Source organism: Lachnoclostridium phytofermentans (assembly GCF_000733755.1).
GTDB classification, from domain to species: domain Bacteria; phylum Bacillota; class Clostridia; order Lachnospirales; family Lachnospiraceae; genus Lachnoclostridium; species Lachnoclostridium phytofermentans_A.
This window is the reverse complement of record NZ_JPOF01000001.1, coordinates 1-115343: the sequence shown is the minus strand read 5'-3', so window position 1 is coordinate 115343 and position 115343 is coordinate 1. Positions and strand designations below refer to the sequence as shown.

Sequence of the window (115343 nt, the reverse complement as noted above, 5' to 3'; positions counted from 1 at the left end):
TATAGGATTTCCTTAACCGCAACATACCACATAATAAAATTGCAAAGAATTGTTGTTAAAGAAGTGGCAATCAAATACAGCATCGTTCGCCTACAAGCAATAAAAATGTTAGTTTTACTCTTTTGCTTCTTTACATACACCCAGAATCTTAGTAGTACTGGTAATCCAATTAAGAATAAAAGTCCTGGAATAAACAAAAGTAATACAGTATAATCAAATGCCTTCTCTCCTGTGTATTCTACTACCTCCCCAATATAGCTTCCCAGATTGAAAAGAAAGAAAAACCCCGACTTTCCTTCCTTACCGGATACCGATACCCATGGTAAAAACATAAGTATAACTGAAAGAATGGAACAAATAACACTGCCGCGCAGATAAAACTTTTCCTTTGAAGCAGGTAGTACGATAGCATTCGTAGCTTTCATATAGAACCTCCTTACTATTATTCTTTCCTTAATTTTACCATAATATGTAAATACTTTCAATTACAATCTGTAGAAACCCTACTGGCTTTGCCTTGATTTTGGTAAGGACATTTCATAAGAGTTCATGGCATAGTTTTGGGATGAACTAATCAATCTTTACCGTCTGACTCATCCGAATATCTCTGGAAGAACTACCAACCTCAATAATAAACTCTCCTGCCTCCAATACAAACTTCTTACTCTTAGTACAGTAATAAGTAAACGCAGATGGCTTTAACTCCATCATTAGCTCTTTTTCCTCTCCCGGTTGTAAAAATACTTTTGTAAATCCTTTTAATTCATGTATAGGACGCTTAACACTGCAAACTGGATCAGAAACATAAACCTGAATTATCTCAGCCCCTGCTACATTCCCCGTATTCCTAATACTAAAACTAAGGAATACACCTTTTTCTTTATTTACTCTTGCTTCTAAATCATGATAGGAGAAACTTGTATAAGAAAGTCCATGTCCAAAGCAAAATTCTGGGGTGATATCCTCAGTATCATAATAACGATATCCAACCATAATACCTTCGTTATAATAAACGCTTCCTTCTCTACCAAATTCCCCGTATTTATGAGCAGGACAATCATTTAGTTCCTTTGGCATTGACTCAGGTAACTTTCCCGATGGATTGACCATACCAAACAATACTTCAGCCAATGCTTTGCCACCTTGCATACCATTATAATAGCTCCAAACAATTGCCTTTGCTTTGCCAGAGAATTTCTGCATAGAAACTGGAGATCCTGCATAGACAACCAGGATTGTATTTGGATTCACTTTCAGTACTTCTTCGATTAATTTTTCTTGTGCATATGGTAACTCATAACTTACGCGATCATTACCTTCTACATCGTGATGATGATCCAAACCTACGATAAGAATAACCTCCTCGGTCTCTTTTGCAAGTAGAACAGCTTCTTCTCGTAAACGTTTCTCTTCTGCTTCTCTTTTATCTTGACTTTCTTGCTCTAATACATGCCAGATTTCTTCTCGCTTTGCTCTCTCAGCCTTTACATCAGTACTAGTTTCCTGCCATCCAATCACGTCAAAAACTTTTTGAAATGGTACATAATAACCAGGATGATATGTCACCTCGGTATTGCCGCCAAGTTCCATACGAATTCCTAGTAATGGTGAGATTTCATAGAGTGCCTTGATTTCTGCGCTACCACCGCCAGCAGCATGTAAGGTGTCTGCATTTCGTCCAATTACAGCTAATTTTGTAATCTCTTTCTTTAAAGGTAATCTATCTTCTTCATTTTTTAACAAAATAATAGATTCCCTTGCAACCTTAAGAAGTTCTTGTTGGTGTGAAATTGTATTATAAGTGCCTGATTTTCTTTGCTTTGACTCTTCTCCGATCATTTTAAGACGAAGCATGAGGCGCAAAATATTTCTTACTTTTTTATCAACCTGATCTTCTGAGATTTCTCCCTTATGTACGGCTTCTAGTAGCGGTTTTGCCATGTAATAATTATCAAAATTCGTCTTTACATCCATCTCAATATCAAGTGGTGAATTAGCTGCAGCCTTGGTGTCATGGACACCACCCCAATCAGATATAATAGCTCCATCATATCCCCATTCTTCTCTTAAGATAGTTCCGAGAAGTTCTGAATTTTCACAACACTGTTCCCCTCGGAATTTATTATATGCTCCCATAATGGAATAGCTGCCGCCATTTTTTACCGCCGCCTTAAACCCAGGTAGATAAATTTCATAGAGAGCTCTGTCCTCTAAATCGGTATCAACTGCTAAGCGGTCTGTTTCTTGATTATTAACAGCGAAATGTTTTACGCAGGCTGCGACATCATTATCTTGAATTCCTTTTATCATAGAGCTAGCTAACTCTTCGATTAGTTTTGGATCCTCGCTCATGTATTCAAAATTTCTACCGCAGAGAGGACTTCGCTTAATATTAATTCCAGGTGCCAAAATAATATCTTTCCCTCTACCTCTCGCTTCGCTGCCAAGAACCTGCCCCGAAGTATAGGCAAGGTCTTTATTCCATGTTGCAGCGATTGCACTGTTACTTGGAAGATAAGATACGTAATCGTCCGTATTGCAGGCAAGAAACCATCTTTGGTCTTTAATCTCTCTACGAACGCCCATAGGGCCATCCGACATCTTTAACGAAGGAATACCAAGACGTTCTACTCCACCACTACGAAAGATGCCATTACCATGAATTAACCCTATCTTCTCTTCCAAGGTCATCTGACTTAATAAATTTTCGATTATCGTTTCATTTACCTTCTTCAAAACATCACAATCCTTTTCTATTTTATTTGTTGTTTCATTGTATCTTCTTAATTGTACTCATCTGTATTGTTCTTTTCTGAAAATTTATTTCTTCTACTGAATAACCTTACATTCCCATAACTACACGAACTCCCTTGCATTACTCACTTATGTAATGCAAGGGTTCAATTTTAATAAAATATTTTATATTATAACAGTAGCTACCATAGATTCTTGTGCCAGAATAACTGTATCATTTTCATTTAAGTTAAATTTAGCACCCTCTACACCTTTGGCAACATAATTCTTTAAAATAATACTTACTGGAGCTTTTGATGATAGGTTTATCGTTATCTTACCACTATTTAATAATGCGCTTATTACGACAACCTTTTCTCCATCTTCTCGATAAACAGTAGTAGTAGTTTCTGCCCCTTCTTGTAACTCGTATACTTTTAACTCAAGATTCTTCGTATAATCATAAACTGCTCCTTGATCTTTCAGACCAGATGCAATGATGCTTCCTTGCTTTACATAGAGCGGTATGCTAAGGTAACTGTGCTTTTCTTCATACCACTTTCCACCTTCTCTTACTTCTCCAGTTAGATAATTCGTCCATCTACCAGCTGGAAGATAGTAATGAGCCATACTTTCCTCATTAAAAATTGGAGCTACTAATAAACTATCTCCTAGAAAATACTGCTTATCAAGGTAGGAGCAATTAGGATCCTTGGTATATTCCATTACCATACTTCTCATCATTGGAATACCCGATGTTGAGGTTTCCACTGCATTGCGATAGAGATATGGCATAAGAGATGCCTTTAACTCTGTAAAGAAACGAACGACATCGACTGCCTCTTCATCATATACCCAAGGCACACGGTACGAGGTACTTCCGTGAAGTCTCGAGTGAGTGGATAATAACCCAAATGCTGCCCAGCGTTTGTATACATCTGGAGTTGAAGTGCTCTCAAATCCGCCGATATCATGGCTCCAATAACCAAAACCAGACATCGTTAGTGATAATCCTCCACGAAGACTTTCTTCCATGGATTCATAATCAGACCAACAGTCACCACCCCAATGAACTGGGAATTTTTGACCACCGACAGTAGCCGATCTAGCAAATAAAATTGCTTCCTCTTTACCTTTACAGCTTACTAAAACATCATAAACTGTTTTATTGTATAGATAAGTATAAAAATTATGCATTTTCATTGGATCAGAACCATCGTAGTAAACAACATCCGTAGGAATTCTCTCACCGAAATCTGTTTTAAAGCAATCTACTCCCATATCAAGTAACGCTTTTAGTTTCTCACCAAACCACTTACATGCCTCCGGATTAGTAAAGTCGACAATTGCCATACCAGGCTGCCACATATCCCATTGCCATACATCCCCGTTCTTTCTCTTAAGGAAATAGCCTCCCTTTACACCTTCTTCGAATAAGATAGATTCTTGACCAATATAGCTATTAATCCAAACGCAAATCTTTAATCCCTTTGCCTTTAGTCTCGCTAACATATTCTTAGGGTCTGGAAATACTCTGCTATCCCAGGTAAAATCAGACCAGCAAAAATCCTTCATCCAAAAACAGTCAAAATGAAAAACTCCCAAGTGAATTCCACGCTCTAACATGCCATCTACAAAACTATTTACTGTTTCTTCGTCATAGTTTGTTGTAAAAGAAGTCGATAGCCAAAGACCAAAGGTCCATGGTGCTGGAAGCCCTGGTTTTCCAGTTAAATCAGTATAACGAGCTAATACCTGCTTCATATCTGGTCCATTGATAATAAAGTAATCGAGACATTCCCCAGGAACAGAAAAACCTACTTTTGCTACCATCTCAGAGCCGATTTCAAAAGAAACTTTCTCTGGATGATTTACAAATATGCCATACCCTTTGTTTGTTATGTAAAATGGAATATTTTTATAAGATTGTTCGGTTGAAGTACCGCCATCTTCGTTCCAGATATCTAGTGACTGACCATTTTTTACAAATGGTGTAAATCTCTCTCCAAGACCATATACGAGTTCACCTACAGAAAGCGTTAACTGCTCTCTCATGTAAGTATCCTCTTCTCCACCATCATCGTAGGCAATTCCTTTCCAGTCAGTTTTCATATAACTAAGATCACGCCAACCGCTGGAGGTCAGTTTCTCATTTCCTCGATAATAGGTAAACGCAGCATTTGATTTTTGTACTTCTAGCCGAAGACTTCCACTCTTAATGATTAAAGTATCTTCTGTGTCCTCACACTCTAAGGAACAGGCTCCTGATAAGTCTAATTCAAATTCGGGACTCTTCTGTTTTAATCCCATATAATGATGGGTCTTAACACGTAAAACCTCAGGTGCTGGTGCTGTGATAAATATCGTAAGATTTATACCACCTAAGGTATCACCACGATGTTTGATTTGGTGTGTTGTTGTAAGGATTCGAACCTCATTTCCTTTGATTTGATAATCATAAACTTGCGCTGGGGAAAAGCACTCTGTACCCCTCTTTTGTAGCCAACATCCATTACTAAACTTCATAACATCCTCCATTCTGCCGCCATCTGCGTTTTGGTGCCAGTACAAATTTGTCATGTGATTAATTCCGATCTGTGTGTTCTAGCACACGACAACTATTTCCTAATTGAATTCACTTATCTCTTCGCTATTACTTCTCTTTCTTCACTTCTCTTCACTTCTCTTTCCTTCCTTTTCTTCCGTCTTATGAAATATCTTTAGTATGTATGCACAGGAGATATAAACAATCGCTCCTGGCCCTAACAATAAAAATAAAAAGATGGTAGTAGTATTCCATAAGCCTATTGCTAATACTGCTGCCATCATAACTAATATAATGACAGTTCGAAAAATATAACGTAACGAAAGTAAAAACGAATTTCGGATCATACGAAAGATTGTGTTTTGGTACCTAGCAGTTAATGCAAATGCATATAAAAAACTAAAGATATAAATCACTGTTCCAATCATAGTGCAAACAATCATTCCAACAGGACGTTCGGTTGCAATACGAAAGCAATAATTGTAATTAACCCATAGTATATACCCAAAAAATAAGCACAAAATCCCAAGGATGGTTCCTTGCCAAAAATTCTCTCGAAAAGCCTTAAAAAACATCTTACTTATGTATTCTTCTTCATTTACCACGAGCTTTAGCCCTACATAATAAGCTGCTGTTGTTGATGCTCCTATTGTAACAATAGGCAGGCTACATAACAGCCATAACAAACTCAGTACTAATATGTCCGTTATCTTCATCATAAATCGATATATTGGACTATTGATACTAAAAAAACTCATTGTTTCACCTCCGTTACAAGTATTATACCATAGGGTTTACAGGATAAAAATAAGGCATCCTTTCTTCCTCGATGTATTATATTATAATTCTGTTTTGATATCACTAGCTCCCATCACTTGCATTCACTTCTTCTTTTTATCTTTGTGTATAAAAAGGGTGTCGCCCTATTCCATGCGACACCCCAAAATACTCCCTAATCGCTATTAGTTACCCCAGAAAGATACCTGATCTTGAATGATCGTAGTTAACATCTCTTCTGCTTCTACTCTACCTGCCTTGTCTAAGTCAGCCATGAACTTCTCCCATGTAGCATCAAACTGATCTGGTGCACAGATGATTGCTTTAATCATGGATGGCCAAGCAATATCATTTAATGCTGTTTCAAAGTCATTAAATTCCGCTGGTTTTACTTGTGCCCAAACTGCAGCATATGGAGGAATATCAAATTCCTCTGGCTGAGGGAAGATATCTATTAACATCTCTTTATTCCATGCAGCTAAAGCTTTCTTTTCTTCTTCATGATAGTTTGAAATTATAAAGCTCTTACTATTTGTTGTATAGGTACTTCCAGTTGAATCTTCCGCACCATTACCATAGCATGGGAATGGATAGTTATGGAATCCAACACCACTAGTCTCTTTGTAATTGATGTCGTTCGTTGACTTATCGATTTCTTCCTGTGTTCTATAACGCTGACCATTTTCATCGATAAAGTAGTTTACATCTTTAATACCCCAGTTTAAAAGAACCTGAGCTTCATCACTACAAATCCAATTAAGGAACTTAATTGCTCTTACTGGATCTTCACAAGCTGTTGTGATTGCAACACCCCAACCTACAGAAAGACCTTGGTTCATTAAAGTGGAACACTTAATATCGGAACTCATTGTCACAGGAAGTCCTGCATAGGTTCTATTATATTTACCGTCTGACTTAAGAACTTTTTCGCCATCTGCATAGTCCCAATTCGCATCAAGGATACCAAGAACACGACCGGATGCAATCTTAGCAATATAGTCATCATGAGTCTGAGTTGCAAAATCCTTATCAAGAATTCCCTCATTATACATTCTATTTAACCACTGGAAGTATTCCTTTTGTCCAGGAGCGGCATGCTTATAATATGCTTGGTAGTTGTTTTTATCATCGATGATCCACTGACCATTATCTGGAGAACCATTTGCAATGAAACCTGCTGGATTTGCAAGAGTAATAAACCAGTGCCAATCAGCGCAAGAAATACTTAAACCAATGGTATCCAGTCCATCAATCTGTGGATTTTCTTTTATGTAGTTTTTAATCATCTCTTCATACTCAGCTAAAGTATAAGGAATCTTGTAATTATTAGCTTCAAGTACAGCCCACTGTAACTGTGCGGTACCAGAGGTTGTGAAGGCAGTATCACCAACACCATTGCTGCAAAGCATATAAATTGACTGGTCGTCCTTACTGTTTTTTAAACGGTTGTAGTTATCACCATATAGCTTCTTAATGTTTGGACCATATTCGTCAATCAGTGGAGCCATATCAATTAATGCACCTGCATCAATTAAAGCATCTCCGTCACCCTTTGCAAAGATCATATCCGGATAATCTTCCGAAGCAATCATAAGAGCGACTCTTTGATCATCTCCAGCAACCGGATAATCTGTCTTTAAAGTTACTCCTGTTGCCTCTGTTATGGCCTGTGCAACTGGATCAGTCCAAGGATCTTCCTGACCATCTGCATTGTAGAAGGTAAAGGTAATCGGGTCTAATTTCTCTTCTGGAACTTCGGTTGGATCTGCGGATGCGCCCTCTGTTGCTGTTGGTGCGGTTGTTGGTGTTGTATTGCTATTTGCTGGATTGTTGTTCTTCTTACCACATCCTGATGCAGCTGCAACCACCATCGTTAATGATAACAAAATTGCCAATACTTTTTTGTTTTTCATAATGTATCCCCCTTTTATGAATTATTTTTACAACCACTCGATTACCTACCCTTTGGTATAGTAATGGGGTGTTGTATTTATTTAACCATTCCTCCCTATTGATTTGGAATGGATTAAATCAATCTTTTACTGCTCCGAGCGTCATTCCACCAACAAAATATTTCTGTAAGAATGGATAAACAATAACAATAGGGAGCGTAGCCACAATTGTAATCGCCATACGGATTGCTTGCGGTGTGATAGAGCTTGCTAATACCTCTACATTCTGTCCATGAGTATTTCCAGGATCGATTCCTGTCTTATTTACAATCTCATACATCATATACTGCAATGTCTTTAGATTTGGTGCATATAGATAAGTATCCATAAATCCATTCCACTGACCAACCGCTAGGAAAAGTGCGACCGTCGCTAGAACAGGTTTACAAAGCGGAACAATGATTCGATACCATATCTTAAAATCAGATGCACCATCAATTTTAGCAGATTCTTGCAATGCTTCTGGTAATCCATCGATAAAGGAACGGATTAAGATCACATTGTATACCCAGATAACTCCAGGAATTATATACACTAAAAAGTTATTCCTAAGTCCCAAGGTTCTTGTAATTAACAAATACTCCGGTACCAATCCACCACTAACATACATCGTAATAACAAACATCGCTGTAAAAATTTTACGAAAATAGAAATCTCTACGGCTTAGTGTATACGCAAGCATCGCGGTACAGATTACTCCTGAAATCGTACCAACTAATGTTCTAGCAATTGACATCATTAACGGCGGAAACAGGTTTTTCTCTGTAAATAAATACTCATAGTTCGCTAACGTAAATACTCGTGGTATTAACATATTCGAACCTCTTAAGGTATCCGTAGCATCGTTAAATGAGATCGCAAGTACATTAATAAATGGATACAGTGTTATAAATATTACGACTACAAAAAATAATATTAAAAAGTAATCAAATGGTGTCTTGCGGTTTATGTAACTAATTTTATGTTTTTTTCTCTTCATCATCATCCCTCCTTATATCAGTTTGCTGTCACTAATGCGGCCAGCAACCTTATTCGCTACAAGAAGTAGGATAACACTTATCGCAGACTGGAACACACCAATCGCAGTACCTAATCCATAATTTTGAGATCCAATTCCTTTTGTATATGCATACCAAGTGAGAACCTCTGCATAGTCTTTTACGATACCATTACCAAGTAACATCTGGCGTTCCATTCCAACTCCTAGAACACCGCCAATACTCATAATCAACAATACAATAACAGTTGGTCTTATGCCTGGTAAGGTGATATGCCACATTCTACGAAATCTTCCTGCTCCATCCACCTTAGCAGCCTCATAAAGTCCCTGATCAATTCCGGTCATTGCAGAAAGATAAATGATAGCATCCCATCCACACTCTTTCCATACATTGATCACACTAACGATAACCCAGAATGCCGATGTATTGGAAGTCATAAAATGAACTTCTTTTATTCCTAAGCTCCCAAGAAAATCATTAATTACACCAGAATCCCCCAGAAACATCTTTGCAATACTAGCTATGATAACCCAGGAAACAAAGTGTGGTAAATAAGAAATTGTCTGTGTTAATTTTTTAAATCTAACGTTTCTAACTTCATTTAATAATAGGGCAAATGTAATAGCGGAAAAGAATCCAAGCACCAACCCAATCAAACTAGTTCCAATGGTATTTTTTAATACCTGTAGAAATCTTGGGTCCGCAAATAATTTTTTAAAATGATCTAAGAATACCCAATCTCTCTCCCATACTGACAGCGCAAACGATTTAGGTCTAACTTCTTGAAAAGCCATCGTCCATCCCCACAGTGGGATAAACTTAAATATAATAAGCCAAATCACAAATGGTATTGACATGGCTAGTAAATACCGTTGCTTTATCAGTAACTTTAAGGTTAGTTTCTGCTTCTGCTTTTTCGTCTTTGGTTTCTTCTTTCCGTCCATGAACTAATCCCCCTTCGTTATCATGACTTTATTATACTAAGGAAACTTTAGATTAAATACCCATAATTTTTTGTTAAAAACACCTTAAAATTTATATATTATCTCTAGTTTTTCATATAAAAAACAAAAAAAGCTATGAATTATGCTATAAGAAATCGTTTTCATGAATGTATAATATCTCATTGATTACTATTCTTATTAAATTCATAGCTTAATAATCTGACAATACTCTTTAAGCAACCCTACCCCTCTTCATTCCTTGGTTTTTTCTTTTGGAATTCCTTAGGACTTAGCCCAACATGTTTTTTAAACTTGTTATAGAAGTAATCGATGTTGCTAAATCCTACTTTTTCTGATACCTGATATACCTTTAAATCCTGCTCCATTAATAACCTTTTTGCATTTTCTATCCGAATAGAATCTAATATGTTGTTAAACCCTTCTCCCATCTCCTTCTTAAACAATTTACCAAGATAAGCACTATTATAGTTAAAGGTTTTCGCAATATTTTCGAGTTTTAAATCCTTATCAAAGTTCTTCTCCATGTAAGCATAAACACGCTTTGCTATATTATCTGAGGTAGACCCACCCACTATTTCGCTCATGGTCTTACAAAATGCTATCGCTTCATGAATCAGACTATCGATGCTATTACAATTCTTTATCTGCTCTCTCAGTTGATTTAAACTCGGGAATTCAGATTTTTTTTGATCATACTTTGCTAGAAGTCTACTATGTAGTAAAATCAAATTATGCGCTACTAAAAGTTTGATATCCGATTCTTTTAGCAAACTAATTCTTGCGTACTGCTGCAATTCATACATGGTATGCTCAATTCCTTCTTCATCCCCAATATCAACGTAGTTACCAAGTTGCTCAAGGATTCGATCTACTGTAATTTGTCCCACACTCTCAGGCATATCAATTGTAATAACACGCTGGTTGCTATATAAAAACCGATGTTCCCAAAAAAATCTAGCACTTTCATAAGAAAATTGAATATCCTGCCACTGTTTTACTGTATGCCCTAGGAAAACAAAAGGAATCTCCATATGTTTTGCTTCCATTCGTTCAATATTAAGTTCCAATTGTTTCGCTGCTTCTAAAAATGTGTATTCCTTACAAAGTAATACCACATTCTCATCCATCCATATTCGGTCTATCTGATTCATATCTCTGGTTAACGCATTGATACATTCCTCACTAGGAGCAGGCATATTCTCTGCATTTTTCATCGATATTACAGCACAGCAAAAGCAATGGTATTTAAACTCTAAACTATACAGTTTCATATCCTTTTTCAGTTCTTCAGAACCGTTATTTGGTAGCAGGATTCTTCGAATCACATCTTGCCTTGCTATTAATTCACTTTTTGTAAAATAGTCTTCACGGTTTTTCTTGGCCTCAAGTTCTCCAAGAACCTCTTCTACATTGGTCATTAATTCTTCTTCATCAATCGGTTTTAATAAGTATGCTCTTACTCCTAGAGAAACTGCCTGTTTTGCAAACTCAAAATCAGAATATCCAGTAAGGATAATAAACTTTCCTTCAAACCCCTGCTTTCTTGCTTCTTGTATTAGTTCTATTCCACTCATACCAGGCATCTTAACATCAACAAGGACTAAATCAGGTAAAAACTCCATTACCTTGTTTAATCCGTCCTTCCCGTCAATCCCCTCAGCACATACTTCGAACTGATAATCTTCCCACGGAATTAAATCCTTTATTCCAGATCGTACAATTGGTTCATCATCGATAATCATTAGTTGGTACATAATATGTATTACCTCCTTATGTCTCTTGGCAATTCAATGATTACAGTCGTTCCTTCCATCCATTTACTTTGAATTATCAAACCATACTCTTCTCCATATAATAGTTTGATCCGCTGATTTACATTGCTTAATCCGATATGAGTTTTATCGAGTTTCTCAAAATTATTAAGTCCTTGCATTACCTCTTCTAACTTCTCGGGCTCTATACCGACACCATCATCGATCACATAAATTCTGCATCGATCCGTTTTTTCTACGATAATACGAAGTAATCCATTCCCATCTTTCATCTCTAACCCATGTACAAATGCATTTTCAACAATCGGTTGAATAATTAATGGCATAATTTTCTCATCAGAAATATCATAACATAATTCTATCTGATAATGAATGCGTTCACCAAAACGATAACTTTGAATCTTTAAATAATATTCTACCAATTCAAGTTCGGAACGAAATGTAACAAGATGATCCCTAACTTGAATATTTCTTCGCATGATTTTTGCTAACATCTTTACTAACTCTTCAATTTCGTACTGCCCAGTTGTCCTTGCCTTCATACGGATTGTTTCTAGAGTGTTATAAAGAAAGTGTGGATTTATCTGACTAGCAAGCATCTTAAACTCCACATCTTTTTGTCTGGAATTTAATTGTTCCTTTTGCACCTGCTCCTCAATAATTTTCCCCATCAAGCTATTGATACTATCAATCATAATATTTAAATCATCATAAAGCTCACTGATTTCATCATGTCCGCCTATCTTTTTTGCAATATCAAAATTCCCCTTAGCTGCTCTATGCATCTGATCTTTAAAACAATTGATTTTTCTGCTAAACGCTTGGGAGTATAGGCTTATTAACATCAGAGATAGAATAAAACTACATATCATCAATATCGTACTGCTTCTGCTTCGTTCATTCGCATTCATTAAAATATCATCATAAGGAAGTACGCTAACCATTTTAAACATCGAAACTGATTCTGGTGCTTGAAGTAAGATTACGGTCATAAAACACTTTTTCCCTTGATACATAATGTTCTTTGAGCCAGTTTGATTCGTATTTACTATCTCTTTGCGTAGAGAAGAATAGTCAAAATCATCTCCCCCATTACTATGTATCAACTCTCCCTCATCTAAAATCAGCATCGTTAACGTACCTCGATCCGTAATTTGCAACTGAGACCGTTTATTTTGCATATAAATTGAAAGAACACCAACTTCCTTCCCCTGCTTGGTTCTTAGCAAACGAGAAAGCTTTAGATTACTCTTTTGATTCAGTACACCAACTTCCTGTGACCATGTTACTCTACCATTTTCTTTAATTACTTTTTGATACCAGGGTTCGCTGCGTATTATTTCATCTGCAACTATAAACACTGAAGTATTGGAAAGAGTATCATTATTTATGTACATACTAAACTTCCATATTTCCTGATAATAATACTGTAGATACTCAAAAAATGTCGTATAGTTTTTATAAGCATCCACAATATCCGTATAACTTTTGAACCTGGTAAACGCAATATTTTCTAACTCTTCGTCAAAATAGAATCGTTTGGACACATCCGTTAGAACTCGCATATTATCTTTTAAACCATTTGCAATTAAATGAAGTTCAGAAAGCTCTGCCTCCTTGGACTGCTCTATTAAAAGCATTCTTGTTCCTGAATTTAAATATAGCGTAATACAAAAGAATGGAATAATGCAGCCAATGAAATAAACTAAAAATAATTTCTCTCGTAACTTAATATGTAAAAGTTTCTGCCAAAAGATTTTGATTCTTTTCATCGATGCCCCCAAGTATCCTAATAGAAATCACAATTGGTATATGAACTTACAGAAAGAAAACTAGAACTTCTAAAAAATTACTACGAATGAATGAGAATTATTAACAATCACAATCTAATTTCATAGTATCATTAATCTAGAAGTTCTACAAGTAAGAATCTTTATTCTTCCAAACACCCTAATGAGTTCCAGTAACTGTGATAATATAACTTATGAGATATAGCGTAGCTATATCTCATAAAAGGTGCGCTTTTTGCACCGTAAATCGATTATCAGAGCATGCTTTTAGCTGTGATAATATAAATTCTATCTCTAATCATAGGGAATTTAACCTTCTTATGATGTATCTTGATAGTGTCTATGGATACCGGATTATGAAGTGTAGCTGTTTGTTGATTTTTCTTAGGGATGAGAGGCTCTACTTGTTGGTATACTGTATTATCTTCCTGTAATTCAACATGATTCCCCCAACTATCCTTGACGCAGTAAGTGTATCGATCCGCCTTAATGCAACAGATACGGTCAGTTAATGAGCAAATTCTCGCCTTGGTTAATTCCCCGTCATTCCACTCCATATCAACTGTAAATCCACCTCTTGCTCTCATTCCAGTGATTTTTCCACTCTTCCAACCACTAGGAAGAGCAGGAAGAAACTCTAATTCCTCATAATAGCTTTGCAACAGCATCTCTAAAATCGCAGCGGTTCCACCAAAATTACCATCAATTTGAAATATCTTTGGTGGATGTAAGTCAAGTAAACTGTCAGTAGCAAAGTCACCAATCAATGCCCTTAAATGTTCAAATGCCAAATCACCTTCGTGAAATCTTGCATAAAGACAAGCAGTCCAAGCACGACTCCAGCCTGTATAGGCTCCACCTGCTGCCAAACGAAGTTCCAAAGAAGTTCTGGCAGCCTGATAAAGTTCAGGTGTTCGTTCCTCATTTATTTGTTCTCCCGGATATACCGCAAATAAATGAGATACATGACGATGGTTTGGTTCCGCTTCTTCAAATTCCTTATTCCATTCTAACAACTGCCCTTTACTACCTATCTGTAGTTTTGGTAAATGCAAAAGAATCTCTTCCCAATGTTTGATACGGTGTAAATCCGTACGGAGCAATTTTGCAGCTTTTATGGTATGTGATAATAAGTCAATAATTAACTCAATATCTACCGTAGAAGAAACACAAATGGTTACCGGATAATCACCGCCACCAGCAAAACGATTCTCTGGTGACTGTGAAGGCATCACCTGATAGATTCCCAACTCATCTTTTACCAAAAAATCCTCGTAGAAGGTTGCAACTTCTCTCATGAAGGGATATGCTCTCTCCTCTAGAAACTCCAAATCTTGTCCATACTCATAGTGCCACCATAGATGCCCGGCAAGCCATGCGCTCACACCAACCCATACAGACCAGCCATAGGTTTCTGGAGTAGCAAGTCCCCAATTGTCCGAAGATAACGGAAGCCAGATTCCATTGCAGCCAAATAATTTTTTTGCGGCATCTCTCCCATGCGGAATCATCTTTTCTAAATAAGCAAATAACGCTTCTGTATATTCTTCTAGATGACCACTTTCTGCAGGCCAGTAATTCATCTGTAAATTCACGTCATTATGATAATCACAGTCCCATGCAGGCGATAGTTCATCGCACCATTTTCCTTGTAAATTGGCAGGGAGCTCACCGTTCGAAGAGGAAGCACACAACAAATAACGTCCATAATTAAAATACAGTATTGGAAGCGTTACATCGTCTCCTCCTTTTCGATATGCACAGATTCTCTCATCCGTCGGGGCTTCCGGTTCTTCTTCGTTGATATGGAAATGTAATCTTCCATAATGCTCTTCATGTTCTACTATGTTCTCTTTATATAATCTTGCCCATGGCTTAATCGGAATGGTAAATTTTCTACATTCCTCAAGAGGTGCTTCTCCTTTGGCATCCGTACCAATATTAAGGAAAATTAATATTTCCCTCGCATCCTTAACCCTCAAACAATTATTAGGTAATTGCTCGATAAACCCACCTTTTAGTTTAAAGTCCGCTTTTACGCAAAATTTCATTCCTTCCTTAAATTCGCCATGCATAACAATTGTTGCATTTCCAAAATCATAGGAAATCTTACATCGTTCGTCGGCCTCTCTTTGTAGCCAAAAGTCGCCGCTTATTAACTCTTCTCTGGCATATACTCTAACCACGATACAGTCATGGATTAAGTCTCCTATCATCGTTCTAGTGATATATCGATTATCAGAGGTATCGTAACTCACCTTAACTCTTGCTTTCTCAAGGTTTAATTCTCTCTTATAGTTTAGTACTTCCCCCTGGTCAAGGCTAAAGCAAAGCTCACCCGCAGGTTGGTAAGGATCCTCTCTCGTTGGTCTCCCGCTGATACCCCCATTACCTCCCCAGGCTTCATTTGCTAATATGGTAGCTTCTTCGTATTTTTCTTTGCGTAATAATTCTCTCACCTCAGAAAGATAATGGGATCGATCTTCATTTTTTCTGTTACGGTTCATTCCTAAACATAACCACTCATGGTTTAAGACGATTCTTTCCTGTGTAATACCACCAAGTACCATCCCAGCAAGCCTACCAGTACCTATGGGAAGTCCATTTTTAAATTCTAGTGCAGGTTTTGTATACCACAATTTATGATTCAAAGATTTAACCTCCAACCTTCCTATTAAGTCAATCCCATTATACGAAAAGATCGAACACAAAAAAACCCATGAAAATCATCCGTGAAACCCTACATAATTAGATATTGTTGGATAAGAATCTATGGGGATATTCGTATGGAAATACAGATATAAAAAATCCCTAATAAACTATGAGTATGAGGTCATAAGTTTACTAGGGACTATTAATATAAGCGAATCTGCTTCGTTTTATTTTGCATATAGACTATCTAATATTGCGGTTGGATTAGACAAGATATCGCCGCCTGTCATTCCTATTAATACAGATAAAAATACTACAAGTATGAGAGCAACAATCAGTGTAGCACGCGCCCAGTTTTTCTTAGTCGGAGGCACTGATTTACTGAATGACCAAAAGAATAGCAATGCTAAGAAGGCATAAGGCCCTATCAGAGGAACAAATCCTAACAGCATTACTGCAAGCCAGTTTCCAACTGACATTGGCTTTTCATTCGCTGCTACATTACTTTGACAATAAGTAGGATTACTATTATTGGAATAGCCACCCATCGCTTGCCCATTCATAGAATTGCTACCATAGGAACTTTGTCCATGTTCAGATTGCCAAGAGCCATTCTGTGCAATACTCTCCTGACCTAAACTTGGTTGTCCTATACCACCTTGTCCATTAGAAATTGTATCTGATAATCGTTCACTCTCTGGCACACGATTATCCATTCCTGGACGAAAAGATGCACCACAATACTCACAGAAATTTGCCTCTTCATTTTGTACCGTTCTTCCACATATTTTACAAATCATAATAAACCTACCTTTATTAATTACTAGCACTTTGATCTTCTCGATCTCATTGCCAAATCCTCTAGTTTTTCTATTGAAAGAAAGCGATATCCTTTCAATCCAGAAAGGATATCCCAAAGACTTCCCAAATTTACCCTATGCGAATATACCCATATCTTGCATATCTAAAAAGGATAAGAAGTAAAAGTACTTCTTATCCTTTTCATTGTTCCTATTTTGCTAGAAGTCTTTTCCTGTATCATAACACCTTTTTTAAAAAAGATAAATAAACTTCTACTGAATTTTTATTAAATATTTTTTTATTTTAAAGATTATGCAATAGTGATAATCTTTCTTGGACACTTTTCTGCACACTTACCACAGTGTGTACACTTAGAATAATCAATGTGAGCAAGATTATTACTTACAGTTACTGCACCGCTTTCACATACCTTCACACACATCATACAACCAATACATCCAACGCTACAGGAAGCATTAACATCCTTACCCTTATCATTGGAGTTACATTGTACCTTACAAGTAGAACTTACTGGTACGAACTCAATTAGGTTATTTGGACACTCGGAAATACATTTTCCACATGCAACACATTTTTCTTTATCTACTACTGCAATACCATTCACAACATGGATTGCATCAAAAGCGCAGGCACGTACACAGCTGCCGTACCCCATACAACCATAACTACAAGTCTTCTCACCATTTCCAGGAATCAATGCAAGTTTCTTACAATCTGCTATTCCAGTATAGTGATACTTCACATTGGTTTTATCACAGGTACCATTACATTTTACAAATGCTACGTTACGTTCGCTAACAGTTGCCTCTTTTCCCATTACCTCACCAATTTTTGCGTGAATTTCAGCGCTTGCAACAGGACATCCACTTACTGGTGCCTCACCGGCAGCAATCGCTTTTGCTAACCCATCACACCCTGGGTAGCCACAGCCACCACAGTTGTTGCCAGGTAGTAAATCTCTAACCATTATTTCTCGTTCGTCTACTTCAACCTCAAATGCCTTGGCTGCTATTCCAAGAAGAATACCAATGATTAAACCCACTCCACCAACAATAGCTGCTGCTGTAATAAGCCCTTGCACATTAATAGCAAGTACACTAGTATTAGATAAGAGGTTAGATAATGCTAAATTCGTCATGCTCTTTTCCCCCTATCCTATAACAATCCTGCAAATCCCATAAAGGCAATGGACATCAATCCTGCTGTAATCAACACAATTGGAGAACCTTGAAAGGATTTTGTGATGTTGTTATTCTCTATACGTTCTCTGACACCTGCCATAATAACAATCGCAATTAAGAAACCAACCGCGGTACCAACACCATAAACAACACTAGTTACAAAACCATTTCCCTTTTGAACGTTATCGATAGCAACACCGAGAACCGCACAGTTTGTAGTGATTAATGGAAGGTATACACCAAGCGCATTGTATAAACCTGGTGAGAACTTCTTTAAGAACATTTCAATTAACTGAACTAACGCTGCAATTAAAATAATAAATACAATTGTATTCATATACTTTAAATCAAGTGGAACCAAAACCAAATCATAAATAACACTACATAGTGCAGAAGCTACGGTAATAACGAAGATAACGGCTCCTCCCATACCTGCTGCTGTACTAATTTTTTTAGAAACGCCGAGAAACGGACATAAGCCAAGGAAACGACTTAAAACTACGTTATTCACGAGCGCTGCTGCAATAAGCACTAGTAATAATTCTTTCATCTAAATCTCTCCTCCTATTCCTTCTCTGTCTGATTCGCTGCTTCTTTTGCCTGAGTTTCCTTCTTTGCAGCAAGCGCTTTTTCAGCTGCTGCTTTTTTTGCTGCTGCTTCTTTCTTCGCAGTTTCTTCCTTTACGGACTCAAGTAACTCATGATTGCTATGGCATGCACTACCGCTACAACTGCTACAGTTACCACCGCATGCAAGTTTTTCTGCTTGTGGCGTGTTTGTTGCGGATTTTAACTTTAACTTATTTTGAAGTGCTGTCAACATCGAAAGTACAAAGAATGCACCTGGTGCTAATACGAAGATAGAGAATGGCTCATAACTATCAGGCATGACAGAGAAGCCAAACGCAGTTCCTGCACCAAGTAACTCACGGAAAAGACCAATTAAGGTTAATCCAACAGTAAATCCAAGTCCCATACCAACACCATCAAAGATAGATGGAAATACTGGATATTTTGATGCATAAGACTCTGCTCTACCGAGAATAATACAGTTAACAACGATTAACGGAATATAGATACCAAGAGAGTCGTTTAACACTGGGATATAAGCCTGTAATAATAATTGTACTATAGTAACAAAGGAAGCTACCACTACGATAAAAGCTGGCATTCTTACTTTATCTGGAATCACCTTACGAAGCATAGAAATTAGCATGTTTGACATGATAAGAACCGCTGTCGTTGTAAGTCCCATACCTACACCATTGATTGCTGATGTTGTAACCGCAAGAGTCGGACACATACCAAGCATTAAAACAAACGTAGGATTTTCTTTTATTACACCATTATAAATACGTTCTAACGCTTTACTCACGAGTCACACCTCCTACACCGTTGTCTAATAAATCGTTAATAAATGCTAGACCAGCATTTACTGCACCTGTTACTGCATTACTTGTGATGGTTGCACCACTGATGGCATTGATTTGATTATCACTAGTCTTGCTCTCACTTGATTTAATCACTTCAAAAGAATCTACCTTTTTATCAGAATACTGACCCTTGAAACTTTCTTCGCCTGCCTTTTCACCAAGACCTTTCGTTTCATTCATACCAATAATCTCAATTGATGTTAAAGTCCCATCGGTTTTTACACCCATTGTAAACTTAATATCTCCACCATATCCAGCAGATGATGTTAAAGTCATTACATAACCGAGAGCATTTCCAGCATCATCCTTTGCGATACATACTTCATTAATTGTACTTGAAGTAAATCCATTCGAAGCTAAAAATTCTTCAGAAAGCTCAACTCGTGCATTGACATCTTCATTCTTATCATCCACTAATTTTGCCTCTGCAAAAACCATTTTATATGCTTCTGCTTTCGCTTTTGCTTCTGCTTCTGCAATCGGTCCCTTTGTGATTTCATAGACAAAGCCAAGAGCAACCGCAGCCACTAAGGTAATTGCAAATAATGCAATCGCGTCTTTTATTATTGTTGACTTTTTCTTATTTTGCAAGTTTCTTACCTCCTACTCCGAAGCCCCTTGGCATTGTGATTTTTTCAATCAACGGTACCAATAAGTTACAGAAGATAATCGCATAAGATACACCTTCTGCAGAACCACCAAATACACGGAATAATCCGGTTAATGCACCAAGGCAAACACCAAAGATAATCTGACCAAACTTAGTAATTGGGCAGGTCACATAATCAGTTGCCATAAAGAAAGCACCTAAAATTAATCCACCACCAAGAATCTGAGCTAACACATATTCCACATCAAATCCTTTTCCGCCAAACAATATCATAAATACTGCAAAAGTTGCAATATATGTCATAGGAATTCGTAAAGATATAATTCTTCTATATAATAAATAGCATGCACCGATTAAAAGCATCATAGCACTTGTTTCACCGATAACACCACCGTGGTAACCAAAGAACATATCAAGTAAACTTGGCGCTGCCTGGGAAGCCTTCATCGCTGCAAGTGGTGTAGCACCGCTTATTCCATCTAAACCTGCAAACCCATAGTTAAATAAATACAGTCCTTTGCTTGAAGCACCTGAATTTGCAAAGGAGTCTACAGCAAATGTTGTCATACGGGTAGTAAAACAAATAGATAAGAAACATCTTGCAGCAAGAGCTGGATTCATAAAGTTCTGTCCAAGTCCGCCATATAATTGTTTTACAACGATAATTGCAAACACACCACCAACCATAGGAATCCATACTGGAATGGTAGCAGGCATATTCATACCGATTAATAAACCGGTTACTATGGCGCTACACTCATATGGACGATAAGGTTGCTTCATTAATCTTTCATACAAAAACTCGGAAACCACGCAGGAAGTTACCGAAACCAATAATACTAAAAATGCTGAGAAACCGAATTGATAAATACCAAATAAGCAAGCAGGCATTAATGCAATTGCTACATCTCTCATAATCTGAGCTGTCGTCACACCACTACGTACGTGTGGTGATGCAGAGACATTATACATATCTTTCAAAGATTCCACCTCTTTCATAAGTCTGCTAAATTCTTCTCATTCTCCTCTTTATTATAAGATAATATCTTATAATTTCTTGCGCTCCTCAAGAATACTTCTTCTTGATTGCTTAAAAGCCTGTGTTAAATGACGACCTGCAGGACAGATATAAGAACAACTGCCACATTCACAACATTCCATACCATTTAACGATTCAAAGCCCTTATCATCACAACGCTCTGCATATTCCATCAGTTTCTGCGGAACAATTCTACCTGGACATACAGCCACACAACGTCCACAACGAATACATGGGCCTTCTGGCATAGTAGCTACTTCATCTGTAGCAAACGCTAATAAAGAACTCGATGTCTTCGTAACCGGTATATCAAGAGAATAAAGAGCAAGTCCCATCATTGGTCCACCAGAAATCAACTTCGCTGGCTTTGTTTGAAATCCTCCCGCAGCTTCCGCTAGTTCACTATAGTTGGTTCCAGTTAACACTACAAAATTTCCAGGATTCTTTACTGCATCTCCCGATACAGTGATTACTCTTTTCATAAGTGGAGTAGTCTCTGCTACAGCTTTACAAACAGAAATCATAGTATCTACGTTATTTACAATACAACCGATATCCTGTGGTAGCATAGTAGCATTCATCTTACGCCCAGTAGTTGCATAAATTAGCTGACGTTCTGCACCCTGAGGATATTTGGTTTTAATAACTTTCAGTTCAATTCTGCTCTCTTTTTGCACTGCATCCTTTAAGATACGAATTGCCTCTGGTTTGTTATCTTCAACTGCGATAATTGCTTTTGCATTTTCAAACAAACGAAGTACAATCCTAATACCTATCATTAAGCGATTTGTTTCCTCTAACATCATGCGGTAATCACTAGTTAGGTAAGGTTCACACTCTGAACCATTGATAATAAAATACTCAATCGCACTATCATTCTTAGGAGTTAATTTTATATGTGTAGGGAAACCTGCTCCTCCCATACCAACGATACCCGCTTCTTTCATGATAGAACGAATTTCTTCCTTCTTAAGAGTCGTATAATCCCTAGATGCTCCTAATCCTTCGATCGGAGTATATTCGTTATCATTTTCTACAACAACGGATTCTACCATGGTACCTGCCACAGTTAATCTTGGCTCTACCGCCTTAACTGTACCGGACACAGAACTGATAATACAGGTGGATACTGCTCCATCTGCCTCACCGATTTTCTGGCCTACCAAAACTTTGTCACCTTTTGCAACAATAGGTTTTGCTGGATTACCAATGTGCTGGGACATTGGATATACAAGATCTCCTTTTGGTAGCAATATAGTGGTTGGCTTATCCATCGTTAGATGTTTTCCATCATAAGGATGAATACCGCCTTTGAATGTTCCTGCTGCCATTTCTTCTCCTTCTTTCTTTCTAATTTAACTGCCCCTCATCGGTATGCAGCTATAAGCATGTGAAACACTTCTCGTAATCATGTGTTAAAATTAACACATGAAAAATAACGCATGGTTAGCGCGAGACGTTGATGTATATTATCTTTTTCTTTGCATTCGTATCTATTTTAACACAAAATAAACACTTTTTGAATGAAAGAATTTTACTTTTTTCAATTTTTTTTAAAAATCGACAAATTGAAAATAAGAATTTTTCTCTCTTTCTAGCTACATATAACATAACTTATATGTATTAAATGTAAGCGATTACATAATAAAGTACCTAAACATTGATAAATTATTGTCATTTTTCCTTAAAATGATGATAAATAGCTATGTATTTAACTATGTGAAACTATTCACGCATTGTAAGTGCTTACATGCAAATAATAAGAAATTTTATCAACTTTAACCAACTAATTATAACATAATATGGTTTGATTTCCAATAATAAAATTACATAATTCGTGAACATTTTTCATAAATATCGCTTACAACTTCACCTTCTCTATTATAAATTAAAAGCATGCATTAATTATATTTTGTCTAGCAAAGAATTCTTATGTTTTATCCAAACGAATCATAACGGTTAACATATAACAACCTATTGTGAAAGAAAAATCGGAATGTCTGAGTCTCCCCAAACATTCCGATCTTTCTTATGTTCATGAACGTTTGTTCATGAACAATTGTAACGGACAGTGTCTCCATATTAATAACCTTGCACTGTCTTTCCTTTATGTAGGTACTTCTCCTTGGTAGCCAATCCACCTCTGATATGTCTCTCTGACTTATTCAAATCCAAAACGATTCGTGCTCGCTCTGCCAGAGAAGGATTTACTTGTAACAAACGCTCGGTAACATCCTTATGTACCGTCGACTTAGAGATACCGAACTGCTTTGCGGTCTGTCTGACTGTTGCATTGTTCTCAATAATGAATGCAGCAATCTCAGCAGCACGTTCCTCGATTTGTTTATGCTTAAACAAATTGGAGCCTTTCATGGAAGTTCCACCTGAAATACTTGTTTTTATAATCTATTCCTTTCACAGACAAATTATGCAATATACAATTACTTTTGTACATTAAGGTATCGCTATCTTCCTTGAATCATGAAATTTTCTCTTTTCCATAAACTAATTCACAATTTCATATTTCACTCAACCTAATCTTGTTCACAAGAAACTCCCGTAGCTCTATGTAAGTCTTTTGATATGATTCTTAAAGGAATACCAAGAGACTTACATAGAGCTGTTATTTAAAAAGCAGAATAAGGGATCTAAGTAGAATCTCCTTACTATCACAATATGATGATACATTACTCTTACTTACCGAATAAAGCTCTTCCGAATACGTTTCCAGTACTTTTGGATAAATACATCATATGCTAAATCATAGATTACAAAAACTATCTGCCCACCTAATATTAATAAAAGATAGATGCCATTTGAGATTTCTCCACTGTAAAACAATCCTGGTAAGAAGAATAAAAACGGCAGGTAAATCAGGTTAAACACGACAAACTTTATAGCATAAAAGAAAGCATTGTTTTTTTGTTTATACGGTGTTCTATTCATAGTTGCTATTTTTTGCAGTTCTTTTTTGGTTAAGTACGCTCTAACAATTTCCATTATAACAATGTAAGCGCTAATAGCTGCAAAGGTTAGGCAATAAAGTTTATTGGGAGCTAACACTAGACTGAGTAAAATAGCAGCTAGATAGAATCCAATTCCAAACCGAACTCCACTCTCTCTAAAATTAATTCCAACTAGGTATGATGCTGCTGCAAGTAAAAATAAAGTACTAGTTTCAAACACAGAACTAAGTACCGTCAATAAGATAGTTAACGCTAGTAATAAACCCGAAAACGCTAATTTTTTCGTGCTTAGATGCATGTGCACAAATCGCCTCCCATACATTCGCAACAAGTATCTGCAATACATAAGTTACAACACAAATCACTTGTATCTGCACCACCACGGCCATATCCATATCCTGTTTGCGTATATCTTTGGCCCCCCCATTGTAACTGATTCATTAAATTAACATACTCTGGATTATTTGGTTCCATAGATACTGCTGTTCTCGCATGATCTGCCGCAAGTACATTATTACCAACACCGATATTAGCGATTGCGCTATAGTAATACCATCTGGATGTACGATTACTAATTCCCGAGAGTAAACTAAGAGCTTCACTAAAGCGACGTGCATTGATTTTAGAAGCAACATCGGCAAGCACCCCATCCTCACGGTAGGTTTGGTTTCCATAGGACTGATCCCCATAATTACCATAAGAGGTGCTATACCCGCCATTTTGGCGTTCATTCATAATAGTATCATATGCTTCCTGCACTTCCTTAAACTTTTCTTCTGCTAAACCAGATAAAGGATTATCTACATAGGAATCTGGATGATATTTTCTACTTAATTCTCTATATGCCTTTTTTACCTCATCATCGGTAGCTGTTCTGCTTATCCCAAGTACCTGATATGGATCTTGTGTCATACTATATACCTTTCCCTTCTGCATCAATTTCTTTCTTGTTACAGCCTTTTATTCCATGTTCGTCGTATTTTTTCCATACCCCTGCATATACTATGTTTCTTAACAACTCGACATCAAGGACTAATGGTAACCTTTCAAATTCTTTCGAACATTCGGACATCATCATAATTAATATCTGTCGGTATTCGTCCTCAAAGGAGGGCTTGTCTACCTTTTCTTTTAATGGATTAAAATTTCCTTTTGTAATATCTTCCTTAACATCCTCATAAGCATCTAACAAATAGATGAATTTCCCAAGATAGAACCCTAGCTTTCTTAATGTGTCCTTCCACCCATCTTGCCGATAAACAAACATCTCTCCCATTAAGTCACCAAACGGTTTCGCTATCTTATCAAGGTCCGTAACATTTTCTTTTTCAAACTCTTGTAACTTTGCCAAACAATCCGCTATTACCTGGCATTTTTCAGGATACTTTTTCTCTATTTTATGATATTTTCTCACCAATAGTTTGCTTGCACTAAGACCTACCATACTTTTCTCATCGTTCCAATCATCTAGCAATTTATGATAAGTTAGTGCAATATTCATATCAGCAGCGTATTCCGTTATTTCGTTGTGAAGCATCCAATGTTTTTTTGTTGGATGTGCCAGACATCGATGCTGTTCCTCTGTCACTTTACTTTCATACAATGAGGTCAAAAGAATTATTAAAAATGTCATATCATAAGTCAGTGTCATCTGTCCAAAACGCCCATAGCGTTCTTTCAGAACTTGACATAGGCCACAATAATAGGCGCGGTATTTATAATATTCCTTCATCTTTAGCTCTGGCTTATGTATGCCTATATAACCAAACATCGATTCCTCCAACTATTCCTTTTGTTTACTTTAATCATTGCTTATTATAACAGCTCTATTCACAAGATTCATTAGATTTCTATGAATTTTAATAATGTTTTAACAAATCTATCCGACGATATCGGATAAATTTGTCAAACATCAGATACACTAAGGCGTGTACAACCATCTGCAAAGGAATTTTTGTGCTTTCATCAGTATTAATACCACTAATACCGTTTGATAACTGGTGGAAGCAAACGCTTCTTCCACTCCTCTTCTTTAAATCCAACAAGTACAAAGTCGTCACCTACTAAAATTGGTCGTTTTACCAACATACCATTCGTAGATAATGATTCAACCATTTCTTCTACAGTCATAACTTTAATCTTTTCCTTCAGATTTTGTTCTCGATAAAGAAGTCCACTGGTATTAAAGAACTTAGTGAGCGGCAATCCACTTTTCTCATGCCACAATTTAAGTTCCTCCTTCGTAGGGTTGTTAACCGTAATATCTCTTGATTCAAATGCAATCTGGTTTTTTTCCAACCACTTTCTTGCTTTGCTGCAAGTGGAACATTTCGGATACTCTACATACTGATAACTCATCAATCCACCTCCATATTTCTTTGCAAACTCCTATCTCCATCACAATCTTTTATTTTTTACATAAACTATAGTAATGATACAATAGGATGTTCTCATTATGAGTCAAAATAATCAAACTTATCCATTTCCATTGATTCCATTGCCATATGCTATTGATGCGCTTTCTCCAAGCATTAGTGAATGTACTTTATATTTTCATCATGAAAAACATCTCAAAACATATGTCGATACTCTAAATAAAATATTGAAAGATTATCCAGAATACCATACTTGGAATCTCGAGGAATTGATTATTCATAATAATCTTCTTCCTTCTTCCATACAAACACCAGTGAAAAATAATGCTGGTGGCGTATTCAATCATAACTTATACTTTTACTCCATGAAATCACCAAGAAAACCAAGCATCTCGCCAGAACACGATCCTTATCAGGTAAGCACTCCTGAAAATGAGTTTATGTCACTCCTTCTTCGTACCTTCGGCAATTATTTTGAATTTAAAGCCAAATTAAGAGAAGCAGCACTTAAAGTTTTTGGGTCTGGTTATGCGTGGCTGGTTACAAATTCTCGTGGTGAATTATCAATCATTACAACAGCAAATCAAGATACACCACTAACCTTAGGTTTCACTCCACTTCTTCCAATCGATGTTTGGGAACATGCCTACTATCTTGATTACCAGAATAGGCGCGGTGATTATATTGATCAATGGTTCGATCTTATAAATTGGGATTTTGTATATTATCGCTATAACCGCCAGTTCCAATTCTATAGAAAACAATAGATACTGCTCTCTCTATTATTAAAACAAAAAGGGTATCCTAAAGTCAAATTACTTTAAGATACCCCCTAATTTTTCTGAATAGCAATTGGATTGCTTTGATCCTATATTAATTTTTAATTATTTTACTACGGCAGCCTCAATTACTAAATCAAGTGCTTTTTCTCTTAATAAAGCAATCTTAACATTTTCTTTACCTTCATATGCTTCCTCAAAAGCTTCTATGGATTCAAAGTCACCTTGTTCCACATATTCCGTTATTTTTTCTTTATATTCTTCTTCCGTAATTTCTAATTTTTCAGCCTTTGCAACTTCATCTAACATAAGTCTTTGTTTTACATTAAATTCAGCTGCTGTTTTAATCTCTGTATTAAACTGCTCTTCTGTCATACCAAAGAAGTACAGCATGAAAGTCTTTAAATCAACACCATACTGGGAAGCCTGGCTTGTATAATAAGCTCTCATATCTGATTCTTCCTTATCATACACTTCTTGCTCTAAGTTCTTAAAGGTACTGTTATCAATTGCTTTTTGAATAATATCGATTTCTTTTTGTGTCTGTGCCGTTTGCTCTGCTTGCTCAGTTAATGATGTCTTAACAAATTCTTTATAGGCAGCGATTGTTTCATGGTCTGTATTCGCTTTTACAATTTCATCTGTTAAAGGCTCTTTTGTTCCATCTGTTAAATAATTAATTGTTACAGTGAAGATTGCTTCCTTACCAGCTAAATCAGGATTATTATCGTATGGATCAGGAAATTTAGTAGTTACGTCAACAGTTTCTCCAACTTTCTTTCCGACTAAACCTGATTCAAATCCTTCGATAAAAGTATTGGAACCAATTTTTAAATTATATCCCTCATCCTTACCTCCATCGAATTCCTTACCATCAACCTTACCAACATAGTCAATATTCACGGTATCACCATCGCGAACATCGGATCTATCCGTAATTTTAACATCGGTACCGAACTGATTGTTAAGCTTATCTAATTGTTGCTGAACATCTTCTTCTGTAATTTCAACAGGCTCTACAGTAACTTCAATTCCTTTATATTGCCCTAATTTGACATCGACACCGCTTTTCTTGCCACACGCTGCCACCGATAACATAAGGCATCCGCAAAGCCCAAGTAATAATGCTTTCTTCTTCATCTTAAACCCTCTCTTATCTATTCTATCTTTTTTTAACTTATGCAGCCTACCCCCATAGGATATTCCTTGCATAAACTACCCTTGGCCAAGCAAAAAGTACTAGATTGGCTAATTTATGACGTACTGTTTCTATTATACTAAACAGCTTGTATTTCTATTTATATCATACTTTTGCATAAAAAGAAAGCCTTTCCAGTAAGTTCACAGAATTTTTAAACTTTTTGAAAAGACTTCCTTATCATTTATAAAGCATGTATTTTTTAGTTTATGGTATTCCTTTATTTATTAAGACGAAGAAGCTCTGTATATGCTAATAGGAACGGTCCAACACCCTTAGCATCATCTTTTACAATAGGTTCAGACATATAATAATCATAAGAACCATCACGCATCTGTTTTCCACCAAGACCCGCCACAAGGCAGATTCCGCCAAGACTCATCTTTCCTTCTTCTGTATGAAGATACTTCTCACAGATACCATCCATTGCCTTCTTTGCATTCTCACGATAACTCTCTGGTAAGAACCCAAGACGAACACCCTTTAATAATGCGTAAGCCATAATGGAGCTTCCGCTTGTTTCAAGGTAGTTACGTTCACGACCACCCATATCTGGAATCTGATACCACATACCACTTTCATCCTGATACTTTAAGATTGTTTCCATATATTCGACAAAGATTTGTTTTAATCTTTCATATTCTTTCTCATAACCAGTTGGTTCACACTTATCTAAGGTATCTAAGAGAGCCATAGCATACCAACCAAGTGCTCTTAGCCAAAAATGCTTGGATAACCCTGTCTCTTTATCACACCAAAACATTTCTCTGGAAGAGTCAAATGCATGATAATATAGACCAGTCTTCTTATCTCTTAGTAGTTCATATACATTAAAGAACTGATGGAAAATATCTTCATAGTTCTTCTTGTTATTAAAGCGAGTCTCATATTCCATGTAAAATGGTTGACCCATATACAAGCCATCTAACCATACCTGTTGAGGATAAATTAACTTATGCCAGAAGTTTCCTTCCCTTGTTCTTGGCTGAGTCTTCACTTGTTTATAAATAATTTCAATCGCTTTGCGGTACTTTTCTTTTCCTGTTAAATCATATAATTCAAATAATGTTTTTCCTGCATTCACGTCATCAATGTTGAACTTTTCTACATGATATCCAGAAATATTGCCATCTTCATCTACACGATAATCAATAAACTCATCTGCAAATTTTAAGTACTTCTCTTCTTTTGTTATTGCGTACATCTCAAGAACAGCCTTAATCATACAGCCGTCAATGTAGTTCCATTCTGATTTTTCTCCGCTCTTGATTTTTTCTATGTTCCACATCGGTACTTCCGGTGTACTCTTATCAAGTAACTCATTAATGTACTTTACAATCATATCCATGGTCTAATCCTCCTAGTATTCTTGGTAACTATTGTCGTTACATTACGATTATTCTGGCATATCCTTCAGAGATCAATAAAAGATGATACGCATGATACCTTATTATAGCATATGAAAGCACTTACATTCAACTAGCTAATTTTCGTTCTTTGTATTAAATACTGTTTATTTGCTACTTTAAATAACTTCCACGTATTTAACCCCTTCGACTGTGCTTAAAAGTTCTATTATTTCTATATGCGTACATCGTTTCGGAAGTTGCAACGTAAGTGTTAACGCAAGCGAAGCTTCGTTTGATACACCATAATTAGAAAACGCTTTGCTTCTCGTAAGTTCAACCTCACTCACTTTTAATTCTTGTTCTTTCGCAAATTTCATAAAATGCCCTACATCACTCATTTGCGATAGTTCAATGTAGAGATTTATAATCTTTGCAGAGGATGTCATTCGCTCATCAAGTCGATGAAGCGCTGACATCACGACAAAAATAAGGATACAGCCAATAATAGCACCACTATAAAAACCGATACCGATGGAAAGACCAATGCAAGCAGCAGCCCAAAGACCCGCTGCTGTTGTTAGTCCCTTCACTCGATTTTTCCCTGTTACAATAATTGTCCCTGCACCAAGAAAACCGATACCACTGATCACCTGCGCGCCCATGCGCGTAGGATCAGTGTTTGAATACTGTGTATAGATATATTGGTTTGTAATCATTACAAGAGTTGCTCCTACACAGACTAGCATATAAGTTCTAAAACCCGCCGGACGTTTTTTTCGCCCTCGCTCAATCCCAAGGATTCCTCCGCAAATTAATGCTAAGAGCAGTCGAATGGCAGTTGATACTATATTTACTTCTGTTAATAACTCCGGCATATGGTTGTTACCTCCTAAACTTATATGCGAAATTGGTTCAATGCTTCATTCAATTCTTTCGCATCTGTTTCTAAATGCATGGTTGCCTCTCTTAGCTTCGATACCATTTCTACTTGACGATTTGCTGCATTATCCACTTCTTCCGAGGATGCTGCTGTTTCTTCCGATACTGCAGAGATACTCTCTATCGCATTCAGCGTAGTATTTTCTGCAACTTTAATACCCGAAATACCAGTCGTAATCTCTGTAAGCTCTTTCGCTATCAAACCAACCGATGCATCAATTTTCTGGAACAAATCAATCGTATCTAATAAAGCATTTCCCTGAGATTTCACAATGTTCTCTGACTTTTGAACAGTAGTAACGGTAAGTTTCGTTTTCCCTTGAATGCTATTAATAATTGTAGCAATTTCGCCAGATGCTCTGACTGACTGTTCTGCAAGTTTTCTTATCTCGTCTGCAACTACTGCAAATCCACGACCAGCTTCCCCTGCTCTAGCAGCCTCAATCGATGCATTCAAGGATAATAGATTGGTCTGCTCTGCAATATCATTAATAACGCCTATAATCTTACCGATGGATTCGCTCTCTGACTCTAGCGATTCGATTTCTCCGATAATATTGCTTGTTATCTTGGTGGTTTCTTCTGACTTGTCACGCAATATGTCAATGGAAACTAATCCTTGCTGTACGACCGTTTTGGAGTCCTCGGTAAGTTTTTCAATCGTTGTTACATTATCTGATACCTGATTCACTCTCGTAGTTAACTCGTCTGATTGGCGAAGACATTTTTCAGAGTCCTCTGCTTGCTGTACAATACCCTGACGAATTTCTTCAATTGAGGTAGAAATATTTTGGGTCGCAACTAAAAGCTGCTTTGAGGAATCTGAAACATCACCTGTCGATGCTGAAATAGTATCCTTTACTTTAAGCGCTTTATCAATCAGCCCCTTTACATTAGAAATCATATCATTCGCACTATCCGATAGCAGACCAAATTCATCTTTTCTACGGCTATTCACAGTGACAGTTAAGTCCCCTTCCGAGGCTTTCTTTAACACGACGATAATTTTGTTAATAGCGCCTCCCATATCTGTTGACATAACAATTGCAATAAATAAAGCACAGACTACTGCGATAAGTACAAAGATTACCGTTGAGGTTTTGATTGCATTGGCTTGCGATGTTAAATAAGAGTACGGAACTAGTCCACACACGGTAATTCCAGATTTTGCAGCTTTCGAATATAAAAACAAGTGCTTTTCTCCATCATAATCTACATAACTGGTTCCACTTAACTCTGAGCTTGCGATTGCATCGGTATAAAACGATTTGTCAGCAATAAAAATACCTTCTTCTTCATTGCTATGCACCTCATAACCATCCTTAGAGATAGCTACAAAGATAGAGTCTTCCGAAATCTCAAGTTCTGATAATTTCTTCTGAAATAATTCTAACCTAATATCTGCTACCATATAACCGATTTGCTTAAATCCATTACCAAAAAAGGCGGATGATACAGAAAATGCATATGGGATTGGTTTTCTACTTTCATCCTGTATAAAATGTTCATCCACAAACTGATGCTTGCCAGACCAAGAATATGCTCCCCTCTCATTTTCATCTCTTTTTCCCTCTTCTGTAGCAAGATAAGCATCCACCAACTCTTCTCCACTTAAATCCATGCTTCCGTTCGTACATAGATTACTACCGCGTTTGCTAAATAAATAGAAGTTCGCCAGCACATTATCAGAGTATGTCGTTGTATCAAGATATATTTCAAGATTTTTAAACGTAGTCATCTCTGCAACTGGATCATTTTTGTATGTACCTGAGTAGTAATTCTTTAAGTTCTCATAGCCTTTCAGCTGATTCAGACGTAACTCTACTGTTTCCATTGCTAATTCAAAGTAGTTCGTTGTCGTCTTAAGAGCCTGGAACGTTGACTCTTCATAACTCTTTAGCATAGCCTCTGACGTTTTATTATATGATGAAATTCCTAAAATAATAATAAAGGCAATTGGAACCATAAATGCCATAGCTAACCGAAAACGAATTCCAAAGATTCTTTTTTTCTCTCTCTTAGTAGAGTACTTACCACGTTTATCTTCTTTTTTTTGCTTTAGCTCTTGCTTTAGCGCTAATCGCTTTTCCTTATTGTCTTTCTTTTTTGAATCTCCTTTTCTTTTTAACAGCTTGGAATTCATCTTATCTTGTTTATTATTTTCCTTCCTCAATCATGTCACCCACTTTCCCTATTTTTTTATTTGAGACTTTTACGGTATCTCGCACAATTTCACTAAAAAAATTGCTACCCTACCGTAATTTTAAAACTATATATATAACCCTCTCTAGCTTCTTCTATGATGTCATTCTCCTAATTCTATTATACATGAATTGATATAAGTTACAACTTAATTCGGTAAATATCGACAAATTGTGCCGCATATTGGTACAGTTTCATTAAATTCCTTATTTAACGGATTTTCTTTATTTTAATGTTATCTTTTTGTTGATACATTCCTCCCTTAAACTTGTACGTTTGATTGCTTTTAGCTTGTATTTCCTTGACATTTGGATCAGTTAAAATTATAATATGATTAGTTAGTTTTATGACTAAACTAATTATTCCCGCAAGCAACTTATAACACGTATAACTAAGAAAGGTTTGGTATTTTCGAATGAATAACATTCCAAACATTAATGTCGGCATTGTTGCCGTAAGTAGAGACTGTTTCCCTATGAGTCTCTCCAACAGAAGAAGAGAAGCTGTAGTTTCCGCTTATCGCGAAAAAGGACTTGAGATTTACGAATGTCCAGTCACAATTGAAAATGAAAAAGATATGTTAAAAGCTCTTGCTGATGTGAAAGCTGCAAATTGTAATGCTCTGGTTGTTTACCTTGGTAACTTTGGTCCAGAAAGCAGCGAAACCTTATTAGCAAAGAACTTTGATGGTCCTGTTATGTTTGCTGCAGCAGCGGAGGAAACTACCTCTATTCTTGCAGATGAACGTGGCGATGCTTACTGTGGTATGTTAAATGCAAGCTATAACTTAAAATTACGTAATATCCGCGCATACATACCAGAATACCCAGTTGGTACACCAGCTGAAGTTGCTACTATGATTGAGGATTTCTTACCAATCGCTCGTGCAATTATCGGTTTGCAGAACTTAAAGATTATTTCCTTTGGACCAAGACCTCAGGATTTTCTTGCTTGTAACGCTCCAATCAAGGCATTATACAGCTTAGGCGTAGAAATTGAAGAAAACTCTGAGCTTGATTTATTTGCCTCTTTTAACGATCATGCAAATGATCCAAGAATTCCAGATGTGTTAAAAGATATGGAAGAAGAACTTGGTACTGGTAATAAAATGCCAGGTATCTTACCTAAACTTGCTCAGTACGAACTTACATTACTTGATTGGGCAGAGGCTCACAAGGGTTGTAAAGAATATGTTGTCTTTGCTAATAAGTGCTGGCCTTCTTTCCAAACTCAGTTTGGATTCGTACCATGTTATGTAAATAGCCGCTTTGCTAGCAAGGGTATGCCTATCTCCTGTGAAGTTGATATCTATGGCGCATTAAGTGAGTACCTTGGAGTTTGTGTCAGTGAAGATTCCGTAACACTTCTTGATATTAACAACACCGTTCCAGCTGATATGTATGATGCTTCTATCAAAGGCAAGTTTGATTATAAAGCAACTGATACCTTCATGGGCTTCCATTGTGGAAATACTCCATCTAAGAAGCTATCCTTCTGTTCAATGAAAAATCAGAAGATTATGGCTAGAAGCCTTGAGCCAAATCAGGAACCTAACATCACAAGAGGTACCTTAGAGGGTGACATCGCTCCTGGTGAAATCACATTCTTCCGTCTTCAAAGTACAGCTGATACGGTATTACGTGCTTATGTTGCAGAAGGTGATGTTCTTCCGGTTCCAACTCAGTCCTTTGGTAGCATCGGTGTATTTGCCATTCCTGAGATGAAACGCTTCTACCGTCATGTATTAGTAGAAAAGAACTATCCTCATCACGGAGCTGTTGCCTTTGGGCACTTCGGTAAGGCAATCTTTGAAGTATTTAAGTACTTTGGTGTTGCTGACATTGAGTTCAATCGACCAGCTTCTATGATGTATCCGACAGAAAATCCTTTTTATAGGTAATCAGATTATCCTTCTTATAAAAAAAAGGTACAAACAATTGATGTTTGTACCTTCTTCTTTCTATTACCAACAAAGATTAAAAACTATCTCTCGATAATCCAGGAAAATCTTATTTTAATGAATCGCTCATTTTTTATTTTCATATTATTGAATTTCTTCAATACTTTGAATCATCTGCTCTTCCTCTAAAGGACTATTGGATTTGATAGAATACGCATTGGTTCCATCTGTCCATGATGCTACTTGGTAGCCATCTTTGTTACCCTTTAATAAAACGTCTTGCCCGTTAACCGTAATTTCTTTTGTATTCTCATAGGTATTATAATCACCGCTGATATCCTCGGTGCCCTCTGCCATACGGTAAGTAATATCATTACTTCCATTGGAATAGATAATCTGAGCTAGGGTTCCTGCAATTAAAGAAGTATCACTAACTTCATATCCTTCTGGAACAACGGTTAGTACCTTTAAAGAAAATGGCACACTTTCCTTTAAAGATTTGATATCCTCTATCTCAACGATGGGATTAGGTATCTGCACTTGATCTTCTGAATCCTTTGTCACTTTTGGTAACACCAAAACTCCTAGGGTCAGTGCTGCACAAGCAACCAATCCTGCTGGTAACATCCACTTTCTACCTATTGTTCTCTCTTTTTTTGTCTCTACTACATTATTTTTAACTTCTCTCATGATTCTTTCCTCCATATCCTTACTGATATATATTTTTGTTAAGGCATCTTTGTAATTACTCATGAAAATCATACGCCTCCTTTAACGTCGTTTTTAGCTTTTTCCTTGCTCTTGATAATAGGGAACGAACGGTAGCATCCCTCTTGTTTAAAATTCCTGCAATCTCTTCCGTGTGATACCCTTCGTAATAAAATAGATAAATCACATCACGGTATTTTGCTGGTAAGGAATGTACTGCCCTTAAAACCTCAGAGTCCTCTTCTGTAAAATCTTGTGTTGTAGGTATCTCTTCATCAAGCACACTAAAGTTTCGATAAGCTAACTTTAAGCGATTCTTGCTTAAATTCGAAGCTACCCTTAATAACCATGCTTTTCTATGTTCCTTCGATTCAAATTCTGGTTTTGTTTTTAAAAACTGTACCAGTGTATCTTGCAGAACATCTTCTGCATCATGGGTATTCTTTAGATAGGAATAAGCCAAACGATAAATTGCATTACCTTCAGACTCTATGATTTCTTTGACCAAATCATCTCCGGATAATGATTCAAGTCCCACATTTCCGCCCCCTTTCACTATATATACAATTAAGAAGTATAAAATGTTGCAAGATAATATTTTTTATTCATATTTTTTATTGGGATAATCTAAAACACTTTCTCATTTTATCATATTAGATTCCATAACCTTAAAATTAACTATCAGATTTCGTATTCATATCGATTACTCTATTGATACATATTAATCCTTCTCTATACTATAAATATCTCCTTCCATAACCTTTCCTATAATAAAAAAAGATTTTGAATAACTTCCTTTGATAATCTAACAAAGGATATCAATTCAAAATCTTTTTTCGGTAAATAATATTAAACTATTTCTTTCTTTTGATGCTTTAATATAAGTAACTTCTCAAATAAGTGATTCAAACAAGCTTACACTTCATTTTATAACGAAAGATGATACTAATCCTGATAATAAAAATAATCAAAATCAGCAGCTATTCTAGAACCACAGCCACCATTATTCGCATAGATACCAACCAAGGTACCTGTATGCCGCTTTGGATCATCTGGAACTCCTTCGTCACATAGGTAGATGCAGTTTTCTAATACACCAGCCAGTATCCAATCCTCTCCATCATAGCTATAATAAAAACTACGAGTTAGTTTATTAACAATAACTTTAAGATAAACTACACTTTCCTTGATATCAGGAACTTCTGCCATTAATTCTTCTCCATGATTCCGGTTAATCACAAGCTGAAGTTTCCGACCTTCTTCATAGCAAAGAGAAAATCGCGCATAAGTAGCAGTACTATAGTAGCAAGTCAGTCCTGCCTGCTCTCCGTCTTTGGTTGGATGAAAGTCTAATTTCGTTTCTGCTTCATAAGAAAGCTCTTGCTCTCTACGAACTAGGGTATTCTTAGCACGAATCTCATCTAATTTACCATCTCTTGTCCAGATGCGAAAGAATCCTGGTCTCTCTGTCAAAGAACAACTGCCATAGTCAGGATTTCTAACAAACTCCCACTCTAAATTAAGTTTCTCTTCCTCAAAATCGTCTTTTAGATTTCTCTCAAATACACACTCTTTAAGGTCTGGGGCTATCTGTCTTTCACTTGGCCCATTTCCTTCATTTATGATAAACCAACCATCTTCTGTCCAGGTTACTGGGTCAAGACCAGATTCCCTACCAACGGTGGTATATCTTCCTTGATTTGGCCTTCCAAGCAAATAATAAATCCACCAGTCACCATTCTGTGTCTGAACTAATTTTCCATGTCCAGTACGCTGAATAGGGGAATCTTCTTTAAACTGACGCAGAACTGGATTATAAGGACACTCCTCATAAGGCCCATAAAGATTCTTAGAACGCGCCACATTAATTCCGTGACCATATCCAGTTCCTCCCTCTGCTACGATGGCATAATAATATCCATCCTTTTTCATAATGTGAGGACCCTCTGGACAGCGCTCGCCAGTTCCTTCCCAGGCTACAACCGGCTCTCCAATCACACGTTTTCCATCGTCACTTAATGGTATCACCGTTGCAGCCTTTGCAATTACCATATAGTGTTTTCCATCATCATCGATAAAGTGAGATGGATCAATCGCATCTACTTCAAGCCAGGTAGGTTTAGAGTAAGGACCTTCCGGTGTCTTTGAAGTAACTAAAAGCTGTCTACGGAGCACATTATTACCTCTGGTACCGTCACCATTTAAGCGAAGTGTCGCATAAATGTAAAAGGTTCCGTCATGGTATGAAATATCTGGTGCCCATATTCCGTGAGAATCCTTGATATCTTCAAGTGGTAAATATTCTGGATTCGCAATTGCATGTCCTATTATATGCCAGTGAACCATATCCTTGGAATGGGAAATAGGAATTGCCGGGAAATACTGAAAGGAGGAATTTACCATATAATAATCATCTCCGACCCGGATGACAGATGGATCTGGAAAAAAGCCTCTTTGTACTGGATTACAATATTCTTGTCTCATCTATGTCTGACCTCCATAGTTTTTTTGCTTTGTTGTATGTAACTTAGGAACACTAAACCTATGTATTTATAGACCTAGAATTCCTTTCCATACTTATCATACAAAGAATGAGGGAACTTCGCAATGAGATTCCCACATATTCATAGAAACTTAAGATTTTGGTGTTCCGCAGCTTTTCAAATGTAGTCAAAACACGATTTCGACATAACTTTAACATATATTTTAGTTTAGGAATGAATATTTATAAATAAGTAAAAGCCATGGGATTTATTTTAACCCATGGCTTCTGCTATATCTAAAGATGTATTTAAATACCGCTAGTAAATTTATCCCCTGAATAGATGCAACATATCCATTTAATGTATAAGGTATTCCATTTTTAATCGCAAATGCCTTATATTCTGCTGATGTCGTAGTATCATATGTTCCAGTTATGGCCAATCTCTCATGCACTTTGCAACCTTTGCATCAGACATAAAGATTTTGTAAGAATACCTCGTTAATTATTTGTTTCCTCATAAATATCCTTAGAAAGGATACGTAAAAAATATAACACCTTAGCTGCCTTTTCTCTTGTTACCACCTGTTTTGGTCTTAGGTAAACCCCATTCTTCATAACGCCTCTCCTAATTCCTTCCTCCGAACGAAGAAGTCCCAGTTCATAAACCGTATGAAATTTCTCAAAGTAAGAAGCATCAATACTGTTAAGGTCAAGAATTGCTTGAAATGGTACCAAAGGATAGTACTGCGCACTTTCTCCAATCAGATTTGGGTCATAATTCGGATCCTCTGGAGATAGGGCTTTTCCATTATAATCTGTCATGTATTTTGGCTTTCTCCATCTTCCATCTTCCTCTTTGCCAAACTTAATCAGATAGGCATCATAAAGAATTGCAGCCATTACCTCTCTTGTTAATACGAATCCTTCATAATTGGCTCCAAAACCTTCTGGCAGTTCCCAAATGTTGGTTATACCGTTAATGAAATCTTTGGTTTTCATTTCCTCTTTCGGGCTAAAGTAATTTTTTCTCGTATGCTCCAGTACATGGTGCTTTAGAAGACACTCTATCTGCTCTCTATAATACGCATTCTCACCCGTTAAAACATCGAGCGATAACTCTGGTAATACCGAGAACCAATCTCCTGTTTCTATGGCACTTCTAACTTCTTCTTTTAGAGCTTCCTTGATTGGCAATTCTAACTTCTGAATCTGCGAAACTATAATTCTTGCCCATTGTTTGGATAAAGTCTCCTTGCAATGTGTTCCATCAATAGCGCCGCTTGGATTACCATTTGCATAACTTCCAGAGTTCGTCTTTCCAGGAGTCTCACCCGGTTCTACTGATAAAAACATCGCAAATGCTGCCTCTCGTCCAATCTCCTTTAAATACTTCATACTTTCTTCATACAAATCTATCAAAGGAATATTAAATTCGTTTGCAACACGTTTCATAATCGCTGGAAAATCAATCCCTGGTATTTCTGAGTTCTTAAATCCAGAAAACTCTACCTCCTCCCCAGTAGCAAGTTTATTAATTCTTGTCATTGGTGTGATAAGTACAAGTTGGATGCCTCTGCTTTTTATTGCTGGTAAATACTCTTCTCTTAACCAATTTTCATAACCAACCCCAGTATTTCCTCTACCGAACCTAGCAAATGGTCCCATACTATCACCCGTTGACTCATCGTTATGTCCTGACTGTAATAACAGATAATCCCCAGGGGTTGCCTGAAGCAGTACTTCATTCAAACGTCCCTCTTGATACATCGAAGTGAGAGAACGTCCTCCCATAGAGTAATTAACAATCTTTAGTTTCTCCCCATCGAAAAAATCCCCAATAACTTGTCCCCAACCTGACATAATCCCTTCTTCAAAGATATAACTTTTGACTGTAGAATCTCCAAGCAGATACACCGTCGGCTTAGCATTTGGTGCCGATATTTCTTTCTTTGTTAAAGTGATTTCCTTTATTCCTACGGTACTAGTGATGTTACTTGGGCAACATAGCGTACAAAGATCAGGCTCTACTTCTACCTCGATCAAATCGCGCCCTGTCACAAAATCAAATTCCCAGACTTTATCTTTTATAGTGGCAACCGCTGTTTTTGGGATTTTTCTAGCTGCATCCCAGTGTCCATCCTCTAGAAGTCTTCTTCCGTTCATCCCAGAAATTGAAACGACAGCAGCATCGCTATCTTTTGCTAATGTTACTGAAATATGATATGTTCCCGGTGTAAGACCTGTGAAACGATATATTAATCCGCCGTAATTAAAATGATTTTCATTCTGCCAACTAATCGTTTCGTCAGTCTCTGTAATATAGATACCATCTTCCCTTGCTATCAATCGATTGACATCAACTTTTCTTTTTAGGTTTCCAATCGTTTCGTTTACAAATCCTTTCCCACACTCCTTTGTAAATAGTGGAATACTATGATTTAAAAATAATTCTTTTCTACAATATTTTTCTGTCATCCTTCTGTATCCTCTCCTACTGCTGCTTATGTAATTTTATTATGAGACTGCACGATCATAAACTAAAGGTTATTGGGAATAAACACTTAAGTCCTCAATCCTATGATATATCATAATCTAAAGAATTCCCCAAGATAGCATTAGGGTTCGTTAGCATTCCCTTGTATATATTAAAAACATTTGTATTATAACAAGAAAGGAGCCCTTCATTCAATGTCAGGTTAAGGGAATACCCATTGTTTCATATAAGTTTCTTTTGTATTTTTAGACAGGATAAGAAACGTGCGCCCGCTGGGTGCACAAGAAAAAGCTAGAGTAAATAAGGAATAATGCTCCTTATTTACTCTAGCCAATTATATCTAGGCTCGTTTTAAGTATACCAAATTTCACTAAACAAGCTTTAAATTACCGACAACTACAAACTTTTTAATCACTACAATAGGTTTCTTGCGTTCTTAACTACGTTCTAGTTCATTCTAGTTCCAGTAGCAAATCCCTCATAATCTTGTAAAAACATTTCTGCTACCTTCTTCATACAGATAGTTACTGTATTATCTCGGAAAACTAGCAGCATATTAACAGACGCAAAACACTCTTCAATGATATTGGTCTTAATATATAGTACCTCTTCTGAAAGCCACACACCAGAACACATGCACTTATACTGTGTTTCAGGGAAGTTTTGATAAGAGGCTTCCTTAAGATGGAATGTTAATCGATGTGACTTTTGTTTCATCTTGTAATCGAAGTAACCAACCTCACCATTAATTGTGACGGTAAACTCTTCTAACCCCATAGGATTGGGCTGCATACTATAACTTTGTGCCATTTCTTTCTTTCCATCTTTGTATGGTTCATACATAGAAGAAGCAACAGGAAGTTTTAGTTTGTCTATCATATCAGTAAGTGATTCTTCTGATTCCTTTAAAGGAGAACTCTCCAAGTATGGATATACTTGCCTATAAAAGGCATCAAAAATATTTTTTATTCCGTCCGGAGAACCTTGTGTATCTGACATAGTAGCAAATACAAAATTATGCTGCGGAAAGCATACCGCAAGCTGTCCGCCCATTCCGTAGAAACAGAATCCATCATGTCTTGCTTTCCAGATTTGATATCCGTATCCAAATTGCTCATCAAGAAATGGTTGCAATACTGTGTCTACCTGTTTTTTTGTTGCTTCCATTAGGTACTCTTTTGGTAATAGTTGCTCTCCCTTATATTCTCCCATATGAAGACACACATTGGCAACTAATCCCAAATCTCTTAATGTACAAATCAATCCGGAACCGCCTTGAGAAACTCCCATCGGATCTTTTAGAATCTTTGCGTCTTTGGAAAATCCAATACGATCAAGGAATTTCACTCTTAAATAATCAAGTAATTGCATTCCTGTAAGTCGTTCTACCAAAGCAGATAGAACATGTGTCGACGAAGTATCATAAGAAAAGATGGTGCCTGGTTTATGAGTTGGCTCTACATGAAAAAATGATTCTACCCAGTCATTTCCTGCGTATCTCTTATATGTCGTGGCATGATGAGCACTCGTCATACAAAGCATATCACGGATTGTTGTTTCCTTAATCCAAGGATGAACTCCCTCTTTCGGCAACTTATCTTCAAAATAAGTACAGATTTTATCCGTTAACTTAAGTTTTCCGTCTTCCACAAGCAAACCTATCGCTATAGAAGTAAAACTTTTTCCTACGGAATACATTCGATGCATCGATTCCGCATGAAACGGTTCCCAGTAACCCTCATAAATAACCTCATCTTCTAACATCATAAGAAAACCATGTAGATTTACTCGGTCATCCTGTAACTGTTTAAGAAATGACTTCACTGCTTTTTCTGGTATCTTCTTTTTATTGTCTGTCATACTCATTTCTTACTCCCTCCAAGGCAAAGCTTGATTTCTTTAGTTTATTTTTAGTACATTCTTTCTAAATACTGCTGCACTAAACTTATTCTAGCGTTTCTCTCTTTTTATTTCTATAGCAATTATTAAATTAGTATAATTAAATTGACCTTTTTGAAATTTCCTATCCTTTATACTTCGGCTTTGTAAAAATTATTTGAGTAAAATAACTCTAGTATCCTCGGATGCCCTCCAAAGATTCATCATTTACAATCCAGTCATTAACTTCAATCTTACGGTAATCTTCCTTACTATCTCTAATTACCACAGTTTCGATTCCTGCATTAATTATCATACGTTTACACATAGAACAGCTATTTGCATTTTGAATATAATTCATATCTGGCATTTCAAATCCAACCAGATAAAGTGTTGCGCCAAGCATCTTTTCTCTTGGTGCGCTGATAATTGCATTGGCTTCTGCATGCACACTGCGGCACAACTCATATCGTTCTCCTCGTGGTACCGAAAGCTTAGTGCGTATACAATAATTTAAGTCGGAGCAATTTGCTCTTCCTCTTGGAGCTCCAACATAGCCAGTTGCAATAATTTCGTCATTATTTACAATCACTGCTCCATAAATTCTTCTAAGACAAGTACTACGTTTGGATACAGTCTCAGCAATATCAAGATAGTAATTTACTTTGTCTCTACGATCCATATGTTAACTCCTTTCGAACTACAAAATACCTCTAAATTAGGCATGATTCTCTATTATCACCTAGAATAGCATACTGTTTTTTATTATACAAGCAAAAAGAAATCAAAAACTGATGTTATGTTCATATTTTTAATTTGTCTGTTTATACTACACATGTAAGAAATTGATAAGGCAGAGAATTATCTCTTTTCATTCAATAAATATCCATAGATTAGTTCTTAACTCTATGATTAGACTGAGGAGTCACTATGAAACTATTAATTAAGGATGGAATTATTCTAACGATGTCTGGAACTATGTATCAACCAGGTGATCTTTTGATAGAAGACGGCAAAATAAAAGAAATCGCACCTACCATCTCTATCAAGGATAATATATCACTAACTACGATTCCAGCATCAAACTGCATTGTGATGCCAGGTTTCATTGAAGCCCACTGTCACGTCGGTATCACGGAAGAAAAGAAAGGGAAAGAAGGAGATGACGCGAATGAAACAAGTAATCCAGTTACTCCATATCTACGGGGCCTTGATGCAATTAATCCTCTTGATCCAGCCTTTCATGATGCCATCCGTGCAGGTATCACCGGAATTATGGTTGGCCCAGGAAGTACCAATGTTGTAGGTGGACAGTTTGTATTTTTAAAAACTGCAGGTTCTAGATGCATCGAGGACTTAGCAATATTAAATCCCGCAGCGATGAAGGTTGCCTTTGGTGAAAACCCGAAAACTTTTTATGGAGATCAAGATAAGATGCCACTCACACGAATGGGTATTGCGTTCTTACTTCGGGAGGAATTATGGAAAGCGAAGCAATATCTTAAGAAAAAGAAGAAGGCTGAAGAGACCTCAGAAGAATTTGAGGTGGATTTTCGAGTAGAGCCATGGATACCAGTATTAGAAAGAAAGATTCCCCTAAAAGCACATGTCCATCGTACCGATGATATATTAACTGCGATACGAATTGCAAAAGAATTCGACCTAGATATCACTCTCGATCATTGTAGTGAAGGTCATCTCATTATCGAGGAAATCTTATCCTCTGGTTTTCCTGCCATTGTCGGTCCTGATCTTGCCTCTCGGAATAAAATTGAAGTTCAAAACATGGGATTTAAGACAGCGGGGGAACTAAGCAAAGCTGGCGTTATGGTATCTATTACAACCGACCATCCAGTTAGTCTAGTGCAAACCCTTCCAATATGTACTGGACTTGCCGTAAAGAATGGGCTACCAATGGAGGATGGATTAAAGGCCATTACAATTAATGCTGCTAAAATATGTAGAGTTGATCATCGTATCGGTAGTATTGAAGTTGGAAAAGACGCTGATATTGCTATCTTTGATGGGAATCCGTTAGAAGTCTTTACTAACTGTCTCTATACCATTATCGATGGTAAAATCGTATATCAATATCATAGACCGAAATGACCGCGCGGTCTGTCGCTGCTTGCGGAGTAATCAAGAGAGCGAAAGCACCGAATGCTTTCGCCCTTTCCTAGCCTTTTTATCATTAACAACAGAATGCTGATACAAAGATAAACATCGATTCATGCGAATTTGAACCATTTCACACCTCGTCACTCACTTAACTATTCCGCTATTTTTTATAATTACATTTTCTTAATAGTAAGAAGCTTAACGCTCCAAATAAAGCAAAAAGTCCGATATTACATAGCATATTAACATAAGGATTGCCACCAAACGCATATCCGGTATAAAAATCCATAATCTTTACTACCAGTCTAGTTAGAGCTCCCTCAAATAGATATTGATCTGCAAGTGGATATACAACAATAAATAATGCCGGAACACCTACACTGACTATCGTTTTTTGCAATTTATTCATACGGTAATATAATAGTGAAATAAACGTACCAATGGCACCTGCTAAGATATAGAGGAAAAATTTCCACAAGAACTCGTCAATAAATCCTTTTACTCCGCCATCACTCATATAAGCAGCCCCATATCCTTGAAAAAACATTCCATTGTAAGGCAGCAAATTACTAAATATCTTATAGACAAATGTTTCTATAAAGACTACCACTGCTGAGGTAGTAATTAAACAAAGGGTAGTGCTTAGAAATAAAGTTTTTCTCGAATAACCATGTTGTAAAAACAAAAGAAAATCAGAACGAATCATAGAAAGCATGGTAACAAATAACATCACTATGGTACATAATTCAAATCCACCAAAGCTAACGCTCCCATCACTGCTGGTATATGCAAGACCAATAAACAGAAACACAAACAGAAAAAACATACCATAAAAAGAAGCTATTGGTTTTATCATCTCCCTAATCTGAAACTTAAAGGCTCTACTTAGTCTCATCCTACCATCTCCTCCTTTTCCTTCGTTAGATTAACAAATAATTTCTGAAGATCTAATTTCGTAATCTCCAGAGTATCTGGAATTTCAGCACGGTTTAACTTTCCAAGGATACAAACACTCCTAAGTCCGCCAAGACTATTCTCACTAAGCACATTCTTCCCTTTTATAAATGCCTCGATATCTTTACTCTTTCCTGTAACCGTATACCCTGAATTTAATAATTCCTCGCATGACTCTTTACGAATCACCTTACCCTTATTAATAATAATTACTTCTTCAATTAATCCCGATACTTCCTCAATTAAATGGGTTGATATTACAATTGTTCTTTCATATCGATTATAATCTTCCAAGATTAGCTGGTAAAATAACTCCCGATGATTCGCATCCAGTCCAAGAACTGGCTCATCTAGAAACAAGTATGGAACCGGTAAACACAGTGCTGTAATAATTTTATAGATGGAGGCATAACCCGTTGATAAGCTTTTTATTTTTTTCTTTGTATTTAAATCAAACTTTTTGCAAAGCTTTTTTGCATAATCAAAATCAAATTCGCCGTATAGCATCTTGGCTGCTTGAAAGACATCATTGACGGAGTAGTTTTCAGGATAGCAGTTCCCTTCACTCATATAGTAAAGTTTAGTTAATGCTTTATCATTCTCAATTGCATTATCTCCATCAATTAGTACCTTTCCTTCCTCTGCAAATAATCGGTTAGATATGACGTTTAATAAAGTTGATTTACCAGCACCATTTCTACCTAGTAGACCATAAATTTTCCCTGCTTCTAAGGATAGATTAATGTTATCTAATGCAACAACACTACCGAATTTTTTACTTACTCGTTCTATCGAAATTCCATTCATTTTGCTAACCCCCTCTCAATTAACTCAATAATTTCTTGCTTTGTTAATTCCAGTTTTCTCGCTTCTGCCAGCAAACTTTCGATATAGTTCTCATAGAACGTTTCTTTCCTTTTTCCAACAATCTGATTTCTTGCACCTTCACAAACAAACACGCCAACCCCTCTTTTCTTATATAAAATTCCTTCTTCCATAAGCTGATTCATCCCTTTTAATACAGTCGCGGGATTAATTTGAAATGTTGTTGAAATTTCCGTAGTGGAAGGTATCTGTGTACCTTCTTCAAAAGCTCCAATAAATATTGCATCTTCAATCTGTTCCGCGATCTGTTGAAAGATTGGTTTACTACTTTCAAAATCAATTTTCATGGAAATCCTCCTTTCTGAAAATAATCTCTAATAGTAATTTCAAATAGTAATCTCTAATAGAATCTTTTTTTCTATATATTTTCCTTGATTACTTTATTAGTTAGTTACTTATGTAATTAACTATATACGTGGGTGGAATGTTTGTCAACTAAATTTTTAATTATTTAATATGATTTTTTCAGCTGCTGGTAGAGATGATGTGTTCGTACATTATTCCTCAATCATGATGAATGGTTATAAGTGCCTTGAGGAAGGACAGAAGGTTACTTTCGATACCGAAAGAGACCCAAAGGACAAAAGAAAGTAAAGAGCAATTAATGTAGACATAGCATAAACCAATAATAAATTAAATTATTACAGTTATTTATTATTCTCATGTAAGTTTTATCAACCATTTGACTATTTGTATCATAATATAGTTTTTTCTTAATCCTAAAGTTTTAAAAGACAGAATAAAACTATATATTTATACCTCACTACGAGTGAAATCTGGTTTTATTCTTTGGATAATTCTATATGGATTCAATCTTTATCACACAACGATGATTTCCTAACTTTACACTTTCAAGCAATTCAACCTTCACACGGCAATCAAAGATATATTCGTACATATATCTTGTATAACCAAGCGTGCATAAACACCATGACTTTGACATTGTTTCCACGGTATGTTTTACATCAGAACAATAACACTCTGGATAACTCATATATAAAGTACTTCCTTCTGCCCAAAACTTTGCAGGAGTTTCATTACTTGCCAAGATAGCATAATCCTGAAGGTTGTCTGACTTAGAATATAAGTCCTTTAGTTTTTTCATATGTAACATGGATGGCTTACAACAACAGTCCATACGGATATCACAAATCGTCTCATATTCAAAATTATCTTCTAAAAGCTTACATACGTTACATGCCCATTCAAAACGTTGCTTAGACGATATAAGTCCTTTCTATTATCTAGAATAAACTTAACTGTTCGGTATTACTCTTTTCCTCATATTCATGAAGATATTGAAAAATCTTGTTGTTATCACATACGATATGATTCTTTTGACAAACATCATAGTATAGCTTCATCAACTTATCATTATGCTTACTCCTAATCTCATAGGCATAACCATAGGTTTCATGGTATCGTTTTTTTAGTCCTGGAAAATGCTCGTCTAATTTTTGATAAAAATACTCTCGATTTCCTTCCCTTAACGTTAATCCAATTCCAAAGCAAATAATCCCATATACTTTTGCTTCTACACAATAATTTAGGATTCCCCAAAGATTTTCTTCTGTATCGTTAATGAATGGCAAGATTGGATCAATCCATACTACTGTTGGTATGTTCTTTTCTTTCATTTTTAGTAATACGTCAAACCGTTCTTTCGTAGTACATACCCCCGGTTCAATGATTTTACATAACTTTTCATCGTAGGTAGTAAGTGTCATCTGGACGACACATTTTGAATTTTCATTGATACTTTTTAAGAGATCAACATCTCGAAGTATACGGTTTGATTTTGTTTGAATACTAAGTCCAAAGCCGTATTGATTAATTAAAGATAAACAGGTTCTTGTTAATTTTAGTTCAGGTTCCAGAGATAAATAAGGATCACTCATCGCACCGGTTCCAATCATACATTTTTTCCTTTTTCTACGGAGTGCCGATTCTAATAACATCGGTGAATTTATCTTTACTTCAATATCTTCAAAATCATGATCCATCTGGTAGCACTTGCTTCTAGCGTCGCAATAAATACAGCCATGAGTACAGCCACGGTAGAGATTCATCCCATTGGTTTGCGATAGGATACCTTTCGCTTCTTTATAGTGCATAGTTCTTTCGTCACTCCATTCTCTATATGTTGTAGTAAAAACAATTCAATTTCATAATAATATATCTTAATTTCTAGAATCCGAATAATAGGAAAGGTTTATTCATGCTGTAAAATAATTATAGATAGTGATACAATCTTAGACTATTCCAATAATGCAGGATAAGGGCTATTCTAGGTATATTACATGAATACTAGACGGAGCTATATTCTTAACATACGACTTGGCTTCATTCTAAGCGTATTACATTAGCATATGACTTGGCTTCATTCTAAGTATATTACATGAATTGAGGTAGAACTATATTCAGATGTATACATAATATAGGCTACATTCTAAGTATATTATCCAAATATGACATCCTGTGTCATATTTAAAAATTTTACTAAGAAAATTCTGATGTAACCAAGAAACCCAAACATCTATTACTTATTATCTTTTATACCTTCTATACATTTCTAACTTTAAATTACTGGTATTTCTTAACAAAATCTTAACGCATTTAAACTTTTCTTTTCTATGTATTTATAATATAATCTAGCCTAGTAAATCTCCATGCGTCACTTCACTCCACCAGGATTTGACTTCATAGCATGGAGTTTTACCTAGTACATAGGAAGTAGGACGACGATTCTTGTTTTATTATGGAATCATAGGTAAAGACGTTAAGTACACAAGAAATCTCCTGAAAGATACTACCAGAATAACTAATACACAGAAGAAAATCAACTTACACAAGAAATGATTCTATCGTGATTTATTCAAGGAGGATTTTTTATGAAAACAACCAATCAGTTCAGCGCTTATCTGCCTGACGAAAGACCACCGCTATGGAAGTTACTTCTTTATTCCCTTCAACAAGTGATCGTAATGTTTCCAGCTACGGTTGCTGTAGCAATCATTACTAATTTTCACATCTCAACTACTATTTTTGCCAGCGGACTCGCAACCATTTGTTTTATTGTTGTAACAGGGCGTAAAATCCCGTTATACTATGGTTCGAGTTTTTCTTATGTAGCGGCAATTGGAAGCTTAATGGCTTCAACATCTTTAGAAGGACTCCCGTTAAATGACAAAATTTCAATTGCTCAATTTGGTATTATGATGTCAGGTATTGTATCTATCGTTGCCGGTTTAATTATCAAACGATTTGGCCAGCAGGCAATTGAAAAAGTACTACCTGCTACTGTTACTGGCCCAATTGCAATGGTTATTGGTCTTACACTTGCAGGAACTGCTCTCACTGATGCAAATTCAATCGCAACCGATACCTATGGTACTATTCGTGTAGCTGAATCTGAAATTGCAATGGCACATAATATGGCATGGATTATCGCTTTGGTGACCTTAATTTCTACCATTTTATTCTCTGTCTATCTAAAAGGAATGCTCGGACAGCTTCCTCTACTATTTGGACCTCTGCTTGGTTGTTTCACCGCTTTTATTGTTAGTCAGGTAACCGGAATTAACTTATTTAAAGTACTTCCGGAGTCGAGTTCCGGAATCTTCGCTCTTCCAACCTTTACTCTACCAAAACCGTCTTGGATCTCTGTAGCTGCAATCATGCCAATCGCTATCGCAACGATTCCAGAATCTACTGCTCACGTATATCAGCTTGATATTTATGTTAATGATTTAGCAAAAAAGAAAAATTCTTCAAAACGTTATGCTATTGCAGATAAACTTGGATTGAACCTAATCGGTGATGGTATCGGTGATATGGTATCTGGTTTCGTTGGAGGACCAGCTGGAACCAATTACGGTGAGAATATTAGCGCTATGGCTATAACTAAGGTATTCTCAATCCCAGTATTAATAGGTGCTGCTATTATCGCTATGATCATAAGCTGCTTCACTCCATTAGTAAATGCAATCTACTCTATCCCAACCGCTGTTATTGGCGGCCTTGAGGTTTACTTATTCGGTGCCATTGCAGCACAAGGTATCGCGATTATGGTAGAAAAGAAAGTAGATCTTTTCAGCTCAAGAAATATCGCTGTTATCTCTACCATTATGATTATTGGTCTTGGTGGTCAGTATGGTTTTAATGGTAACATCCCATTCTTTGGTATGAGTATTCCATGTGTAGCTGGTGCAGCAATCTTCGGAATTATTATAAATTTAATATTAAGTATTGGTAGTAAGCAAAAAAGCACACAATAACGCTGCTGTTACCTAGCTTCGATTCTTCCTCATATGACGAAAGCAGCTACGTCCCCAAATACGTAACTGCTTTCGCCTTTTATATATCTATTGCTCTTTTAGGAGTTTAATAAAAATAATTTGGAAGTTTTTTAGTATTACTTCCCACCTTACTGTTAGTCCGACTCATTTTTGTTTAGACTATCATCTCTGTCATACGTATCAAGAAAATGGTGTTTTACACCCTTGGTCTTATACGCTATGACCGTATCTAAATTCACATTTTCCACACTCTTAAAGATATTGCTATCAATAATTTTACTTTGACTACGGAACTTTTTAATTAACGCCTTCATTTCTTGACGTTTGGAACCTCCGCCTCCATTATCACATAGCGTACAATTTTCTGTAAATCTACATGCACATTGGATAAATTGAAGTTCATGATACTGTTTCCAATGAAGAATTGCATCCTCTTTTACATGGTACATTGGGCGAATTAACTCCATGCCTTCAAAATTAGTACTATGAAGCTTTGGCATCATTGTTTGAATCTGCCCACTATAAAGCATTCCCATTAAAATAGTTTCAATCACATCATCAAAATGATGACCTAATGCAATTTTATTACAACCAAATGCTTTTGCATTCTTATAAAGATACCCACGACGCATTCTTGCACATAGATAGCAAGGACTTTCATCTACTTCTGCTACGATATTAAAGATATCTGTATCAAAAATTTCAATCGGGATATTCAATAGTTTAGCGTTGTTTATTATTGTCTGGCGATTAATCTCATTATAACCCGGGTCCATTACGAGGAATACTAGTTCAAACGGGATTTTCCCATGTTTTTGAAGCTCCTGCATACATTTTGCTAGAAGCATTGAATCCTTACCTCCGGAGATACAAACTGCTATTTTATCTCCTTCTTTGATTAGTTCATATTCCTGTACCGCTTTCACGAACGGACGCCATATTTCTTTACGATACTTCTTAACAATACTTCTCTCAATCTCTTGATAACGTTCCATGGCTTCCCCCTATCCTTTTCATTAATCTATAATACATATTTCTTTCCGTAATTCATTATCCCTTCATAGCCTTTTGATAACTTGCTTCAAAACCTTCGAAAAACTTTTCTACCTCATCTTCTGTCGTTAGATGACTTAAACTGATTCGAAAAGAGGACAAAGCATTTTTCTTATCTTTTGTTACCGCATAAACTGGTCTCGAAGGTGTCATAGTTGCCGAACAAGCAGATTTAATCGAGATACAGATGCCGTATTCTTCAAGAAGTTTCCTCATCGTAATAGCTTTAACACCTTTCACACTAATGTTTAGGATATGAGGTACCCCGCACTCTGTACTATTGATACGTACATTTGAATACTTCCTTAATCTCGTTTCGAATAGCTTACGCAAGGAATTAACCTTTTTAAGCCTCTCCTCATGATAATCCATAGAAAGCTGCACTGCCTTAGTTAAGGCCACTACATTCGATAGTGTAGGTGTTCCACTACGATATATTGTGGTACTGCTACCACCATGGATCTGTGGCAGTAATACGATGTCTTTTTTCTTAACCAAAGCTCCAGTTCCATTCATTCCATAGAATTTATGAGGGGTAAAGGTCGTAAGATCTGCTAAGGAAAAGTCTATCTCTATCTTTCCAAAGCCTTGCGTTGCATCTGTATGGAAGAAACAATTCTCATAACCCTCTAAAATCTTTGCAATTTCTTTTATTGGCTGAATTGTTCCTAATTCACTATCAACCGTGCAGATTGATACAAGTACCGTATCTTCACGAAGCAATTCCTTCAAATGCTCTAATTCCACCTGTCCGTTTGGTAAAATATTCACCAAATCAATCTCATATCCAAGACTTTGCAGAAATGTCAGACTTCCACTTACGGATGGGTGCTCTAAACATGTGGATATAATGTGCCTACCATTTTCACGATAAGCAAAAGTAATTCCTTTGATTGCGAGGTTGTTCGCTTCACTTGCACCAGAGGTAGGGATTATCTGCTCTGGTTTTACTTTAAGTAAATTTGATAATTCCTTAGTTGCCTCCACTAAGCGTTCCTTGGCAAGGATTCCTAGCGGATGCGAGGAATTTGGATTTGCTATATATTGTTGCTCTGTCTCAGTATAGACCTTAATTACTTCATGAGCCACTGGCGTATTTGCTGCATAATCAAGATATATCATGAAACCTCCTATCTGCGTGCATTATCCCGCATACATATTAGTAGATTTAAATTTTATTTTAACGTAAATCCTTAGCTATAATTCCTACAGGATTTCTATGGATTAGATTATAGTTTTTTCATCCAATTGTCAAGTGAAATACATGGATAGAAAAAAGAAGTAACAGACTTTCCATTGTCTGTTACTTCCCCATAGTTATCTTCCATTATTCTTTTGCTCCAATCGTCTATATACAAGATAGGAGTATAAAATCGGTACGATTGTAAGAATAACAACAATAATAAGAAAAGCTATCATCACAGCATTGGTTGGTAAGAATACCGTTAAAATCATACTAAATCCCCCTACAAACCATAGCTTTCCAGCAAAGCGATGCGTCATAAACCAAACCTCTTCACTTGCTATCGTATAACAGGTCTTTATTCCACAAAAGTAGTTATGTTTAAATTTCGGCATACTATTTCCAAGTACTAAAAACAAAATACCGATAATAGCAGGCATTAGATGGTTGATGTTCATTACCTCTATCCCCACACTCATTGCAATAATATAAATTTCTATGAGAATAAATAGCAAAGATACAAGAGAATGTACCCTGTAATATTGTTTAGAAAATATCGCATAAGATTTTCTCTTCGGATCAAGAAAACGAAATATTTCTGCAGAAATAATTAGAACTATAATCACCGCAGGCATTAAAAATATGGTCCATGCCCCTGCATAACGATCTATTTCTCCATTATGACCAAAGTGAATAGGAATCTCCTCCGGTAAAAATGGATATGCAATCACAGCAATGGATAACGCAAGTAAAGCAAGCATCCATAGCTTATAATTTTCCTGATGAAACAATTTCTTCATTACTTTTCCTCCTTAAGGCTTACAAACCACGCCATAATTTCCTCTACCACGGATAAGTTTAATTCATAATAAATATACTTTCCCTTCTTTTCATCCGTAACAAGCCCTGCAGCCTTTAGTATTGATAAATGATGAGAAATCGTCGCTCCCGTCATATCAAATAGTTCTACAATTTCTCCTGCGGTTAATTTTCCATGTTTTAAGATATTAATAATTTCTCTTCTCGTAGGGTCTGAAAGAGCCTTAAAACTTTCTTGAAAACCCAATTCCTCAACTCCTTATATTTAGATATCTATCTAAATTAAGAATACACATAGAAGGTATTTGTGTCAAGGAGTTCAAAGGACATTACTATTAACACTTCATCGGAACTCTCAGTCCTTCCGCATAAGAATTAATAATTATAGTGCTATCCGTACTTTTCATCTCTATTTCTTTCCAATCGTTAGAAGATGGTTACTTCGTCCTAACATTTCCGGTTTCTCACAACAATACAGGTGGTATTTCAAGTATTGTTTATAACTCTCATCATCCATTGCATTAATTTTATCCTCAAGTAATTCGCTTACTCCATCAGACGCAACTTCTGTTAGAATCTGTATTCCTGCATTGTGTAGCATTTCACGAGTTTGCTCCAACGTAAAAAAGATAAATGGAAAATCCTCTACCTTAAAGGTTTCATGGTCATAAGAGTTTTCAAGAAAGAACTCTGGCCGGTAGTAAAACTCTGTTAGGATAACCATATCATTTAAGATGAACGCAATGAATATAGTACCACTTGGCTTTAGTACTCTCTTTGCTTCGGCAATACATCTTTGACGATCTTCCTCCTTGGATAAGTGATAGAGTGGCCCAAAGAGCAGCACAATATCAAAGCTATTGTCTTCAAAGCAACTTAAGTCAAGTGCATTGCCATGAATTAAATGAATCTTATCCTCTTTCGTTATCTTTTTTTGAAATGCTTCAATATTTGCACTTGCAAGTTCCACGGAACTTACCTCATAGCCTTTTCTTGCAAAATATAGACTGTACTCTCCAGCCCCAGCGCCAAGATCTAAAATACGATCTCCCTCTTTTAAGAATTTTTCAACATAGGTCGTTGTTGTAAAAAACTCAACTCTAGCTGCCTTGGAACGATTTAAACGAGAATTCTCCTCCATAATTTGATATAATGCATCCACTCGTTTAGAATCCTCTTGTATTTTACGTAAACTTTCAAAATCCATACTTTATTCTCCTTTCAAAATATTGTTAACAATTATAGGTAGAAAGAATGAAATAATCATCCATAGTATAGGAGAATATCATCCACAATGCATTTACTCTATAAAAGATTTATTAGTTTCTAGATATCTCTTCACTTGTTCAAACCGTTCCTCAAATTGTAGATAGAAATTTTGCTCTTTCACATAAGGCTTTTGATAAAAGGTATTTAACAAATACAAATTGATGTTTCTGATCCAATTGTTATCCACAGATTTTTTTATTTGTTCCTGCAAGTTTTTTAAGAAGTAATGCCAATCTAGGATAAACTGTTCATTTCTTTTGACATCATTCGTGTCAATCCACTTGCTTACCTTTACTTTGGAACGGTTCTTATTCTTACATTCATGAATTTGAAGTATGTAATGGTAGGAATGATTTTCATAGTATCTTCCAAGAGGGAATATTCTACAGATTCCTGGACGATAAGCGTGAATGCTGCATCTTCCCTCCTCGTTAAGAAAGGCACAGCTTTGAACCTCACTAACCATCTTAAGGTTTGGAAGGATAACACCATCTACCATATTAAGCTCAATTTTATCATGTAACAGTTCTTCAAAACTTTCCCTTCGATTTGTCGTCAACCGAAAGATATCGAAAGGGTCTAGGATTATGGAGTTTCCCATACCCTTACAACAAGCAGAGCAGCCCTTACAATCATTACAACCCGCCTTTACCATATCATTTAATCCGTATAATTTTCCATCGGAGATTTCACTTAAACTGATTTTTCTATCCATAACGACCTCTATTCTTACTATCATAAATTCTTTTGTAAAAAACTATCTTTGCACCCAATGATAAGCCAGTCTACTTTTCAAAATCACGATACATAAGACTAGGTTGAATACCTTTATTATTTTGATATTTACCACTTTTGTATAAATCATACTCACCATCAATATCATGATAATAGATTTGACAGATCTCAACATTCGGATATATCTTTACGGGTTGCACACAAAATATCTCCAAAGTCCAATACCCAGCAAAACCAATATCACCAAATCCGGCAGTGACATGGATGAATAAACCTAACCGTCCTGTTGAGGAGCGCCCCTCTAGCATCGGAACATAATGATTGGTACTGGTATATTCATTGGTTCGCCCTAAGTATAACTTATTTGGCATTAAAACTAAACCTTCTTCCGGTATGATAATGTTAGATGTTGCGTTAAGTTTCTTCATATCCAAAACATCATTATCATAGACTAACAATTCATTCGCTAAGGTAAGATTATAGCTATTTGGATTAATCCTTGATTCCTCAAAAGGTTCAATTATTATCTCTTTCTCAATGTGCTTTTTTATTTCTTTTCCTGATAAAATCATACTATCCTCCATTCACGGTTTCATTTATTTTAATCTCATTATTTTATTTCTCATTTTTTATTTCTCGATTTTTATATTTTCATTTTTCTTCGATTCTCCAAAGAATATTTGCCTGTGTTATTTCTTCTATTCTCCTTCACATCTATAAATTAATGTACAAATCGTTCCTGAGAACTATTTTGCTTTAACCCATATTAATAGCTATTTAAAAACTTTAGAACGTGGAATAAATTATTTATGTTACATAGCACCTAAGTACCCTTCCTAATTATACACAGTTACGTAATATTTTTTCAACGTTATCCACAGTTTTTATAAGTTGTCTCACAAGATGTTAATTGTTTAAACTCTTCTCCTATCCCTTTATTATCGCACTATCCTCCACCAGTATGCTCCTCTATATAGGTTTTACATTTAAAATCGATAAATACATACGAGCCAAAAAATGCTTCATCCACTGAACTTCTTGTTTAACTATGGTATCCCTTCCTTACCTTACTTGCAAGCTTTTTTACCTAATTCAATTATAGTGAAACTAAATTATTATTTCTATGAAAATATTTCGTTTGAATATTCTTACTTTTTCTAGTGTCACTATAGCACAAATGATATAATAAGTTATTATTAGGTGCTATGCATCAGAAGTGAGGTTAGGAATGAACAATGATATTTTGATAGTAAATGAAAAGATTTTGATAGGGAAACGTAAAGCAGAACATGAAGAATATGAATATGTAAAATATGAGATTACCCCTCGAAAAGATTTTAACCAATGTTATATTGCTATCTATGAAATACCTCCTAAAAAAGCAAATTATCCATATCATTATCATAAATCAAATACAGAAGTATTCTATATTATAAGCGGTCGCGGAATAGTAAAGACAGCAAAAGGTGATCGAGGCATTCAACAAGGAGATATTATCGTTTGCCCTCCTTGTGAAGATGGGGCGCATAAAATTATCAATACTTCTGAATCCGAGACTTTAAAGTACATAGATTTTGATACTACTAATTCCCCGGATATTCTACATTATCCTGATTCTGATAAGGTAGGTATCATCCTTCATAATGAGTCTAGTACTTTTTTTAAGACTTCAGATAAAGTAAATTATTATGAGGGAGAATAGATTAAAACTACTTTGTCGCGCTGAACCCATAGGGTGAGTGCGCATCCCCCGGAGAGTTTTTAATAGATAGGATATTGCGTTGCAATTTCCTATCTATTAAAAAATAGAGCGTATTGTCAATCATGGAACTACCCGTGATAAAACAATACCTCTATCATTATTTCTCCTTCTTCTATTACAATCACTTTTGCTCTATCATCATGGATGACTTCCATTGCTTACCCAACCGAAGTATCTGTCCTTCTTCCATTGGATTTCCCCAGATATACCCTTGGATCGTATCACAAGAAGACTCACATAAACATGCAAGTTGTTCTTCCGTTTCAACACCTTCTGCTACCACCATTAAATCTAATTGGTGCATTAACGCAATAAAAGATCGAATTATTTCTTTTTTTTCACTCTTTTCTGAAATAACATCAATCAATGTCTTATCTATTTTTACCGTATTAAATGGTAGACTTTGAAGACAACATAAAGATGATATTCCGGTTCCGAAATTATCCATGGCAATCTTTATCCCGATGTCTTTTAATTTTTGTATTACCTCAATAATAGAAGGCTTTAATGCCTGAAATGCTGTTTCCTCTAAATCAAACTCTAAATACTGAGGATTAACCCCTGTATCCCTAATAATCTTAGTTACTGTATCAAAGAAAGAAGAATCCTTTAATTGCTTCTTCGATATATTGATTGACATAATAGGTGCCACTTCCAGCGTATCTTGTAAGTTACGAAGTGTCTGACAAGCAGTTTTTAGTATCCACTCTCCAAGAGGAATGATGTAATCTAATTTCTCTGCAAGTGGAATAAAATTTTTAGGATTAACAATTCCGTATTTTGGCGAATCCCATCTTACCAAGGCTTCAAATCCACGCAATCTTTTTGTTACTGCGCAGTACTGTGGCTGGAACAATAGATAAAATTCTTGATTTTCCAATGCCTTCTTTAATTGATACTCATACTCCAGATTCTTTACTATTTCATCATTCATACTAATCGTAAAAAATTCTACACTGTTTTTTCCCATATCTTTTGCTTGATACATTGCAATATCAGAAAATTTTAACAGCTCGGAAGATGTGTTACCATCCTTAGGATAAACTGAAACGCCAAAACTCGCACTAATACTTATCTCGGTCTTTTTTAGTGTAAAAGGTTCCATCAGTAGCTGCCTTAATTCTTCTACATAATTAAGTATTTCTTCATCCTCTAAATTTCTTTGTATAATTAATGCAAACTCATCTCCACCTAATCGCCCTAACATATCTTCAGAGTGAATATAATCGCGAACTCGTAAGGTAACTTCTTTTAATAAAGAGTCTCCCATCTGATGACCCATCGTATCATTTATTTTCTTAAAATTATCAAGATCAATAAATACTACCGAAAAGTTTTTTGGTATATTGATTAAGAAATCCATCTGATTAATCAACATTTTACGATTTGGTATCTCTGTCAGAATATCATAAAATGCCAACTGGCTTAATTGTTTCTCTTTTTCTTTCAGGATCTTATTTAGTTTTGCAAGTTTCTTGTTCTTTTTCCTTAACTCTTTTACTAATACCGTGGCTTTTTTATGATGATTAATTGTACTTTCCAATGCTTTTACTAACTTTACTCTATATATGTTAATTAAACTGGATATCACGATTGTAGTCACATAAGTTATCATCGCATGAAATAACTGCTCCTTATCACCGGAGTTAAAATATACGAAAGATAAGATAATACTAAAAAAAGATATTAATAAAGAGAGGAAGTAGCCATGCTTTATCTCACTTATCACAAAGTAAACTGCAAGAATCACTTGACTCTGTAACATGACATCTCTTAGCAATTGATGATCAATTTGAAATTGAAGAATACTTATAACAACAAAAATCAATAGAATAATAGCAATGAAAACAGGATTTTTTAATTGGCTGTGCTGTTTACTTTTATTTTTATGAATAAGATGTTTCACTCTACCAAGTTTTTGATTCATAACTACGGATCTCCCTAAAAACAGCGTAATCTAAGTATAACTAATATAAGCACATTCTAGCGAATTAACCTATATTGTTTCTATATGATGATCATTGTTTATTTATATAAGTTCAAAAATAAATAATCTCCCTTTTTAAAATAATAGATTAGTAAGTTTAAGTGTTATATTATCATAAATAGATAGATTCCGTCACGGAACAATTGTTACCATTTCTACCAATGTAGGTTTTAAAACATTATTTTTTCTTCCTATCTTTACCTATCCCATATCTGATTTTAAACTCTCTCACTGACTTTTGGTTTACCCTCTCATCTATATCCATTTCCTTAAATACATCCTGTGCCATTATGTATTTCACATCAATTGGGTTATAAAATGCCATTAGTACACTAATAGCCTGATTAAAATACAGAAACGCTTCCTCAAACGATTCTTTTTTGTAATAAGTAAAAGCAAGAAAAAAATAAGCAATGTGTATTCTTGCATAAGAGTTATGCTCAATTTGATAATCAATTAACTCCATACCTTCTAAAATTGCCTTTTCATAGTCCTTCGTTAAATAATATAATGTAACTAGGTTTAATCTAACTGATACAATGTCATGATCATACTTTTCTATTTTATATTTCGAACTTACAATATCATAGGCAGCTAAAGTCGCAGACTTAGCCTTCCTTAGATCACCTATAATTTGATAACAAGTAGACAGTAAGACATATAGATTTACCACGTGAATACTACTTGAATATTTGGCTTCAATGTCTTCAAGTACATGATTGGCACAGATTATCGCTTCCTCATACTTATTTTCTACAAAAACCATATAACCAATTTTGTTTGCTTCAAGCTCATATAGCCATGGTTTATTCTTAAAATCTTGGTGTTCCATTACCATATCAACTATGTTCTTTGCAGTTTTAAAATCCGATTTTCTTTGGCATATATCAAAATTCTTAAGTGTTTTACGTACTGAGATTGGATCAATACAATCAAGATATTGATAATGATCAAATAAGTCCACACCCATTCGGTCACTAAATAATCTCACCATATCAGCAGATGGTGTACGTTCCCCTTTCTCAATTAAGTAAATATACTTTTCTGAGCAAATATTTTCTGAAAGCGATTTTCTGCTCATCTTAATCATACAACGATATTCTTTAATAATACTCCCAATAAAATTCATACCTTACCCCTTATCAAATCGGAAAAATCCTCTTTACTATCTCATGATTTTCAATTGCCTAATGAATCTATTATGTATCAATGTAGCCAAAGGCATTGATAAAAAATTGCCATTCTAGAGAAAATATTGTTGCAATCTGTTAAAATCATCTTATCCCATTGTTTTTTTTGTCTTATTATTATATATTTTAGTATAAGCTAAGATTGTAGTACTTAAAAAAATTTAGAAAAGTGTGGTTTTAACATTATGAAGCGCCAGCAAACAAAGATCCATCAATTATTAGATATTTTTTATAAAACCACTGGGATTGAGGCAGTTTTCTTTGATACTGATCTTAATCTCATTCTGTACCGCGCTTCCGAAAAATTAACCACGTATTATCCCTTTCTTGGAATTAGTGAGGTGACTGCTTATTTAGCAAGGCGTTTTTCAGAGCACCCAGGAAATAACTCTGCATTCTATACCTACGTGTTACCATACAATTTGCTCTGCAATATTGTTTTTCTGATTCAAGAGGATACCTACATTGGAGCCCTCCTAACAGAACCAGTGTTATTAAAAAAACTTAATAAATATGATGTCGATAAGATGATAAATCACGCAGAACTTCCCATTCCAGATAAAAAAGCTTTCGAGAATATTATTCATAAAATTCCAGTAATACCTTACATTAATATATTACCAATTGGGACCGTTCTTTATCAGCTTTCGAAAGCATTTCCTGACAATATGCCTCAGCAGCTTTTATTAGGTGACGAGGAAAAATCAGAAGCCACTGCTTTATCACATAAGTCAAAGAATAAGCAAAGTATTATTATTACCTCCTCTGCAAAATACACACCTTTTTCTACTTATTTGCAGGTGATAGATATAATAAAAAGTGGTGATGTAGATCGATTACGAAGTGCTATGAATAAAATAAATGTAGGGGATATCGTAATGAATCCGTCAAATGACTCAGACATTATTCGATCCATAAAAAATAGTTTTATCAAAGCTTGTTCGATGGGTTGTTACGCTGCAATAGAAGCAAATGCCTCTTATGAAAAGATCATGGATATTTCGGATGCTTATATTTCAAAGATTGAAACAATAGATAATATCCATAGTATCATAGCCCTGCTAAAAGACGCTATGATACAATTTACTAAGGTTGTGGCGACAAATCGGAATACCATCTACTCTAAGCCTGTCCGTCAAGTAATGGAGTATATTCAGTCCCACTATGATGAAAAGATTACCTTAGAAAAGTTATCGGAGCATACAGATCTTAGTACTTTTTATCTTTCTAATTTGATAAAGAAAGAAACGGACTTAAGTCTCCCTGATATTGTGAATAAAGTACGAATTGAAAAGAGTAAACCTCTGCTTCTTAATATGAATATCAGTATCCTCGATGTGACCCAAAGAGTTGGCTTCAACTATCAAAATCATTTTGCTGCTATTTTCAAAAAGTATACAGATCTTACACCAACCGAATATAGAAGAAGTATGAGTCAAAAGCACAATGAAGCTTCCGTTGGATTCAATAAAAATCTCTACCACGTAGTCGAGCAGATAAGTAGTAAGATATCCATATTCTCACACATGTTTGATGCAGCACGAATCGTTGATCCTATGAGTCATACTTCTATGCTAATAAAAACAAATGAAGTGGATATTCCTATGGAAACTTGTTATCATTTTTGGAATAGAAATGAGTCTTGCCAGAACTGTATCTCTATGAAATCATATTTGCATAATGATACATTCTTTAAAATTGAACACCAAGATCAAAAAACATTTTTAGTGCTAGCTACTCCGAAATCAGTGGGTAAAAACACCTACATTGTAGAAATACTTAAAGATGTAACAAAACAGCTTTCAATCAATATTAAGACGGAGGGCTCAGAAAATCTTACCCTCTCTTTTGATGAAAATCATCAAGAGGAAAAAGATGAACTTACAGGCCTTTATAATAGAAGATACATAAATGATCATCTGCCAGTTAATATGAGACATAGTAACCTGAAAGGAAAATCTTTATTTCTAATATTATTTGTTATTGATGAATTACAATTCTTTGATCATTATAGCGATTATGTCTCCTATGACTTCATAATAAAGAAATTCGCTAGTTATATCTCTTCTTCCTTGATCGATACGAACGACTGGGCAGGACGATATGCTGGTAACTTATTTGTACTTTCTTTATATGATACCGAATATGCTAGCGCTAATAGTATTGCTATGAGTATTAAGAACAGCTTTCATCAAGATTCTTTTCTAATTAATGGTAACACCGTAAAGCTTACAGTTAACTATGGTATAAAATTACTCACTAATGATATTTCAGATGTGGAAACGTTGATTTTACATGCATTTATGAATCTGATCTCCAATAAATTGCAAGTTTAGACTATCAAAGATGAAACATAAGAAAACAAAGGGGATTGGATTTAAAATCCAACCCCCTTTGTTTCCATAAAGATAATTTATTGCTATCTTTTCTCTAAGCACTATCTATATGTTTGTTTTTCATAGATTCCTCTTTGTATGACTACATATACCAATTATAATACTGATTGGTTACGTGCATTAATTTCTTTAATCTTCTAGTGTATCCATTGGCACTTTCTATTTATTATCACTAATTTTCGTTATTTATCACAGTACCCCCAACTCCTTTAAAGAACAATATTCATTTCCTCCAATAATAATATGATCTAACAATTCTACCCCTATCATCTTCCCAGCTTGCGCAATTTTTTCAGTTACCAGCAAATCCTGTTTGCTTGGTGTAATATCAGAGGACGGATGATTATGTATGATAATAATTCCAACTGCTCCAGACAATAGCGCACGTATAAATATTTCTCTTGGCATAATAATAGAACTATTGACCGTACCGTGCGATAACTCAAAGATACCTAAAGGATTGCATTTAATATCCATAGTAACTAAATATACATACTCCTCAGCTTTCTTATGAAGCTGAAACTGTTCTATCATCAACTTTTGAATTCCAGATGGTGATTTAAGTTTATTGCTATCCTCACAAATAATACTTTTCTCTACCCTTAATTCATTGTGCCTTGTTTCCTCATTCAGCATGGTATTGTAAATATTTATTTTCATCCTTACCACCTAATAGTAACCTTCCCTTTGAAATCATCGAATACCGTATACATTCCTTGCCAGGAAATAGGTAACAATAGAATTAATAGCAATCACGATCTGCTTCTTTTCTATATGCTACTTATTATAGCATAAGTCGCATTTTATTGCTATTTAAAATATCCTTTCCTCTCCAAAAAGCTACTATAATCTACCTAAGGACGGTGATCATATGAATAATAGCCTTATTGCGAAACGATTAAAAGAATTAAGAAAATCATTTGAATATACACAGGAATTCGTAGCTTCTTATCTAAACATAGGGAGACAGGCATATTCTCACTATGAAACTGGAAGGAATGCACCTACAACAGATACTCTATATAAATTAGCGTCTCTTTATCATATTCCAGTAAATGAACTACTTAAATTGCTATCTCCTAATGCTTTAGAAACTTACAAATCTCCTGAAAACAATAATATAGCCTCCAATATGTTATCCGATTTTTTAGATTATTTAGGAAATCCTGATAATGAAAAGAAATTGAAGATGTTAAACAGAAAGGAAAAAGAATTATTATTTTGCTTTGAAAAAATTTCTCCGAAAGACCAAGATGATATTTTAGAGTTTATAAAGATTAAAGCGAAAAATAAATAGCCTGTTCTCACTGTAATATCATGGAGCAACAATATGAACGGTGAAGAGTTTCTCTCACATTTAGACAACATGATCGATAGCTTATTAAATCAATATGAAGAAAATAACTATTACGGCTTTTATACTGTAGAAAGCCAGCAATTCGATGGTTTCGATAGAGATGACTGGAGGTACAAAAATGCGTATTTTAGTTGTAGAAGATGAAATTGATTTATGTGACTCCACTGCGGAGGGGCTACAAATCGATGGCTATGCTGTGGACACTTGTTATGACGGCGAAGACGCCTTTGAACTTATTATAACTGAAACTTATGATCTTGTAATTCTTGATTTAAATCTCCCTGGTATGGATGGTATCGATATTCTTACTAATCTAAGAAATCAAAATAAAAATTGTAAAGTGCTGATTTTATCAGCTCGTGGTAGCGTATACGATAAAGTACTTGGGCTTGATACGGTAAAACGTACTGCTTTAGTAACTAAGATCGGGGAAGGCTATTTTTTATGTGGAGGTAATAAGACATGTTAAAAAAGATGTCCATTCGGATGAGACTCACTATTTTAAGTGTCTTATTACTGAGTATCTGCTGTGTGGGGCTGACAGCTATTTTAAATATTTCCGCCAATCGCATGGTCGACGTGATTGAAGCAACACCGATCTTGCCATCAATGGAAGCAGGTGAAATGCCGCTAACAGATGCTGCGCGCACTAATCCAGCTAAGATTTCGTCTATACCTTCAGAAAACTCTCAATTGGCACGTCAAAATTTTCGTCACCAAAGTGTTTTATATATGATTGTAATAGTCATGGCTGGTGGAGGTTTAACCTATGTGATATCTGGACGAGCGCTAAAGCCACTGCAGGCACTTAGCTGCCAAATAAAAAATAGAACCGTACACAATCTTTCCGAAGATTTAAAGATGCCACCCACAAAAGATGAAATTGCTGATTTAACAAGTGCATTCAATGAAATGAGTCATAAATTAGATAATGCATTTTCTATGCAGAAACGATTTTCCCAAAGTGCCGCCCATGAACTTCGCACCCCTCTGGCAGTCTTAAAAACCAAAGTAGATGTATTTAAAAAGAAATCCTCTCATACACCAGAGGAATATGACCGGCTACTCACGGTGATTAGCACACACACAGATCGCCTTTCTAATTTAGTACAAGACCTGTTAGACCTTACTAGCACCGACGCGCTGGTATACGATGAAACAATAGCTCTAAAGCACTTATTACTTGAAATCATAGAGGAGTTATCATTACTTACTGAAAGAAACAAGGTCACTCTTGTGTTACATGGAGCAGAGCAAACAGTTCTGGGAAACAAGAGCCTTCTTCGCAGGGCGTTTTACAACCTGATTGAAAATGCAATTAAATATAATCAGGAAGATGGTAACGTAGATATTACCCTTGCTACACAAGAGGGAAATACGGTTGTTACAATATCCGATACTGGAATTGGTATTCCTCAGGAAATGCGCGAGTTAATATTTGAACCTTTTTTCAGAGTGGATAAGTCTCGCTCTCGCCAGATGGGTGGCGCAGGAATTGGACTTTCAATAGTAAAAAGCATAATAGACCAGCATCACGGTGAAATTACTGTCACAAAAAGCGAATGCGGTGGTAGCATTTTCAAGGTCACATTATAATTATAAAAGAGAAACAGCATTGAATTACATTGCACAATGCTGTTTCTCTTTTTATTAACATCGCTTCACACGGATAGCAGTAACTTCTTTCGAAAGCTGTTCCTGTTTTGCTAACTAGACGTTTTTTTACCATTACTAACCCATAGGCAGGGATAGCCATTCCAATCTGCATTTCTACTTTTAATACATTTCATTATTCTTTTTTATGTATCCCACCATATTAATTTGGTCAATTTCTATTTGTATATCTAACATAAGTTCCAAATCCTCCAACGTATATCTTCTACCAGAGACAGTTCCATTGCCTCTAGAAGAATTGTCCTCTGTTAATTGCAATGGAACTCCATTACGGCTAACCTCGAGAAAATCGTATGAATAAGCAGTACCATCCTTCTCCTTGGTATGAAGGGTAGCCTCCCATGTATCTCCATCAATCTCCCAGATGGCTTTCCAGTCATCACAGGAATAAGTTCCCCCCAACAACTTTACCAGATACGCAAAAGTTCCTACCCCAGAATAAGTATATGGAAAATCTTCAAAATCCTGACAAGGAGATGTGGCATAAGTTGTTGATAAGCTTGTTGACAAAGTTATCACGAGAGCAATGATAAGGGTTGCAATTTTTTTCATACGTCTTTTTATCTCCTATGGGATTTATTCTTAATTCGTACATATTTTTCTAGTTTATTACAGGATATTGCAATAGTCAACTTTTTTCTTAGCTGCATAATTTTTAGTATGTAAATATGTAATAAATGTTATAAAGCTTCTATTTAATAAAATTTAATATAAAAAAAGATGTATCAAAAATAGATACATCTTTTTTACTACGACAAATTGCAGACCCGCATAGAATCAAGGTTTTCTAACAAGAAGTACGGCAGTTTCAACATGGCTCGATATGATAGGAAGTATGTCTTTATCACATTTTTCCCATTTTATTCCCCTTTGCGTTTGTGGGAACATATCCACTGCTATTCTGCGTGTCCGTGGAAAAATATCCACCATATTACAATTTTAATAATAAGGATTTGAAAGTACTATATTTTTCCCTTTTGCATTTTTTTCTTCCTCTATCAAATTGCAAATATACTTCTCGATATCCAAAAACGACATACTTTCTTTAAATCCTTTACTTCCATCCAACCATATACAATTCATAAGTCTATCAAATGTGGCCTCACACGTTCTCCTCGGACAGCGTGCCAATGTTGAATCAAAGAAACTTGTGTGATACGAATAATGATGCGTATGTATAAATTGATTCCACGACTCAATAACGTCATCTTCTTTTCTAATATCAATTATTTCTATCTCTTCCAGATTCCTATCCGAAACCGTTCCCCATGCTTTTTTCATCATTGACACAGCTTCAATATCACTTTTAGGTGCACTATAACCAAAGATTGTAATCATATAGGCTTTTTCTAACGCATTGTTAAGAGTTTTCCACGATTTACGAATAGCAATATCACTGCTATAATTTTTCTTCTTCACGGGGAATAGCAATTTCATTGGTTTTAATGATTTTCCACATCTGCATAACTCACCTACATTTCCCATTATATTATCATCTTCACAAAACCCAACTGCGACATTCCCGTGTAGAAAAGCAACCTGTGGTATATTACTTGTATATCGTTGCATCCTACATATAGCTTGAACCAACAATGGATCCCAATTAAATGTAACAATCAAATCTTTCTCTGTAAGACTTAATACAAGAAAATCATATATCGTAGGATTATCTGGTAATTCGTAACTACTCATGTACTCCCAAATTATTTTTTCTAATTCTTCTTTTACTTTTCTACATTCTTCCTCTTCTTGACTGCGTTCGTCGATTTCCATATATATATCTTCAAGGTTATCCGAAGAAGTGTGTATACTAATTTTTGAAAGAATATCAGTTAGACCGAGTTTTTCAATAAAACCACTCATAGCAGATATTTTCTTCCCATATTTATCTCCATTGGGTATTGTTGCACAACTCGCTCCAGCTCCAAGAATAACAACATGAGGTCTGTTTTTCATATAATATTCATACTCATTCATAAGATTCTCATTTTCAGATGTAGCTTTATACTCATCTAACATTTTCTCTAAATCTTCCTCAGTTAATGGTCTTCCATCATTACCAATACACGGATTATATAATTCTGCCTCATCATCAATTACTATATTTCCGTCATAAACAGCACCTAAAACCGCCAGCGTTTCCGCAAACTCTACCATTCCCTCACCTTGTGTTAAAGGACTACCTGTCATTCCACCTCTACAAATGGCATTTTTCAAAAGAAATTTTTTGTCATTATCATTGAGTTTTCCCCACCTTAGACCAGCATATTCCGAATATTTCATATTACATACATCTCCTTGCTTGTTTAATCACATAATAAATCGTCGTTATAATCGTATCAAAACAAACCTTTTTAGATTCTTAAAACATACTTTCACATTTCTACCCATTGACTATCTAATATTCCAGACTTCTACTCTCTGGTATATTATTCATTTCCTTATTTGATATAGAATAGTAAAATCTGTGGATGTAATAGTTGACAGTACACTCTTGTCTGGATTAGTGATATCAATTACTCGTCTTGCATGATTCATAACCAAATCATCATAAAGATTTCGCACCAATCTACCGTTTGCAAAGTTTTCATCCTTCGATGACGTTTGCTGTTCAAAATATAAATGGATTTTTTCTTTAGCTTTATCATCCAAAACATAATCGTTATTTTTACACATAGAAATCAATATTCTATCCAATTCATTAGGAGAATAATCATCAAATTCTATAAATGTATTGAAGCGAGATTTTAATCCGGGATTTGACTCAAAAAACTTATTCATAGGTTCGGTGTATCCAGCGACAATCACGACCAGATCATCCCTATAATCTTCCAAGGCTTTCGTTAATTCTGTTAGACACTCTCTGCCATATGAGTCGGAATGGTCATTCTCCGTGATGCTATATGCCTCATCAATGAACAACACACCACCTTTTGCCTGCTCAATTACTTTTTTTACTTTAAGTGCAGTTTGTCCTTGATATCCAGCAATAAGGTCAGTTCGTGAAACCTCAACAAAATGCCCCTTTGACAGCAACCCTATTCTCTTATAGATTCTTCCAACAATTCTGGCAACCGTTGTTTTTCCCGTTCCGGGATTTCCGGTAAACGCAAGATGCAATGTATTCTTTGTAGAGTGAAGATTATTCTCCCGACGCATCTTCTGAACTTTTTGATATACAATTAAATCTTGAACCTTACTTTTGACCTTTTCCAAGCCAATAAGGGCATTCAATTCATCCAACAAATCTTGGAGCGTTCTTGTATCTTCATCCGCGTCTGTCTCAGGTTTGCAAATGCTCTGTATAGTAGAATAACCATAAAACTCAATCAAGCTAGAATTAACAACCTGAGCTGCACGTTTTGCTTCAATCTTGTATCTAGGATTATCAACTGATTCTGAGATTTTTTTCAGAATCGAAATTGTAGCAGGCTTGCTATATTCCTCTACAATCACAGTTGCTAACTTCGTTATTTCTCCACAGGCATCTGTGACCGCATCTAATTTAGATGCATTATTTATTAGTGCTTGACCATATTTATCCATTGTATTACCTTCATAATAGAAGCAACATCAACTCGATTATCGCCAATCCCGCAGCCACTCCGGCAATCCAATACGCATACTTTAGCTTCTTTGTTAAAGATTCAATTGAACTGTTTGTTTCTTGAATAGCGGCTGCAATTTTTGCTTCTACATCTTCCTTGTTTTTTTGAACAGTAGAAACAATGCTACCATTCTGTTTTTCTATCTCACTTAACTGTTCCGTATGTTTCTCAACAACTTGCCATGTACTATCCACATCTTCCAAATGTACAATATTGTCGAGGCTATTCATATACTCATTCAGAATACGAAGGCTATCCGTGGTTTTGGATACACGTCCACTAATTTCTTCGCTTTTTTGAGATAATGCATCTAATCTACCATTCTGCTCTTCGTTAATGCGGTCGACCTCTTTCAAGTGAGGTTTCTGCTCTTCCATCCAAGTCCAGATATTGTCCACATACGTCAAGTGCTTAAGGAAAGATATTTTTTCTGTGAACGCAAGCAACTTATTGATTTCTTCTTGATGTTTAGATGATACTTTCTGAATTTTCTCAACGTCTCCGTTGATACGTCTCATAGAGTCGTGTGCTGCAGAGAGGGATTCCCACATTGCATCAACATCTTGCAAATGAGTGATTGTCTCCAAAGCACTGGTAAATGCACTGATTGACTTCAACCTTTTTATCATCTGAGAGAGTTGTTCCGACAAATCACTTGTTTTCTTTTCTGCTGCCGTAAATGCAATTTTTAAAGCGTCTACCTTTTTGATGCTTTCTTTACTATGCTCAGTAGCTGTAGCAATCCCCTTTGAAAGAGAGGTCATCTCTTGATGCCATTTTTGGCAGTCACCCCAAATTTTATCAATATCTCCCAGATGGGCATAGCCATCCAATTTCTGCTTAAACTTTTTGAGTTCCTCAAGGGTTTTTCGCTGATTTTCAACAATTTTTTTAATCTGTTCTTGTGTTTTTTGAATGCTTTCACTTGTTTCTTCAGTCGCCTTAATAGAAACCAGAATAGCTTGGATGTAATCCTTATCCAAAGCTTCCAAAGCACTGTATACCTGTCCAAATTCCTTAATCAGCTTAATTTGAGTATTATTAATACTGTGCAAATGAGATTGGATTTGCGAAGTTAATTCATTTAATTCCTCACCTGTAACCTTATGGTTCAACCCAATTCCACGTCCGAAAATCCAATCGCCCAGAAATTCGCCAACACCTTTAGAGTCATCTACTCTTTTCAAATCTAAATCTGTTGTGGACTGTTCAGAAAACTTCTTTATTTCCTTTTTTGCATTTTCAAAATCATGATACTGTATAACTAATTCACCCATCTTTAGTCCTCACTTAGCATTTTATCTAATTCAGCAGAAACCTCGTCGATTTCGTCATTTGTACCTTTGGAAATCTTCACGTTTTCAAGAATCGCCTCTACTGAATCACTCATGATGGTAGCTGCACCTTCATGTCTGGAATACATACTTCCAATCGCAGAACTTTTTACGTCTTCATACCCAGGGTCATCGTGGATGGGGGTAATCTCCGTTGAAAGTTCATCATCTGTTGCTACTCGCTTTTCTGCAGAGTCCTTGTAATCGTAATCTTCCCCACATTCTTTCTTTTTCTTATTCTTCAACAAATACACAGCGGTAGCTACCGTAGCACCTATGACTAAACCAGCACCTATGATGTAGAATACCTTTTTCATATCATCAATCCTCCAATTCATCAAATAGCTTATCAATATCATCGAAAGCATCTTGAATGCTTTCATCAGTTTCACAATTTGCTCTAATAGTTTCAACAGAATCCACCATCATATTGGCCGCAGCAACATGACGCTCGTATATATTCTGTGCCGCTACCGATTTTGTGTGGTCAAGTTGTTCTTCATTAACAACCTGTAACTGATGCTGCGTTCTTAAGATTTCATTGCCTTTCTTTATTTGAGCATCGACATTTTCTCGCTTCATGTCCTTTTCAATCTGCTTCTCGATGATGTTAATTGCTATCGCACCAATAATACCTGCAACAACAGCACCAAGGAAAATACCCAATATGTTCGCCAAGCTACCAAGTAACGGAATCTCAACTGCAAAGATAGGAATAGTCATTAGCCCCTTTTCAATTACTTCTCCAAGTATCATAGCGCCAACACCAGTCATACCCGCAATTACAATTTTCCCAACTTCCATCAGCAATCTTCCGATAGGCTTTCCTTTATTTGCAGGGTCCTTGATATAAGCAACGGCATTTTTGAGGGAACTCCATCCCTGTTTCAGCATAATCCACACTTTTTTAAATGTTCCAACAATAGGACCTAAAATTGCTGTTGCAACAGTAGTAAACAGCGTGTTCCCTGCATTAATAAAATGCTGTTTCATCTTACCGATAAAAGAATGAATTGCTTCTTTCAGACTATCCAACAGAGTATCCAAGGCTTTTTGGGATGATTTAAACCACTTAACCAGCTTGGCAATAATCTCTCTGACAAGTTCGGCCAATAACTGCATAAGTACCGCACGAAGTGCTTTCCCACCAATACGGAATGCCTCTTCTTTTCGGGATTTTTTTCCTGCTTCAATGGATTTTTGCTCAGCCTCTTTTTTCTGTTTTTCGTATTCCTCACGAGCCTCTGCATCCTTTTTACGAAGTTCTTCTTCATCAATATTAAAGCGTTCTGCTGCCTTCTTTCCATCTCTTTCACTATCCAAAAATTCAGACATAGTAGAATCGCCCTTAGATTGATTAGCAGCCGAATCCATCAAATTGAGATTTTTCTCACTATTAGCAAAAGCGACCTGCTCTTCGCGAGTCATGTGAGCATTTGCATCCGGGTCGCGAATAATCTCACCTGCAGAAACAGTATGGTCCATATTTGTATTGGCTGTATTATTACCTGTTGGTCTGCCTTTATCAAAATCGGCACGAGCATCCTTGTTCAATACTTTCTTCCAAGAATCACTTCTGGTATCATGTTTTTCCCATACCTGTTGTTCGTCATTGTATCTGTAATTGCTTGTTTTATGTTCAATGTTAGGATCCTTTTGGAAGTTACTCTGCCAATCGTCATACCTTTCCTGATAATCGATTTCAGTATTATGTGTTGCAATTTTACCTTCTGCAAAATTCTTTGTTGTCTGAATATGAGCCTCTTTTCTCAAATCAAGATGAAGTCCTCTATTTTCTTTGATAAAATCTTCGCCCGCAGTAACAGCAACTTGGTTTAAAAATTGCTCCCACACAACATCCATGATGACACTACCCAGATTGTCTGGATTTCCAATCTTTTCTTTTTCTTCTGCAAGAAACTGCATATCTGCGAGTTCCTCTTCCAACTGTCTTTGAAGTTTTTCCTCCAACTCATCAAAGTCAAATGACTCCGACAATTCTTCGCTTAAAGTTTCTTCTTTATCGAGAATAGCATTTTCCTTTGCCATAATTTTTCATCCTTTCAGTGTATAATAGGGGAGATATTATTATTGTAACAAAGCACATGGACACATTGTGTCCTCCTAAAATTATTGTTTCGCTCAAATCTCTCTTTTTACATAGGTTAATTCGATATCGTATCCAAGAGCCTCAAGCATCTGCACGAAGGTCTTATTAACAATACCATCTTGTTTCTTGATGATACGATTTACATATTGTCCTGTTGTTCCAATAGTTTCCGCAAGTTGTGCCTGCGTAGTTCCGTTCTCTATACACTTTACTTTTACATCTACTTCTATATTGTTTTTAATCATGTATTTACTGCTCCTATTCGCAATACTTATTAGTTCTAACACAAATAAGATTATTTATTATATCACAAAATCCGACATTTTACAATATTTGCACGTAACCAGCAGATGAAATTTTTGCAACAGAAAACACCCTGCATTTCTGCAAGGTGCTAACCGTGAATCTATTTTATCTTTCTACATTTATGCTTGTGCCGGATTTGAACTCAACCGTGAATCTATCTTCATGCACTGTTATCTTTTCAATCATTCTTCTGACTAATGCCTCATCATATTCTTCAATCTCGTCTGTCTGTTCTGCAAGGAACTGTTTCATTTCAGCCATCCTTTGTTTCAATCCCTCACGCACTGCATTCTCTACCATTGCATCCTGTTTCAGTTCACGCAAACGGTCAATCTCATCGGCAAGGTCATTATAATCCTTTTTGGCATTAGCTCTCTTTAACAATTCCTTCTGCAATTCTTCCAGCTTGGCATTAATACTTTCTATCGAACCGTCATCCCCCAAAGCAAAAACAGTAGCAATATTATCTTCCAAGGTGACAAGCATCTCATTCTTGCCACCAAGAGCTAAGTTAATGGCTTTTACCACGGCATTCTGCAGGTCAGTTTCCTGAACGGTCGGTGAATCACAACAGCTTGGTCCGTGTTCCACTCGGCTTACGCAACGCCATACAATGGAGTGTTTCCCTCGGTTGTTCCAAGCAATCCGGCGATAGATGTCACCACACTTTGGACAGTACACAATACTGGAAAGTGCAAATTTACTACTGTAAACCCTTTTCTTTCTGTTTTCTCCACTGTGGAGATTGGCTCGTCTTAGCATTTCCTCTTGCACTTGCATATAAAGGTCACGGGGAATGATAGGGTCATGGTTGTTTTCTACATAATACTGTGGAACAATGCCGTTATTCTTCACTCGCTTTTTAGTAAGCACATCCACCGTATAGGTTTTCTGAAGAAGGGCATCTCCGATGTACTTTTCATTACTTAGAATTTTCTTAATGGTTTCTGGACGCCACCTTTCTTTACCCGCGGCAGTTAGGATTCCGTCTTCCTGCAAACCTTCTCCGATTTGCTTTAGACTTGCCCCTTGCAGATATTCCAAATAAATGCGTTTTACAATTTCAGCCTCCTCTGGCTCTATCACAAGGTGTCCTTTATCGTCCTTTGTATAACCCATGAAACGATTGTGGTTTACCTGCACCTCGCCATTCTGGTATCTAAACTGCAATCCCAACTTTACATTTTTGCTTAAAGATTCCGACTCCTGCTGTGCAAGACTGGCCATAATGGTTAATAAAACCTCGCCCTTGGAATCCATTGTGTTTATGTTCTCTTTTTCAAAAAATACGGGAATATTCTTTTCCTTTAGCTGACGGATATACTTCAGACAATCAAGTGTATTTCTTGCGAATCGGCTGATGGACTTTGTAATAATCATATCAATATGACCTGCCATACATTCCTCAATCATACGATTAAATTCTTCTCGCTTTTTTGTGTTAGTTCCAGAAATACCATCGTCAGCAAATATGCCTGCGAATTCCCACTCATCATTTTTCTGTATGAAGTTGGTGTAATGCTCCACCTGCGCCTCATAACTTGTAGCCTGTTCATCACTGTCGGTACTCACACGGCAGTACGCTGCGACCTTAAGTTTCGGCTTTACTTCCTTGTTCACAGTGTTTCCGACTCGTCTTCGTGCCGGGATAACCGTTATATTCTTACTCAACTGTTGCCACCTCGCTTTCTATCAAACTGTATGCATATTCCGCCTGTGCAAAAGGGTCTGTGAATTTCATCTCAATCAGCTTTATAGTAAAACTTTTGTTCGCCACAACTTTTGATGGCTTATCCAATTCTCTGATTCTACCCAAGGCACCTGCCTTTGCCACTCTGATTTCTTCTGCTTTATCAAACAATGCTTTGTCAATAATGGTAGGGTAATATTCATCTCCAAGGTAGTGCGTATTCCTCAGCATTCGCCCGGCACTGCCGTGGTAAATATTCAGTCCTGCTTGTTCAGCTGCTACCTTTAGAGCCAAACCGGAAATATATCCTTCAAATAATGCTCTTACAACACCAGCTTGCTCTTCGTCAATTTCTGCTTTACCATCCACTATTTTATATCCGTAGGGAATGTGTGCCATTATGCCACCAACCTTTCCTTTAATTTCAAACCACACTTTAAAACAAATACAATCTCATCCCTTGAAAGTACCGTGACTGTTTCTACATGGGAAAGAAAGAATTCATCCTCATATTCTGTTAACATACTTCTGCCCGATACAGCTTTTATAAGTTTCTTCAAGGCATCCACCTTGGTTCGGTCACCGCTTACGGAATTCATAATACTGTTCTTTTCTTCCAAGAGCTGCTGTTCCTGTGCAATCAGCATATTGTTTTCACGGTTGAAAAGTGCTGGCTCTAACAGACCACTTGCCATCAGACTTGTAAGTACCTGCCTTTGCTCCATATTCTTTTCCAACCTGTCCTCATAGTCTTGTAGTTGCAATAATCGGTCTTTATCATCCAAACCTTGCAGGCTGTGAAGTAGCGGTTTAAGGACTATCTGATGAGCAAATATCAGCTTATTCATCATTGTAAGAAACGCAGCCTTTATTCCATCGTCTGTGATGTATTTCATAGAGCAGGCTGTTTTATCCTCAATATGGTGGGTACAGCACCAAGCTATATAATCTCCGCTTGGTTTGTAATGAATCCTGCGTTTAAATACACTACCACACTCACCACATTTGATTCTACCCGAAAAACCATAACGGTTCTGATAACGCTGTGTGTTTTCACCGTTGCCTTTTTCTTTGCCTCTTTGATTCAATACTTCGTTGGCCTTATCAAATATCTCGTGGCTAACAATAGCCTCGTGATGACCTTCGCATAAATACCTATCACACTCACCGTAATTGGTATGACGAGTAAATCGGCTGTCGGTATAGGTCTTTTGGAAAATAACATCTCCCGTAAACTTCTCATTGCGAATGATTGCATTGATAGTTCCGGGATACCACTTTCCACCTTTTTTGCTTTTAATACCTCTATCATTTAGTTCCTTTGCAATCACATGGGTACTTTTTCCGGCAAGTGTATCTGCAAAAATTTGTTTTACAACTTCTGCCTGTTCAGGCACAATTACCATTTCACCATTTAGGTTCATATATCCATATGGTGGGTAGCCGATGATAAAGGTTCCATTCTGAAAGCGTTTCTGAACCGACCATTTGCTGTTTTCAGAAATGGATACGGATTCGCTTTCTGCAAGGCTACTAAGTATTGAAAGCATTAGTTCACTCTCCATAGTGCCTGTGTTTAGATTTTCTTTTTCAAAAATAACGGTAACCTTTAGGTCGAGTAACTTTCGTACCAATTCCAAGCAGTCTGTTGTATTTCTACTGAAACGGCTGATGGATTTTGTAATGACCAGATCTATCAAACCTTTTTCACAATCCTCCACAAGGGAAAGCAACCCATCACGGCAATCCTTTTTTGTACCTGTGACCCCTTCATCATAATAAAGACCAGCATACTCCCACTCATCATTGGATTTGATGTAATCCTCGTAATGTGCTTTTTGAGCCTCCAAACTGATAAGCTGTTCATCACTTGCCGTAGATACTCGGCAATAGGCTGCAACACGAATTTTCTTTCGTATGAGTAAGGCTTTATTTTCCTCAATTTTTGTTATCCTTTTCATCATCTCACCTCGCTTTCGGTATGGACATATTCCCGTAATAGTGCCGAAATATCAAGTCATTTATGACATTATCTCAGCTAAATACGGGGAGAAAGTTTTGCGATTTTTCTCCGTTATTTTGTTGAATTCATCCACAGAAATTAAACCCTTTTCCAGCATTGCTTTTACCAATTTCTGTGCCATGCAATATTTATAATCACCCTTTAACTGCTCCTCGGTCATACGGGATTTTATTGGTGCAGGGGAAAGTCCCGGTTCTGTAATCATCGTTACTACTCTGTTTTCATCTGCCATAAAAAACACCTCCTGCCTAATAGCCTTGGCAGGAGGTAAAATTGGACAGTTTCTCTAATCTTTTTTATAAAATTCCGTTTCGTAGCCATCGGCACGAAGGAGCAGTCCGTCTATCCACGGTGGAGTTCTTCCCATCTGCTCACATATAGCATCTACCGATACTCCTTTGCTACACTCAATAATAATCTCATCGTGAACATGACCACAGATAAAGCAATGACTCAAAGTACGAATGGCATACATCAAAATATCACGGCTGATAGCCTGCACAATATTCTCCACAAACTTGGGACCGTAACTTTCGATGCGTTCCCACTTTTTAGTAGCACCGACTCCTTCATAAGTTACTGATTCGCCACCGAATTTATTTTCTCCCATATGTGGTTTCACATAAGATAGTGACCTCCCAGATGGCAATTTAATAAATAGCATCCCACTTTTACATACAAAGCGAATACCGTGGGTTTCTGTACTGATTTTCTGTTTTACTGCTGTCTTTACAGCACGGTCAACATCCCACCAAAACTGCACTATCATTGGATTAGCACTACGCCACGCATCCACAAGTGGCTGCAGTTCTTCTTCGGAAAGTCCCATATCCAAAGCCCCCATAGATTTCAAAGCACCAACCGAACCACCATAACCGAGTGCCAATTCCGCAATCTTACCCTTTTGTCTGAGATGGCTATTTACACCGTGCTTTTCCACAGGAACATGAAACATCTGACTGGCTGATGCACAATAGATATCACCACCGTTAGCAAAAACTTCTGCTCTCCACATTTCGCCAGCAAGAAAACTAAGCACCCTTGCTTCAATAGCACTAAAGTCTGCGACCACAAATTTCATTCCATTCTTGGGTACAAAAGCTGTACGAATAAGTTGTGACAAGGTATCTGGAATATCATCATACAAAAGTTCCAACGCATCATAGTCATTTGCCTTTATAAGAGAGCGAGCCTCTTCCAAATCCGGCATATGGTTTTGTGGTAAATTCTGCAACTGTATCAGTCTGCCAGCCCATCTTCCTGACCTATTGGCACCGTAGAACTGGAACATCCCTCTGGCACGTCCGTCTTTACACACAGCATTTTCCATTGCCTGATATTTTTTCACAGAAGATTTTGCAAGCTGCTGCCTTAAGGTAAGCACCGAGCGTAATGGTTCATCAACAGTTTTTAGCAACCCAGCAACTGCTTTCTTATCAAGAGAATCCGTTTCTAAATCTCTATCTAATAACCACTGTTTCATCTGTTGTACAGAGTTAGGATTTTCAAGTCCTGTCAATTCTTTCATCTCTGCCATCAGATGATTTTTAGAACGTTCATCCGTAGCTATTGCATTTGTTACAACCTCCATATCAAGGGCAATGCCACGGTCATTGATTTCTTGGTCGAGGCAATATTCCTCCCAAATAAAATCGGGGACAGGGTAGTTGCTTAACTTTGACTGAATGGCCATTTCTACCTCAACATCACGCTTATTATATGAAAGAAACATCTGCCACTTGGCCATATCGTGATGAGGTAAATTTCTCTCCCTGCCGCCATTGGTTTTCGTTGGTTTACACGGAACACAAAAATAACGAATCAACTCTTTGCCTTCTTTTAATTTCTGCTCTGGTAATCCAAGCACAGCACCTGCTCCTGCAAGGGATAGTGGAAGACCCATATAGGCAGACCACACAAGAGAACATCTCCATGAGAATGGGGCAAGATAATTTCCAACACTATCCTCTGTGATACTGTAACTGTAAAAATGCTGTGGGTAATGTTTCTGCAAATAAGCTGACAAGCAGATTCGTTCAAACTGTGCATTAAAAGCCCATTTGATGACATTATCATCTGTCAGCGCTACTAAAATATCTGTTGGGATGCTTTCTCCCTGCACCAGATCCACTACTTGCACTTCGCCACCATTTACTGAATAACCAAATAACAGGATTTCGAATAGGGAAGACTCCACATATTTATAAACTCCACTTTTTTGTAAATCGACATCTGAAAAAGTTTCGATGTCGATGGATATTGTCTTAATTTGACTCATAACATTCCTCCATAATAAGGACAAAGACGGCAAAGATAATCCCTGCCGTCCCGCCATATCCTTACTTCAAATTTTTCATGCGTTCTTCGTGGTATTCACGGTCTCTTGCATCTCTTTCCAGTTCACGCTTTTCACGTCTTCTGTCATAAATGAAACTCTGAACACTTGAAATCACCATAGTAATTCCAAAGCATCCCCAAATAACAATCATTGCCATTGCAAACAAAATCTCAATCGTTGTCATAGTTTGTCACCATTCCTTCCTTATGCTAAAAAGTCATCATCGTTTTCTGTCGCAAAATCATCCTCTGCACGAGACTTACCACCCAAAGGTTCTCCATCCTTAACCTTCTGAAGATTATTAAGACCACAGGCAATGCCTTTATTACCATTGGAATTAAAAGCATAGAAATTGATGCTGGCACGTCCATAAACGCCACTGTATACTTCACTTCTGTCGATAATAGGCTGACGGTCTACATCTACAATGCCCGGTGCTACCGCGCTGTTTGCATTGATGAAATAACTGTCGGCATACGCAGGGTCATCCGGTCTTTCTGCATCTCCATCACGGAGTGGTGTCTTAAGTACAGAAAGTGCAGGAACGGATTTGCCGTTACCTTTCAATTTGCCCTGTCCTTCATCATAAGCCGCCTGAATAGCAGACTGAATCTTTTCTACCGTCTTGGTATCAGATTTAGGGATGATAAGACTTACACTATACTTCGGTGTACCTCCATTAATCGACTTAGGCTCCCACACATTTGCATAAGACCATCTTGTTTCAGGGCCTGTAATAACTTTCATTGGATTATTAATAATTGACATAAATTTTTCCTCCTTAATTTTCACTAAAATCTTCAATTGCTGTATTCATTGCCGAACGTTTATCACTCTCCGGCACGAGTGTTGGTTTGCCCTGTGGCTTATACACAAGACTTCCGAGTAATTCTTCAAACTTCTTTTTACCGAGAAGTTTCTGCATAGCAGTAATTCCTGCCACTTCCTTTTCATAAGGGTCAAATCCTGCATCCGATACAACTGCTGCCACCTTGGTTTCATCTGTATACTTACGATTAGAGCGACCTTCCACCACCTTAAATCCGGTGTATTTCGTTCCTGCAAGTGCCTGAGTCAGAGCATATTCTTTGACATCTTCTGCCCAAGCAGATAACTCATCCACCTTGGTAAGAATGACTGCAATTTCTTCTTCACTTAATGTTGCAGGCATTTCAAAGTCATATCTGGCAAGTTCCATATTGTATTCCATACGTTTGCGGCAGGTAGCTTTTACTTTGCAAAACTGACAATGCTCGCCAGCCTTAAATTCTCCTTCTCCCGCATAGGCCAATTTTGCCGTAGGAACAAGAACCGTTTCTGCCCACTGTATAAGTTCTGCTTTAGAAATGATAAAGGTACTGATGTTTTCCCTGCGTGGCTGATAGATAGTCATACTGACGGTATCCACATCGTAAATTCCATCAAACAACTCCAAGGCACCGAGAGCATAACACATCATCTGTGGATTGTTTTCTGCTGATACAAGAACACCCAGACCGTGCTTATAATCAATCACCGATACAGTTCCATCAGCAACGATAACGCAGTCACCAGTACCAAATCCCTCACATACATATTTAGAAAAATCCAATTTCTGTTCAATCAACACTACCGGGTCAGTGCAGATTTCCTTTGCTTTGGATAGCTGCTCTACTACAAAACCTGCATACCCATCCGCACACTCTTCCATTTCTTCATCATAGAAAGAAAGTGATTCTGTAGGGTCATCACAGTCCATACCGAGCATTTTCTTTAGCTTATACTCGCAAAGAATATGTGCATCCGTGCCTTGTCTGGCATATTCACTACCTTTATCTTCTCCATCTGCACAAAGTCGTGCTGACGGTGGGCAGGATAACCATCTATGGCTACTGGATGCAGAAAGCAATGCGTGTTTTCCCATATCACAGCACCTCCGCCTCGGCTACAAGTGCCGCATATTTTGATGGGTCAATTTCAGACAATTTATCTGCTCCATACTTAATAAGGAGTTCTTTGACTTTTGCTGTATGACCGTTACGGGATTTTTCTGCCAGTACCTTGCGAACATCTGTAATTGACAATGCTTTTTCCTGTTTTACTTCCTGTTCTTTAGTTGGCTCTTGTTTTTCTTCTGTGACATCCGAACTAAACATTTGTGTCAATGTTTCAGATATTCCAATAAGGATTTCTCCACAACGCTTTAACTCTGTAAGTTCTGCTGCCAGTTCGCTCATTTTACTCATGAATTTGTCCTCCTTCCTTGATTTGTGCAATGGCCAATTCCGAAACGGTGTCACCCGGCACGATGATGGTCAGTTTCTGCTTGTCACCAAGGAGAAAACGCAAGAGGCGTTCTCGCACGGTAACATTGCGGCAACTGACAACACCTTCCTTCTTTGGCTCTTTGGAAACACTGATTTTTAAATTGTGTTTCATATCCGTCACCTCTTTCCGAGGGTTTCTTTTCTTGTGACCCTCTACCTATTAGCCTTGGGAGAAGGACAGATTGGACAGCTTTCTAAAAAATTTCAAAAAAATAATGCCCGTCGGAGAAATAAATCTCTAACGGGCATTACAATCACATATTCAATTACAGTCTCTTTGCATAATCAAGGGAAATCCAACCATTACGGTTTTTAGCATAGGATTTCAAAAGTCCCCACTTGGTAGCACCTGAACCATCAGCCTCTTCTACAATCGTAAATACACCTTTGCCTGTGTACTGACCAACCTTGCCAAAGTTTGTACCCGGTCCTTTACGGATATTTAAGTTTGTAATGCTGACACGAACACGGTATGGTTCAAATTTTGTTACCGTTTCTTCCTTTTCCTCCGTTTTGTTATTGGAAGGGGAATAGACTACTTTACCATCATCAGAGAAGACAGAATAACCACTATTTTCATCTGCTTTCGCTTTTGCATTAGAAAGAACACGATATGCTCCAAGCTGTGACTTCTTATCACTCCAAGTCTTACGCACTCTGTAATAACCGGAAGTCAACTTTTCAGGATATGAGATATCTTCTTCATTATCAGAAGGTGTATCTGTACCCATTGCGTTTTTCACAGCTTTTCGGAATCCGTTCATTGTATATCCCATATTAAGCTGTTTCCATAAATGCTCTGGGTCACCGTGATTAGATGCAATTCCTCTCTTATGTCCTTCTGCATGACTTACAATTACACCATCTGCAAGAGGGTCAAGATTATAGGTATCACAGAGCATTGCAAATAACTCAACAGCTGCCTCATAAGTGCGTTTTGCCACTGCCTTTGCCGTAGTAATATCAGAGCAAGTAAATGTAGAACCACCTGTATATTTAATGCAGGCAGGCTCACACATTTCTACACCGATATGCGTATTATTGGAAGAACCACCACCGTGCCAACCGCGATGATTCCACGGCAATGTCTGATATACAGTCCCATCATTTCCATCAATAAAGCCGTGTACACAAGCTCTATCATAATCAGCACTATTCCAGTTCTTAATAAAAACTGCTGCACTTGGCTGTGGACATCCAACCGAATGCAGCATAAGACCTTTTACTGTAATCTTCTTTCCTGCCTTATAGCAAGGGTTCTTTGTAAGAATCGATTCTACTAACTTCATACTATTTATCCTCACTTTCCGTATTTTCTGCTCTGTCATGCAACTGTTCCAATACATCCTTTAATTTTTCAGGAATAGGCAAGCCAATGTGTGCTGCATTTTCCAAAAGAGATACACCTTCATTGGAAAGATAAAAGAAAATAACTGCCGTTCTCAGTACAGAGCCAGAGCCGATAACCTGAACATCAATGATGTTTGCAATGCCAACAAGGGTAAAAATCAGTACCTTACGGCAGATACCCTTAAAACCAACAGCACTTGATAGGTTTTTATCTGCAATGGCACACATAACACCCGTGATATAATCCACAACTGTGAATGCAATCAGAGCATACAAAAGTCCATCGCAGCCACCCAAAAAGTATCCAAGCCATCCCCCGATGGCAGTAAAAATAAGTTGAATTGTTGACCAAAATTCCTTCATAATGAAAATCCTCCATTTCTTATTTTTTGTATTAAAAAACGGCTGCCCTAAAGGACAACCGTTCAAATAAAGTGTTTAATTCTCGCTCGGACGCTCATCGTGGATATTTCCGATTTTGGCCATATAATAAACTTGTCTAAGTGTTTTCGGAAATAATACATCCGGATTATGAATGATGAGATAGAGCCATGCCGAGGATACTACGCTTTCCCATACATGAAACTCCCACGGCAGCATTCCGTAGGTAGCCGTAGTATAGATTACTCCGCCCGTACTGCCATCGCAATTTTGCAGATTAATACACTCGTCCACATAGATTCTCGCTTCATCCCAATGACCCAACATCAAAGCAAGTGCCGCATATCCGAGTGTGCCTTCTGTCCATACCAGATCCGGCGCACCTGTGTAATCTGCGGTTCTGTCACTGTATGGCTTGAATCCCGAAAAGGTATCCGAACTGGAGTATGTCATATTGTAGTAATCAGATTCTGAACTCTTAACGATGCTCTTGCCTGTAGTAAGATATACCTCCTTGGCCGTTGCAAGGCAGTCCTTTGCTGTTCCGTCATGCACAATGGAAAATGCCAACATTCCTGCCCAAGTGGTACAGTCGAGTGCCCACGCTTCATCCGGCTTACCACTGTTTATTCCTTGGTAGAAACGGCAGTTGTTCTTGTCATAGCAGGTAAGGTATAATCTCTCACGCACCAGTTCTGCAGCTTTCTTATATTTCATATCCTTGAAAACCAATGCACAGCCTTCGATAGCTTGCAAAGCAGAGCATTGATGCTCCACAGAACACCATTCCATCTCATCTGCAGTATAGGAATAATCCTCCATATGGTAGGTACCGTAACCACCTGTGATAAGACCATAACGCATATCATCTTTATCATTAATCTGCTTTGACAGTATCCAGTTTCCGGCTTTCTCTATCATGTCCACATAGGAACGGTCTCCACTTTCCAAAGTGTAATAACAAGCACCCCACACAAGCCATCCCATTGCTCCAGTTCGCACATATCCATCAAAAATCTGACCGATGTAGATGTCATAGGAGAAATTGAAACTACCGTCTGTATTTTGTTCATAGACCATACGATTAAGCATCTCTTTGCAGAGGTCATAATCTCCACTTGTAGTAAACACTAAAAGGGCAAGTCCCACATCGTATGCCCACGTTCTGGAATTCAAGAGATATCCATATACACCGAGGGCACTGGAACCATCCTTGTTATACTGCGGGTCATCCGCCGGAATGAAAAAAGATGCCGGAAGTCTACCTGTTTGCAGGTTGGTAATAGACCCAGCAATACCAACCACATCATAGTGAAAATTGCCTTCTCGCCAGACCTGTTGTAAAAGTTTTGCAATTTTATGCCCGACTGCCACATGATTGGTATACCAGACATAAATCCCGCCGCCGACATTCCATATTTTACAGATGGCATTGGTGTATTCTGCATCCGAATAACTGTAAAGACCAATCGTAAAGAAACTGAAATATCGGTAGGCATAACCACCGTCTTCTGCAGATATTTCTTCCGTGGCATCATACACAAGACGTTCCACAATCAAATCGGAGCTTGTACTTATGGTTTCCCATCGGCTACTTAGATTTCTGGCAAGACGGAATTCTTTGATGCCTTCATCAACAGATACATCTAGTGTGTAGGTAACCACTTCCTCCGTTGTTTCTCCTGTTGCTAATCCCTCAGCGTCCAAGACCGGAACCGTATAGGTTTCCTTATAATCCATCGTGGATTCCCACGTTCCATCCGCTTTCAAAGGGCAGGTAATTACCTTGTACTCTGCATCCTGCAGAACATAAACATTGACAGCATAGTCGGTGTAATCCGTAACATCATGCCACGTTCCGGATACTTTTCCTCTATAGGAATAATCATAGTAACTCGGCACATTGATGTATAGGGGAAAGATCTGGTCAAGGTCATCGTTTAGACCCGTCACCGTTCCGTAGATTACATTTCCGCTATACGCATCCTCATAGGGCATGGCAAAGTTTATCTGATACACGAAATTATTAACATCCATCTGCCTTTTGATAAAAGCAATGGCTTTCTCTGTTGCCTCCGTATATTTTGCATCATTAAATGCCTCATGCATATAAACATCTCCTCCTATGCCTCATCAGATATCGTACAATAAAATACCACAACCGTTGTAGTTGTTGACTGCACACCGGATAAGGTAGCACCAACATAAGAACCGAAAGCACTTCCGTCTTTTCTGTTTAATGTGATAGTGCCTTCGCTGCCGTCATCCGTATGAATGTGATAATAAGGACGGTCCAGATATGCATGGGTAAAATAAAAAGTTCCATTCCCAATTAGTTCTCCAAATTCAACAGTGTATTTTGCCGTACTCTCGGTAATATCCTGAACCATACTGATGTAGTCATATAAGGAATCATTTAGTGTTGGGATATAGGCACCGATGGTAATTCTCACTTCTTTACGATTGAACGGATTCCAGTCCATACCTACGATTCGACTTTCTGTTTCGATTTCCATCGGCTTAAACGCTACAATCAATTCATCACCAAGTTCAAGAGTACCTTTCTTATACAGTGAAATCTCATAATTTGTTGTGTTATCCGCAACACTGTAGGAAAAACTGATATCCTGTACTGCTGCCTTTTTTAAGATATCTATCGGAGTTTCATTTCCTACATGACTGCGAATGCCAATGGTATAGCCGTAATATTCAATTTCTCCATCTGCTAGTGCCAAAAGCTGCATGATAGCGGCACGACGGGTACATTCCTTGTTGATACGCAAAGTAACTTCCGTTTCAATATCAACCGTACCAACCGTAAAAGGAGTCCCTTTCAGCAAGGTCTTCAGTATGCTTTTTACCGTGCCTGACTGGTCGAATGCAGCCACCTTGTATTCGTCATTGTTCAGGATGTAAGTGATATGCTCACCGATAAACTGCGTATAGCAGATGCCTCCGGAAATGTTCTTTTTCAGACCGTTGATATAAAATACAAGTCCCTCCACCTCAAGACGGCTGTTGACATCCACATGTCCTTCCGTATTTCTTGTAAGAAGGCTTACATCAATCGTGCATTCTCCACTCAGTTTCTGTACGATGCTGCAGGAGTTCACAGCACGATAAGTTTTAATCAGTTCTCCGGACGAGCCGTCTGCGACAGCTTCATAGAACTTTAATTCCGGTCTTGGTGGTATCTCACGGTATATCGGATTTATTGTGCGGTCAGAGTTAACACTGAAAAACGATGCGCTCCAACTGATAAATATCTTTCCGGATATTTTTTCCGGTGTCGGGGGAACTGCATCACCATCTGGTTCAACATACTGAATGGAAACAGCCTCCGTGCCGTCAGCATTCATAAAAGTAACCACAAAAAGTGACTGATATACCGGACGCACGGTCATATCTTCCATGACCTTTGTAATATCAGCATTCCACCCAACAAAGACCTTATCCTCGAACACTTCCGTGGTAGGGGCAAGAGGAGTGGCATCTCCTCCTGCCTCCACATCCGCCGTTCCAAGAAGGTCTGTGCCTGCGTAATTTAAAAACCGAACGGTGTAATAAGTCACACCATCAACAAAATAAGACATAAAAGACCTCCTTTCTTATGCCGTACCAAGGTTACGAATAGATGCTCGTCCTTGGCTGTACTGAATTTGTGAAACAATCGTCGTTATGGTTTTACCGTCAATCATAATCGGCTGATTCAAGCTAAAACTTGCTGAATTGTTCCCAAAGACGGAAACCGTCTGCCCATTGACCCTGTATCCCACATCGGTTGAAAAATCAAAGTCTGTTGGCAGGCTTGTCTGTATATCTGATGCCAGACCATGCATGACACCGTTGATATCATTCGCCATGCCCTCAGCGGCCACAACAGCATCCTTACCGTTGGCATTGATTGCACCTGCAAGACCTTCCACAAGCATCTCACCAACCCATCCCATTTCCTTAGAAGGAGATGCGATACCGAAGAAGTCGCAGATACCATCCCAAATGGACGAAACCCAACCGGATACCTTGTCCCAAAGCCACGATGCAAGGGACTGGATACCATTCCAAAGTCCCCGCACAAGGTTCGCACCCACATCAGCAAGTTGAGATACACCCTGTCTGAATGCAGATACAAGACCTGCTATAATCTGTGGCACGGCTTTTACGATTTCTACGATGATGGTCGGAAGATTCGTAATGAGAGCTGTCAGCAACTGCACACCTGCCATGATGATTTGAGGAATATTGCCAAGCACTGCATTTACAATTCCCATAATAATTTCCGGGATTGCCGCTACAATTGCCGTGATGATATCTGGCAAAGCCAATACCAAAGAGGTCAAAAGTTGAATGCCTGCTTCGATGATTTGTGGAATCGAACTGATGAGAAATTCCACAATGGCTATGATAATAGACGGCAGTGCCTCTATTAGCATTGGAATTGCAGTAAGAAGTCCCTGTGCAAGACCCATAATAAGCTGTAAGGCTGCATCTAAAATCAAAGGCAGATTTTCAATCAATCCCTGCACTATCGTTACAATAGCTTGTACTGCTGCCGGAATAAGCTGTGGCAGAGCCGTACCAATACCTTCTACCAATGCAACCACCAACTGAACTGCCGCCTCTACGAGCAACGGCAAGTTATCAATCAAAGCCTGCACAATTGTCATAATGGCATCAACAGCGGCTGGGATTAACTGAGGTAGTAATGTCAGTATCGTATTTAACAACTGCGAAAATAGTTCTGTTACAGTTTCCAATAAAGTAGGCAAAAGGTCTGCAATCGCTGTCAAGAGTGCATCTGTTACGGTTGGCAGAACTTTTACCATATTTTCAATGACGGGCGTTACATTTCGGATTACATTTTGAAGTGCATCCACCATGTTCTGACAAAGCATATTCATATCAGCATCGGCATCACCAAAACCTACAAGCATATTCTGTAATGCCGCCTGCAATGAATTAATAGAACCGGAAATGGTATGTTCCGCCTCGGCTGCTGTTGCACCTGCCACACCCATACTGTCCTGAATAACATGGATAGCCTCTACCACATCAGCGTAAGAACTGATGTCATACTCAATACCAGAGATTGCCTGTGCATCTGCAAGCAAACGCTCCATCTCCGTTTTAGTGCCTCCGTAACCAAGTTTAAGGTTATCCAGCATCGTATAATTCTGTTTCGCAAAACCCTGATAAGCATTTTGAATAAGGGAAATGTCGGTACCCATCTTATTGGCATTATCCGCCATATCCGTAATGGCCATATCTGCATACTTTACAGCCGCCTCAGTATCTCCACCAAGTGACTGGATAAGAGATGCAGAAAATGATGTAACAGTTTCCATATAGTCATTGGCAGACATACCAGCCGTTTTATAGGCATTAGCAGCATAGGTCTGTAATTCCTGCGAGGACTCCTTAAAAAGAGTATCTACACCACCAACTAACTGTTCATAATCGGCATAGGCAGCAATGACTTCTTTTCCAAGGGATACAGCCGCTGCACCTGCTGCCACTGCGACAGCACCCATAGCTGCTCCGATGCCCTTTAGAACACCACCTAATTTTTCAAATTTCCCTGAAGATTTATCAGCTGAATCTGCTGCATCATCGATTTCTTCTCCCATATCATCTGCACTGTCAGAAACATCATCCATTTCTCGTTCTGCCTCATCAAGTGCAGTATTATTACGGTCGAGTTCTCTCTCCATATCGTTTAAGGCTGCTGTGGCATTATTAAGTTGTATCTGCCAGTTCTGTGTACGGCGGTCATTTTCTCCAAAAGACTCAGCTGCATTGGAAAGTGCAGACCTTAATGTTTCAATTTTCTGCCTCTGTGCCTCAATCTCTTTATTCAGCACTTGGTTTCTTGCAGTCAGAGCCTGTACGGAATTATCATTTTTATCAAACTGAGAGGACACAACCTTCATTTCCGAACCGAGAACCTTAAAGGACTGGTTGATTTCGGACAAGGCTTTCTTGAATTCTTTTTCGCCTTCAAGACCAATCTTCAGACCAAAATTATCCGCCATCAAACCACCTCCTTAGATTCCATCTGGGATAATATCATCGATATACATTTCTCTCTTTGGCTTTGCCATATTGTGATACTGTTTATGGCACTCCCAAAGGTCAAGCAATAAACCAAACGGCATCAACCATACCTCATCCTGTGACAGATGAAGATGGGCGATGCCGTAATATAAAAGTCGAGTAAATAACTCTTCGTCACTTACTCGACCACTGCGTTTTTTGAATTATCCTCACTTACCACATTTCGCTTGGTTCCCTTATACAGAGCCTGTGTGATTGCCACCTTATAATTGGCAAGGTCAAGAGGTGAGGTAAGAAGTTCTACCAAATCCTCTGAAAGCAGGTCACGCTGATTATCTTTATTTTTAAGGTTATGGATGAGAATTGACTGATTTGCCATAAGCGTAATCAGCCAGACAATTTCTCCGATAGCCATCTCAAAATTTTCACTCTTCATCAGTTTCTCACCCAAGTTCTCAAGACCACCATATCGACCTGCAATTTCCTTGGTAGCTTTTGTGGTAAGAATAAGTTCATACTCCTCACCACCAATTGTAATGTTTGCACTGCGTTCCTTATCCATTGATTACCCCTCCTCTGTAGTTTGAGCCGTAATCACAGGCTCATATACTTCCTTATACCAATTTGTAACGGTGTCATTGGAAACTCCGGTATCACCTTCCGTAACTTCTGCTTTCCAAGGATGTCTGCCACCAACATCCACCTTGTTACGGCGAAGAACCGTACCTTCAATGGTAGGTGTAGAAAAAGTAATACTATCTCCCTTGGTTGCAAGGTTGGTAGCAGGAATACCGAATTTCACACGGTACAGCCAGTAGTATTTATATTTCCCGTTGGATTTCTTTGCTCTAAATCCAATCGCAACAGGAGTTCCGCCGTCTTCTGCACTTGAAATTAGAACATGGTTATCATCAATCACAGAACCCGTAAGGTCGGATGCTGCTGTAACACCAATATCATCAATTCCAAGAGCAAGCGTGCCAGACTTAAACTCCTTCACAATCTCTGCCGCCCCATCATCTGCATAAAGGGTAGCCTCTGCAAGTTCCACAGAAAGTTCTGCGGAGATTGCCTTGGCAAGCTGTGCAGGAGTATCGTAGGTTTCATTACCGGATTCATCCTCGGTAATCTTTGCATAGTACAATTTATCAAGACCAATTGTAGCCATAATCAATCCTCCATTTCATAAATTTTTGCCACATCAATGGCATAATGGTGGTACCCCGTATCATTTTCATGTTCGATGTACCTTCTGTCAGTTATGGTAAAATCCGAAGAAATCAAACTTCGGACAATACTGTTTTTCACTTTTATATAATTTCCCTTGCAAAAAAGGGAGAGCCTTGCCTCTTGCACTTCACAACCGGGAACATTATCTGCATGAAGTTCAAAAGAATCCGTAATTGGTACTATAACCACATACATATCCGGTGCAGTTCCTTCAAATGCTCCCGTTTCTACAGGAACAGAAATGCCTTCAAGCAGGCTCTTACATTCTGCTAACACACTCAAAGTTTCTCCACCTCCGATTCAAAAGCTGTTTTCATTGTCTCAATACATTTTTTCTTAGATGCAGATTTAGCAGGCTTTAAGAATGGTTTTGCATTTTGACCACTTTTTCCGTATTCGATAATATTGGCCAGTTGTGCATTGCTACCACCATCTCGTCTTGGTTCTGAAAAGCCAACCTTAATATTAAAGTTTCCGTTCTTATCCATCTTTACAGATGTAAGACCAAGAGAACTTTCTAATTCGCCCGTGGATCTGGAATCGTACTTGGTATCTTTTCCTATAACAGAAGAGAGATTGTTTTTTGTTTTCTCAAGTACAACTTCGCCTCCAGCCTCAAGCACTTTTTCAGCAATGTTGTCAAACTGACTACCAAGACGAGACATTCTCTCCAAAAATTCATCGGGCATTTTCACATCAACTCGTGCCACTTGAAACAACCTCCTTTGCCAAGACTTCCACATACATTCCTCGTCCTTTGACATCTTCTACAGAAGTGATTTCAAATCTTCCGTCATCGCATACAAGCACCATTGCTGTGGTTACTTTGATGCCCGGAATCACTCGAAAGCAAAAAAGGTCAGTAGCATCGGTAAATGTACTTCTGTTTGCCCATTTCTCACTTCCGTGTCGACCTTCTCTATAGGCTCTTACCGATGCAATAATCACATCCGTAATCGTAGAAAATCCCTCTTCATCCAAAACCTTCTGCTTTTCTACAATATCAATAAAGGTGTTCATTTTCCCAAAACTCATGTCACACCTTCCAATCTCGGTCAAGGCGGAGTAGCAGGTTTACGGTATTCCAAACCTGCTGTCCTGCCTGCACATTATCTGCAAAAAATCCACCCGTTGAACCGTCCCTTGACTCGTAGAAATGCGATGCCAACATAATCACTGCCTGTTCGGTAGTTGCTGGCATCGCATTCTCTGCATAATATCCTTCGGAAATGTGCTGATAACTTTCTGCATAGGATACGGCGGCAGTGATGAAACGCTCAATTAGTCCATCATCCTCCGAATGCTCCAGTATCAGATTTTCCTTAACCTTCAAAAGAAGTTCGCTCATCACTGCCACCTCCAATCTTAGGCAGTAGCCATCTTAAGAACCTGTACTGCTTCAGGAAGTACCAACTTGCCGTCTACACGTTCTTTTGCCACAAAGCCAACCATACCGTTTCCGGCATAAAGTTCACGAAGTTCTGCAAAGGAACGAGTACCACGGTCACCAATGTTGTAGTAGCTGAAATCACCAAAGGCAATGACAGGCTTACCTGCGGCAATGGTAGGAACATAGGCAGAAGTCAAAACATCGTAACCGAACAATTTACCCGGTTCTCCTGCCTGATTAGAAGGCTGCCAGAGATACTGATTGTTTTCATCCTTAAGCTTTCTGATTGCCGCAATCGTCTGGTCATTCATAATGAATTTTGCACTCTTACGGTAAGGGCGCTTAAGTGCATATACAAGATTGATGATTTCATCTGCTGTGATTTCTGTAGCACTTGCAGCTGTTACACCAATTTCTGCACCGCCCGTTTCTGCAAAGATACCAAGAGGCTTTCCAGTACCGTCACCATTAAGGAAAGCATCCTCTTCTGCATTTGCAAGTGCCTTACCAAACTGCTTGATGATGTAATTCTCAAGCTGGAATGCATTGTCATACAAAAGTTCCTCTGTCACTTTTACAGCAACATGAAGTTTGTGTGCATCAAGATTAATCTGGCTGAATGTAGCATCACCAAAAGTAAGCTCTCCACCTTCTTCAATCCAAGCTGCTGCAGGCTTTGCCCCTGCGATATTGATTTTATGCTGACCACTTGTAGTGATAACATTTGCAAGACCTCTGAAAATATTCTCCTCAGTCAACACATCAATAAGGCGAGAATCATACTCTTCCGGTACAAGATAACCACCGTTTTCATCAATGCCTTCAGAAAGAACATCATTGATAGTACGGAAATTGGTACGAAGTGCCTTAAGCATACCAGCCTTATATGCATCAGAAGCACGGCCAGTCTTAGGCTTGCCCTCTCCATTATCCTTACCACCGTTCATAGGCTTATGAGTGATAGGAGTATTCACAGGCTTATTAAGTTCATTTTCCATCATCTCCATAGCCTGCATACGCTCGATTTCAGAAGTGAAATTTTGTACCTTCAGCTCCATTTCGGCATAGGTCTTAGCATCTTCTTCAGAAAGCAGACCGTCTTTATCACGCTTTGTTTCTACAAAAGCCTTTGCCGCCTCCCATGCCTTGTTACGCTTTTCTCTAAGTTCTAAAATAGTCATAATAGTTTACCTCCAATTTTTGATAAGATTGAGCCTATCCATTAAGGAATCAGCTTTGATTTTTGTTTCAGCCTGTGTAGGCTTTCCTTTGATTTCACACTTGGCAGCAATTTTATCCATAAGAGAATTCACTACTGATGCGCGTGAAAACATCATACTGACTTGTGGCATTGGAATTTCATCTGCCACAGCAGCTCTTTGCATCATTTCATCTGCAAAGCCAAGTTCGATGGCCTTATTTGCATCCATCCATGTTTCTGCATCCATAAGATGAGCCAATTTTGTACGGCTAAGACCTGTCTTAATTTCGTAAGCGTTCAGGATAGAATCCTTAACACTTCCAAGCATTTCGATGGCTTTTTGCATCTCCGCAGAATCTCCATACGCCACCGTCATTGGGTTATGAATCATTAGCATAGAAACAGGGGATACAAGCACCTTAGTACCTGCCATTGCAATAACTGATGCCGCCGATGCTGCAATGCCATCAATCTTGACTGTCACATTGCCTTTGTATTCCATCAGCATATTGTAAATTTGTGCTGCAGCTATGCAGTCACCACCCGGAGAGTTAATCCACACGGTTATATCTCCGTTTCCAGCATTTAATTCTTCCTTGAAAAGTTGTGGTGTGACATCATCGTCAAACCAGCTTTCTTCGGCTATCGTGCCATTGAGAAACAGAGTCCTCTCCGTCACCGTTTCCTGTGTTTCCTGATTCGTTACCGTCTGATTCTTCCAGTTCCAGAACTTCTTCATTCTGTGTTTCCTCCTTTCCTGCGAAAATGCCCGCATCCTTCAATTTTGTCATATTGCCGTTGATGAGGTATAAATCACCACCTTCTTCAGCAGGGATACGGTCGAGATTTTCAAGTTCACGGATATCGTTGGCACTCATCCAACCATTCTGTCTTCCAATGGAGTAGCCATTCATACGGCTCTGATAATCTCCACGAAGAAGTCCGTCTACATTGAACTTGATAAAATAAGCAGCCTTCTCGGAACTTGAAACCAATGCTCGAATCATTGATTGCTCCCACCTTACAAGCCAAGGCTCTAAGGTGTACTTCACAAATTCCAAAGACTGCTGCTCTATATTAGAAAAGCTCGATTTCTCAAGGTCACCAACCATATGCGGGGGCACTCTGAAAATTCGAGCAATTTCATTGATTTGAAACTTCCTCGTTTCGAGGAATTGTGCTTGTTCTGGGGAGATGGAAATCGGTGTGTACTTCATTCCTTCTTCCAAAACAGCCACTTTATTTGCGTTACCACTGCCACCGAAAGTATTCTGCCAGCTTTCACGCACCCTTTGTGGGTCTTTGATTGTTCCCGGATGTTCTAAAATACCACCCGGAGTTGCACCGTTAGCAAAAAACTTGGCACCGTATTCCTCACAGGCTATTGCCATGCCAATTGCATTTTTAGCCATTGCAATCGGACTGTAACCCATAAGGCCATCAAAACCAAGACCGGGGATATGAAGAACATCCGAAGACTTCAATATAACAGCAGTATCTTTATTCTTAATTGCCTCATCATTGCCACGATAATAGGTGTAATACAATTTGCCATTTGTATCGCGGTCAACAACCATACGATTTGGCATCAACGGATATAGTGCTACCACTTCGCCTTTGCCATTACGGATAATTTGTGCGTAGGCGTTACCCCACAGTAAAAGATGAGTCATAAGTGTTTCCCTGAACACAAAAGATGTCATTTCAGGATTTGGCTCATCGTGAAGTAACGCATAAAGAGGATGATTAATTGCTTTTTCCTTGCCACCACTATCTGTATAACGATATAGATGAAGTGGTAGTCCTGCTACTGCCTCTGCTAAAATACGGACACAGGAGTATACTGCTGTCATTTGCATTGCAGTTCGCTCATTGACATTCTTCCCGGACGTCGAACCTCCGAATAAGAAACGATATGTGCTACCAGCTGTTGCATTTGTAGGCTTATCTCTCGCCTTGAATATTCCAGTTAAAATTCCCATAGGAATCACGCTCCCTTCTTATATGAAAAGTATGCCACGTTCATCATAAACGCTGACAGAGTCACTATTGCCACAACGGATTGCTCTGTCCAGTCCCATTATGGTTGCCACAGCACCGTCAATCTTTTCTGTTGATTTTTCTTTGTCAGCCTTAATGTTTCCGGCAGGGTCTGTACGAATAAAAATGTTATCCATCATCCAACGAAGAACAGGATGACCTCCATGCGCAATCTTCTGTTCCAAGGTCAATTTCATCAGTTCTTTTGTCGGTGGGGACATATCCTTAAATCCCTGTCCAAAAGGCACCACGGTAAATCCCATACCTTCAAGGTTCTGTACCATCTGCACAGCACCCCAACGGTCAAACGCAATTTCACGAATATTGTATTTCTCACCGAGATTTTCGATAAATTTTTCGATATATCCATAGTGAACTACATTCCCCTCGGTAGTCTGTAAGTATCCTTGTTTCTCCCAAACATCATAGGGAACATGGTCACGGCGCACACGCAGTTCCAAGGTATCTTCCGGTATCCAAAAATATGGAAGAATAATATATTTATCATCTTCATCCACAGGCGGAAACACCAATACAAAAGCCGTGATGTCTGTGGTGGATGATAAGTCCAAGCCACCATAACATACACGGCCTATAAGTGATTCTTCTGTTACCTTAAATGCACAGGCATCCCATTTGTCCATTGGCATCCAGCGAACAGCTTGTTTTACCCATTGATTCAGCCTTAATTGTCTAAACGCATTTTCTTCTCCCGGATTCTGCTGTGCCGATTCACAGGCAGCTTGCACCTTATCAATACCAACCGTAATACCAAGAGAGGGATTTGCTTTCTTCCATACTTCTGGGTCAGTCCAGTCATCCGATTCGTCTGCACCGTAGATAACAGGGTAGAAGGTAGGGTCTATTTTTCTGCCTTCAAGAATATCCTTTGCTTTCTGATGTGTTTCATAACAGATGGAATTAGTATCCGTTCCTGCTGTTGTGATCAGGAAATACAGAGGTTGCATTCTGGCATCACCAGAACCTTTTGTCATAACATCAAAAAGTTTTCTGTTTGGCTGAGTATGTAACTCATCAAACACCACTCCGTGGATATTAAATCCGTGTTTACTGTATGCCTCTGCCGATAGCACTTGGTAGAAACTGTTGGTCGGTTGATAAATAATACGCTTTTGCGATGCGAGGATTTTAACTCTTTTATTGAGTGCCGGACACATACGCACCATATCAGCAGCTACCTCAAATACGATAGATGCCTGTTGGCGGTCAGCGGCACAACCATATACTTCGGCTCTTTCTTCTCCATCACCACAAGTAAGAAGTAACGCTACTGCAGCGGCAAGTTCTGATTTGCCCATCTTCTTTGGTATTTCAATATAAGCGGTATTAAATTGCCTATATCCATTTGGTTTCAAAGTTCCAAAGATATCCCTTATAATCTGTTCCTGCCAATCAATCAGTTCAAATGGCTTTCCTGCCCATGTACCTTTGGTGTGGCACAGGCATTCAATAAAGCCGACTGCATAATCAGCCATCTGCTCATCATATACAGAGTCTTCTGCCATAAACTTCGTAGGCACATAATCTTTTAATTTTCGCAAATGCTGTCCACCTCCTTTAATAATGCACAAAAAATAGTCGCCACCATATCGGTGCGACCGTCCTATACGAGGAACAGAGCCTTATGGCTCCGTCCTGACCTTATGCAGGATTTTCTAATTATGTTCGTTTAGTAAAATGCAAAGTGCAAGATTTGCCTCTTCACAAGTCGGTTCAATATCCCAACCTCTATCATAATTGGCTATAATAACACCATACATTTTCAAAGTCAGCTTGCTGATTTTCCCACCATTGATGCCAAACTGACTACCTTCTTCATAGACCTTAACTGAATAGTGAACTGCTTTATAGCCTCCGTCTTTCTTTGGAATGCCGATTGTTCCTTCTCTCCACATGGCTATACCTCCGTTTCTCCCGTGAGAATAAAATGTGTATATTCCTTACGGTGTTCTTCAAGGTAATTTACCAATTCGTAAAAATGCATCTCATTGGCAAGGTACTGAACCATCGGCACATCAAACATATTGGTTTTTCCTGTGGCTCTGATAGTAAGTATCTGTTCCTTAATCTTTTTATTCATCGGTGCAGACCTCCTTGCCAAGAATTAACTCTGTATAAATTTTTGTATAGCGTTCACATTCACTACCCTCTGAACCCGCAATTGCTCTAAGGAAGAAATCGGCTGCCTCCTTACGACTATCCCAAATATCCTCATTGCCATAACATACTGTTTTTACAACGTCCAGCTTTCTGCATCTGTCCTCGCCATACACAACATTGAGTCCAGAACCGTTATCCCATTTTACAAGGATACTTGCTGTATCATCCACACCAATTACAGTACCTTTTGTGCCAATGGCAGGTGCTTGTTCATCATCCATTTTTACAAGTTCCACTCTGCAACCTATCGGATAGGCTTTGCGTACCTTATCTACTATCTCTCTGTTGGGAAATCTCATTCTGACACCTCCTCAACTAAGCAATACCCTCTTTCGTGTTCTTCGGCAATTGCCTGTCCGATGCGTTCTGCCTCTTGCTCATTGGTAGCCGTGAAAATCTTAAAGTTATCATCGTCCAGTTCCACTTTGTAGGTTTTCTCTTTTCTGACATCCTTAAATGCACTGCTACCGGAGAGGTTACGAAGTAGAATTTTACGCTCTTGCTTATATTCGTTTCCGATAAAGCCAAGCCTTAAAAGAAAACAGCGGAATGTATATTTCTCGTTTTCCACTTCTTTGGCAGTTGCTGTAATACGTTTCTGATTTTTACTCATTTCGCAAAGGGCGGCAATAAAGTGTGTATATGCTTTAACCTCATCCGGGGTTGGCATCGTGTGAAACCAAGGAAAAGCGATTCTGTCTTCTAACAGTTCAATCGGAAGTTCTGTAAGTCCCAAGGCTTTCTTTATCAAATCTCCCTTAACTTCAAGCAGTCGGGTAAGGTTTCCGACAGCCACCTTATCGTAAGGAATCGCAACCGTAAGGCCTAACTCTTCGTCCTGTGGCTCTTGTTTCGCCTCCTCGGATAATTCCTTGGCTCTGGCATCAAGCCAAGCCTCGCCCATTTCTGCGAGAGCTGCAACAAAACCTTTGTCAGCAAGACCTTCAAGCAACTGTTCAATTTCTTCGCTGTCGGCTCTGTCATCAAACTCCACGGTGCCGTTTTTGTCGACAGTAAAATAATCTACCTCGTAATTCATACTTGGCATCCCCATATACTTTGGTTTTACCTGCAGGATTTCTCCCATTGCCGTAACCAATGCCTTGCGGTCATTTCCTGTTACATTAAATTCAAATCTCATTGTGTGTACCTCCTTAATTTTTCGGTACTACATATATCACTCTAAAGGGTCAAAATAGCAAGTCATTTCCACATAATAATGTGTTAAATATTCTTGTCTTTATTGCCATTCAGATTGTGTACTCCACACAATCCCCGAAAGCACAAATATTACATTCGGAAGTGCCACACCGTTGCCCCACATCTTATATTCAGCAGAATCAGAGTGAGGATTTTGTAACCACTTGATTATCTGCTTTTCTGATTTTGGCTTTGTGGAAGTCCCCATAATTTTTCTATGGGTTTCAAATACCTCTTTCCAAAAATCAACCTCTTCATTTGTCGGATTTTCTGTTCTAAGTTCACTGCACCACCAATCTGGGAATCCTTGCAATCTTGCACACTCTGTAGGTGTCAGCCTTCGGACGATATATTTCAACTCATCACCGTCATTTACAATAGGTGGGTCTTTATAATCGGTTGCCACTAATGTATTCGCCAGTTCTTTTTCTGCTGATGTAAAAAACGAAGCCTTACTGGAAGAATAGGTTGGTGTTGCCACAGCACTTGGCCCCTGCGCATTCAATGTAGGATTTACTCCATCAGCTGTTATTCCAAGATTACGAGCAAAATTTTGTCCGCAATTAAAGGATTCTCTATCAATGGCATACACAACAGCGTGTTTATCCGTTGCGTTTAGCGTAAAGGAAACATCATCATTTACACCAGATCCTTGTGGTCCGTTCTCGTCTTTTCTTCCAATCATAGACCCTTGCAAACATACAACTGGCTCTCCACCGTGGGTACAAGTTAGTGTCGGTGACATATTCTCTGTAATATTACAAGCTGATTTACCACCACCTTGGTCTACACAAACAACAGCAATTCCACCCTGATTGCAAGTAGGATTTCCACCACTCTTATCAATGGTTCTGGAGGAATCTGCTTTATAGAATCCACTATTTGGATTGTCGGATTTCATAGAATTACTTTCTTTAGCACAAATGCCGTAAGCCTCCATCACAAACGGCTGATTATTTCCACCCGTACCAAAGGTGGCAAGCACCGTCTGTGCTGTTTCAAGCGGACCCACATATCTGCTGTCCTGTGAATGGTTTTCAAACACAAGAGGAGGATGATTTGACTTTGCCCTTAAAGTGCAGGTCATATCCTCAGTCACATCCATACGATTCCCACCTTGGTCATTTAATACTATGACACCATTTCTGCCTGTAGAAATACCACAGTTTTCTCCAAGCGTAGCAGCTGCATCTCCCGTCAGACTTCCGTTGTATCCATCAATGCCTGTTGCAAGAGTGCCTTCCTTAAAAGTTCCGGCAGTTCCTTGCCACGGGCAGAGGCTCTTCGAAGAATACCCTGACACGCCCTCTGACTCAAATAGTATTTTTCCGGCACTCCCACCTGCAAAATCTGCGACAAGGTAGATACGTTTTCTTCGTTGGGGTACTCCCCAATATTGAGCATCGAACACTCGCCACGCAAGGGAAAAATCACCTGCCATGATGTTTCCTGCATTTGCCCATTTACCATTTTCAGGCATAGGGACAACATACTCTTCGGATTTGACCTTGCAGACTGCATCGAGGACGGCTTTGAAATCTTCTCCTTTATTTGAGGAGAAGGCACCGGGGACATTTTCCCACACAATAAATCTTGGATATTTGCCATTGGTTTTACACCTCATTTCTTTTACGATTCGTATTGCCTGATAAAACAATACTGACTGCTGCCCATCAAGACCAGCTCTTTTTCCTGCAACACTCATATCCGTGCAGGGCGAGCCAAAAGTGATAATATCCACGGGGTCAATATCTGCACCACTTACTTTGGATATATCTCCTAAATGCTTTATATTTGGTAGTCGTTTTGTGGTTACACGAATAGGAAAAGGCTCAATCTCTGATGCCCACAAAGGGGTAATACCAGAAATCAAGCCTCCTAAAGGAAACCCACCGGAACCGTCAAACAGACTGCCCAGCGTTAAATTATTCATTTGCGACCTCCTCATACTGATAAGTCAGTCCATCACGCACAACAGACACTTTTGCTGATGTTCCTACCTGCTCGATGTATCTTTTTACGATAACATCACAGTATTTTTCATCCAGTTCAATAGTGTGGCAAATTCGTCCTGTCTGCTCACAAGCAATCAAAGTAGAACCGCTACCACCAAATGGGTCAAGAACGATACAGTTACTCATACTGGAATTCATAATCGGATAAGCTACAAGAGGAATCGGTTTCATTGTAGGATGGTCACCATTTTTCTTCGGCTTATCAAATTCCCAAATGGTAGATTCTTTTCTGCCCGTGTACCATTGATGCTTTCCTTTTTTCTTCCAACCAAAAAGTACAGGTTCGTGCTGCCACTGATACGGACTTCTGCCAAGAACCATGGACTGCTTTTTCCAAATGCAACAACCGGATAAATAGAACCCTGCCGTCTCAAATGATTTACGAAAAGCCAAACCATGGGAATCTGAATGAAAAACATAGATGGAGGCATCATCTGACATATTCTGTTCCATGTTAAGATACGCATCCAATAGGAACTGCTCAAACTTATCTTCATCCATGCTGTCATTCTTAATCTTCCCGGCACTACCTTCGTAATTTACATTGTATGGAGGGTCTGTTACCACGAGATTTGCTTTTTTACCACACATCAACATTTCATATGTTTCTGCTTTCGTAGAGTCACCACAAATCAATCTGTGGTTTCCAAGCTGCCATACATCTCCCGATTTCGATATGGTAGGCTTTTGAAGTTCAGCCTCTACATCAAAATCATCATCGGATACACCATTTTTTGTATCTTCACGGAATAAACTCTCCAATTCAGCAGGCTCAAAACCAGTAAGGGATACATCAAAATCAGCCCCTTGCAAATCAGAAATAAGCAGAGCCAACTTGTCATTGTCCCACTCGCCACTGATTTTATTGAGTGCCACATTTAAAGCCTTTTCTTTTTCCTCAGAAAGTTCTACTACAACACAGTCCACCTCAGTCATTCCCATATCAATAAGAACCTTGAGTCTTTGGTGTCCACCTACCACTCTTCCCGTGGTCTGATTCCAAATCACAGGCTCTACATATCCAAACTGTTCAATAGAGCGTTTTAGCTTTTCGTATTCTTTATCTCCCGGCTTTAAATCTTTACGTGGATTATAATCGGCAGAGAGCAGTTCCTTTGTATTCTTCTTTTCAATAATCATTACAACAACCCCCATTCTGCAAACTTCTCAAATCCACCACAGGCATCAATGTAATGTCGAGCCATTTCGACAATTTCTGCGTATGGTCTGCCATCAATTCTATCATCACCGATAGCACAGCAAAGTTCCGTAGGCATTCCCGTTTCCTGTGCTTTAAGAAATGCATAGATATTAACAGAAACATCTGCCTTGGATAAATCTTTACCGTGAAGTCCGCCACCTGTAACAGAGTCGGCCATATCAGAGCCAAGTTTTCTATTGGTAGCACCTGTATCTACATTCGTGCCTCCAGTCCAATCACCTATAGGATTGATTTCAGCATTCGGATAGATTGCTCGTAACTCATCAGTTCCAGCATTGCTCTGACAGATAATGAGTCTGTCACCATTTAAGATGTATTTTCCATCAAATGGATACTTTTCAAAAATGTCACGGGCAACAGCTGATAACTTCTTCTGTTCCTCTGTCACGGGCATACCTTTAAAAATCCCGTTATCACCACATCGGATTTGTTCCTTTTGATTATTAGCAAGATGCACATCTTGAGGAACAATCACAATATCAGGAGTAATATCTCCTGTAATACGGAATATCACATCAGCAATATCTCTTTCATCAAGCATTGCCGATGTTTCAATAATGGTGTGACATACGCCGTGACCGATAAGCACCTCCACAGCAATTTTCAGATTGTTATTATCTGCATAAGCCAAATCAACAATGGCTCCTGCTATTCTGTCTGCCACCTTGTCCGGATGGCACGGATTTACTTTTTCATACATAATCAATGTCCTTTCCTTGCAAGCAGCAAACGTTCCATTGCATCATCCTGTGGAGTCGCACCTGCGTATTCGCCTGCACAATTTTCTTTTACAATTTGATAGATTTCCATCCACAGCCTGTTGGTCTGACTCATAAAATTCTGACTCATTGCCACATACGGACTTTGTATCGCATTGCCTGTAGTCGGATGTTTCGCAAGGAATCCAAATTCCGTCACAGCCTCTTCGCACTGAATCCATCGTGCAACACTCATAGAGTATCGTTCCAACAACTGTGGAGATACAAGAGCAGCACATCCACGCTCGTGTAACCACTCCCATGTTGTTTTATAAATTTCTGCCGCTATTAGTTTTTTACCGTCCTTTTGTTTGGCAGACAGTAATTTTGACGGCTTAGGCATAGGCTGACCTTCCAAATTGACAGACTGATTATCAAAGTCAATGACAGTCAACGCTCTTTTGCCCGGATTACCTTCTGCAATCTTATCTGCTAAAGGCTTTTTTCTTGCTCCGGCACCTACTCTGGCACCACCTCGGTTTGTACCGTCCTTCGCCATTTTGCATCCCTCCTTTACGGGGACCCTTATATACCCCCTTTGAAATTGCGATTTTGTGCGTAAGACCCCACGCCCGTTGCACCAGTATAAAGGTGTAGAGATTCTGACCGCCCCTACCTCGTCATCGGTTGTGCCAACGGTCACCACTTTCAGCATGAATCTTCGCATGACAGGACTTGCAAAGACCAATCAAATTATCTCTTGCGTGTGTTCCACCCTTTGCAAGGGGAATCTTATGATGAACCTCATCCACTGACATAAGTTTTCCTTCAGCAAGACACATCTCACACAGAGGATGCTCTGACACATACTTGTCACGGATTCGTTTCCACGCTCTGCCGTACCTTCTTCTTGTAGCAGGGTCACGGTCATAGGTTTCGTAACGCTTGTTTTCCTGCTTTTCGTGTTCCTCACATAACCTACCATCCGTAAGGTTCGGACAGCCAGGGAAGGAACACGGACGCTTTGGTTTTCTCGGCACTCATTCCACCTCCTTTGGGCATAAGAAAAGCCCTTGCAGATGTCATACCCACAAAGGCTTGTTACGGTTGCCCGTTTGATTATTCTTTTCGCATTATAATGATATCATAGGAGGCTACTCTCATTCTATCAACTTTACTCTCCACTTTGCAGATAAGCCTCAATTTCTTTTAAGGCTTTCTCGTGAATGCGAAACGTGTGCTGCATACTGTAATTCATATCAACGGCTATCTGCTCCCATGTAATAAAGCAAAGATAACGTTTCTCAAGAACTGTCTGATATTCCACATTTGGCACTGCCTTGATAATCCCCATAATCTCTCGCTTTAGTTCCACCAATTTATCTATGTCACGGTTGATTTCTTCCTGTAAGTCAATAATCTTAATTACGGCATCTGCCATACGGGAACCTCCACGGTTGGGATTCTTAGGCATATCTGATATGGTGGCTGTACACCTTGTTGCCAGCTCATTCAAAGATGCAATCTGCTGAATCTTGGAATTAATACGCATATCTAAAAAACGGGCCTGTCCTAAATATTCTTTTGCTGTCATTTTGACACCTCCGATATTTTCTTCCCTCGGATTGTCATTTCTTGTCTTAGATTTTCATATCTGCTTTGACAGCATCGATTAGTGCCGTCTGCGTATTTTCCTTTAAGAATAACGCCCTCATAATCCTTTCATCAATGGTACCCTTGGCAGTCAAGTGAAGTACCGAAACGGTATTAGAGGTTTGACCCTGTCTCCATAATCTTGCTATGGTCTGTTGGTACAATTCCAAAGACCAAGTAAGTCCAAACCACACTAAAGTTGAACCACCACTTTGCAGATTCAGACCGTGACCTGCAGAGGCAGGATGAATAAGTGCCACAGGAAGTTTACCCTCATTCCATTTTCTAATGCTGGCATCTGTATCAAGTTTCTGATAGGCAGTTCCAATTTCAGAAAGCCTTTTTATAATTCTGTCATAGTCATGCTTATACCAATATGCCACTAATATCGGTTTGCCGTTTGCCGCCTCGATAATATCCTCAAGTGCATCCAATTTTCTATCATGAATATGGACAATGCCTTCATCATCGGAATAAACGGCTCCGTTTGCCATCTGTGTTAATTTTCCTGAAAGAGATGCTGCATTTGCCGCCGTTATCTCCCCATCCGGAAGTGATAATACCAGATCTCGTTTCATTTCCTCATATCGTTCTTTTTCCTCATCTGATAAATACACAGCATATTCGGTGGATACAAGTTCTGGCATTTTAAGATGGTCTACTGCTTTCATAGAAATGGTAATGTCAGAGATTTTCTTATATATCTGCTCCTCTGCACCGAGAAGTGGCTTATAAGAATAAACAATAGGACCATTCATTCTATCCGGCTTAAAATATGCCGTCCTAAACTGACCGATAAATCTTCCCAAACGCTCTCCCATATCCAGCAGCTTAAATTCTGCGAATAAATCCATCAGACCGTTACTGCTTGGTGTTCCCGTTAGACCGACTATCCTTTGAACCGATGGTCTGACTTTCATAAATGCCTTAAATCTCTTAGCTTGGTGGTTTTTGAAAGAAGAAAGTTCATCCACAATTACCATATCAAAATCAAAAGGTATTCCACTTGATTCTATCAGCCATTGCACATTTTCACGGTTGATAATATAAATATCCGCTTTGGTAGATAAGGCAGAGAGCCTTTCTTTTTCTGTTCCAACTACAATGGAATAGATAAGGTCTGACAGATGCTCCCACTTATCCATTTCTGCACTCCATGTATTTCGTGCTACACGAAGTGGTGCAATTACCAAAACCCTATGCACATCAAAACTATCAAAAAGTAGGTTATTGATAGCAGTCAGTGTGATGCTTGTTTTTCCTAAACCCATATCAAGTAAGACGGCTGCTATTTTATGATTTTCAATGTACTCAGTGGCAAAGGTCTGATAACTATGTGGATTGTATTTCATCAATAATCCCTCCAATCTGCTCTATGCCATCTAAGATACAAACCGTAAAACCAAGATTTTTCAAAAGCCTGTGTCTTGCTTTTTGTAACGGCCTTGGTTCCTCTCCCGGTGCTTTTACTTCCACAAAGCCAAACTTCCTAATTGGTAAAAGCACAATTCTATCCGGCATACCATCAAATCCGGGAGATACAAACTTGGGGCAGATGCCACCACGTTTCTTTACCTCGGTTACTAATTTCTGTTCTATTTCTTTCTCTCGCAAATCCGATACCTCCATCCAAAATTTATAGGTGGAGGTCTATGGAGTGTATTTCCGTAACTTTATATATATATCTTTATTTTTTTATCTTTAAGATAATTTATAGAAAAGACTTCCATAGACTTCCACACTAAAGAATAAATGCTTTTATTCAAGGAAATCTGACTTTAATCGAAGACCGATTATAAGGTTGCAATCCCTTGTTTTTTTACGGTCGAATCCGTTGCTTTCCAAGGCCGTGTAAAAATCAGCCGTACTGCGAATAAAGTCACCCACCTGCGTGCAATACGAACGATATGAGTTATAGACTTCTCCCGATTTTGCAGTATAGCTTTCATCCACCTCACAACACTCCATAAGGAAATGTGACATCCAGTCATTATTTTCTTTATACTTACGAATGGCATCCTGTACCTTCTGTGGAGGTTCAATATGGTAATTATCCTCGATTACCTTTTTCGCACCCGCAATGACCCAAGAAAGTATCGCACCACCAGCATTCTCAAAAAGATAATCAGCAAAATTCTTCACATCGTTACTGCCTTCAATCTTTGCCTGAAACGGAATCACTATCAGTCTTCGCCATGTACCTTTATCAATGGCACCGACCTTCGGTAAGTGATTGGTGTAAAGCACAAGCGTGTGGCTTGGGATATAGGAAAATGGTGCTTTGTATTTCTTCTCAGCATAGATTTCATCCGTAGAACAAAGCTGCTTTACATTAGATGTGTTAAGTCTCATACCTTCTTCCAATTCAGCTGCAATGAGCAGTCTTTTGCCCTTGGCCTCGGCAAGTTCCGGTTTCACATTTCTTTTACACCCAACGGTCAGCACATCAGCAGAAATATTACCGCTATAAGTACCAAGTACACGAGATACCACATTCCAAAAAGTAGATTTACCGTTACGTCCTTCTCCATATGCAATAATCAAAGCCTCTACATATACCTTGCCGATAGCAGACAAACCTACGATTTTCTGCACATAATCAATGAGTGCTTTGTCTTTGTAGAAGAATGTATTAAGAGCATCCTCCCATAAGTCTGCACCCACAGTATCTGCATCCACAGCTGTCTGCTTGGTAATGTAATCAAAAGCATTATGTTCACGGATATCACTTGCACCTTTACGAAGGTCACAAGTACCACCGGGAGTATTGAGCAAGAACTCATCTTCATCAAGTAGGTTCTGGGTAATACCCACCATTGGTCTAACTTCTTTTAGAGCAGAGGAGATGTACTTGGAATCCCTGCGTTTGATGGCATACTTTTTATAATTGATGGCATCCTCATACAGTTCAAAGGAACGAGCCTGCACTTCATTAAAAGCAGACACCGCTTTATTCGCACCCATCTGAGCCAAGATTTTAAAGGCACCGTTTTGTTCCATTTCTTTTAATCTTTTCTTGATTTCAACCTCTGCCTCGGCAAGCTGTCTGGTAGTAAGTTCCTGTGCAACAGCCTGTGACAAAGGATCCGACTCTTCCCAAAAGCTACCATTATAAACAAGGTAACCTGTGGAAGGGGAATATCTGAGACTTTCGTTATATTCTCTTGCAAGCACCACAGCCTGTCCTACATCGGAGAAATCATCCGGCTTTAATTCAAAATCTGCATTATACTGTTCTGGTGAAATATATCCTTCTTGAGATGATACCTTCGCACCAAACTTTAAGGCACTATTCCATATGGTCTTAAGTTCAGCATCTTCAAGTGGAGGATTACATTTTTCAGCCTTTTGTAAATAAAGCTGATATGTCTCATCGGTATCTCCATAGCGTTTGATGATTTTCCCGGCATAATGGGACATTGTATTATTTCTCTTGCCCTGTGGAACTTCCGATTGCTGATTATCCCAAGCATCAAATTCCTGATCATCAAGGAAATCAATGATGTTACTGCTGCCTTCGTAAAATTCCACCTGTGGTTCTGCTACACCGAAAAGCAGTCTTGCACTATCAAGTGCATTGCTATCGAAGTAGGGAAAAGAGGCTGCAATCCTCTTCTTAAGAAGTGTATATTCCTTGGAGTCTGTTACTTCCGGGATAATAAAATACGCATGAAATCTTGGACGGGCAGACCTACCGTCTTTTACTTTCATATGGTTTCTACTATACACAGCTACAAAAGCAACATCAGGAAATGCCATAGCCACTTCAAAAGGTGTAATCCATTCGGCTGGATTATCACTATGGTCATTGTCACAATCAAGAGGAACATTATCAGCTGTAATAAAATTGGAATTATTACGGTAATTATCCTTATATGCAGCCGTCACATGGTCATACTTCATTGCTACGTTCATAGCAGCCTCATCCGTAATAATATGTTTATTTGGATAAACACAGTTAGACAGACTGCCAACGCAATCTGCCGTATAAATCGTTAATCTCATTACTGTTCCACCTCCTGCAATTCCTCAGTAAAATATCTGATTTTCTTTCTCATCTTACCTGCCAATTCAATCTCTTCTGACATCCCGGACGAAATACTGCTGCCAAATACCCATAATTCATCACACTTACCGAGAAAAACCTTATTCATAAACATAGCAAGACCTCTCTCGTGTTCTTCCGAAATGTACTGTGGCAGTAATAGATGTGGAGCAAGTGGAATCGTATTTTTGGCTACAGCAAAACGGGAATACATCCTTGCGTTAGCTGTGTTTTTATCAATATCCCCGGCATATGGACTGCACACATACACCATAGGTCGGAAAGCGGCGGCCTTTCTTGCCGCACGCTCTTCCTTTTCAATTTTTGTTAAAGCCTCAAATACAACCGGGTCATAATAACCCTCTGCGTTAAATTTATCTATCGCCATAACTTTCCTCCTGTTCCATTGTAGGTAAAATACCATCTGCCTTTAACAGCCCATAAATGAAAAGGCGGCCTGCTTGTGTCCAATAAGTATGAAAGGCTGTGTGCATCGAGCCATCACTACCGGGATAACTGTGTGTCTTGGTATTGGTATAACCCATCTCGGCATACTTCTGATACAATAGCCATATTTTATTGCCCTGTTTGTACTGTACTCCTTTTTCGTGAAGATACTGATTCATACGATTAGCGCTCCAACCATAATCCTTTGCAATAACAGAGATTGCTACAAGGTCTTTACAATTAAGCACCACATCGTAATAACTGGCTTTTGGTTTCATCTCCACAATCTGCTGATTCTGAACAGCTACAGTTTCCATTAAAGCCTTCATTCTTGCACGCTCTTCCTTCAACTCTGTAAGTGCTGCAATCAGCATGTCTGGGTTATTCAACACCTCATCTACTGCGTAAATACCATGTCTACGAATAGCAGGGAGAACTTCACTTGTAACCCAGCGTTTGAACTTTTTAGCAGTCGGTAGCTTACTCGAAAGAATAAGGCTGTAAAGACCGGACTCATTGATAACCGTTAAATCTTGGATTCCACCAAGGGTGTCGCATTTTGCTACCCCCTTATCTTCATCATCAACGTGCTTTGCCAGAGCATCTCTTGGATTGCTGTACCCTAAAATAACAGCTATGTCTTTACCCACAAAATATGGCTCACTATCAATAGCAATTGTGCGAACAGAGCCAAATTCCGCATTCTTAAAAATCTGTAATTCGCTCATAAGAATTACCTCCTGTAATTTATTTGAGGTTGACCCTCTACCTGTTAGCCTTGGGAGGGGGGCAGATTGGACAGTTTTAGAAAAATTCTTTAAATTTTTTCTTGGCTCTCTGTAATCGTTTATAGACGGTATCTCTCTTTTCTCCTGTGGTAGCTGCATATTCTTCCGGTGTCATATCATCCAAACACATGGCAATTATGACCTCTGCAAAATTAGGCTTTAATACAGCACGGATTCTTTGGCACAAATCCTCGTATTCATATTTGCGAGTACGTTCTTCTTCCTGTGAGTAATCCCCAACAGTATCCAAGCCATCACTTTCATCAGCATCTTCATCATCTTTTCTGAACTGCTTTTTTAAGTTCCCACGATGACGGTCAAATTTGTGCCAGTTGTTGTATTCAGGCTTATTAAACTTCTCTTCAAAAGCATCCTGAATCATCGTTTCCTTCTCTTCTTGAGTGAGATTTTCTCCTCCTTCCAAAGACAGGCTGACCCACATTTCTTCGCTGTTAACCTCCACAGTTTCATACTTTTCTTCATAACGAATCTTCAACTTCATTCTCTTGTCCTTTCCGCCTGATTCTCAGCGGAAGGGCAAAGGGTACAAAAATGGCCGGTGCTTTAGAAGTACCGACCATCTTGCCTGAAAAAGAGCATAGGAAAATAAGGGTACTTCTATCGTACCTTCCACAGCTTGTACTGTGGTTGGCTCGATATTTGTATCCCAATGCCCTATAGCTAATCAGGCCTTGTGATATTGATTGTTGTGAATATCACTATCTACACATGTTCAACAGTTCTGATTTTTGAATGCACACACAAAATTTACAAACGCAAATTTGAACTTCTGGTAAAATGTACATTTTTGTGATATACTTAATAAAGCGAGTTACACTTACACATGTTTGTAACTTCCACTATCTACATTTTAGTATTTTTCAGAAGTCTTTTTCGGAATTGCACGGAAGCAATCGGAAGGGTTCGGAAAATCGAAAGGAGCAAATAAATGCTGTTTAAAGACTTTGCACAAATTCTTTACAATAATTGTGCTGGTACGGATTCTCAATACCAGTATTTTCTGCTACTTTTTGATAGCATTATGAGGGATCCTTCTACCAAGGAAGAATTAGCACAAGAAAAGAATGATAAATACAATCCTTTTGATTCATTACAACAAGACACCATTGAAAGGCTATTTCGTGGTGGAAATCTTAATGTAAAAAAATTAAGAGTGGTATATCAGAAGCGTGATACCAATAAGTTTGCAAAATACATACAACAATTTGATGAGGATACACAGCTTAACATCGAAAAAGATATTAAAAATCACCTTCCCCAGTTTAATTCTGAAGAAGGTGATATCGGGTATGCTTGTGCAGATTTGTTTGTAGCAATTCTTCATGACCAAATTGACGATGAACCTATTATTAAAGATACTAAAGATAAAATTAATAATGCTGACGAACTGAGTAAAAGTTTTTATTACGACCCTAGAGATAACAAAATACATATTGACAATACAATTATAGAATTACCACCTCAACTACTACCTCCGGAAGGAATAGCGGATGAAGAAGGATTTTATATTGCTCAACTTCTCAACGCATACGCAGAAGCTTTAGGAAGTTCCAAGATTACAATTGACGATGTTCCATCTTTAAAACGTAAATATAGAGATAATTTTGAGGAACAACGTATCAATTATTACAGTGCTATTCGCATAGATAGAATTTTACGAGAATCTTTTGCTAATCCAGATATAGAAATGAAAACGTGGAAATCTGAAACATACGATTATATAAGTGATACCCTTCGTGACGAATATGATAACGGATTTAAACGCTTAGTCGAAGTTCTCAAGACAGTGATTCATTGTAAAACCACATCTGTTGTTGACCAATGCGAACGTCTTATAGGTCCTAAAGAGAGAAAGGGCGTATGCCATTTATTAGAAATAGATTGGACGGATGATTATGAATAATATTTTCAACTCTACATTCGAAATATCACTTCGTATTCTTCTTACACTATATGTAAACGAAAAAAATATGACAAAGGACAGCATTGTTGCTTCTGATTTTATTACAATTTACGCTGCCGACTTTGGTGTTGGAACCATAAATTTACATGGTGTAAACGAGTTTAATTTTTCGGAATATGCAGTAAGACGAGAGCAGGTATCCCTTGCTCTTAAAGAATTGTTACTTAACGAAGAAGTAACTCTTCACACATCAGCAGATGGATTCACATATTCCATCACAGATAAGGGGATTTCTATTTGTGATGAAATGACCACTCGTTATGCTGCTGATTACATCAACTTGGCATATAAAACAAAGGAATTTCTTACTGATAAGAACACAGTAGAAATTGTCGACATCCTTAACCACTTTGCCTTAATGCCAAGAGAAAGGAATCAATGATATGGAATTTTATATAAAGGAAATTATTGCTTCTGGTATAGATAAAACTACATCCCGTGTATCATTAAATCCCGGATTAAATATTATCTGTGGAGCATCCGATACTGGTAAGTCTGCCATCTTAAAGTCTATTAAATTTTTGATGGGTGGAACTAAGCCTTTTGGGAAAAAGAAAAATGGATATGACACCTTCACCGTAACTTTGCAAACATTACAAGGGGCTATATCTCTCACTCGTAAAGTCGGAAAGAATGTTATTTCCGTCAACTCTGAAGTGAAAGGAATTTCAAGTGGAGATTATGATGTGAAATTTGATACAACAAAAGGAAATTCTCGCCCTGTAATACAATCTCTTTGGCTTAAGCTATTAGGTATAAATCAGGATGTGCAGGTTCTCTACAATAAAGACGGCGTAAGAAAGCATCTAACCATGCTTCGTATTCTTCGCTCATTTTATCTTAATGAAGATGATATAGATGACCCACATTCTATTATTACACCTGAAAAAACAAAACTCCGAGAAGGTTTATTTTCTCTCTTCTCTGTTATATTTGATTACTGGAAACGACTTCTCAGAACATAATGAGCAAGATTCTGATAAAATATCTGCTGCAAAACGAGGTGCTATCAAAGATTTTGCACATAACAGAATTGTGGAATGGTCACAACAACGAGAAATTTTGGAAGAAACTCTTCATAGTCTTGATGAAATCAACGTTGAAGAAGAGATAGACAAAGCGATTGACAGATTAAATGAGGTCGAGGGATCCCTAAATAATGCTTTAACCGAATTATCAGCTATTGTATCTGCTATAACAGAATGCCAAGACAAAGCTTCTGAACATAGCTTGATTCTCAATCGATACCAAGCATTAAAAACACAATACTCCTCTGATATTAAACGCCTTACCTTTATTGCTGAAGGCGAAAAAAATCAGAGCAAATATGCCTAAAACCGAGATTGCCCATACTGTGCTACTCCAATAAAAAGATGCCCTCTATTAATTATACTGAATCTGCCAAAAAGGAACTTTCTCGTATAATTGTTCAAATGCAGGGATTGGAAAAAAGCGAAGCACATATTAACGCAGAACTTTCCGATATAAAAGAGCAAATTCATAATTTGGAAACTAAACGTTCAGATCTTCAAGGTTTAATTGCAGACAAATTAAATCCGGAAACTACTTCTTTAAAAGAAAAAATCCGACCAGTACAGACAATATATTGAGTTGCAAAAGTCTTATTCCTTAATTCAAGAATTTTCCAAAAAATTAGAGGATGCTGTCGTTTTGGAAACTGAAAAGAAAGACTCCGATACACTCAAATCTGTATATAAACCAAGAGAACATTTTCCAGATAATTTTGCAATTGATATGGCAAACTATGCCAATGAAATTTTTACAGAGTGTCATTATCGTGGTTTTTAATACAGCAGGGTTTGATATGGGTAAATTTGACTTGCTTGTTAATGGTGACTTTAAATCTGACAGTCACGGCAAAGGGTATCATTCCTTTATCAATACAGTGGCTGGTTTATCACTACGCCAATACTTTATCGAAAAATCAAAATATAATCCCGGTCTATTTATCGTTGACACACCTCTTCATGGTTTTGATGAAGGTGTAACGGAAGATGACAAAGAAAGTATGAAATTTAATCTATTTCAATATTTCATCAATCACTGTGATGTTGGGCAAACAATTATTGTGGAGAATAAAAGAAATTTACCTAAAATCGACTTTGAATCCGCTGGAATTAGGATTATTGATTTCACACATGATAATTATGTGAGTGAATTCAAAGATAGTCGTTATGGTTTCCTGTTGGATGCAAGGGAATAAAATTGGAGGAATACAATGCGAATTAGTTATAACAAATTATGGAAAATGCTAATTGACAAAGAAATGCAAAAAAAAAGACTTGCGAGAACTTGCAGGCATTAGTTCTGCTTCTATTGCCAAGCTGGCAAGGGAGCAAATATATCAACGGATGTCCTTTTAAAGGTATGTACCGCCTTAGATTGTAAGGTAGAGGACATCATGGAAACAATCAAGGATTAAGGAGGCACCGTTATGGCAAGAATTATTGGAGACAACAGTGATGGTTTCGCTAATGAAACTGAAATAATTAACTATATTAACAGTAAGCAATATTTTGAAAATCTTAATGGTAATATGCAAGAGTTTATTTCGTTTTTATTCGAATGTGATGACTTATATGGATGTAAAATGTATGCATCGAAACCCACCGGCATGGTTAAACCAGATATTGCAATTAGGATTGATAATGTAACCAAATACATCAGCGTGAAAAAAGGTGCCGGAAATAGTGTCCACCAAGAAAAACTTCCTGTATTTGAAAATTATCTTAGAAATTGTGGAATGGAAAGTAGAATTATTGCGTATCTTAAAGAATTTCACTATGGAGATGGTTCTACGGATGGAAATGGTGGCAATAGAATTAGCGCAAGTGAATGGATATCTTCAAACTATTCAAAGGTAGTATCTATTAATCACGCTTTTGATAATACCGATTTTTTAGTCAGTTTCTTTGATAGAGTCTTATTTGTAGGTAACGTATCACCTGCACCAACTGTTGATGCAATTTTTCACGGCAATATAAATAACGCTTTATGGGCTAATCGTGACGAAATTATTGATTATTTGCTTGAACAAAATAACACTTCCACAACTATACACTTTAGTAATTTAAATTATCAAGTATGGAATCGAAATTTAAACTATAATCCAAACACTGCTGACAGACGCCACGTAATGCAAATAAAATGGGCAAGTTTAGGAGATGACTTAAGCAGAATAAGGAGGTATGGAAGATATGGCAGATAATTCACACGGTACTAATAATGAATTAGAAATGTCAAACTATCTTGACGGAAAAAAATTCAAAGACTTAAATCTTACAATGAAGGAATTTATTAAATATATATTGTGCTACCAAAGATATTCCTTACACCGACCAAACAGAAATATCTGCTACATATGTTAAGAATAATAAATTGAAACAAGATATTTATATTACCATAAATAATCAAAAGATGGGGTGTAAGCCTAAAGATGGGATCTGGCAATTCATGTCATCAAGAAAAAATTGAAGACTTTATCTCTTTCATAAAGTCTGATTG

General features: G+C 37.8%; 114 protein-coding genes and 1 pseudogene (1 of these 115 running past the window's edge). 19 read left to right on the top strand and 96 right to left on the bottom strand.

The features are described from left to right. The 22 genes from CC92_RS0100595 to CC92_RS0100490 form a co-directional block, all read right to left on the bottom strand. Nucleotides 1–425: the 5' portion of a hypothetical protein gene (locus CC92_RS0100595; protein WP_029502329.1), read on the bottom strand. 172 nt of this gene lie to the left of the window's left edge; the window shows 425 of its 597 coding nt (coding positions 1–425); it begins with the start codon at nt 423–425; its stop codon lies beyond the left edge, outside the window. A gap of 145 nt (nt 426–570) precedes the next feature. Further along, nucleotides 571–2736: a beta-glucosidase family protein gene (locus CC92_RS0100590; protein ID WP_029502330.1), complete on the bottom strand. Its 2166-nt coding sequence runs from the start codon at nt 2734–2736 to the stop codon at nt 571–573. 183 nt (nt 2737–2919) lie between these two features. Further along, the gene (gene yicI / locus CC92_RS0100585) at nt 2920–5259 is read right to left on the bottom strand and encodes an alpha-xylosidase (protein ID WP_029502331.1); all 2340 of its coding nucleotides are present in this window, start codon (nt 5257–5259) and stop codon (nt 2920–2922) included. Between the two features lie 141 nt (nt 5260–5400). Beyond that, nucleotides 5401–6036 (bottom strand): YesL family protein, encoded by a 636-nt coding sequence (locus CC92_RS0100580; RefSeq protein ID WP_029502332.1) that lies wholly within the window; start codon nt 6034–6036, stop codon nt 5401–5403. Between the two features lie 204 nt (nt 6037–6240). Beyond that, nucleotides 6241–7968 carry an extracellular solute-binding protein gene (locus tag CC92_RS0100575; RefSeq protein WP_029502333.1) on the bottom strand — a complete coding sequence of 576 codons (1728 nt, stop codon included), beginning with the start codon at nt 7966–7968 and terminating at the stop codon, nt 6241–6243. Nucleotides 7969–8086: 118 nt separating this feature from the next. Next, complete coding sequence (locus tag CC92_RS0100570) at nt 8087–8986, bottom strand: carbohydrate ABC transporter permease (RefSeq protein WP_029502334.1); 900 nt, start codon at nt 8984–8986, stop codon at nt 8087–8089. A gap of 12 nt (nt 8987–8998) precedes the next feature. Then, nucleotides 8999–9952 carry an ABC transporter permease gene (locus CC92_RS0100565; RefSeq protein ID WP_029502335.1) on the bottom strand — a complete coding sequence of 318 codons (954 nt, stop codon included), beginning with the start codon at nt 9950–9952 and terminating at the stop codon, nt 8999–9001. Nucleotides 9953–10194: 242 nt separating this feature from the next. After that, entirely contained in the window at nt 10195–11727 is a 1533-nt protein-coding gene (locus CC92_RS0100560) for a response regulator (protein ID WP_029502336.1), read from the bottom strand. A gap of 8 nt (nt 11728–11735) precedes the next feature. Beyond that, nucleotides 11736–13517: a sensor histidine kinase gene (locus CC92_RS0100555; protein ID WP_029502337.1), complete on the bottom strand. Its 1782-nt coding sequence runs from the start codon at nt 13515–13517 to the stop codon at nt 11736–11738. 272 nt (nt 13518–13789) lie between these two features. Beyond that, nucleotides 13790–16186 carry a glycosyl hydrolase family 95 catalytic domain-containing protein gene (locus tag CC92_RS0100550; RefSeq protein ID WP_051650658.1) on the bottom strand — a complete coding sequence of 799 codons (2397 nt, stop codon included), beginning with the start codon at nt 16184–16186 and terminating at the stop codon, nt 13790–13792. Nucleotides 16187–16414: 228 nt separating this feature from the next. Beyond that, the gene (locus CC92_RS22365; RefSeq protein WP_155998313.1) at nt 16415–16987 is read right to left on the bottom strand and encodes a zinc-ribbon domain-containing protein; all 573 of its coding nucleotides are present in this window, start codon (nt 16985–16987) and stop codon (nt 16415–16417) included. A 311-nt stretch (nt 16988–17298) separates the two neighbouring features. After that, the gene (locus CC92_RS0100540; protein ID WP_051650660.1) at nt 17299–18147 is read right to left on the bottom strand and encodes an RnfABCDGE type electron transport complex subunit B; all 849 of its coding nucleotides are present in this window, start codon (nt 18145–18147) and stop codon (nt 17299–17301) included. A gap of 17 nt (nt 18148–18164) precedes the next feature. Continuing rightward, nucleotides 18165–18740, bottom strand: coding sequence for an electron transport complex subunit RsxA (gene rsxA / locus CC92_RS0100535; protein ID WP_029502341.1), 576 nt, complete (start codon nt 18738–18740; stop codon nt 18165–18167). A gap of 14 nt (nt 18741–18754) precedes the next feature. Continuing rightward, nucleotides 18755–19564, bottom strand: a complete 810-nt coding sequence (gene rsxE, locus CC92_RS0100530; RefSeq protein ID WP_029502342.1) for an electron transport complex subunit RsxE — start codon at nt 19562–19564, stop codon at nt 18755–18757. After that, nucleotides 19557–20213, bottom strand: a complete 657-nt coding sequence (locus tag CC92_RS0100525) for an RnfABCDGE type electron transport complex subunit G (RefSeq protein WP_029502343.1) — start codon at nt 20211–20213, stop codon at nt 19557–19559. Before CC92_RS0100525 ends, rsxE begins: the two co-directional genes overlap by 8 nt. Then, nucleotides 20203–21213, bottom strand: a complete 1011-nt coding sequence (locus tag CC92_RS0100520; RefSeq protein ID WP_155998315.1) for an RnfABCDGE type electron transport complex subunit D — start codon at nt 21211–21213, stop codon at nt 20203–20205. The genes CC92_RS0100525 and CC92_RS0100520 overlap by 11 nt, the downstream gene beginning before the upstream one ends. A 66-nt stretch (nt 21214–21279) precedes the next feature. After that, complete coding sequence (gene rsxC, locus CC92_RS0100515) at nt 21280–22602, bottom strand: electron transport complex subunit RsxC (RefSeq protein WP_029502345.1); 1323 nt, start codon at nt 22600–22602, stop codon at nt 21280–21282. A 751-nt stretch (nt 22603–23353) separates the two neighbouring features. Then, nucleotides 23354–23644 carry a sporulation transcriptional regulator SpoIIID gene (gene spoIIID, locus CC92_RS0100510; RefSeq protein WP_029502346.1) on the bottom strand — a complete coding sequence of 97 codons (291 nt, stop codon included), beginning with the start codon at nt 23642–23644 and terminating at the stop codon, nt 23354–23356. Between the two features lie 324 nt (nt 23645–23968). Beyond that, nucleotides 23969–24535, bottom strand: a complete 567-nt coding sequence (locus CC92_RS0100505) for a hypothetical protein (RefSeq protein ID WP_029502347.1) — start codon at nt 24533–24535, stop codon at nt 23969–23971. Next, nucleotides 24526–25149 carry a J domain-containing protein gene (locus CC92_RS0100500; RefSeq protein WP_029502348.1) on the bottom strand — a complete coding sequence of 208 codons (624 nt, stop codon included), beginning with the start codon at nt 25147–25149 and terminating at the stop codon, nt 24526–24528. The genes CC92_RS0100505 and CC92_RS0100500 overlap by 10 nt, the downstream gene beginning before the upstream one ends. A 1-nt stretch (nt 25150) precedes the next feature. After that, nucleotides 25151–26008 (bottom strand): DUF5685 family protein, encoded by an 858-nt coding sequence (locus CC92_RS0100495; protein WP_029502349.1) that lies wholly within the window; start codon nt 26006–26008, stop codon nt 25151–25153. A 209-nt stretch (nt 26009–26217) separates the two neighbouring features. Continuing rightward, on the bottom strand, nt 26218–26595 hold the full coding sequence (locus CC92_RS0100490) for an arsenate reductase family protein (protein WP_029502350.1): 378 nt from the start codon (nt 26593–26595) through the stop codon (nt 26218–26220). Between the two features lie 97 nt (nt 26596–26692). Between CC92_RS0100490 and CC92_RS0100485 the strand changes: the two genes are divergently transcribed. Continuing rightward, nucleotides 26693–27379: a superoxide dismutase gene (locus CC92_RS0100485; RefSeq protein WP_029502351.1), complete on the top strand. Its 687-nt coding sequence runs from the start codon at nt 26693–26695 to the stop codon at nt 27377–27379. Between the two features lie 117 nt (nt 27380–27496). Here the strand turns inward: CC92_RS0100485 and tig are convergent, their stop codons facing one another. From tig to CC92_RS0100465, 4 genes are all read right to left on the bottom strand, one after another. Continuing rightward, nucleotides 27497–28531, bottom strand: coding sequence for a trigger factor (gene tig, locus CC92_RS0100480; RefSeq protein WP_034218376.1), 1035 nt, complete (start codon nt 28529–28531; stop codon nt 27497–27499). Nucleotides 28532–28809: 278 nt separating this feature from the next. After that, the gene (locus tag CC92_RS0100475; protein WP_029502353.1) at nt 28810–29937 is read right to left on the bottom strand and encodes a glycoside hydrolase family 88/105 protein; all 1128 of its coding nucleotides are present in this window, start codon (nt 29935–29937) and stop codon (nt 28810–28812) included. A 177-nt stretch (nt 29938–30114) separates the two neighbouring features. Further along, a complete protein-coding gene (locus CC92_RS0100470; protein WP_029502354.1) occupies nt 30115–30813 on the bottom strand; it encodes an MgtC/SapB family protein in 699 nt (232 codons plus the stop codon). A 20-nt stretch (nt 30814–30833) separates the two neighbouring features. Continuing rightward, a complete protein-coding gene (locus tag CC92_RS0100465; protein WP_034218377.1) occupies nt 30834–33050 on the bottom strand; it encodes a methyl-accepting chemotaxis protein in 2217 nt (738 codons plus the stop codon). Between the two features lie 444 nt (nt 33051–33494). On the opposite strand from CC92_RS0100465, the gene CC92_RS0100455 reads away from it, so the two are divergent. Then, on the top strand, nt 33495–34979 hold the full coding sequence (locus CC92_RS0100455; RefSeq protein ID WP_029502357.1) for an L-fucose/L-arabinose isomerase family protein: 1485 nt from the start codon (nt 33495–33497) through the stop codon (nt 34977–34979). A 144-nt stretch (nt 34980–35123) separates the two neighbouring features. Here the strand turns inward: CC92_RS0100455 and CC92_RS0100450 are convergent, their stop codons facing one another. From CC92_RS0100450 to CC92_RS0100425, 7 genes are all read right to left on the bottom strand, one after another. Then, nucleotides 35124–35732, bottom strand: coding sequence for a DUF4367 domain-containing protein (locus tag CC92_RS0100450; RefSeq protein WP_029502358.1), 609 nt, complete (start codon nt 35730–35732; stop codon nt 35124–35126). Continuing rightward, nucleotides 35725–36225 carry an RNA polymerase sigma factor gene (locus tag CC92_RS0100445; RefSeq protein ID WP_029502359.1) on the bottom strand — a complete coding sequence of 167 codons (501 nt, stop codon included), beginning with the start codon at nt 36223–36225 and terminating at the stop codon, nt 35725–35727. Before CC92_RS0100445 ends, CC92_RS0100450 begins: the two co-directional genes overlap by 8 nt. A gap of 407 nt (nt 36226–36632) precedes the next feature. After that, nucleotides 36633–38171: a glycoside hydrolase family 43 protein gene (locus CC92_RS0100440; protein WP_029502360.1), complete on the bottom strand. Its 1539-nt coding sequence runs from the start codon at nt 38169–38171 to the stop codon at nt 36633–36635. Nucleotides 38172–38438: 267 nt separating this feature from the next. Then, nucleotides 38439–38624 (bottom strand): hypothetical protein, encoded by a 186-nt coding sequence (locus tag CC92_RS22360; RefSeq protein ID WP_155998317.1) that lies wholly within the window; start codon nt 38622–38624, stop codon nt 38439–38441. A gap of 46 nt (nt 38625–38670) precedes the next feature. Next, nucleotides 38671–40647 carry an SGNH/GDSL hydrolase family protein gene (locus CC92_RS0100435; RefSeq protein ID WP_051650661.1) on the bottom strand — a complete coding sequence of 659 codons (1977 nt, stop codon included), beginning with the start codon at nt 40645–40647 and terminating at the stop codon, nt 38671–38673. Nucleotides 40648–41113: 466 nt separating this feature from the next. Then, nucleotides 41114–42532: a serine hydrolase domain-containing protein gene (locus tag CC92_RS0100430; protein WP_029502362.1), complete on the bottom strand. Its 1419-nt coding sequence runs from the start codon at nt 42530–42532 to the stop codon at nt 41114–41116. Between the two features lie 205 nt (nt 42533–42737). Beyond that, the gene (locus CC92_RS0100425) at nt 42738–43226 is read right to left on the bottom strand and encodes a deoxycytidylate deaminase (RefSeq protein WP_029502363.1); all 489 of its coding nucleotides are present in this window, start codon (nt 43224–43226) and stop codon (nt 42738–42740) included. A 248-nt stretch (nt 43227–43474) separates the two neighbouring features. On the opposite strand from CC92_RS0100425, the gene CC92_RS0100420 reads away from it, so the two are divergent. Continuing rightward, nucleotides 43475–44653 carry an amidohydrolase gene (locus CC92_RS0100420; RefSeq protein ID WP_029502364.1) on the top strand — a complete coding sequence of 393 codons (1179 nt, stop codon included), beginning with the start codon at nt 43475–43477 and terminating at the stop codon, nt 44651–44653. A gap of 169 nt (nt 44654–44822) precedes the next feature. On the opposite strand, the gene CC92_RS0100415 is transcribed toward CC92_RS0100420, so the two are convergent. From CC92_RS0100415 to CC92_RS0100405, 3 genes are read right to left on the bottom strand one after another with little or no spacing between them, the layout of a single operon-like run. Beyond that, nucleotides 44823–45557 carry a hypothetical protein gene (locus CC92_RS0100415; protein ID WP_029502365.1) on the bottom strand — a complete coding sequence of 245 codons (735 nt, stop codon included), beginning with the start codon at nt 45555–45557 and terminating at the stop codon, nt 44823–44825. Next, on the bottom strand, nt 45554–46423 hold the full coding sequence (locus CC92_RS0100410) for an ABC transporter ATP-binding protein (protein ID WP_029502366.1): 870 nt from the start codon (nt 46421–46423) through the stop codon (nt 45554–45556). Before CC92_RS0100410 ends, CC92_RS0100415 begins: the two co-directional genes overlap by 4 nt. Further along, on the bottom strand, nt 46420–46788 hold the full coding sequence (locus CC92_RS0100405) for a GntR family transcriptional regulator (protein ID WP_029502367.1): 369 nt from the start codon (nt 46786–46788) through the stop codon (nt 46420–46422). The genes CC92_RS0100410 and CC92_RS0100405 overlap by 4 nt, the downstream gene beginning before the upstream one ends. A 169-nt stretch (nt 46789–46957) precedes the next feature. On the opposite strand from CC92_RS0100405, the gene CC92_RS21990 reads away from it, so the two are divergent. Then, on the top strand, nt 46958–47095 hold the full coding sequence (locus CC92_RS21990; protein ID WP_081841814.1) for a cold shock domain-containing protein: 138 nt from the start codon (nt 46958–46960) through the stop codon (nt 47093–47095). Between the two features lie 205 nt (nt 47096–47300). Here CC92_RS21990 and CC92_RS0100395 read toward each other — a convergent pair whose 3' ends face one another. Continuing rightward, entirely contained in the window at nt 47301–47729 is a 429-nt protein-coding gene (locus CC92_RS0100395) for a DUF6144 family protein (RefSeq protein ID WP_242841386.1), read from the bottom strand. A gap of 16 nt (nt 47730–47745) precedes the next feature. Further along, the gene (locus CC92_RS0100390; protein WP_029502370.1) at nt 47746–48615 is read right to left on the bottom strand and encodes an SPL family radical SAM protein; all 870 of its coding nucleotides are present in this window, start codon (nt 48613–48615) and stop codon (nt 47746–47748) included. 777 nt (nt 48616–49392) lie between these two features. Between CC92_RS0100390 and CC92_RS0100385 the strand changes: the two genes are divergently transcribed. Then, a complete protein-coding gene (locus tag CC92_RS0100385; protein ID WP_029502371.1) occupies nt 49393–50778 on the top strand; it encodes a uracil-xanthine permease family protein in 1386 nt (461 codons plus the stop codon). 155 nt (nt 50779–50933) lie between these two features. Here CC92_RS0100385 and CC92_RS0100380 read toward each other — a convergent pair whose 3' ends face one another. From CC92_RS0100380 to dcd, 7 genes are all read right to left on the bottom strand, one after another. After that, complete coding sequence (locus CC92_RS0100380; RefSeq protein WP_029502372.1) at nt 50934–51794, bottom strand: tRNA 2-thiocytidine biosynthesis TtcA family protein; 861 nt, start codon at nt 51792–51794, stop codon at nt 50934–50936. Nucleotides 51795–51849: 55 nt separating this feature from the next. Then, nucleotides 51850–52974, bottom strand: a complete 1125-nt coding sequence (locus CC92_RS0100375) for a cysteine desulfurase family protein (RefSeq protein WP_029502373.1) — start codon at nt 52972–52974, stop codon at nt 51850–51852. Nucleotides 52975–53169: 195 nt separating this feature from the next. After that, nucleotides 53170–53835, bottom strand: a complete 666-nt coding sequence (locus CC92_RS0100365; protein ID WP_029502374.1) for an SdpI family protein — start codon at nt 53833–53835, stop codon at nt 53170–53172. Further along, a complete protein-coding gene (locus CC92_RS0100360; protein WP_029502375.1) occupies nt 53835–54101 on the bottom strand; it encodes an autorepressor SdpR family transcription factor in 267 nt (88 codons plus the stop codon). Before CC92_RS0100360 ends, CC92_RS0100365 begins: the two co-directional genes overlap by 1 nt. A 162-nt stretch (nt 54102–54263) precedes the next feature. Beyond that, nucleotides 54264–55061, bottom strand: coding sequence for a class I SAM-dependent methyltransferase (locus tag CC92_RS0100355; RefSeq protein ID WP_029502376.1), 798 nt, complete (start codon nt 55059–55061; stop codon nt 54264–54266). A gap of 93 nt (nt 55062–55154) precedes the next feature. Further along, nucleotides 55155–55838, bottom strand: coding sequence for a YkgJ family cysteine cluster protein (locus CC92_RS0100350; protein WP_029502377.1), 684 nt, complete (start codon nt 55836–55838; stop codon nt 55155–55157). A gap of 70 nt (nt 55839–55908) precedes the next feature. Then, nucleotides 55909–56430: a dCTP deaminase gene (gene dcd, locus CC92_RS0100345; RefSeq protein WP_029502378.1), complete on the bottom strand. Its 522-nt coding sequence runs from the start codon at nt 56428–56430 to the stop codon at nt 55909–55911. 656 nt (nt 56431–57086) lie between these two features. On the opposite strand from dcd, the gene CC92_RS0100340 reads away from it, so the two are divergent. Next, entirely contained in the window at nt 57087–57560 is a 474-nt protein-coding gene (locus tag CC92_RS0100340; protein ID WP_029502379.1) for a cupin domain-containing protein, read from the top strand. Nucleotides 57561–57741: 181 nt separating this feature from the next. On the opposite strand, the gene CC92_RS0100335 is transcribed toward CC92_RS0100340, so the two are convergent. Both CC92_RS0100335 and CC92_RS0100330 read right to left on the bottom strand, forming a co-directional pair. Next, entirely contained in the window at nt 57742–59547 is a 1806-nt protein-coding gene (locus tag CC92_RS0100335) for a putative bifunctional diguanylate cyclase/phosphodiesterase (RefSeq protein ID WP_051650662.1), read from the bottom strand. A 238-nt stretch (nt 59548–59785) separates the two neighbouring features. Continuing rightward, nucleotides 59786–60736 carry a helix-turn-helix domain-containing protein gene (locus CC92_RS0100330; RefSeq protein WP_029502381.1) on the bottom strand — a complete coding sequence of 317 codons (951 nt, stop codon included), beginning with the start codon at nt 60734–60736 and terminating at the stop codon, nt 59786–59788. Between the two features lie 246 nt (nt 60737–60982). Between CC92_RS0100330 and CC92_RS0100325 the strand changes: the two genes are divergently transcribed. Then, nucleotides 60983–63133, top strand: coding sequence for a diguanylate cyclase (locus tag CC92_RS0100325; protein WP_029502382.1), 2151 nt, complete (start codon nt 60983–60985; stop codon nt 63131–63133). Between the two features lie 249 nt (nt 63134–63382). Here CC92_RS0100325 and CC92_RS0100320 read toward each other — a convergent pair whose 3' ends face one another. Further along, nucleotides 63383–63853, bottom strand: a complete 471-nt coding sequence (locus CC92_RS0100320) for a JAB domain-containing protein (protein ID WP_029502383.1) — start codon at nt 63851–63853, stop codon at nt 63383–63385. 211 nt (nt 63854–64064) lie between these two features. Here CC92_RS0100320 and CC92_RS20625 point away from each other — a divergent pair, with 211 nt between their 5' ends. The 3 genes from CC92_RS20625 to CC92_RS0100300 all read left to right on the top strand — a co-directional run bounded on the left by CC92_RS20625 (nt 64065) and on the right by CC92_RS0100300 (nt 66146). Beyond that, a complete protein-coding gene (locus CC92_RS20625) occupies nt 64065–64490 on the top strand; it encodes a helix-turn-helix domain-containing protein (protein WP_029502384.1) in 426 nt (141 codons plus the stop codon). A 178-nt stretch (nt 64491–64668) separates the two neighbouring features. Then, nucleotides 64669–65019, top strand: a complete 351-nt coding sequence (locus tag CC92_RS0100305; protein ID WP_330372712.1) for a response regulator — start codon at nt 64669–64671, stop codon at nt 65017–65019. Continuing rightward, nucleotides 65013–66146 (top strand): sensor histidine kinase, encoded by a 1134-nt coding sequence (locus CC92_RS0100300; protein ID WP_029502386.1) that lies wholly within the window; start codon nt 65013–65015, stop codon nt 66144–66146. The genes CC92_RS0100305 and CC92_RS0100300 overlap by 7 nt, the downstream gene beginning before the upstream one ends. 180 nt (nt 66147–66326) lie before the next feature. Here the strand turns inward: CC92_RS0100300 and CC92_RS0100295 are convergent, their stop codons facing one another. The 48 genes from CC92_RS0100295 to CC92_RS0100055 all read right to left on the bottom strand — a co-directional run bounded on the left by CC92_RS0100295 (nt 66327) and on the right by CC92_RS0100055 (nt 110336). Then, nucleotides 66327–66776, bottom strand: a complete 450-nt coding sequence (locus CC92_RS0100295; RefSeq protein ID WP_029502387.1) for a hypothetical protein — start codon at nt 66774–66776, stop codon at nt 66327–66329. A 387-nt stretch (nt 66777–67163) separates the two neighbouring features. Next, on the bottom strand, nt 67164–68507 hold the full coding sequence (locus CC92_RS0100290) for a hypothetical protein (RefSeq protein ID WP_029502388.1): 1344 nt from the start codon (nt 68505–68507) through the stop codon (nt 67164–67166). Nucleotides 68508–68657: 150 nt separating this feature from the next. Then, nucleotides 68658–69770 (bottom strand): AAA family ATPase, encoded by a 1113-nt coding sequence (locus CC92_RS0100285; protein ID WP_029502389.1) that lies wholly within the window; start codon nt 69768–69770, stop codon nt 68658–68660. Nucleotides 69771–69780: 10 nt separating this feature from the next. Further along, nucleotides 69781–71109: a hypothetical protein gene (locus tag CC92_RS21295; protein WP_051650663.1), complete on the bottom strand. Its 1329-nt coding sequence runs from the start codon at nt 71107–71109 to the stop codon at nt 69781–69783. A 2-nt stretch (nt 71110–71111) separates the two neighbouring features. After that, a complete protein-coding gene (locus CC92_RS0100275; RefSeq protein WP_029502391.1) occupies nt 71112–71483 on the bottom strand; it encodes a hypothetical protein in 372 nt (123 codons plus the stop codon). 4 nt (nt 71484–71487) lie between these two features. Then, on the bottom strand, nt 71488–73215 hold the full coding sequence (locus CC92_RS0100270) for a hypothetical protein (protein ID WP_029502392.1): 1728 nt from the start codon (nt 73213–73215) through the stop codon (nt 71488–71490). Nucleotides 73216–73308: 93 nt separating this feature from the next. Then, nucleotides 73309–73521 carry a helix-turn-helix domain-containing protein gene (locus CC92_RS0100265; protein WP_029502393.1) on the bottom strand — a complete coding sequence of 71 codons (213 nt, stop codon included), beginning with the start codon at nt 73519–73521 and terminating at the stop codon, nt 73309–73311. A 166-nt stretch (nt 73522–73687) separates the two neighbouring features. Then, on the bottom strand, nt 73688–75253 hold the full coding sequence (locus CC92_RS0100260) for a recombinase family protein (RefSeq protein ID WP_029502394.1): 1566 nt from the start codon (nt 75251–75253) through the stop codon (nt 73688–73690). Continuing rightward, nucleotides 75246–75671 (bottom strand): recombinase, encoded by a 426-nt coding sequence (locus CC92_RS0100255; protein WP_029502395.1) that lies wholly within the window; start codon nt 75669–75671, stop codon nt 75246–75248. The genes CC92_RS0100260 and CC92_RS0100255 overlap by 8 nt, the downstream gene beginning before the upstream one ends. Further along, nucleotides 75671–77233, bottom strand: coding sequence for a recombinase family protein (locus CC92_RS0100250; RefSeq protein ID WP_029502396.1), 1563 nt, complete (start codon nt 77231–77233; stop codon nt 75671–75673). Before CC92_RS0100250 ends, CC92_RS0100255 begins: the two co-directional genes overlap by 1 nt. Before the next feature lie 60 nt (nt 77234–77293). Further along, nucleotides 77294–77527 (bottom strand): SHOCT domain-containing protein, encoded by a 234-nt coding sequence (locus tag CC92_RS0100245; RefSeq protein ID WP_155998321.1) that lies wholly within the window; start codon nt 77525–77527, stop codon nt 77294–77296. A gap of 54 nt (nt 77528–77581) precedes the next feature. Then, nucleotides 77582–79573, bottom strand: coding sequence for a DNA polymerase (locus CC92_RS0100240; protein WP_029502398.1), 1992 nt, complete (start codon nt 79571–79573; stop codon nt 77582–77584). A gap of 61 nt (nt 79574–79634) precedes the next feature. Next, complete coding sequence (locus tag CC92_RS0100235) at nt 79635–79817, bottom strand: hypothetical protein (protein WP_029502399.1); 183 nt, start codon at nt 79815–79817, stop codon at nt 79635–79637. Between the two features lie 20 nt (nt 79818–79837). After that, nucleotides 79838–80401 (bottom strand): DUF2815 family protein, encoded by a 564-nt coding sequence (locus CC92_RS0100230; RefSeq protein ID WP_029502400.1) that lies wholly within the window; start codon nt 80399–80401, stop codon nt 79838–79840. Between the two features lie 13 nt (nt 80402–80414). Further along, the gene (locus tag CC92_RS0100225; protein ID WP_029502401.1) at nt 80415–81536 is read right to left on the bottom strand and encodes a DUF2800 domain-containing protein; all 1122 of its coding nucleotides are present in this window, start codon (nt 81534–81536) and stop codon (nt 80415–80417) included. A 1-nt stretch (nt 81537) separates the two neighbouring features. Further along, nucleotides 81538–81858: a hypothetical protein gene (locus CC92_RS0100220; protein ID WP_029502402.1), complete on the bottom strand. Its 321-nt coding sequence runs from the start codon at nt 81856–81858 to the stop codon at nt 81538–81540. Next, complete coding sequence (locus CC92_RS0100215) at nt 81851–82051, bottom strand: hypothetical protein (RefSeq protein WP_029502403.1); 201 nt, start codon at nt 82049–82051, stop codon at nt 81851–81853. Before CC92_RS0100215 ends, CC92_RS0100220 begins: the two co-directional genes overlap by 8 nt. Nucleotides 82052–82205: 154 nt before the next feature. Continuing rightward, nucleotides 82206–83228, bottom strand: coding sequence for an N-acetylmuramoyl-L-alanine amidase (locus tag CC92_RS0100210; protein ID WP_029502404.1), 1023 nt, complete (start codon nt 83226–83228; stop codon nt 82206–82208). Between the two features lies 1 nt (nt 83229). Then, on the bottom strand, nt 83230–83652 hold the full coding sequence (locus tag CC92_RS0100205; RefSeq protein WP_029502405.1) for a phage holin family protein: 423 nt from the start codon (nt 83650–83652) through the stop codon (nt 83230–83232). 75 nt (nt 83653–83727) lie between these two features. After that, nucleotides 83728–85779 (bottom strand): hypothetical protein, encoded by a 2052-nt coding sequence (locus CC92_RS0100200; protein WP_029502406.1) that lies wholly within the window; start codon nt 85777–85779, stop codon nt 83728–83730. A gap of 14 nt (nt 85780–85793) precedes the next feature. Further along, the gene (locus CC92_RS0100195; protein ID WP_029502407.1) at nt 85794–87263 is read right to left on the bottom strand and encodes a phage tail protein; all 1470 of its coding nucleotides are present in this window, start codon (nt 87261–87263) and stop codon (nt 85794–85796) included. A 15-nt stretch (nt 87264–87278) separates the two neighbouring features. Continuing rightward, nucleotides 87279–89702, bottom strand: a complete 2424-nt coding sequence (locus tag CC92_RS20620) for a phage tail protein (protein WP_420358854.1) — start codon at nt 89700–89702, stop codon at nt 87279–87281. Nucleotides 89703–89902: 200 nt separating this feature from the next. Then, the gene (locus tag CC92_RS0100180) at nt 89903–90286 is read right to left on the bottom strand and encodes a hypothetical protein (RefSeq protein ID WP_029502409.1); all 384 of its coding nucleotides are present in this window, start codon (nt 90284–90286) and stop codon (nt 89903–89905) included. 3 nt (nt 90287–90289) lie between these two features. Next, nucleotides 90290–90892, bottom strand: a complete 603-nt coding sequence (locus CC92_RS0100175) for a major tail protein (RefSeq protein WP_029502410.1) — start codon at nt 90890–90892, stop codon at nt 90290–90292. Nucleotides 90893–90894: 2 nt separating this feature from the next. Further along, on the bottom strand, nt 90895–91236 hold the full coding sequence (locus CC92_RS0100170; protein WP_029502411.1) for a hypothetical protein: 342 nt from the start codon (nt 91234–91236) through the stop codon (nt 90895–90897). Then, entirely contained in the window at nt 91233–91664 is a 432-nt protein-coding gene (locus tag CC92_RS0100165) for an HK97-gp10 family putative phage morphogenesis protein (RefSeq protein WP_029502412.1), read from the bottom strand. The genes CC92_RS0100170 and CC92_RS0100165 overlap by 4 nt, the downstream gene beginning before the upstream one ends. After that, on the bottom strand, nt 91651–91989 hold the full coding sequence (locus CC92_RS0100160) for a head-tail adaptor protein (protein WP_029502413.1): 339 nt from the start codon (nt 91987–91989) through the stop codon (nt 91651–91653). The genes CC92_RS0100165 and CC92_RS0100160 overlap by 14 nt, the downstream gene beginning before the upstream one ends. Before the next feature lies 1 nt (nt 91990). Then, nucleotides 91991–92302, bottom strand: coding sequence for a head-tail connector protein (locus tag CC92_RS0100155; RefSeq protein WP_029502414.1), 312 nt, complete (start codon nt 92300–92302; stop codon nt 91991–91993). A 17-nt stretch (nt 92303–92319) separates the two neighbouring features. Further along, nucleotides 92320–93525 (bottom strand): phage major capsid protein, encoded by a 1206-nt coding sequence (locus tag CC92_RS0100150; protein WP_029502415.1) that lies wholly within the window; start codon nt 93523–93525, stop codon nt 92320–92322. A 6-nt stretch (nt 93526–93531) separates the two neighbouring features. Beyond that, a complete protein-coding gene (locus CC92_RS0100145; RefSeq protein ID WP_029502416.1) occupies nt 93532–94284 on the bottom strand; it encodes a head maturation protease, ClpP-related in 753 nt (250 codons plus the stop codon). Then, nucleotides 94169–95527, bottom strand: a complete 1359-nt coding sequence (locus CC92_RS0100140) for a phage portal protein (RefSeq protein ID WP_034218378.1) — start codon at nt 95525–95527, stop codon at nt 94169–94171. Before CC92_RS0100140 ends, CC92_RS0100145 begins: the two co-directional genes overlap by 116 nt. 18 nt (nt 95528–95545) lie before the next feature. Beyond that, nucleotides 95546–97147, bottom strand: a complete 1602-nt coding sequence (locus tag CC92_RS0100135) for a terminase large subunit (protein ID WP_029502418.1) — start codon at nt 97145–97147, stop codon at nt 95546–95548. 114 nt (nt 97148–97261) lie between these two features. After that, nucleotides 97262–97501: a DUF7678 domain-containing protein gene (locus CC92_RS0100130; RefSeq protein WP_029502419.1), complete on the bottom strand. Its 240-nt coding sequence runs from the start codon at nt 97499–97501 to the stop codon at nt 97262–97264. 2 nt (nt 97502–97503) lie between these two features. Continuing rightward, nucleotides 97504–97686 (bottom strand): DUF5049 domain-containing protein, encoded by a 183-nt coding sequence (locus CC92_RS0100125; protein WP_029502420.1) that lies wholly within the window; start codon nt 97684–97686, stop codon nt 97504–97506. Further along, nucleotides 97679–98065, bottom strand: coding sequence for a DUF4314 domain-containing protein (locus tag CC92_RS23555; RefSeq protein WP_029502421.1), 387 nt, complete (start codon nt 98063–98065; stop codon nt 97679–97681). The genes CC92_RS0100125 and CC92_RS23555 overlap by 8 nt, the downstream gene beginning before the upstream one ends. Next, entirely contained in the window at nt 98062–98907 is an 846-nt protein-coding gene (locus CC92_RS0100115) for a virulence protein (protein ID WP_081841816.1), read from the bottom strand. The genes CC92_RS23555 and CC92_RS0100115 overlap by 4 nt, the downstream gene beginning before the upstream one ends. A 99-nt stretch (nt 98908–99006) precedes the next feature. After that, nucleotides 99007–100899, bottom strand: coding sequence for a DNA cytosine methyltransferase (locus CC92_RS0100110; protein WP_029502423.1), 1893 nt, complete (start codon nt 100897–100899; stop codon nt 99007–99009). Continuing rightward, nucleotides 100892–102121, bottom strand: a complete 1230-nt coding sequence (locus tag CC92_RS0100105) for a site-specific DNA-methyltransferase (RefSeq protein WP_029502424.1) — start codon at nt 102119–102121, stop codon at nt 100892–100894. Before CC92_RS0100105 ends, CC92_RS0100110 begins: the two co-directional genes overlap by 8 nt. Further along, nucleotides 102121–102903, bottom strand: a complete 783-nt coding sequence (locus CC92_RS0100100) for an S-adenosylmethionine synthetase N-terminal domain-containing protein (protein WP_029502425.1) — start codon at nt 102901–102903, stop codon at nt 102121–102123. Before CC92_RS0100100 ends, CC92_RS0100105 begins: the two co-directional genes overlap by 1 nt. A gap of 2 nt (nt 102904–102905) precedes the next feature. After that, the gene (locus CC92_RS0100095) at nt 102906–103460 is read right to left on the bottom strand and encodes a P27 family phage terminase small subunit (protein ID WP_029502426.1); all 555 of its coding nucleotides are present in this window, start codon (nt 103458–103460) and stop codon (nt 102906–102908) included. Nucleotides 103461–103581: 121 nt separating this feature from the next. Beyond that, the gene (locus tag CC92_RS0100090; RefSeq protein ID WP_029502427.1) at nt 103582–103941 is read right to left on the bottom strand and encodes an HNH endonuclease; all 360 of its coding nucleotides are present in this window, start codon (nt 103939–103941) and stop codon (nt 103582–103584) included. Between the two features lie 134 nt (nt 103942–104075). After that, nucleotides 104076–104495: a DUF1492 domain-containing protein gene (locus CC92_RS0100085; protein WP_029502428.1), complete on the bottom strand. Its 420-nt coding sequence runs from the start codon at nt 104493–104495 to the stop codon at nt 104076–104078. 46 nt (nt 104496–104541) lie between these two features. Beyond that, the gene (locus CC92_RS0100080) at nt 104542–105906 is read right to left on the bottom strand and encodes a DEAD/DEAH box helicase (RefSeq protein ID WP_029502429.1); all 1365 of its coding nucleotides are present in this window, start codon (nt 105904–105906) and stop codon (nt 104542–104544) included. Then, complete coding sequence (locus tag CC92_RS0100075) at nt 105887–106168, bottom strand: VRR-NUC domain-containing protein (protein WP_029502430.1); 282 nt, start codon at nt 106166–106168, stop codon at nt 105887–105889. The genes CC92_RS0100080 and CC92_RS0100075 overlap by 20 nt, the downstream gene beginning before the upstream one ends. A 144-nt stretch (nt 106169–106312) precedes the next feature. Then, nucleotides 106313–108559: a phage/plasmid primase, P4 family gene (locus CC92_RS0100070; RefSeq protein WP_029502431.1), complete on the bottom strand. Its 2247-nt coding sequence runs from the start codon at nt 108557–108559 to the stop codon at nt 106313–106315. Then, entirely contained in the window at nt 108559–108987 is a 429-nt protein-coding gene (locus CC92_RS0100065; protein ID WP_029502432.1) for a DUF4406 domain-containing protein, read from the bottom strand. Before CC92_RS0100065 ends, CC92_RS0100070 begins: the two co-directional genes overlap by 1 nt. Beyond that, complete coding sequence (locus CC92_RS0100060) at nt 108974–109774, bottom strand: phage antirepressor KilAC domain-containing protein (protein ID WP_029502433.1); 801 nt, start codon at nt 109772–109774, stop codon at nt 108974–108976. The genes CC92_RS0100065 and CC92_RS0100060 overlap by 14 nt, the downstream gene beginning before the upstream one ends. Nucleotides 109775–109850: 76 nt before the next feature. Beyond that, nucleotides 109851–110336, bottom strand: a complete 486-nt coding sequence (locus CC92_RS0100055) for an RNA polymerase sigma factor (protein ID WP_029502434.1) — start codon at nt 110334–110336, stop codon at nt 109851–109853. Between the two features lie 447 nt (nt 110337–110783). Here CC92_RS0100055 and CC92_RS21290 point away from each other — a divergent pair, with 447 nt between their 5' ends. The 9 genes and pseudogenes from CC92_RS21290 (at nt 110784) to CC92_RS22355 (ending at nt 115207) form a co-directional block, all read left to right on the top strand. Further along, nucleotides 110784–111758: an ABC-three component system protein gene (locus tag CC92_RS21290; RefSeq protein ID WP_051669040.1), complete on the top strand. Its 975-nt coding sequence runs from the start codon at nt 110784–110786 to the stop codon at nt 111756–111758. After that, nucleotides 111751–112200 (top strand): ABC-three component system middle component 2, encoded by a 450-nt coding sequence (locus CC92_RS20615; protein ID WP_034218381.1) that lies wholly within the window; start codon nt 111751–111753, stop codon nt 112198–112200. The genes CC92_RS21290 and CC92_RS20615 overlap by 8 nt, the downstream gene beginning before the upstream one ends. A gap of 1 nt (nt 112201) precedes the next feature. Next, nucleotides 112202–112783 (top strand): AAA family ATPase, encoded by a 582-nt coding sequence (locus tag CC92_RS0100040; protein WP_031420056.1) that lies wholly within the window; start codon nt 112202–112204, stop codon nt 112781–112783. After that, nucleotides 112752–113153 (top strand): hypothetical protein, encoded by a 402-nt coding sequence (locus CC92_RS0100035; protein ID WP_031420054.1) that lies wholly within the window; start codon nt 112752–112754, stop codon nt 113151–113153. Before CC92_RS0100040 ends, CC92_RS0100035 begins: the two co-directional genes overlap by 32 nt. Nucleotides 113154–113489: 336 nt before the next feature. Further along, the gene (locus tag CC92_RS0100025) at nt 113490–113627 is read left to right on the top strand and encodes a hypothetical protein (RefSeq protein ID WP_156037017.1); all 138 of its coding nucleotides are present in this window, start codon (nt 113490–113492) and stop codon (nt 113625–113627) included. 16 nt (nt 113628–113643) lie between these two features. Continuing rightward, a complete protein-coding gene (locus CC92_RS0100020) occupies nt 113644–114042 on the top strand; it encodes a hypothetical protein (RefSeq protein ID WP_031420048.1) in 399 nt (132 codons plus the stop codon). A 15-nt stretch (nt 114043–114057) separates the two neighbouring features. Next, a pseudogene (locus CC92_RS20610) lies at nt 114058–114261 on the top strand (helix-turn-helix domain-containing protein). 12 nt (nt 114262–114273) lie between these two features. Next, nucleotides 114274–115047, top strand: coding sequence for a hypothetical protein (locus CC92_RS0100010; protein WP_029502439.1), 774 nt, complete (start codon nt 114274–114276; stop codon nt 115045–115047). Next, nucleotides 115037–115207 carry a hypothetical protein gene (locus CC92_RS22355; RefSeq protein WP_156037016.1) on the top strand — a complete coding sequence of 57 codons (171 nt, stop codon included), beginning with the start codon at nt 115037–115039 and terminating at the stop codon, nt 115205–115207. Before CC92_RS0100010 ends, CC92_RS22355 begins: the two co-directional genes overlap by 11 nt. Nucleotides 115208–115343 lie beyond the last annotated feature (136 nt).

What these genes read in the sequence shown, in the direction of transcription:
- CC92_RS0100160 (WP_029502413.1), bottom strand. Translation starts at nt 91,989, where the DNA reads ATGAGTTTTGGGAAAATGAACACCTTTATTGATATTGTAGAAAAGCAG.
- CC92_RS0100020 (WP_031420048.1), top strand. Translation starts at nt 113,644, where the DNA reads ATGGGTAAATTTGACTTGCTTGTTAATGGTGACTTTAAATCTGACAGT.
- CC92_RS20615 (WP_034218381.1), top strand. Translation starts at nt 111,751, where the DNA reads ATGAATAATATTTTCAACTCTACATTCGAAATATCACTTCGTATTCTT.
- CC92_RS0100450 (WP_029502358.1), bottom strand. Translation starts at nt 35,732, where the DNA reads ATGAGTAATTACAAAGATGCCTTAACAAAAATATATATCAGTAAGGAT.
- CC92_RS0100125 (WP_029502420.1), bottom strand. Translation starts at nt 97,686, where the DNA reads ATGAATAAAAAGATTAAGGAACAGATACTTACTATCAGAGCCACAGGA.
- CC92_RS0100575 (WP_029502333.1), bottom strand. Translation starts at nt 7,968, where the DNA reads ATGAAAAACAAAAAAGTATTGGCAATTTTGTTATCATTAACGATGGTG.
- yicI (WP_029502331.1), bottom strand. Translation starts at nt 5,259, where the DNA reads ATGAAGTTTAGTAATGGATGTTGGCTACAAAAGAGGGGTACAGAGTGC.
- CC92_RS0100250 (WP_029502396.1), bottom strand. Translation starts at nt 77,233, where the DNA reads ATGAAAAGGATAACAAAAATTGAGGAAAATAAAGCCTTACTCATACGA.
- CC92_RS0100555 (WP_029502337.1), bottom strand. Translation starts at nt 13,517, where the DNA reads ATGAAAAGAATCAAAATCTTTTGGCAGAAACTTTTACATATTAAGTTA.
- CC92_RS0100490 (WP_029502350.1), bottom strand. Translation starts at nt 26,595, where the DNA reads ATGAGTTATCAGTATGTAGAGTATCCGAAATGTTCCACTTGCAGCAAA.
- tig (WP_034218376.1), bottom strand. Translation starts at nt 28,531, where the DNA reads ATGAAGAAGAAAGCATTATTACTTGGGCTTTGCGGATGCCTTATGTTA.
- CC92_RS0100215 (WP_029502403.1), bottom strand. Translation starts at nt 82,051, where the DNA reads ATGAAACACAATTTAAAAATCAGTGTTTCCAAAGAGCCAAAGAAGGAA.
- rsxA (WP_029502341.1), bottom strand. Translation starts at nt 18,740, where the DNA reads ATGAAAGAATTATTACTAGTGCTTATTGCAGCAGCGCTCGTGAATAAC.
- CC92_RS0100115 (WP_081841816.1), bottom strand. Translation starts at nt 98,907, where the DNA reads ATGAGATTTGAATTTAATGTAACAGGAAATGACCGCAAGGCATTGGTT.
- CC92_RS0100495 (WP_029502349.1), bottom strand. Translation starts at nt 26,008, where the DNA reads ATGTTTGGTTATATAGGCATACATAAGCCAGAGCTAAAGATGAAGGAA.
- CC92_RS0100100 (WP_029502425.1), bottom strand. Translation starts at nt 102,903, where the DNA reads ATGTATGAAAAAGTAAATCCGTGCCATCCGGACAAGGTGGCAGACAGA.
- CC92_RS0100340 (WP_029502379.1), top strand. Translation starts at nt 57,087, where the DNA reads ATGAACAATGATATTTTGATAGTAAATGAAAAGATTTTGATAGGGAAA.
- CC92_RS0100500 (WP_029502348.1), bottom strand. Translation starts at nt 25,149, where the DNA reads ATGACACAAGATCCATATCAGGTACTTGGGATAAGCAGAACAGCTACC.
- CC92_RS0100430 (WP_029502362.1), bottom strand. Translation starts at nt 42,532, where the DNA reads ATGAGTATGACAGACAATAAAAAGAAGATACCAGAAAAAGCAGTGAAG.
- CC92_RS0100540 (WP_051650660.1), bottom strand. Translation starts at nt 18,147, where the DNA reads ATGACGAATTTAGCATTATCTAACCTCTTATCTAATACTAGTGTACTT.
- CC92_RS0100235 (WP_029502399.1), bottom strand. Translation starts at nt 79,817, where the DNA reads ATGACAACGATTGAGATTTTGTTTGCAATGGCAATGATTGTTATTTGG.
- CC92_RS0100180 (WP_029502409.1), bottom strand. Translation starts at nt 90,286, where the DNA reads ATGGATAAGGAACGCAGTGCAAACATTACAATTGGTGGTGAGGAGTAT.
- CC92_RS21295 (WP_051650663.1), bottom strand. Translation starts at nt 71,109, where the DNA reads ATGGGTGAATTAGTTATACAGTATCATGATTTTGAAAATGCAAAAAAG.
- CC92_RS21290 (WP_051669040.1), top strand. Translation starts at nt 110,784, where the DNA reads ATGCTGTTTAAAGACTTTGCACAAATTCTTTACAATAATTGTGCTGGT.
- CC92_RS0100285 (WP_029502389.1), bottom strand. Translation starts at nt 69,770, where the DNA reads ATGGATAAATATGGTCAAGCACTAATAAATAATGCATCTAAATTAGAT.
- CC92_RS0100435 (WP_051650661.1), bottom strand. Translation starts at nt 40,647, where the DNA reads ATGACAGAAAAATATTGTAGAAAAGAATTATTTTTAAATCATAGTATT.
- CC92_RS0100140 (WP_034218378.1), bottom strand. Translation starts at nt 95,527, where the DNA reads ATGGGAATTTTAACTGGAATATTCAAGGCGAGAGATAAGCCTACAAAT.
- CC92_RS0100290 (WP_029502388.1), bottom strand. Translation starts at nt 68,507, where the DNA reads ATGAAATATTCGGAATATGCTGGTCTAAGGTGGGGAAAACTCAATGAT.
- CC92_RS0100325 (WP_029502382.1), top strand. Translation starts at nt 60,983, where the DNA reads ATGAAGCGCCAGCAAACAAAGATCCATCAATTATTAGATATTTTTTAT.
- CC92_RS0100270 (WP_029502392.1), bottom strand. Translation starts at nt 73,215, where the DNA reads ATGGCAAAGGAAAATGCTATTCTCGATAAAGAAGAAACTTTAAGCGAA.
- CC92_RS0100560 (WP_029502336.1), bottom strand. Translation starts at nt 11,727, where the DNA reads ATGTACCAACTAATGATTATCGATGATGAACCAATTGTACGATCTGGA.
- CC92_RS20620 (WP_420358854.1), bottom strand. Translation starts at nt 89,702, where the DNA reads ATGGCGGATAATTTTGGTCTGAAGATTGGTCTTGAAGGCGAAAAAGAA.
- CC92_RS0100265 (WP_029502393.1), bottom strand. Translation starts at nt 73,521, where the DNA reads ATGATTAAAAACAATATAGAAGTAGATGTAAAAGTAAAGTGTATAGAG.
- CC92_RS0100240 (WP_029502398.1), bottom strand. Translation starts at nt 79,573, where the DNA reads ATGAGTCAAATTAAGACAATATCCATCGACATCGAAACTTTTTCAGAT.
- CC92_RS0100065 (WP_029502432.1), bottom strand. Translation starts at nt 108,987, where the DNA reads ATGGCGATAGATAAATTTAACGCAGAGGGTTATTATGACCCGGTTGTA.
- spoIIID (WP_029502346.1), bottom strand. Translation starts at nt 23,644, where the DNA reads ATGAAAGGCTCCAATTTGTTTAAGCATAAACAAATCGAGGAACGTGCT.
- CC92_RS0100085 (WP_029502428.1), bottom strand. Translation starts at nt 104,495, where the DNA reads ATGACAGCAAAAGAATATTTAGGACAGGCCCGTTTTTTAGATATGCGT.
- rsxC (WP_029502345.1), bottom strand. Translation starts at nt 22,602, where the DNA reads ATGGCAGCAGGAACATTCAAAGGCGGTATTCATCCTTATGATGGAAAA.
- CC92_RS0100155 (WP_029502414.1), bottom strand. Translation starts at nt 92,302, where the DNA reads ATGAGCGAACTTCTTTTGAAGGTTAAGGAAAATCTGATACTGGAGCAT.
- CC92_RS0100110 (WP_029502423.1), bottom strand. Translation starts at nt 100,899, where the DNA reads ATGAATAATTTAACGCTGGGCAGTCTGTTTGACGGTTCCGGTGGGTTT.
- CC92_RS0100295 (WP_029502387.1), bottom strand. Translation starts at nt 66,776, where the DNA reads ATGAAAAAAATTGCAACCCTTATCATTGCTCTCGTGATAACTTTGTCA.
- CC92_RS0100365 (WP_029502374.1), bottom strand. Translation starts at nt 53,835, where the DNA reads ATGAAGAAATTGTTTCATCAGGAAAATTATAAGCTATGGATGCTTGCT.
- CC92_RS0100440 (WP_029502360.1), bottom strand. Translation starts at nt 38,171, where the DNA reads ATGAGACAAGAATATTGTAATCCAGTACAAAGAGGCTTTTTTCCAGAT.
- CC92_RS0100320 (WP_029502383.1), bottom strand. Translation starts at nt 63,853, where the DNA reads ATGAAAATAAATATTTACAATACCATGCTGAATGAGGAAACAAGGCAC.
- CC92_RS0100080 (WP_029502429.1), bottom strand. Translation starts at nt 105,906, where the DNA reads ATGAAATACAATCCACATAGTTATCAGACCTTTGCCACTGAGTACATT.
- CC92_RS0100580 (WP_029502332.1), bottom strand. Translation starts at nt 6,036, where the DNA reads ATGAGTTTTTTTAGTATCAATAGTCCAATATATCGATTTATGATGAAG.
- dcd (WP_029502378.1), bottom strand. Translation starts at nt 56,430, where the DNA reads ATGATTTTATCAGGAAAAGAAATAAAAAAGCACATTGAGAAAGAGATA.
- CC92_RS23555 (WP_029502421.1), bottom strand. Translation starts at nt 98,065, where the DNA reads ATGAGATTTCCCAACAGAGAGATAGTAGATAAGGTACGCAAAGCCTAT.
- CC92_RS22355 (WP_156037016.1), top strand. Translation starts at nt 115,037, where the DNA reads ATGGCAGATAATTCACACGGTACTAATAATGAATTAGAAATGTCAAAC.
- CC92_RS0100330 (WP_029502381.1), bottom strand. Translation starts at nt 60,736, where the DNA reads ATGAATTTTATTGGGAGTATTATTAAAGAATATCGTTGTATGATTAAG.
- CC92_RS0100385 (WP_029502371.1), top strand. Translation starts at nt 49,393, where the DNA reads ATGAAAACAACCAATCAGTTCAGCGCTTATCTGCCTGACGAAAGACCA.
- CC92_RS0100565 (WP_029502335.1), bottom strand. Translation starts at nt 9,952, where the DNA reads ATGGACGGAAAGAAGAAACCAAAGACGAAAAAGCAGAAGCAGAAACTA.
- CC92_RS0100210 (WP_029502404.1), bottom strand. Translation starts at nt 83,228, where the DNA reads ATGAAGTTAGTAGAATCGATTCTTACAAAGAACCCTTGCTATAAGGCA.
- CC92_RS0100355 (WP_029502376.1), bottom strand. Translation starts at nt 55,061, where the DNA reads ATGGATTTTGAAAGTTTACGTAAAATACAAGAGGATTCTAAACGAGTG.
- CC92_RS0100275 (WP_029502391.1), bottom strand. Translation starts at nt 71,483, where the DNA reads ATGAAAAAGGTATTCTACATCATAGGTGCTGGTTTAGTCATAGGTGCT.
- CC92_RS0100390 (WP_029502370.1), bottom strand. Translation starts at nt 48,615, where the DNA reads ATGCACTATAAAGAAGCGAAAGGTATCCTATCGCAAACCAATGGGATG.
- CC92_RS0100220 (WP_029502402.1), bottom strand. Translation starts at nt 81,858, where the DNA reads ATGAGTAAAATGAGCGAACTGGCAGCAGAACTTACAGAGTTAAAGCGT.
- CC92_RS0100375 (WP_029502373.1), bottom strand. Translation starts at nt 52,974, where the DNA reads ATGATATATCTTGATTATGCAGCAAATACGCCAGTGGCTCATGAAGTA.
- CC92_RS0100175 (WP_029502410.1), bottom strand. Translation starts at nt 90,892, where the DNA reads ATGGCTACAATTGGTCTTGATAAATTGTACTATGCAAAGATTACCGAG.
- CC92_RS0100350 (WP_029502377.1), bottom strand. Translation starts at nt 55,838, where the DNA reads ATGGATAGAAAAATCAGTTTAAGTGAAATCTCCGATGGAAAATTATAC.
- CC92_RS0100150 (WP_029502415.1), bottom strand. Translation starts at nt 93,525, where the DNA reads ATGACTATTTTAGAACTTAGAGAAAAGCGTAACAAGGCATGGGAGGCG.
- CC92_RS0100010 (WP_029502439.1), top strand. Translation starts at nt 114,274, where the DNA reads ATGGCAAGAATTATTGGAGACAACAGTGATGGTTTCGCTAATGAAACT.
- CC92_RS0100040 (WP_031420056.1), top strand. Translation starts at nt 112,202, where the DNA reads ATGGAATTTTATATAAAGGAAATTATTGCTTCTGGTATAGATAAAACT.
- CC92_RS0100060 (WP_029502433.1), bottom strand. Translation starts at nt 109,774, where the DNA reads ATGAGCGAATTACAGATTTTTAAGAATGCGGAATTTGGCTCTGTTCGC.
- CC92_RS0100455 (WP_029502357.1), top strand. Translation starts at nt 33,495, where the DNA reads ATGAATAACATTCCAAACATTAATGTCGGCATTGTTGCCGTAAGTAGA.
- CC92_RS0100055 (WP_029502434.1), bottom strand. Translation starts at nt 110,336, where the DNA reads ATGAAGTTGAAGATTCGTTATGAAGAAAAGTATGAAACTGTGGAGGTT.
- CC92_RS0100095 (WP_029502426.1), bottom strand. Translation starts at nt 103,460, where the DNA reads ATGGCGAAGGACGGTACAAACCGAGGTGGTGCCAGAGTAGGTGCCGGA.
- CC92_RS0100485 (WP_029502351.1), top strand. Translation starts at nt 26,693, where the DNA reads ATGAGTCAAAATAATCAAACTTATCCATTTCCATTGATTCCATTGCCA.
- CC92_RS0100105 (WP_029502424.1), bottom strand. Translation starts at nt 102,121, where the DNA reads ATGATTATTGAAAAGAAGAATACAAAGGAACTGCTCTCTGCCGATTAT.
- CC92_RS0100305 (WP_330372712.1), top strand. Translation starts at nt 64,669, where the DNA reads ATGCGTATTTTAGTTGTAGAAGATGAAATTGATTTATGTGACTCCACT.
- CC92_RS0100470 (WP_029502354.1), bottom strand. Translation starts at nt 30,813, where the DNA reads ATGCCGGAGTTATTAACAGAAGTAAATATAGTATCAACTGCCATTCGA.
- CC92_RS0100420 (WP_029502364.1), top strand. Translation starts at nt 43,475, where the DNA reads ATGAAACTATTAATTAAGGATGGAATTATTCTAACGATGTCTGGAACT.
- CC92_RS22365 (WP_155998313.1), bottom strand. Translation starts at nt 16,987, where the DNA reads ATGATTTGTAAAATATGTGGAAGAACGGTACAAAATGAAGAGGCAAAT.
- CC92_RS0100570 (WP_029502334.1), bottom strand. Translation starts at nt 8,986, where the DNA reads ATGAAGAGAAAAAAACATAAAATTAGTTACATAAACCGCAAGACACCA.
- CC92_RS0100195 (WP_029502407.1), bottom strand. Translation starts at nt 87,263, where the DNA reads ATGTCTTATTTTGTTGATGGTGTGACTTATTACACCGTTCGGTTTTTA.
- CC92_RS0100415 (WP_029502365.1), bottom strand. Translation starts at nt 45,557, where the DNA reads ATGAGACTAAGTAGAGCCTTTAAGTTTCAGATTAGGGAGATGATAAAA.
- CC92_RS21990 (WP_081841814.1), top strand. Translation starts at nt 46,958, where the DNA reads ATGATTTTTTCAGCTGCTGGTAGAGATGATGTGTTCGTACATTATTCC.
- CC92_RS0100230 (WP_029502400.1), bottom strand. Translation starts at nt 80,401, where the DNA reads ATGTCAATTATTAATAATCCAATGAAAGTTATTACAGGCCCTGAAACA.
- CC92_RS0100145 (WP_029502416.1), bottom strand. Translation starts at nt 94,284, where the DNA reads ATGAAGAAGTTCTGGAACTGGAAGAATCAGACGGTAACGAATCAGGAA.
- CC92_RS0100405 (WP_029502367.1), bottom strand. Translation starts at nt 46,788, where the DNA reads ATGAAAATTGATTTTGAAAGTAGTAAACCAATCTTTCAACAGATCGCG.
- CC92_RS0100255 (WP_029502395.1), bottom strand. Translation starts at nt 75,671, where the DNA reads ATGGCACACATTCCCTACGGATATAAAATAGTGGATGGTAAAGCAGAA.
- CC92_RS0100475 (WP_029502353.1), bottom strand. Translation starts at nt 29,937, where the DNA reads ATGGATATGATTGTAAAGTACATTAATGAGTTACTTGATAAGAGTACA.
- CC92_RS0100130 (WP_029502419.1), bottom strand. Translation starts at nt 97,501, where the DNA reads ATGTGGAGAGAAGGAACAATCGGCATTCCAAAGAAAGACGGAGGCTAT.
- CC92_RS0100245 (WP_155998321.1), bottom strand. Translation starts at nt 77,527, where the DNA reads ATGGCAGATGAAAACAGAGTAGTAACGATGATTACAGAACCGGGACTT.
- CC92_RS0100205 (WP_029502405.1), bottom strand. Translation starts at nt 83,652, where the DNA reads ATGAAGGAATTTTGGTCAACAATTCAACTTATTTTTACTGCCATCGGG.
- CC92_RS0100225 (WP_029502401.1), bottom strand. Translation starts at nt 81,536, where the DNA reads ATGGGAAAACACGCATTGCTTTCTGCATCCAGTAGCCATAGATGGTTA.
- CC92_RS0100335 (WP_051650662.1), bottom strand. Translation starts at nt 59,547, where the DNA reads ATGAATCAAAAACTTGGTAGAGTGAAACATCTTATTCATAAAAATAAA.
- CC92_RS0100425 (WP_029502363.1), bottom strand. Translation starts at nt 43,226, where the DNA reads ATGGATCGTAGAGACAAAGTAAATTACTATCTTGATATTGCTGAGACT.
- CC92_RS20625 (WP_029502384.1), top strand. Translation starts at nt 64,065, where the DNA reads ATGAATAATAGCCTTATTGCGAAACGATTAAAAGAATTAAGAAAATCA.
- CC92_RS0100410 (WP_029502366.1), bottom strand. Translation starts at nt 46,423, where the DNA reads ATGAATGGAATTTCGATAGAACGAGTAAGTAAAAAATTCGGTAGTGTT.
- CC92_RS0100380 (WP_029502372.1), bottom strand. Translation starts at nt 51,794, where the DNA reads ATGGAACGTTATCAAGAGATTGAGAGAAGTATTGTTAAGAAGTATCGT.
- CC92_RS0100070 (WP_029502431.1), bottom strand. Translation starts at nt 108,559, where the DNA reads ATGAGATTAACGATTTATACGGCAGATTGCGTTGGCAGTCTGTCTAAC.
- CC92_RS0100505 (WP_029502347.1), bottom strand. Translation starts at nt 24,535, where the DNA reads ATGCATCTAAGCACGAAAAAATTAGCGTTTTCGGGTTTATTACTAGCG.
- CC92_RS0100300 (WP_029502386.1), top strand. Translation starts at nt 65,013, where the DNA reads ATGTTAAAAAAGATGTCCATTCGGATGAGACTCACTATTTTAAGTGTC.
- CC92_RS0100200 (WP_029502406.1), bottom strand. Translation starts at nt 85,779, where the DNA reads ATGCATGAGGCATTTAATGATGCAAAATATACGGAGGCAACAGAGAAA.